The following is a 115,343-nucleotide window of genomic DNA, read 5'->3' on the forward strand; positions in this document are numbered from 1 at the left end:
GAAAGTTTTTGGGGATAGCTACAGGTATCGTCAGCAGTATAACGAGTACAAGAAAAAGAGGGCTGCAGAACAACGCGCCAAGGAGCGTGAAATGAAAAACGGAGAGCAAATGGAATTGGTTTAGTGCATATTCCATACAAATAACGAAAGAGAGGTAAAAAAATATGAAAATAACAGAGGTAAAAATACACCCGGTAAATACAGAAGGAAACCTTAAGGCATTTGTAAGCATAACATTGGACAAGCAGTTTGTTGTCGGTGGGTTAGCTGTGATGAATGGCACAAAAGGATTGTTTGTAAAGATGCCTAGCAGAAAAGTAGGGGATGAATATAAGGACACATGTTACCCGGTAACAAAGGAATTTAGACAGGAATTAGTTGATACTGTATTGGCAGAGTATAGGAGAGTGTCGGTTGATAGTTACCAGGATAATGTAGAAGTAGAGGAACCGTTACCGTTTTAAAGCGTAATAAATATAAAATGTGCAATGTAAAGGGTGGTGCAAATGAAAATATTAGTAGCTTGTGAGTATAGCGGAGTTGTAAGGGATGCGTTTAGAAAACTTGGGCATGACGCGTGGAGTTGCGATATTATCCCAACGGATGCAGACCCAACTTATCACATTCAGGGGGATGTAATTGAAATACTTGACCATGGCTGGGATATGATGATTGCTCATCCACCTTGTACATATTTAACACTCGCCGGCAATAAGTGGTATAAGCCTGAGTACAAAGACAGGTTTCCAGATAGGTTAAAGCAAATGAAAGATGCGGCAGATTTTTTTATAAAGCTGGCAAATGCACCAATTAAAAGAATCGCAATAGAAAACCCAATAGGAAGGATGTCAAGCATATTCAGAAAGCCAGACCAAATAATCCAACCATATCATTTTGGACACCCGGTAAGAAAATCAACGTGTTTATGGCTTGAAGGATTGCCAGCACTCAAATCCACAAACATAGTGCCATTTGAAATTGATATATTCCCTTCTGGAAACACTCAGTCAAAATGGCATACCGAAACCGGGCATATAAAGGACAGAGCAGAAAGAAGTAAAGCAAGGTCAAAAACATTTCAAGGCATAGCAGATGCAATGGCTCAACAATGGGGTGGATTAGTTGAAAAAGTAAATTCAATAAGTGCGTAATATTAAGACAAAGTGCAATACAAAATTAAAATAATGGGCTGTAGATAGATAAATAAAAAATAAATAGAAAGTGAGGTGACAATACTTCTTCGAATTGAAAGACAAATATATTATATCTTGTGCAACTACAGCCCAAAAGGAGGATATATGAGTGATATAAGTCAGATAATTGGGATTATTATTGCAGTAATGTGTCTATTATTTGGAATTGGATTTAGCTTATATTGGAACAAAATCGCAGTTAACATAATAGAATCCATTGCAGCAAAAATATGTTGTGTAGCAAGCACTTTAACAACAGCATTAATAATTGGATGGGCTATATGGTAAAGGAGGAATGTATATGAGTGAGTATAAGCCAATGTTCGGGAAAGGAGTGAAAAGGAAAAAGCGTAAGGCAAAAAATAATCCACGACCAACCGACCAAGATTGCTGTGCGATTACAGGTAAGCCTTACGCAGAACTACATGAAGTATTCTATGGGGTAAACAGACAAAAGTCAATACAGTATGGTATGCAGATAAGACTATCTCCGGAATATCATCGTATTGGAGCTAATGCAGTACATAACAATCCAGCATTTGACTTACAGCTTAAGCAGGAATTCCAGAAAAATTTTGAAGCGGAACATGGCCACGATAAGTTTATGGCTGTATTCCGCAAAAACTATATAGGAATAACAGTAGAAGAGTATAAAAGGCAGGGGGTAGCGTAAATGGCATGTAATAGTAAAAGGAAAGGTGTAGAAGGTGAAAGAGAGTGGGCTAAATTTTGTCGGGAGCAAGGGTATGATGTGCGAAGATCGCAACAATATGCTGGCGGCACTGAAGAAAGCGCAGACTGTATCGGGTTACCGTATATACATCAAGAAGTAAAAAGGGTACAAGCACTAAATATTGATGAAGCGTTAGAACAGGCACAAGCGGATATAAGTATGGCAATAGATAAAGCTGTATTTGAATTTAAAGATATGTTTGAGCTAATGGCAATTGTAGCACACAGGAAAAATGGTAAGCGCTGGAAAGTGACCATGTATGCTGAAGATTGGTTTAAGATTTACAAAGAATATGAATCCAGTAAAGCAATTTGGAATAGAAAATATCCAGGGAAGAAAGAAGGTGCCTAATGGATAGCGGACAAGACCTTTTACTAGCATTAAGACAACAAAGGACACTGTTGATTGACTGCGTAGATGCAATGAAAGTAGTCGGTAGAATGTTGGCACAGGCCACTAGAGATTATAAAGTTGCACTCAGGAAAGAGATCCTTAGATTACATGTAGAAGATAAAGTGGCATGGACTGCATGTTATGATCTGGCTTTAGGCGAAGAGAAGGTGGCTGAATTGCGGTTTAACCGGGATATTAAGCAGAGTGATTACGATGTATGTCAGGAAAAAATTGCACAAATTAAGCTAGAAATAAAGATACTAGAGGGCGAAATTAAAACAGACTTACAACACAATTATTGAAGTATTTCGAGTTTTATGGTATAATTATGCTAATGGTATATCATAAAAGGAGAATACATATGCAGAAAAATGATTTGACTGGTAAAAAATTTGGAAGATGGACAGCAATAAGTTTTGATGGAATAAAAAACAAACATACTTTTTGGGAATGCAAATGTGATTGCGGAAACACGAAAAGTGTGGATGCTTCAGTGCTGAGAAGGGGAGATAGCCTTAGTTGTGGGTGTTTGCGCTCAGAGATAATAAGCAACAGAACAAAAAAGTGGGTGGAGGGTAGATTAGAGCAAATTTACAGAAATATGAAAAATAGGTGCTACAACCATAACGTCAAAGCTTATAAAAATTATGGTGGCAGAGGGATAAAAGTTTGCGAGGATTGGTTGAAAGATGGAATGAATTTTCAGGAATGGGCTTTAGCTAACGGATATGCCGAAAATCTAACAATAGAGCGGAAAGACGTTAACAAAGATTATGAACCAAGTAATTGCGTTTGGGTAAGCATGAAGGAACAACAGAACAATCGTAGGGATAACAAAAAAGTAAAATACAAAGGCAAAATAGTTACCATATCGCAATTGTCTGAAATTACAGGGATATTAGACAAGACTCTTTATTACTGGAAAGAAAAAGGATGTTTAAAAGAAAAACTTTCAAACGGCAAGATTGAAGCGAAAAAATATTTATTTAATGGAGAACTTAAAACTTTAAGAGAATTGTCGGAACAACATGGGCTAGACGAAAAGCTTGTAAGAAATAGAATGCGAAGAGGTTGGAATTTAAAAGATTCTTTGCAACCTCCGAAAACTTCATGGAAGAGGAAATTAGGCTGCTAGAAAGCGAAATTAATAAAGAGTGGGGAAAGGTGGGGTAAATGATGTTATTAACAATACCTAAGACCAACACTAATAAAGGGGACATAATAGCTTTTACAATGGATAACAGGACTGTAGATTATGGGGAAGTAATAACGGTAACAGAGAATACTACATTGGTAAGTGTAGGGAAAGGAATGGAGAAAATTTTAAACAACCTTCAGGGAGAAGCAATACCGTACAGTATAGATATATAACCTGTTAAAGTGAGGTGACTAACTAACTTATGAGAAGTATAACAGATATGCTAATGGAATATGCCACTGTAAATAAAGAGATATGCAGACAAAATGAAGCGTTACAAGTGGCGGTAAAAGCGCAACTAAATGCGGACGGAGGTATAAAAGCTAGTATAATGACAGATATGCCACACGGGTCTGGCGTTGGTAATCCTACATACGAAAAAACTGCTAACCTGTTTGAGCATTTAGAAGAAATTTGCATAGAGCTTGCAGAATTAGCAGAGACAACAAAATATGAGATAAGGAGACTAGTTGATCTAAAGAAAGATATAGATTACGCATTTATGTATCTTACGTATGAGGAAAGAAACATAATAAAACTAAGGTACATTGATTATCCAGAGCCTAAATATACATGGGATAAAGTGGTGTCTGAATCTTATTATTGTAGGTCGCAATGCTTTGAAATCCACAGAAGAGCTATAGAGAAAATGGAAAAAGTTTTAAACATCGGACAAAATCGGACTGCATCAGGCTTATAATTATATTGTGGAGATTTGGAATTGTTCTCACTTTAACATACTTAGCCCCTATGTAATTGCCCTGGTAAACAGACCGGGGCTTTTGCATGTGCTGAAGTATTAACCGGAGGAATATATGAAAGACATAATAAAATGGGTAAAAACAAGCTGTATAGGATGTAAAAGAACAAAGGCTATGTTAAAGCGTAAGAGTTGTATAGGATGTAGGGAGATAAAGGTTGGGTGATATTATGGCAGATAAGTTGACAACTAAACAGAGATTATTTGTTAAAGAATACCTTGTCGACTTAAATGCTACTCAGGCAGCGATAAGGGCAGGATATTCAGAAAATACAGCAAGGTTTATAGCTGCTGAGAACTTAACAAAACCCAACATACAGGAAGCCATCCAGGAGGCAATTAAACAGCGCGAAGATAAAATAGACATAAATAGCCAATGGGTATTGAAAAGGCTTGTAGAACTCTCTGAGCGATGTATGCAAGGTACACCGGTATACGATAAAGAAGGAAATGAGACAGGAGAATGGAAGTTTGAAGCCAATGCAGCTAATAGGTCATTAGAGTTGATTGGCAAGCATCTAGGCATGTTCACTGATAAAGTAGAATCCAAAGTAACAGCCGAGAATACAAATGTTAACATAGACTACAGCAGTCTACCTGATGAAGCGTTGGCAGAAATAGAGCAGGCTAAGGGGCATGATGAGATAATGAAGATAGTAGCCAGGTATAAGAAGTAATACAAGTGTAATACAAGGTATTGCGTACGTAATACGACATATGGTATAATATAAGTACATGAAAGGAGTGTGCTTATATGAATTTAAAGTGCGACAAAGAAAAATGTATTTGGTATTCTAAGTATCATGCTGCTGGATGCATATTAAAAGGCGAAGTAAGTATGACTTGTAGAAATAATGAATATTGCGAATATCAAGAAAGGCGGTCAACGGAGGTCTCAAATGGTTAGACGTAAAAAAGACCAACCTCCTATGCCAACATGGTCATTCAGATGTACGAAGGAATTTAGGGAAGAAACAATTCGTTGTGCTGAGATAGCAGACGAAAGTGATAGTGAGTATATACGTAAGGCTGTAGAAATGAGAAATGCTCAGATGAAGAAAAGAGAATCGGACATACAATGGACTATTGACAAAGAAAAGGAGCTCGATGAAAAGTATGGTCCGGTTAAGCCGGAAATAAGTGAGGAAATCTGTAAAGACATTAAGAAAAATATAGATAAGGATATTAAGAAAGGTAAAGTTGAAGGGGTAAGGACTTACTTTAAGAAAAAGTAATGCTTAAATTACAGTATAGGTAAAGGAGAAGTAAGTATGTTTACAACTGAAAAGTTTGATATTGTTGAGAGTTATGAAAAGGATGGAAGATATTACATAAAAACAGACGGGTATGGAACTATTGATACTGGAGATAAAGAACAATGGGAAAAGGCTGTTAAAGATGGCTATGTTGAAATTGATATAGCGCAAACATACGGAATGTATGGAGTTTGAGCCAATACCCACAATAGAGTAGTACAATAAGGAGTGAGTAATGAATAGAATAAAAAAGGGATATTCTATCGAAGAATCCTTAACAATACCACTGCATAAGGGTAAGAAAAACATACTTTAAGAAGTAATTGTGTAAAGGAGAGTAGGGGATGATACCTAAAACAATAAGTTGCGAAAACTGTAAGTATTATATGAATGCGCCATATGGAGATCAAACGGTTTATTATTGTGATAAGCTATATACAAAATTTGATTGCGTGCTTTCGCAGCAAAAATGTGAACTTTTTGAGCCTGTAGAGGTAAAGGAGAAGTAAGTATGAGAGGAATTTATATAAATAAGCCTGAAAAAGAATATTACAACTGCGACATATGTGAATCGGGCAAGAATGTACTAGAGGTAACAGGGGAAGCAAACTGTCATGAATACGGAAGCTGTTCAAGTTCTGTATGGATATGCATTGAATGCTTAACCAAGGTTGCTGATGGCAAAATGGTGATAAAAGAAGGGCAGCCAATACCCACAATAGAGTAGTACATTTAAGGAGTGAGTAAGTAATGGATAATATTGTCGATAGATATAATTATCTGATTAATAAAGGTCTTACATCTGAAAAAGCGTTAAAAAGATTGTTTGCCGAATATAATTTGCATTTAGTAAATAAAGCTAGATGCATAGGTTATGATGATGTTATAGCGTTTTTATTGAGGCATGAGGAAAGAGAACTGCTTGAGCCTAAAGAGGAGTGAGTAAGGAATGAGTAAAGAGCAATTTATTGGGAGAGTTTTAGGGTTTATAACATTTTTAATTATTATTATACCAATAATTAGATGGCAAATGAGGAAAACCTTTAAGGAGTTTGAGCCTAAAGAGTAATACAGAGAGGTGAGAGGATGAGTAGTAGAGGGAAGAAAAAGAAGCTGTTGAAACAAACTAAAAAGCCTTTAACGCTTGAAGATGTTATTTTAAAAACAAGCCGGCGATTATATATATAGAGGTGATAATATGGAACAAACAGGAAAAATAATTATATTTGACAGTGAAGAAACTGCAAAAATATGGTTTAAAACAATAAATGAGGTAAAAAAAGCTTCTAAAGTTGAAGCATTATACATGGATTTTAATGAATGGGTTAATAAGCAAGGCGATAGTGCATGAATACAGCAATAAGTAAAGAATCAGCATTTGTTGCGATAAGTAGAGCTAAGGCTGCGGAGGAAATAGAGAGAAGGAAGAAGTATATTGAGCAGCTATATGAGCAGACTAATGATAAATTTATACCATTATACGATAATAAGTCCAGGTACTTAGTATTAGTCGGTGGTGGTGGTAGTGGTAAGTCAATATTTACAGGTAGAAAACTGTTACATAGAACGGTGTCCGAAAAAGGGCATCGTTTTTTAGTTGTTAGAAAAGTTGCAAGGACGTTAAGGGAATCATGTTTCCAGCAGTTAAGAGGGCAAATAAGCGAGCATTATAATTATAGCGACTTTGATATCAATAAAACAGACATGAAGATTGTACACCGGCCTACAGGAAATGAAATACTATTTGCTGGGTTGGATGATGTAGAAAAGCTTAAGTCGATATACAACATTACCGGGATATGGTGCGAAGAAGCTTCAGAGCTTGAAGAAGGTGATCTGAATCAGCTTGACATACGTTTAAGAGGTGAGACTAAATATTACAAACAAATAATACTAAGCTTTAACCCAATAGACATTAACCACTGGCTAAAGAAAAGGTTCTTTGATGCTGTACTGCCTGACACTACTACGGTCCACAGCACATACAAAGACAATAAATTTCTTGACAATGAAGCAAAAAAGGTCCTAGAGACGTTTAAAGAGACAGACCCATATTACTATTCGGTTTACTGTCTCGGTGAATGGGGCGTACTTGGCAAAACAATATTTGATAAGCAAAAGGTAAGCGAAAGATTAAGCCAAATAAGAGATAAAAAACCTCTTAAAACAGGATTTTTTGTTTGCGAAATGTTATACGATAAAATAGTTGATAAATCAATAAGGTGGGTTGATGATGAACAAGGCTATATCAAAATATATGAGGACGTCAAGACCAATTATCCATATGTAATAGGCGGAGATACTTCCGGGGAAGGTTCTGACTATTTTATTGGGCAAGTGATAGATAATACCAGCGGTAAACAGGTTGCGACATTAAGACATCAGTTTGACGAGGATTTATACGCTAAACAGATATATTGCCTTGGCAAGTATTACAATGAAGCGTTAATTGGTATTGAATCTAATTACAGCACATACCCGATTAGAGAGCTTGAACGGCTTGGATATAGCAAGCAGTATGTTAGAGAACAAGAGGATAGTTACACACATAAAATTCAATCGTCATTTGGATTTAAGACAACATCATTAACAAGACCAATTATACTAGCAAACTTAGTTGAGATGGTACGTGAACACACTGAATTAATAAATGACGCTGTTACTCTTGAAGAAATGTTAACCTTTGTTCGTAACGAAAAAGGCCGTCCAGAAGCTCAAGAAGGGGCGCATGATGATTGCATAATGGGGTTAGCAATAGCGCATTACATTAGACCACAACAAGGTCATAACATAATTAACGCGTTCAAGCCTAATCTACAAGGCATTAGTCCAGATGCATTACAAGACTACAACAGAGCAGATGATGCAGGCAAAAAACATTTGCTTGAACAATGGGGAAGGGCAGAACATCAGGTTATAGGTAAACAAAACGGATTGACTATAGTCAAGAAAAATGGGAAGAGGGTGTATGTATAATGCTTGAAAAATGTCCTATATGTGAAGCAACACTAATCAATGGTACAGATAGTAAGCTTAAAATAACATATCCTCCTGAAAAGCTTCAGGAGTTTGCAGCAGGATTGTTGTCTATAGAACAATTAAACGAGTTTGCTTTATTTCACTATGAAAGGCATAGATTATGTCCTAATCATGGTAATAGAGACACGATTATTGAGGATGGGGTAGAGAGGTTTATTGCTCCACCATGCCAGAATTATTACGGCATACGTGGCGGTACTATAGAGGTTCCTGACGTTGTAGTTGAAATAATAAAAATTGAAGATAATTGAGGTATTTTTATGAATGCCACAGAAGCGTTTAAAGTATTAGGGATAGAAAAGAAGTTTCCTATTTCTGAAGAAACTGTAAAGAAACATTACAGAGAAAAAGCAAAAGAAAACCATCCAGACATTACCGGAAACGATGAACAAATGAAAGTTATTAATGCGGCTTATGAATGGTTAAATTTAAACTTAGATAAAGTTAATAATGCAAACACTCAAAACAAAGAGAAACAAAAATTTAAGTCAACAGATGATATGGTAAAAACATTTGCAAGCCTATATTTGATAGAGCAAGACATTAATAAACGAAAAAGAATGATTGATGATCTATTGAAAATGCTTGAGAATTATAAACTTGAAGAAAAGCTATCAATGTTTAGAGACATACTTAATAAAAAGTAAGTTTCTTTTTTATTGCCTAAAACGGAGGTGAAACCGTGGGATTACTGGATAAACTTAAAAAAATAGGTGGTGATATGTTGGAAAAGGTAAAGGACAAAAAAGAAGAATATGAAAAGTCGGCCAAAGTTGCATCGATGCAAAATGAATTTATAGAAGCCAAGTCTAAGTATGATACTGAAATAATGGATGAGCGCGAGTGGCTTTACCTTGGTAATAAAGAAGTAGACAGGAATATAAACAGCTCCAACAAGCCTACTAAAAAAGCCAATAACGTTATTAATATTATATATGAATTTATAGAGTCTCAAGTTGATACAACGATACCGCTACCTTCAGTAAAAGCAAAAAGACAAGGGTTTAGTGAACAAGCACAAATTATAGAAGATTCTATAAAGTCAGATTTAATGGAATCAGACATATATCGTATAAATGACGAAAATGAGCGTATAACGCCAATACAAGGGATATCTGTTATAACAGTAGATTGGAATCCGGACTTTATACATCACCTTTATAGGGGCGAAATTGAGCTAAATAACAAACATCCTAAGTGTTTAATTCCGGAGCCTGGTGTTTATGCTTTACAGAAAATGAGTAAGTTTTGGATAATGTCCTCTGAGACTAAAGAGTTTGTAAAAAACCGTTATGGAGTAGACGTATCGGATGAAGATGAAGAATATCCGGAAATAAATTCTTTAAACACTGATGGAAACGTTTCAAAACAAAGCGCAATGTTAAACTCTGATACTGCAAGGCTAAAAGGGTCCGGGTCTCCAAATGACAAAGTAACTGTGATAACTAAATGGTATAAAGATAGCAAAGGTAAGATATGTAAATATACTTGGTGCGGCAATAAAGAATTAGAAGACATGCCAAACTTTTTTGCAAGGCGACTAAAACGGTGTGCTGAATGCAACTCTGTTGTTTACAGTGGGAAATGCGAGTGTGGCAGCAAAAAAATAAAAACATCTATTGAAGAATATGAGGAACTTAACCAAGATATTGCACTGTCAGACGGTACAGTTATACCGGCAATGTCACCTAAATATGATGAGTACGGGCAGCCAGAAATGGAAATGGTTACAGATGAAATGGGTATGCCTGTATTAGATATGATTGGACAACCTCAATTAAGACCTGTAATGGAGCCAACTAAAATAAAGTATTTTTGTCCAACTCGTTATCCTGTAGTTGTAAGAAAAAATGTTCCGGCTCAGTTTAGTTTTACCGGCCAGAGTGATGTTGATATTATACGCGATCAGCAGGACGCTATTAAAAAAGTTGTAACTAAAATAGAACGTAAAATAATAGACGGTGGGGCTTTGGTTAAACTTCCTGAAGATCCTAATATTAAAATTTCTGATGAAATATACAAAGTAGTTCGTGGAACTCCTGACAAATTAGGTCAAATTGGAGTAGAAAATATAGAAGCAAATATTGGTCAAGACATAACATTTATGCAACAACAGTATAAAGCGGCTCAATTTACATTAGGCATAACAGACAGCTACCAAGGTAAGCCTGACGCAACAGCTACAAGCGGGAAAGCTAAACAATTACAGATAGCGCAGGCAAGCGGCAGAATGCAATCTAAAGCTTTTAACAAGAGAGTAGCCTACAAGGAACTGTTTGAAATTATGTTTGAGTTCAAACTGGCATTTTACGATGAAATAAGGCCATTCTTAGCTAAAGATGAATACGGCAAGGACATATACAAGGAGTTCAACAAATATGATTTCCTAGAGCAAGATTCTTCAGGGGAATGGTTTTACAACACAGACTATATATTTGATGCTGATGTAAACGGTGCCATGATGAATGACAAGCTTTGGATTCGAGAGCAAGCTATGGAGCTATTTGCAAGTAAAGCAATAGATGATATGCAATTATTTACTATACTTGAATCAATTAATTTCCCTATGGCAAAGGAGATTAAACGCCAGAAGGAAGAACAACGCCAGCAAATGCAACAGCAGCAAGCATTAATGCAACAGCAAGCTACACAAATGATGGGGGTATTACCTGGGGGAGGTGGTAATATTGCCCCGACATAACGGAAATAAAGTAAAAAAGAAAGGAGGGAAAAGACCGTGTTAGTTGAAAGCGAATTAATTAAACAAAAATTTGCCTATCTGAATCCTTTGCCTAAAATTAATACTTGGGCTATAGAAGATGAAGACGGCACAGTTTGCAAAACTCACACTTTCATTAATGGAAGTGACGTACCAGAAAATTATTACGAAGCAGAATATCCCAAATTCAAAACAATTGAAGAAGCTGTTGAAGCAACTGATAATGCAATAAAAAATGTCATTACCAACTATAAGAAGGTTTGGTTAAGAATATTTCCAATGTTAAAACAGCTTGATGATGGAACTTATCTTATTAGGACTAGATTAGCTTACAAATGAATGGAGGTGAAAGACTATGGCAAAAGGTTTCCCCAAAAACCCTAACGCAAAATGTGTAGGTGACAAAGTATCAACCGACAACCCGCCTGTAAAAGTAAAAACAGGTAAGGACTTAAGATCAGGAAAATAACATAGAGCGAAGTTATCCACTGTATAGTGGTTTTTTTATGCTCAAAATTCGCTTAAGCAAGCGCAAAAAGCTTAATTTACGGAGGTTATTATGTTTAACATATTTAAGCAGCCCTACCTAGAAAACGATGATGGAGTAAACATGGGAGGGTCAGTAGGCGCGACAGATGCACAGGTCGCCGATGTGCAAAACAATGATTCTGGCGTTGAAGCACAGACGGACACAGGCGCAAGTGATACCAATATAGGTAGTGATAGAGTCGCTGACCATAAACCAGTACAAAGTGATGAAGATAACGCCAAGTATGCAGCAGCAAGACGAGAAGCAGAAACACAAGCAAGGCAACTAAAAGAACGTCAAGATAATTTTGCTAGGCAATACGGCTATGAATCTTTTGAGGAAATGGAATACGCTCAACAAATCAAGACGTACACCGACCAGGGTGTAGACCCTGTTGTTGCTGAAATGAAAATAGAACAAGATAGAATAAAAAATCAGTTAGCTATGCAAGGCCACCAAGCTAGAATAGTAAACGAAAAATCTATGTTGTCTAATCAAAAGTTTTTTAAAGATTTAGAGCCGTTAATTGATGCAACATTGACAGCAAATCCTACTTTGCCAGTAAAAGCAGTTTTTGACTTTATAAAAGGTCAAAAGATGGATGAATTACTAGCAAAGGAATCTAAAGCTGCGGCACAAAGACAGTTAAACAACATTAACAATAAATCACACATTCGGCCTGACGGTGGAGGTGTTGACATTGATAATGTAGTTGTTGATGAAAACGAGTTTAAACTAGCTAAAATTCTTAACAAAAACTTGACCCGTGATGAGTGGATTAAATTTAAAAAAACACAAAAATAAAAGGAGTGAATCATAATGGCATTTGAAGTTATAAAATGCGGTGGAAGGTCAATTCCAATCGTAACAGAGTATTTAATGGCAGATAATGAAGCTTGCACAAAGGGCGAAGGTCTTGCATTGACAAGCGGTAGATTAACAAAGGTTGCTGCAACTGCTGCGCCTGAGTTTATAGCACAGAAATCAGTAGCGGCTTCGGCTTCTCCTACTGTATTAGTACCGGTAATAAAAGTTGATGAAAATGTTCAGTTAGAAGTAATGTCAACAGGTCAGATAACTACTCCTGGTGCAAAATATACTATTCACACTGACGGATTACAGATCACTACTACAACTACAAGCGGTGTGTTTGAAGTTGTAAGAACTGACGGAGCAACAACATCTAAGGTAAGAGGATATTTTAATGTTTAATAGTTAAACAAGCGCTCAAATATGAGCGTTTTTTTATTTGAAGGTTTTGCGGCATAGCCAGCCGCCCCCTTCTTCCAAATACAAACAGGGAAGGAGGATTGATAACAAAATTTAAGGAGAGTGAATTATAATGGCAGTATTTTCAAAAGGCGCAGGATTAGCGGATTCTATATATGGTAAAGTCCAGGACCCTATCAAAAAATTTATTACGGATGCTGAAACGTTTGAAAAAAAGAACTCACAAATTGATAACATATTCAACGTTATTCCAATTGAAACTTATGGAGTAAGAATGGGAACAATGACCACATTTGGCGATTTTGAGCCTGTAGGAGAAGGTGGAGAATACCCCGAAACTTCAATGGTCGAAGGTAACTACAAATTTATTGAGCCTGACACTTGGAAGTCAATGAGAAAAGTTACTGAAGAAATGCTCATGGATTCTGACTCTATAGGAATGGTTAAAGTTAAGCAGCTATTTGCTGACTTTGTTCCTGCTTACTACAGAACAAGGGAAAAGTTTGGAGCTGGTATACTTAATGCCGGTAACGCAACATCAATGACATTCGGTGGAAAGACATACGACATAAAAGGTGCTGATAGCTTAGCGTTATTTTCTACTGCTCACACAAGGGCAAGCGGAGCAAGAGGAAGCGGAACACAGTCAAATTATTTTGATGCTCCATTTTCATATGACAACCTTTGCAAAGTTGAAGAACTCATGCAGAAATTTACAAATGATGATGGAGATTATGCAGGAATTCAGCCGGATACTATAATAATTCCAAACAATGCAAGGATAAAAAAGCTTGTAGCTGATGCTCTTTGGGCTAAAGAAGATGGCAAGGCTGATTCTGCTGACAACGGTTACAACTACCAGGCTGGAAGATGGCATGTAATTACATGGAATTATCTTAACAACTATTCAGGGATAACGTCTGGTACAGATTGTTGGTTTGTAATGGACAGCAAGAGAAACGCAATTGACGGATTGACTTGGGTAGACAGAATGCCTTTGACTATTAAGTCATTTATAGATGAGTATACAGACGTAAATATATGGGCTGGTCGTGGAAGATATGCAGCTGCTCCGGTTAACTGGTTGCCAATAGCTGCTTGCGCGCCTGGTCTTGGAAGTTCAATAGCTTAATAACTGAGGGGTGTTATGCCCCTCTACTCTTGAAAGGAGTTGTTAAACATGGGTTACACACATAATGATGGATATTCTGCAACCGGTACAGGATTTGCAGTGGGTAAAAAAGGTTCTGAAGTACAAGTAATTGACAGTACAGGTAATATCACTGTACCAGCAAGTAAAGAACTAAACTTGACAACAGGTCAGTTTGTGACAGGAGAAAAGTTCACTATAAACTATCCCAACTTTGCAGCAGCAGATACTGCAAAACCTTTTTTTATTGCTCCGGCAGCGTGCCAAATAGTTGACGCTGATTTATGGTATGCAACAGCAGCAGGACAAGCAGGGACATTAAATGTTGAAAAATTGACATCAGGCCAAGCTATTGGCTCGGGTGTTTCTGTCCTTGCATCAGGTTTTAATATGGCAGCCTCTGCAACAGTACCGCAATCAGGAAATATTACATCTACAGCGGCAGATGCTTTAATGGCAGCAGGAAACGTGCTTGCATTAAAGGTTACTTCTGGTGCGGCTACTTCGTTAGCAAATGCTTCTTTAACATTAACTGGACAGTGGACGTAAAATGGGGCTTAAATGCCCCTTTTATATTATGGAGGTAAACATGCTTCTTTATATGTTAGAAAAAAGATTAAATGAAGTTATACAAGCTTTGTGCGGGTTATATACTCAAAAAGAAACAATTGACAGAGCGATTATGGAGCATAAAGCTATAGTTGGAGAATTGCAATTACAAATAAAAGCTTACAATGAAAAATGCAAAGCTGTTTCTTTTGACAAAAATGAAGTATTTGATGCTGTTAAAAGCATTGATACTGATTTACCAGAGGTGAAAAAATGAAAAACATTATTCGTGATGAAGAAATAGATTTAATGAGATCTGACACAAAATTGTTGTATGACATAAGAGAATTATTAAAAGAACTTATTTTTTATGTAAAATCACAAGAAGAAAACAAAGATGTTCCGTCCGGTGTTCATTGTCAATACTGCAATGGAACACATGACAATAGATTTCAAGTAGCCGCTTGTGCAAAGAAAAAGAAAAAGGATGGTGTTAAAAATGAATGTAAATATTAAGGGTAATTCGATATCTTACATAATCCCTTACTTTCAATTAACAGATTGGGCTAGTTTTACTAACCAGCCATCAAATGACGGGGTAGAAATAGTTTCGTCAAGTGCAAATGATACTCAAAAAATAACTATATTTGGCACAACTAACGGGACAAGTAATGTTGTATATGAGACTGTAACACTTACGGGTACTACAGCAGTTGCAACAACAAAAACCGATTGGGGTAATATTTACGGTGCATTTCTTGGTGATATATACGGGTTGAATTCTACGCCAGCAGTAGGAACTATAACGATAAGAGAAGCAAGCGGAGATCAAGCCATTACTACTATTGCAGCTACAAAGAGAAGCAAGGGAATGGTTAATTTATATTTGCCTGGAAGGACAATAGATATACATAATGTATCAGGGAATACATGGTTGATTGATAATGTTGCAAACACAACAACAACAGTCGCTACAGCTACAAATGGATTTCAATATACTGCAGGAATGGCAGACGAGATCAAAATAAATAAATATTTATCCCTAATTGGAGATTCAACCGGTTCTACAGTACAGATAAAAGTATTGGAGGAATAAATATGGGTTTAAAAATTGGTAAAGTGACAGGTCAATACAATAGGTGGAGATATACAGAGGACTTGTCGTATGCCGGGTATTCTACTGTAAACCTTACTAAAACCCCAGCTAATACAGTAACTATATATGATGGTATTACTCCAATAACTTTAGGGCAAATATCTTCTACAAATTACTATGGCAGCGTAACAACAAATTTATCAGGTTTAGGATTACAGCCGTTTGTAATAGGCAAGAAATATTTTGTTTCCGGATATGTAAAAAATGACGCAGATGTTGAGCGTTGGTTTTGGCCTAGATATGTAGGAGCAGGAGCAAACGCACACGGGTCTTGTTATATGAGTATTACCCCTAGAAGATACTGGACTTTATTAACTGCAACAGCAACTAACTTACCGCAGCCGTACTGGTTTTTTAATGGAAACGGAGCAATAAATAACGCTACTGTAACGGCGTATATTGGAGGGTTCCAAATAGAGCTTGTTCCGGACGATACCAAAATAGGCGTAAGCGTTATGGGTGATAGTACAGTTGCAGGAAGTTCCGGGAAAAAGGATGCTGAAAATTCTGTAGAGTGGACAAGATGGGCTGAAGGATGGCTAAATGTGCCATTTTATAATCGTGGTGTTGGCGGTAATACAACTCAACAGATGATTGACAGATGGGCGGCAGATATGACACCACTTGCTGGTGATCCATACTATGTAAAGTACACAATTATCCAGGGTGGTATAAATGACTTGCCGACACAAACTGCCGAGCAGATAGTTACCAACCTTACTACAATGCGTGATCTAGCTATAGCAGACGGTACAATTCCTGTTATGTGTACTATTTCACCATGTAATAAAACCGGTGATGAAGAGACTGTGCGAAACCAAGCTAACGCATTAATAAGAAGCAATTTTAATCTTGTTATTGACTTAGATCTTATTTTAAAAGACCCAGCAAACCCAAACCAACTTCATCCTGATTGGGTAGGAGATGGAACACACTTTACAGCACTAGGCAAAAAAGCGATAGGACAATATATAGCAAACTCAGGTATAATGAGTTTCTTGCAACCTAGCCCATATCAAAAACTTGCTACATCACCATTTTCACAATATACAGATGTTAGCTACAAGTTAAGTTTATCAAATAGCATTACTTTATAACGCTTTAAAGGTGGTGAAAATATGCAACTTTCAGAGATTTTTGACATTGCATACCGCTATATTAATGAAAAATCGGTTAACGGTACTGACATTAGCGATACAAACGGGAATTACATAGATATAAAGAAACGAATGTATGGACCTGCTAACGCTTCACAAATGCGATTAGCGGGTTTTGTTAAAATACCGGATATTTATTCTATAAGCCAAAATCCTATAACAAACTTGCTTGGCATACAAGGTTTTAATGAAGTTCAACACTTTCCAGGAGACAATAAAACATATACTTCTACAGGCGCTAAATCATTTTCCATAGAAGTGGATAAACCATGTGTAATAAGTTTTGATGAATCCGTATCAGGAGTATGGACTCCATTAGAAGGTACTTATTATGACGGTGATTCTACTCAAGCGTTTAGCGGTTCTATAACGGTTACAGGAATAAGTAAGTATACAAATTACAGAGGGTTATTAACGATTGCAAGTGCTTCTAATCTCATAAGGATAACCGTAGTAGCTACCTACCCAATGAAATCAAGGTATAGGGCGTTATTTCAATATCCTTATGCAAGTGCTAATGATGTTCCTTGGTATAGGGCATATATTGAATATAGTTTGCCTGCGGATTATTGGCAGTTTAACAAAATGATGCGTACATATGACGAGCGCCAGTTTACAGAAAATAAAGACTACATTTTAACTTCTGACAACAAGATATATATTAATTGGCATCTTACCGGACAGTTTGATATTCATTATTGGAAGTACCCGACAGAAATAACACCTTCTACTTCAGATAATTACGAATTAGAAGTAAGTAAAGAATGTCAAGCTTTAATGCCTTGGTTTATTGGTGGACAAGCAATAATGCCTGATGATAGCTCTATAGGGATACAATTGCTTAATCAATATTACCAAATGGAATCTGAACTAAGCCAAGATATGCCTTATACTCAAGAAGAATCTGAAGATACTGACGGTTGGTAAGGAGGTATTAAAATGCCAGTTAGAAAACCAATACAATTAGAACAACCACCTCCGCCTGTTCCAGAGTATTTGCGCTTAGGCCAAAATGTTCCATTTTCCGGAATTAACCTTAAGAATGATGATTCGGCAATAAGTGACGGACAAACTCCTTATGGAGCCAAAAATTATAATTTGGATGATGGAGGGAAACCAGCAAAGCGAAAAGGTCTTACTTATGTATACACTTCTTCATTAGGTTCCGGACAAATAAACGGGTTATACAAAGACGAATACAATGGTAAAAAAGTATTTGCATGGAATACTAAACTTTATACTCAAATTGGGACTTCTGCGCCTGTGGAAATAATGAGCGGCCTTTCAAACACTAAAGGCTATTTTTATGTGTTTAATGACATATTGTATTACAAAAACGGAGTTGACTTTGTAAAGGTTACATCTTCACACGTTGCATCAAGCGCATTAACAGGTGCGTATATTCCTACATTAACAGTAAGCACACCGCCTACAGGTGGAGGTACAACTAACGAAAGCAGAAATCTAATACAGCCAGGATTCAAACAAAAGTATAACGGCGATGGCAGCTCAACAGCTTACACTATAATATACACTTTATTAGATGCTACAACAATAACAGCAACAGCAAACGGAGTAGCTAAAACTGAAGGAGTAGATTTTAGTGTAAACCGCACAACGGGAATTTTAACTTTTAATGTAGCTCCTGTAAGTGGGACAAACAATGTTGAAATTACAGCGTACAAGACGTTTAGCGGTGATGCAGATAAAATTATTAAAGCAACACGGGCTACATTATACGGCGGTGGAACTAATGACAGCCGTATTTTTATTTGTGGGAATTCTGAATACCCAAATGTGTATTGGTATACAGGGCTTACAGGCTCAACAAACTACGACGCTACATACTATCCTGAGTTTAACTTTAACAGAATAGGATCAGACAATAAAGCGATAAGTAATTGGAGTTACTTGTATTCTAGCCTTATAGCCTTAAAAGAAGATGGAGTTTACAAAATAACTTACTCAAGTTCAAGCGGTTCAGTAACTTTTCCGGTATCTATTCTTAATAGACAGGTTGGCTGTGATATGCCAGATAGTGTACAAATAATACAAGATAGCCCTGTGTTTGGTAATACGGTAAGCGGATTACATCGTATAGTGCCGACTTATATAGAGTCTGAAAAAAATGTAGCTTCAATTTCTTCTCTTATTAATGGAAGAGGTGTAACGGCTCCGGGATTGTTAGACCATGATATAAATGATCTGCAAAATTGTACAAGCGTTGACGATGGACAAAAGTATTACCTTATTGTTGGTGATGTTGCATATGTTTGGGATTATGAGTTAAGTCCATTTACAGGTAACCAAAATAACTTAATTTGGTATTACTACACCGGAATAAATGCTAATTGTTGGGCGTTTATACAGAGAGTATTATATTACGGCGATCGCACTAATGGATATTTAGTAAAATTCCAAGACAATAAAAATGATTTTGGAAATGCAATTAATGCAATATGGAGAAGCAAGTTATTTGATTTTAACGCACCTGAAAGGCTTAAAGACGTAACACAAATTTGGCTTACTACTAAAGCATTAGGCGGTACAGCATTGACAATAAATTATTTTGATGAAAATAACACGCTTGTTGAATCTGCTATAGTAACGGCTAGTGAAACCAATTCGTATAGCTGGTCTAAATTTAGTTGGTCAGCTTTTACATGGTATGTTACTAAATACGCGCCTGTAATAAGAAAAAGGCCAAAGTTAAAAAAGATTAAGTATTTTCAGATTGAAATACAGAATAACGAAGTTAACCAAGATTTATCAATTATTAAATTGGTGATTGAGTACTTATTGAAAGGCAAGGTGAAATAATATGTCAATAACACCTATGGCTTTTAGTCCGGCAAATGGACTAAGAGATTCAACAACATATCCAACTACACCAGCAAATGAAGCAGCAGCAAGAGAACAAATTCAAGGCAGACTTGACGAAATAAGAGATTATATTAACGATACTCTTAATGTAGAGGTTTTGCCTAAAGACGGAGGAGAAATAAAAAACTACTCTGAAACATTAACTACTATTGCATCCGCGACAGGAACGGTAGATTTAGATATATCAAACGGCAATGTATTTGATGTAGCACTGTCAGGTAATACAACTTTTACATTCAGTAATCCTGCTGCTTCAGGAAAAGTTTGTTCATTTACTGTTATACTTAATCAGGATGCTACTGGAAGGACAGTAACATGGCCTGCAAGTGTAAAGTGGAGTAATGATACATCCCCTGACATAGCTACTGCAAACAAAACGTCAATCCTTACCTTTGTTACAAAAAATAGTGGTACTCGGTGGTATGGCTTTCTTGGCGGTAATAACTTTACAACATAGGAGGTTTTATATGTTAGCAAATAGAATGTTGATGTCTCCTATAAGGTATAGTACAACAAAGCTACTTTTACACATGAATGGCTCGAATGGGTCTACTGTTTTTACAGACAGTTCAGTAATAACTAAATTAGTTACTGCAAATGGTAACTCTCAAATAAGTACGGCACAATATAAATTTGGTGGCGCAAGTGGATTTTTTGATGGTAGTGGGGATTATTTGTCTATTCCTACAAGCTCAGATTTTATTTTTAATATCCCTTGGTGCTTTGATTGTTGGTTTAGACCAGCACGACTTAGTAACGCAACATATTCACAATTTATATTTAGAAAAGGAGATAACACGCAAGGCATTTCGCTACATTTTGACGATCAATCAGGAACACGTTTGCGATTTAGCTATGGTAGTGGTAGCGAACTTACATTTGCATGTACGCTGGTTTTAAACACTTGGTATCATGTGGAGGTTAGTTATGACGGGTCAAAACTATACTGTTTTTTAGATGGTACATTACTAAATACAGGAGGAACAAGTTGGACACCTCCTTCTAATAATTCACTTGACTTTTTTATAGGGAAAGGTGTTGTATCGCAGCAAGATTATTCTGGATATATAGATGAATTAAGGTGGGTAAGCGGTGTTGCAGGACATACAAGTAATTTTACTCCTCCTACTTCAGAATATACCCCATAAATAAAAAGTATGATATAATTATATGTAAGAGGTGACAAATATATGAAAAAATATTTATCCGGATTACTTACAGGTATAATTATATCTTTATCTATTACCGGGTTTGCTGCTGTAAAATTAACTGCTCAATATAGTGAAGCAAGGGTAAAATTAGATGGCAACTATTTAGGTGGGAAAGTTGTAAGCGTAAATGATGGAAAGACCAGTAAAAACTATGTTAGTATAGATGCTATTGTAAAGGCTTTAAACGCTTCATATAAATGGAATGGAGCTACTAAGACAATAGAACTTACCAGGCCTAAACCATTGACAGTGGAACAGGTAGCAAAGGATAATTTAAACAATTGTGTGTTGATCACTTGCTATAAAAACGGCGAGCAAATAGGTACAGGCTCCGGTGTAATTATTGATGTAAAAGGAACAGCTTACATATTAACAAATAAACATGTGCTTGATATGGGTGTAGAATATGGCATATCTTATCAGTGGATAGCGGAGGATTTAGAGTATAAAACAAAGTCAGTAGTACAATTAGACACTGACCTAGATATTGGGCTTATACGCTCTCCTGTGACCCCTAAAAGCTATGCTAAGTTTGGGGATAGTGATAAGGTAGTTATAGGCAATAATATAGTATTGATTAGTAGCCCTGGTGGTATGCGTAATACTGTAACAAACGGTATTGTGTCAAGTATTAGGACAGATTACAATATGAACCACTTTCAAATTACAGCAAGAGCAACTCCCGGAAGTTCTGGCGGTGGATTGTTTAATATGAATGGTGAACTTATTGGACTAATGGAAAAAGGCCCAACTGAAGAAGAAAATTGCACAATCCAAATTAATGCAATAAAAAAAGTATTAGAAAAACTTCAATAATTTTACTAAAACATGCTTGTGGATTTTTTACAAGAACGCTTATGTGGATGAGCGTTTTTGTATGCTGTCATGTTGTATTTGTACCGATATAAATTATATAGTGAATAAAGTCACAAGTCTTGTTAATAATGCATATGTAATTGTAATAAAATAAGTATAGTAAGTATAATTCGGTTAAACGAAGTAAAAAACGGTAAATTATGGTTGCATTGTTGTACAAGGAGTGGTAATATTATGCTACATAACAAATTTAAAGTATATAAAGGGGGAGCTGATAAAATGGAAGCAATTATTAAAAATAATGCAATGTCCATTAGTTCAGCGAAGTCAATTAAAGAACCGAAGACAGATTTGGAATATCTTGTTGAATGGGGAAACGCTGCTGCAAAAGAAAAGGGTTTGACTGAAGAAAGATCGAAAATATTATTGAAAGCAGCTAGGGATTTAATACGTGAAAATAGTTATTGATACTAATGTTTTTGTTAAGGCAATATTTCACAATGATAAATGGTGCCAAAAAGTACTTGAAAACGTTCAAAACGGTTTAGTAACGTATTATTTAAATGATGCTATAGATACAGAAATTAATTTTATTTTTATGTTTCATGCAATTGAAATAGGCAAAACATTAAGGGAAATAATTGGGCCTCACAACAGGTTGCATAGATTGCTTTGGAAGGCAGAAAAAGTTTTTCATGTAACAAAGTCTTCATTATGTGTAGACGATGAAGACGATAACAAATTTATCGATTGTGCAGTTGACAGTAAAGCTAATTACATAATTACTCAGGATGGCAGCCATTTATTTGGACTGGAAGAAAGTATAAAAAAAGAATACGGAATTGCATTAAAGATATTAAGTCCTTATCAATTTATGATAGAGTTTAATGCAAATAAATACAATAAAAAAATTAGTATTAAAAAATAATTAAGCACTCAAAAGAGTGTTTTTAATTTTTTATAACCGTTGGTTAATTCCAGCGGTTTTTTATTGCAACCGTTTTATTCAAAGGTAATTTTAGGGACAAAGAAATAATCACCCTGCCAGCCCGCAGAGTGATTATATAGTTTAATCACGTATGTGGCAACCGCATCAGCGAATTCGATTACCTTTAAATATATTATAGCACATATGTAAAAAGTGTAAACAAAAACTTAATAATTATCAGCAAATAACCGTTCAGGGATGAGCGGTTTTTTTATGCTCAAAAAACAAGAAAGGAAGTGCAAATATGGCATACATATACCCAAAAGAAAAAGAGCCAAACCCAAATGACGTTTTAAAAAAAATGCGTAGAAGTCCGACATACGGATATGGCGACACATCTACAATGGGAGGGAAACCTACAAGTACAGTAAATGGTGAAATGACAGGTAGTGTATACACCCCTGGAAGTGCCACAAAAAAATTAGCCAATTCTCCACGAGGTGGATATTTTGGCGATGCTGATTTATTTGGAGTTCCGGTTACAGGTACAGTAAATGGTAAAAATGTAGGAGGTGGTAGTTGGGGATTACAGCCGACAACAAGGACAGATCCATACGGACAAGATAAAGGCAGCCTAACCTACAAAACACCAGAGCCAGAAAAAGATCCGTCACTTGATATTAACGCATATATGTCAATGATAGGTAATTGGCAAAATGCTCTAAGAGCTAATGAAATAGCTCAAATTGATGATGCTTATAACAAAGCAATGGGTATATACCAAAATGCTCCTGCTTCTATTAACCAAAACGCTAATAATGCATTAAGTCAAAATGACAATATGTATTATACTCAAGCTTTACCGGCAATACAAGCAGCAGCAGAACAAGCCGGAGTATATAGGGGTGGGGATGCATACCAGCAGAATACGCAGGCTATAGCTTCAAGGATGAATAATGCAAGCAGCATTGAGCGTGAAAGAGGGAACCAGTTAAACCAGGTTGCTAATGCATTAACTCAATTACAAGCACAACGACCAATTGACATAGCAAACGCTACTTCTAGTTTAGATGCAGCAGCTATTGCAAAACAAGTTGAAGCGTTACAAAATGTGTTTGGTAATAAGATGCAGTATGCTAATACCTTTGGTACTATGCCTGGAAGTAATCAACAGACATTAGCAGCGCAGAATCAAAATTTTAATAACGGTTTGGCATTAGCAGGAGTAACAGGGTACTATAACGGCGCTCCTACAATGGCAATGCAGCAGTTTAATGCAGATAACTCTTACAGGGATAAAACGTTTGATTACCAAGTAAAGCAGGATAATAGAAATTACAATTATCAGGTATCTAGGGATAAAGTTCTTGATGACCAGTGGTTGAAACAATTTAACTACCAGCAGCAGCAAGATATATTAAATAGAGCCTTGCAGAACAAACAAATAAGTATTGATGAATATCAGGCAAAGACTAGCAGGATAAATGCTAATACGAATGCAACACAAGCAGTTAATCAACAGAATAATTATTTGGCGCAGCAGGAACAGGATAAAGTTAATTTAGCAAATCAGACATTCAACAACTATGTTGCCCAAATAGATAATAGTATGTATGTAAGACGTGACCCAGACACAAACGAAATTGTTGTTGCAAATCCAACAGCTTTAAGAAGTTACATATTAAGCCTATATCCCAACACACCAGAATATGATTCAGCTACAGATAAACTACTTGCTAGATACGGATTGCTATAACAAGGAGATGATATCATGCCAAGCAAATATGCAAAAGAAAGAGAGGCACTAAGGCTATCTAGTGCCAATAATATTTCTAAGTATGATACAGAAAGAAATAAACTAAAAAATTCAGATGTAAGTAAATATGATGCAGAACGGAAACAAATTAAGCAACAGACTAAGCCGGAGCAATCCGGCTTTTCTCCTGTTGAAAAAAGTCTTAAAGTAGAAGAAGTAAAGTCAAAAACTAAAATAACGCCTAATATGATGGGTGATTACTTTGTAAATAATAAGACTACTGAGCAAGTATCCAAAGAAAAAAACACCACGCAAAACAAGGTAAAGTCATTGCTTACACCTGAAGAATACAATTCACTTCCTAAATACGGATATTTACCAGGGCAAACACCTGTTAAAACAAGGAATTTTTTAGGCATTGAAACAAAAGAAGGTAAGAAAGCAAGACAAGAATTAGACACTTGGTCAAAAAAATATCCTGAAGCATATTCAAAACTTAATAGCTATGATTTATCTAATAAAGATTATTCTAAATCAGATGCTGCAATACTTAGCTTTGGGGATGCTGCAACATTAGGAGCCGCAAGTACACTAGCAAATACTCTTTATAAAAATAATATGCCTGCCGGCACTGAAAATTTACAAATTGATCCTATGCAAAAAGCCAAAGAGCAACAGCCAGGTGCATATACAGCAGGCACATTATTAGGTTATGTTACACCAGGTTCTCTGGCTACAAAAGGCACAGGTATGGTAGCAAAACCTATTATTAAAAAAATATCTTCTAATATAGGCAAAAAAGCTGCTGAAGGTGCAATTGCAGGCGCAGGATTAGAAACTGTTGAAGGTGTAATTCGTGGTGAAAGTGCTGCAAATATAGGTAAACGTGTTGCTGCTGGTGCTGCTTTAGGTGCTGCAGGAGATGTGGCAGCGTATGGTATAGGTAAAGGAATAAAAATAATAGCAGATAAAATAAAAACTGGTAAATTACATACATCAGCAGAAAAAGAAACAGTAAAAAATACGCTGATAGATGATGCCATACCAGACACAAAAAAATATATAGCGACTAAAACTACTAAACCAAATACAAACATTAAGAATGTCTCACAAAAAGGCTATACATCATTAATTGATGATTTGTATCCTATTAGCAAAACAAATGATGAAGCCTACATAAAAGCTTTGAATTCTAGGCAAGCTGACATGATAGCTCATAGATCATTGACTACTGGATTAGTTAATAAAAACGGTGAAGTAGTTGGTAAAAGCTTGGCAGACATTACTAAAAGCATTCCAAAAGGCTTAGAAAATAATTTTGAGGATTATCTAATTAATAGGCGTGCTTCTTATTGGATGGAACAAGGCAAAAAAGTATTTCCAGACGAAGCAAAAATGACACCTGAAAAGTCCAGGGCTAAAGTTGCAGAATATGAGGCAATGCATCCGCAATTTAAACAGTTAGGTGATGAGTATATAAAATATAACCAAGACTTAACTAAGACATGGCTTGTAGACTCTGGAATAATATCTCCTGAAGCTTTTGATAACATGGTAAAACTTGACCCGGATTATGTCCCGTTTCAAAGACAATTTGAAGATATTGAAAAGGGAGCAGGCATTTTTGCTAAAAAAGGATTTGTAAACCAGAAGAATCCAATAAAAAAAGCTACAGGAAGTCAGAGAAAAATAATTCCTCCAATAGAGTCTACAATACAAAAAACAGGCCAGTATATAAAAGCTGCAAAGCGTAACGAGGTTGCACAATCAATTTTAAATGATGTTCGTATGAATCCGGAAGAATATAGTGGAATAATTGAAATAGTTCCACCAAAAACAGCAAGCTTATCTAATGACGCAATAACTGATATAAACAAAATACTTCAAGAAGAAGGTATTGACGGACTAGTTAATAAGTTTAATGAGCCTTGGGAACGTCAACAATTCTTTGCAAATAGAGGTGGAGCTATAGAAAGCGGCGCAAATATTGTTACTGTAATGGAGAATGGCGCACCAGTGCATATGAAAGTTAACGACCCTGATTTACTAAAGGCTTTGACAAATCTTAATCCGCAGCAAGCAACTGCAATTATTAGGGGTGTTGGTAAAATCACTGGTATGATGAAAACATTAACAACCGGTATTAACCCTGTGTTTGGATTAGCTCGCAACGTGTGGAGAGACTTGGCGACTGGTTATATAAACAGTAAGACAATTGGCATGAATCCATTAGGGTATGCACAATATTTATGGGACTTGACTAAGGCTATAGGGAATACAATAGCTGAGCCTTTAGGACGTTCAAAACTATTACCAGAAACATTTCAGGAACTTTTTGCCAAGGGTGGCGAACCTATGGCATACTTTAAAAATATAGGTGGAGGTGGGCATGTATCTTCTATATCAAGTGACAGAAACTTACTTGCAAAAGCTAAAGCAGACATATTGCCAAAATCAAATTTAAGAAAAGTGGCAAGTGTTCCAGGCAAAATCTACAGAGGAATAGAAAGTTTGAATAATACTCTTGAAGTTGCACCAAGGCTTGCCGAGTTTAAGCGTAATATTAAAAATGGAAACAGCATTGATAAGGCATTGTTTGAGTCGCAAGACCTGACTGTAAATTTTAGCAGAAAGGGAAACGTAGCAAAAGAAGCAGATGCGTTTATACCTTATTTAAACGCTGCATTACAGGGTTTTGATAAAGAAATTAGGGTATACAATCCAATGCGGGGGAATGGCAAAAATGCGCTAAATTCATTAGTAAAATCTGTATATGCTATTACTATTCCAACAATGATACTTTACGCTATGAACCATGATGACACTGACTATAAAATGTTAAGTGACTATCAAAAAGACAATTACTATAACATACCAAAAGGTGACGGAACTTTTTGGAAAATACCAAAGCCAAGAGAAGCAGGTGTAATTTTTGGGGCGCTTATAGAAAGACTATTGCGATCATTTAAAGACAATGACCCTCAAGCATTTAATAGGTTTGCAGATACTATAAAACAGAATTTTAAGCCACCAACAGAGCCAGTGTTTATGCCAGCATATGACATATGGTCAAGTCCTGAAGGTAAAGATTGGAGAGGAAATCCTATAGTTAATCAAAGTATGTTAAAGCTTTCACCAAGATATCAATATGACGAAAATACAAGCGAGCCTGGAAAGTTTATTGGAAACCTGTTTAATATATCTCCAAAGAAGATAGATGCAACCGCGAAATCGTACCTTGGTGGAGTAGCGCAGCTTGGTTTACCAGCTACAACAAAAGGTAAAAGTGTAATTGATACTTTAAAATCTCAGTTTACAGTGGACCCGGCTTACAATAATGACATTATGAATGATTTTTACAATAAGCTTAATTCGTTAGAGATTAAAGCTAATGATAAGGATTTTCTATCAGGTGTATCTGGTAAACTTGACACAAGACAAACAACGTCTGAAGAAAAAGAAGTCAGCATAATGAGAAAGTACAAAAAACAAATTGATGATATCAATAAAATAATTAAGGCAACTGATAACATTGAAGAAAAACGCAGATTAAGGTTACAAATGTTACAGATTGCTAAACAAGCATTAGAGGGCTAATAAAATAGTCCTCTTTTATTATAATTACCGCTATCAACGCAGCTACGATATTACACAAGCGGATGGAGGTAAAGGGATGCATGAATGTACACAACAAGAAGTTATAAGTGAAATAAGGGAATTAACTAGAGAGCTAAAAACGAGAAACGAGTATTCAGCTAAACATGAAGAAAAAATGGATAAAATGGTGGAGGAACTTGTTAGAGCGCGGGAAGATCACGACAAACGCATAACGGCTCTTGAAGTACTCCCGGGTAAAGTAAGTCAGTTAATTGATGATGAAACTATTAACATTAAGCGACTAGGCAAAGACAAAGTTCAAAAGCATATGTCAACTGGCCTGCTTATAGTAATCATATTATCATCTTTAACCCTAGTTTCTGGTGTAGTAGGTACTTTATATGTTTTCTTAAATAAGGTAATACAGATTATTCCAACAAAATAAGGAGGGTATTTATGGAACTATTTATCAACATCTTATCAACAATTGTCGAGACATTATTTTTCTTTTTATTTGTTACAGTTATATGCCGTAAGAGCATGGTGTATAACGAAGGAGAAAATTTGTTGCTAAAATTTATCTGCTCATTTTTATTGACAGTAGGGATGCTTATTCTGGTTTATATTTTTATGCCAGGGTACAGGGTATTTATTGCTATACCTATAATTGCATTAATACTATGTTTAAGCTATAGCCGTATAACATGGGCTAACTTAAGTAACTACGTATTGGCTACGGCTTTAACAGTGTTAGGGTCTGCGTTAATCGAAAGTTCATATGTATTTTTGTATATGATTCTTAAGAGTATAACAACTTTTTCAACTGCTGAAATGTTTATTTTAAGTATTCCCGAAAGGATAATCCAGTATACAGTGCTTGGTATAGTAGCGTATAAATGTTATCAAAAAGACTATCCAAAGCCAGTAATGAAAGCTATGAGCATTGGAATAACTGCATTATCTTCAAGGGTTGCTTTATGGCCTTCTATGCTTTGGCTATATCAACCTAAAGAGCCAAAATCTATAAGAAAGTTTAGTTGAGGTGTATTATGCGAAATAATCCAAAATCTATAATAATTCACCATAGCCTTACTAAGGATGGTAAGGTTGTAGACTGGACCGCTATAACCAAATATCATATTGAACATAATGGATGGAGCAACAACGGATATCACTGGGGTATAGAGCGTGTCGGTGATAAATGGGTAATACAGAAAGGCCGTGCAGAAAATGTACAAGGAGCCCACACCAAAGAACAAGGTATGAATGTAAAGTCTATCGGTATATGTGTAGTCGGGAACTACGACATTGACGATCTGCCTAAACAGGCGTTTGATTTACTTGTCAGCCTGATAAAGGATATAAACAAGCGGTACAAGAAGTCATTCCCTATAGAGTCACATAATAAATATGCTAAATATAAAACATGTCCCGGCAAAAAATTTCCTCTTAAAAAACTTATAAATGCTGTATATCAGAAAGGAGCTGCTTAACTATGGATATTATGCAGTACATAACTAAAGAAGCTTTAATACTTATCCCTGTATTGTGGGTAATAGGCTATATAATCAAGTCTATCCCTAATATAGCTAATTGGATTATTCCTATTGTTGTGATTGTCCTAGGGGCTATTTTGGGGCTTGTAGTAGTATCACAAGATGTTAATGGAGTAATACAAGGGATACTTGCTGGTGCTGCTTCAGTAGGGTTAAATCAGGTAAAAAGACAGGCCGAAAAACAGACATAAAAAATGGGTGGCTTAACTGTCACCCTTATTTCTTTTCAATATACCAATACCACGGCTCAGTTTTCATTATGTACTTTTCTATCTTCGCATCTCTTGTAAATATACTTACTCTTTGCCCGCTTTTGTCATTTTTTATAAAAGTTACTATAAATCCTGGGCTGCCATCCTCCATACCACCAGCACATAAAAATATATAGTTATTATCTTTAAACCACTGTAACGCAATTTTACATTGATTTAGGCTTGTTATTTCTTTCATGTATACTCCACTCTATCTATCTCCTTTCTTACTATAAAAAGCAAGCCCAGCTGCACTTGCTGCATGTCAGTAATGATTAGTCGGTATTATCCAATTCTCGGTAGATTCGATTGGAATCATACTGCTGGTCTACATTACTGGAATTTCTCCATATATACCCACACTATTAGATGTGGGAAGTGGTAAAACTACCATCCTGTAAACTCAGGTAATGCAATAAACTCTTTTTCAAGCATTTCATTGCATTTTATCTTAAATACTCCTAGTTGTATTTCTTTTCCTAGTTCCATGTTTCCTATTTGTTCAATAAATGGGTTTATATCTTCTTTGCTATATCCACATTCACTATTGCAATCTAATTCGTTTTCCAGTTCGTATTGAAATGATGTAGGTGTATTATCTGTCCAACCCATACCTTCGTCAGCGTGTTCTATGCTCCACACTTTTATTTTCTTTTCAACTCCCAGTAGTCTATAATCTTCGTCTGTTTCAGGTATAAACTTGCTCATGCATTTACCGCTAGGAGTAACATAGTAACCCCCACAATCACATTTCATTCCTTTTGCCATTACATCAAGTTCAGTTACATCATGTTCCTTATGGCAAGTAAAACAATAATTTATTACTTTCATTACTTTTCACCTCATAATAATTTTATCATAATTTATTAAAATTGTCAAACACAATCTTTACAGAAATAAAACATTATGATATAATTAGATTATCAAAAGGAGGATATAAGGCATGAAAAAGACCATAGACTTATCAAGAGAAGCACTTGCAATATACGACAAATGGGGATATAAGAAGTCTGAAAATGTCTCACAGGCTATTATAGAGTTTGAGCAAAAAGACACTGTAAGCCTTGAAAATAGGGTATCTGATTTAGAAAAACAAGTTAAGGAACTAAAGGATATTATAGAAAGGAAGTGATAGAATGAATATTCCGAAGTATAGCTATTATAAAAAGTATAACATAAGCAGATTATCTTATCTGAAATGGTTATACCGAATAAAAGTTTTGAAACAGAAAGTTTGTATCGGTATTGATTTACAATGCAATAACGGCATATGGACAAGAGGATATATAGACTATGACGGAGAATATAAAGTAACAGTTGTTAGGTAGTTAAGGAACTAAAGGATATTATAGGAGGTAAGTGAAGATGAAATGTTTCACATGTAAAACCGAAATGAATTGCTATGATGATGTAAATGAAATATCAAAACGCATAGACTTTGTGGAATGTCCAAAGTGTCATTCAAAGGCAGATATTATATACTGCAACCATGGAGAATACATTGAAAGTGTAAACTGGAAACGGTAGGAGGCAATTATGACTATTGAAGAAAAGAATGAACGAATTGAAGAAATATTAATAAAACTACAAGGACTATATTTTAGGGATTCAGATGTAGGGCTTTGTGGTTGTGAACGTTCTGAGGTATGGTATTTGGAAAAGGAATTAGAAGCTTTGCAATCTGAGGTTCAACCCAAATAAGGGGATATTATATGAGGTAAGGGAAGATGAGGAAAGATAGAAATATTGAGCCATTAATAAACAACTTACTAAAGTTTTGTGAAGAAAACAACATTGATTTAGATGATGTAGCGGAATTGATAAAGTTTTTGAAGTGGAAAAATGAACAAGAAAAAACTGTTGAGGTTCAACCCAAATAAGAAAGGGGAATAGGTGATATGAGTGAACATAGTCCGTTACCATGGAGAACGTATCCACATATAAACAGTAGACATTATATAATTGATAACTACACAACCGGACTTGTTGCTGCGGATTGTGGGGTAGAAACTAATAAATATTCTAAAGCAAATGCTGAGTACATAGTAGAAGCATGTAACAACTATCCAGCTTTAAAACAAGAGAATGATAAACTTAAAGAAGCATTTAAAGAATGTCTTGACGATATTCTAAGCGAAGGATACAAAGGATATGAAAAATATAGAGAGTTATTGAAAGGAGAGTAGTGTATATGGATAAAAAGTGTGTAGGTTGCCCGGACCGCTCTAAATCTATAAATGAGTTTGATTGGTGTTTTTGTTTAAATATAGAAGTAAACAGGAAGTGTGGCAACACAGGTAAAAACTATCCGTCATGTCTCAGGGCTCAATCATATTATTGTAATAAAGATTATAGAAATGCTGTAGGCTAAAACGTTTTCATTCTTATCTGCTCATATCCAGGTTTCAGATCACACATATCTATACGTTTATCTACTTTATCTAAACCATGATAATAATATAATGTTACTATACAATACCCGGTATATACATAGCGTATAATACCGGTATATTTTTTGTATATTATTGGGTCGCCTGGTTTTATAATATCACCTCAATATGCAAATTCTATGAAAAAAAGCGTCGGTTTATTTTGCCTAAGAAAATAATAAAACCGCCTGCGCCTACGCACAAGCGGTTATTATCTGGTGTACCCAAGAGGATTCGAACCTCCGGCCTGCGGTTTAGGAAACCGACGCTCTATCCTGCTGAGCTATGGGTACATATAGCCACTAAAAAGCGGCGACTATTAGTATACTAAAAAAAGCTATACTTTTCAAGAGGAATTTTTTTCAATTTATTATATGCCTAATTACCTATTTATTCATATACCTATTCTGCCGATATTCTATAATAAATAGAGCCCATATATTCACTATGCTTCCCGGGGGAATATTAATGATAAAGAGAATAAGTAATAATTTATTGATATACACGTTAATAATAGCTATGATGGCGGTTATTTTTCCTGTGGGGGGGATATCGGCGGCAGCGGCGCCTTCTGCTCTTACACTGACTATTGTAGACGGCAGACAGATCAAATTGACCTGGATCGATACTCTAAGTAATGAGACAGGCTATAGAATAGACAGGAAAGCCGATAACGGTACATTTACCGAGGTGGGTTCTACTTTTGCAAACAGCAGGGAGTGGAATGATTACAATGCATCTGCGGGAGTGACTTATACGTACAGGGTAAGGTCTATTGACTCCTCGGGCAATTCTACAATACATACAGATGAGGTATCTGTAACTACTTCTATTATCGACAGGCCCGCTACATTGACGGTTACAGCAGTATCTTCATCACAGATTGACTTGACCTGGACATATCCGGGATCCAGAAGTTTTGACACAGTTGTAGAAAGAAGTCTGACAGGAGGAACAAACGGCTCCTGGCATGCTATTGCCACATTGCCGGCAGGAACCAACAATTACAGTGATAAAGGGCTAGGGACAAACATACAGTATTGGTACAGGATAAAAGCTGTATATAATTCAAATATTTTTTCAGCCTATTGTCCCTATGAATCAGGAAGCTGGGTATTTACAAAGCTGAATGCACCTATTGATATTTACGGCTATGCCGCATCATCGACACAGATTTTTCTATCATGGAAAGATACTTCAGACAGAACACTTTATTTTGATATAGAAAGAAAGGATGGGGAAGACGGAGAATTCCGGGTTGTAGGCACTGCAAGACAGGGCGCTGTCTCATGGGTTGATTCGGGATTGACTACAAATAATACATATACATATAGAATCAGGGCTAAAAGTCCTGTTGCTATACCGGTTTTAAACTACTCCAATTATACAGAGGAAATCACAGTCAAATGTGTATACCTGATGGAACCGACCTACCTGACGGCAGTAGCTTCATCAAACTTTGAGGTGCAGCTTGAGTGGAAGGATAACTCAAACAACGAAACCGAATTTGAAATATGGAGGAAGGCAGGAACGGAGGCAAAGTGGGAAAAGTATGCTTCTGTTGACCGTAACGTAACAAGCTATACGGATAGCAACGTTTCTTCAGATTTGTCATATAGCTATAAAGTCAGGGGACACATGCTTTATAATGATGCTTACTCCGCTTTTACAAACGAGGCAGGTGTATGGACGGTACAGCTTAATCCGCCTACAGGCTTACAGGCTTTAGTTTCTACGGGCGGGGAGATAAAACTTATATGGGAGGATAACTCAAGAAATGAGACAGGTTTTGCTGTCGAAAGAAAAGCCGGTATAGACGGGAAATGGATAGAAATAGCTTTTCTTCCCTCGAACACCAGCAGTTATACCGATAAGAACCTGAGTAATACAGAACAATACTTTTATAGGGTGAAAGTATATGAAAGCACATATTACAAATCTTTCACCTATAGTGAAGAAATACAGGCTTCTGCAAAGCTGCCGGCTTCACCGTCGGATGTTTCGGCAAAAGCCATATCTTCCAGCAATATAAAGATAAGCTGGAAGGATAACTATAATGATGAACTGGGTTTCAGAATAGAAAGAAGGCCCGGAAACTCATGGACTTACGAGGAGGTCGGACAGGCGCTCCCAAATACCGCCTCCTACCTGGACAGTGGACTGGCACCTGGTACGGGGTATTATTACAGAGTTTGTATGTTTGATAATTCGGGGGACTCGGCTTATAGTAAGGAAGTGTATGTCAGCACTCTCAAAGGTGTTTCATTTAAGGATGTTCCGGCTGCATACTGGGCAAAGAGCGAAATAGAAAATCTTGCAAGCAGAGGAGTTTTCAAAGCTAAATCAGGAGGCTATTTTAAGCCGAATGAAAAGATAACAAGGGGAGAATTTGCATATATACTGGTAAAGGCCTTAAAACTGAATAAAACAGTAGCAGGCTCATTTGCCGATGTTACTTCAAAACATACATACTATAAAGAAATTATGATTGCAGATAAAATGGGTATTATCACAAAAAGTAAAAACAACTGTTTCTATCCTGAGAGAGCTGTAACAAGACAGGATATGGCAGTGTTTGTTTCAAGGGCACTAAAAGCAATCGATAAACCTTTACGTGAGTTTGATTTGTCAATACTTGATGGATTTACAGACAAAAAGTATGTATCCGCCGGTGTTATAAATAATATTGCCTCCATGTTTGGTGAAGGTGTAATGACGGGGAAAACAAAGAGCGGGAAAAAGGTGATTGCTCCCTGGGATACTGTAACCAGAGCGGATGCGGCGGTGGTCATATACAAGATCATAGACAGAGAATAAAATATGGAGTCAGATACAGAGAGTGTTTTTAGTCCGGCTCAATTGGGTATTACCCTTCTATTTCTAAGAGTACGGCTCTTACGGGGGAGCCATCAACACCTGTTATCTTTAAAGGGAGACAGGATAGGAAATATTCTCCCTCCGGCACATCTTTCAGGAGCAAGCTTTCCATGATACCTATATTATTTCCCAGAAGTATATGGTGTGCAGGATGATCAGACGAGTCAAACTTATCTATAGCAAGGTAGTCTATGCCTACAGATTTGACTTTTTTACTTACCAGATAGTTTGCTGCAGACTCATCCAGATATACAAAACCTCTGGCAAATTTGCAGTCTTCAGGTAAATTACTGTTGGCTGTCTTAAAAAGTATTATATCATTTTCATTAATTGCAAGATTCTCTAAATCTCCAGCAGTGACAGCCTTTCTCGACTTTACCTCAAATACCTTTGCGTTTCCTATATACTTTGAAATATCCAATGAAGCTATATCGCAGCCTTCATCTATGAAATGGAAGGGTGCATCTATATGTGTACCTGTATGAAGACCCATTTCTATAGATGAAAGATTGCAGACATTGCCGTTTTTTATAAGGGCTTCCCTTTTTATTGTAACACTCCTGTCACCCGGCCATATGACCATATCCGTGTGTATTCTTCTGGTAATATCTATAACCTTCTTAATTTTCATGGAAATCAGCCTTTCCAAGTGTTGTTTTCAAATATTTTATCACTTATTGTCAGTACATACTACCCTGGCATTGGAAATGTTACGTGCAATAGGTTATAATAGGGAAATAATATATTAGTTAGTTTAATATGCTTATAAATGAGGAAAATAAATGCTGAGCATATATCCGGTTGAAAAAAACAGGGAAAGGAATAATAAATACTATAACCTGTAGTTTGATAAGGAGAGGATTATGCATAATAAATATTTGGCAGCAGTGTTTTACATACTCATTGGTGTAGTAAGCTTATTTTTATCATTCTTTGTAGTGTTCAACTTTATGTTTTCCGACAGCGGAAGCACTGGTGAGAGGGTTGCTACATACATAATCGCAGCTGCGGCGTACGGTATCGTTGGTAGTGCGGGAGGTTTTATAAAGCCCGGGAGTTGGAAGACGGCAAGCATGTTGCTTATACTGCCTGTATTGGTAATCACATTTTTATATTCTGTTAGAGAGATTGAAAGCGTGGGGCTTAATATCGCGTATCTTATTACAGCTATTGTATTCGCATTTTCAGGAGCCTATATAGGGTCCTGGACAAAGCTTCGGAGAAAATAAATCTAAAATCAAATACATATAAGGAGGTACAGGAAATGACAGAAAGCAAAGTAAACAAGCTTCCAAAAAGAGAGGAAATTGACAATAGGTATAAATGGAAACTTGAGGATATCTATGAAAGTATTGAAAAGTGGGAGGAAGATTTCAAAACCGTAAAGCAGCTGTTGGGAAAAGTAGCTGCATTCAGAGGGCATTTGGGTGAAAGGACGGATAAACTGCTTAGCTGTCTGAGGCTTAGTGATGAGCTTACATCCCTCAGCGACAAGCTTTTTGTATACTCAAGGATGAAAAGAGATGAGAATAACACCGATCCGGCATACCAGGCTTTGACGGAGCGCATATCAGCTCTGGCAACAGAGGTTTATGCGGCTGTCTCTTTCATTGTTCCCGAAATAATATCCATACCTGAAAACTCCTTGAAGGAATTTATGGAAAGCAATAATGAACTCAGGATATATAGCCATTTCATAAACGAAGTATTAAGACAAAAGAAACACATCCTCTCCGAGCGGGAAGAAGAAATCCTGGCGTTATCTGCCGAGGTTGCACATGCTCCCCATGATATATTTACCATGTTTAATAATGCAGATATAAAATTCCCTTTCATAAAGGATGAAAACGGTGAAGAAGTAGAGGTGACTAAAGGAAGATACATAAAATTTCTTGAGAGTAAAGACAGAAGAGTGAGGGAGGATGCTTTTCACGCTATCTACAGTTCTTACAAGAAGAATAATAACACTCTTGCCGCCTCATTGACCAGCAATGTAAAGAAAAACAGATTCTATACCATAGTCAGGAAGTATAACTCATCCCTCGAGGCTTCCCTGGATTCAGACAATATCTCTGCAGAGGTATATGACAATCTGATTGAGACTGTCAACAAAAATCTGCATCTTTTACACAGGTATCTGAGACTGCGTAAGAAGGCTCTGAAATTAGACGAACTTCATATGTACGATCTTTATGTTCCTATAGTAGAAGAGCCAAAATCAAATATCCTGTATGAAGAGGCTCTTGAGATGGTGGAAAAAGGGCTTCACCCATTGGGGAGCGAGTACATAGGATATTTGAAAAAGGGTCTTACCGAGGGCTGGATAGATGTGTACGAAAATGAGGGTAAGACCAGCGGCGCATACTCGTGGGGAGCATATAAAACGCACCCGTATGTACTGCTGAATTATCAGGGTACGATAAACGATGTGTTTACTCTTGCCCATGAAATGGGGCATGCTCTCCATTCCTTCTATACTAATAAAACACAGCCTTATATATATTCGGAATATAAGATATTTGTTGCTGAGGTAGCGTCTACTGTCAATGAATCACTGCTTATGAAGCACCTGCTTGCAAATACTCAGGATAGAAAAGAGAAAGCTTATCTGTTGAATCACTACCTGGAGGAATTCAGGGGAACAGTATTCAGACAGGTGATGTTTGCTGAGTATGAAAAGATTATCCATGCAAAAGTCGAACAGGGAGAGGCGCTCACTGCCCAGGCTCTGTCTGCAATTTACAGGGAGCTGAATCTTAAATACTTTGGTAGTGAAGTGACGGTTGATGAGGATATTGATATGGAATGGGCGAGAATACCTCATTTCTATACGAGCTTCTATGTTTACAAATATGCTACAGGGTTCTCTGCTGCTGCTTCTCTGTCACAGCAGATACTAAATGAAGGGCAGCCCGCTGTAGACAGATATATAAAATTCCTCAGCAGCGGCGGTTCCGACTATCCTATCGAACTGCTGAAAAAAGCTGGTGTTGACCTTTCCACACCAAAGCCTGTACAGGACGCTTTAAATGTATTCGAAGGCTTGCTTGCAGAGTTGGAACAGCTGCTATAAAACCGTGATAAAATCATACTGGGACTATAAATACTTAAAGGAGATACAGGACCATGAAGGACCCGCGAATAGAAAAGCTTGCAGAAAACCTAATAAACTACTCCGTAGAACTGAAGCCCGGGGAGAAGATACTTATTGAGACTATAGGTTTTGAAATACCGCTTGCAAAAGAACTGATCAGGCAGGCATACAAGGCAGGGGGCGTACCATACCTTACCATAAAGAATCAGGAACTGCTCCGTACGGTCCTGAGTGAAAGTACAGAGGAGCAAATCAAGCAGATGGCTGAGTTTGAAATAATCCGGATGAAGGAAATGAAGGCCTATATCGGATTGAGATCCGGTGAAAATGTAAGCGAAATGGGGGCGGTGCCTTCTGAAAAAATGAAGCTATATACCCGGCATTATCTGCACCCCCTGCACTCAGAGCAGAGGGTTAAGCACACAAAGTGGTGTATACTGAGGTATCCGAACCATTCTATGGCTCAGCTTGCAAGCATGGCTACAGATAATTTTGAAGATTTTTATTTTAAAGTGTGCAACCTCGATTACTCAAAAATGTCAAAAGCTATGGATAACCTTGTATCATTTATGGAAAGAACGGACCGGGTCAAAATCACTGGTAAGGATACGGATCTCTCCTTCTCCATAAAAGGACTTCCTGCCATTAAATGTGACGGAAAGCTTAATATACCCGATGGGGAGGTATTTACCGCACCTTTGAAAGATTCTGTCAATGGAGTGATATCCTATAATTCGCCGGCGGTATATCAGGGAGTGACATTTGAAAATATCCGTCTGGAATTCAAAGACGGGAAAATAGTCAAGGCCACAGCTAACGACACTGAAAGGATCAACAAGATTTTTGATACCGATGAAGGCGCAAGATATGTGGGAGAGTTTGCAATAGGTGTTAATCCATATATTGAAAGGCCGATGAAGGATACTTTGTTTGATGAAAAGATCAAGGGAAGCATTCATTTCACTCCCGGGAGCTGTTATGATGAATGTGACAATGGTAACCAATCAGCCATACATTGGGATCTCGTGTTTATACAAAGGCCAGAGTATGGTGGCGGGGAAATATGGTTTGATGATACATTGATCCGTAAAGACGGGCTATTTGTGCCGGAAGAGTTGAAATGCCTGAATCCGGAAAACTTAGTTTAAACAGATGATATTTTCTTAATAAATCATATAGGAAAATCCGCCTGTCGCGGACATAAAAGGTGAGGGTTGCAAACTATCCGGCAACCCTCATTTTTGCATCTCAATACAAATATAGTAAAAAAATAGTGGATAAATTGTTGATTATTGCCGATATAATTTACATATTATGTGGATTATTCGGGGGTCTTTATTATGCCAAAAAAACTCAGAAAAGTAATGGCAGCATGTATAGCATTGATATACGCAGTCTCAATTATTACAAGTACTGTATATGCCGCACCTTCAGATATTTCAGGGCATCCTGCTGCAAGCACTATAAACAGGTGGATAGCAAAAGGGCTTGCAAAAACTCAGTCTGATGGTAAATTCAAACCTAACGAGATCATCAAGCGAATTGAATTCATTACTTTTATTAACAAAGTTTTTAATTTTACTGAAAAAGCAAAGATTAATGTTGTTGACGTTATATCCGGCTCGGATGATGGCAATGAAGTTGCAAAAGCCGTAGCAGCCGGTTATTTGCAGGCAGACGGCAAGAAAAAGGTATATCCCTACCAGCCTGTTGCAAAAGCTGATGCTGCCGTAATGCTGGCAAAGGTATTTGACTTGAAATCCTCAAATACCAGCAACCTGAATAAATACTCCGATTCCGATAAAATTCCCTATTCAAGCAAAGAAGCTATAAGTGCCTTAGACGAGAAGGGCTATATTTCCGGAAGCTCTGACGGCAAGTTTTCACCATGGAGCAACTTAACCAGAGCGGATGCGATAGTTATTATCGATAAAATTATCGGTGACCTCTTTAACGCAAAGGGTACATATAAGGGAAGCTATAAAGGCAATGTAGTCGTAAGTGCAGAAAGTGTTAACCTGAAAGATACGGTGATAGAAGGTGACCTGTATCTTACAGAAGGAATAGGTGACGGTGATGTTACCCTCGACAAAGTAACGGTAAAAGGAAGAACCATAGTCCGTGGAGGAGGTAAGCACAGCATAATCATCAGGAATTCCTCTCTATGGGGACCTGTTTCCGTTGCAAAAAGGGATGGTCTTATAAGGCTTGTAGCGGAAGGTACTACAAATATATATAATGTCCAGCTTAATTCCGGTGCTATACTTGAGGAAAATGGAGTAAAGACTGCGACAGGATATAAAGGCTTTGAAGAAATACAGATAAACAGGGGAATTGCTGCAAACCAGGAAATGAAATTTGAAGGTGACTTCAGCAATATAAATATTGAAGCAGCTTCCGTAAATATACAGGTTGATGGCACTGTAGGGAAATTACAGCTGAGGGAATCCGGAGAAAATACGATCATAAAAGTAAGAAGCGGAACTGTAAGCGAACTCCTTACACAAGCTGATAAGACTGTAATAGAAGCTACAGGAGGTACCATAACATCTCTGAAGGTAAGCAATACTGCGGCAGCCTCTACAGTTACAGTTGATGGGGCAAGTGTAGGAACTCTTGATGTTCAGGCAAGTTCAAATATAAATATTAGCAATGGTACTATAGGTACTTTTAATATGCACAGCGGAGCATCAGGTTCTACAGTATCTATAGGAAAGGATGCCCGTGTTCCGTCTTTCAGTACTTCGGGAGTGGCAGTCAGGGACAACAGGACGATTACAACCGGCAATTCTACACAATATATATCCATAAGTGCACAGAATCTGACGGTTACAAAAGACAATGTAGCAGCTGCAGTGGTAAATGTAACGCCCGTTGATGCCGTATTGAACTATAACTCTCTCAACCCGGCTATTGCCACTGTTAATCCGAATAATGGGGTAGTAAAGGGTGAAAGCCTTGGAACTGCCACAATTATCGTTACAGCTACAAAAACAGGATATACTACCGTAAGCACCACATTTACCGTAACAGTCAACGCTGTGAATAATAATCCTACAGCAGCCGGTACCTTGCTGGTTTCACCTGCGAATGCCAACAGAAGTGCAGTACAGAGTGTTACTTTATCATATACTCCCGGAGAGGCCTTGAGTAATGGTACGGTTGTGTTTACGCTGCCCACAGGCTTTACAGCATCGACAAGCGATACTGTCAGTATAGCAGGGGGGACAGCTGCAAGCCTTAATGCGTCACAGATATCAAACAGCGGTTCCACAATTACTATCACGGGACTCAACCTCACAACAAGTCAGACTGTGGTGGTTACTCTGGTAAATAAAACGATTCCGGCAGCAAATAACTACACCTTCAGTGCTGCAGCTGATGCTGACGGTACTGGTACAAGAGGACCCTCATCAGGCTCTGGAAATGAAACAAAGATATTCACATCAAATAGTGTGACACTGACACTGCCGGGCTCACTTGTTATTTCGCCTGCAAGCGGGGCAGCAGGTTCGACACAGGATGTTACACTCACATACACGCTTGCTGAAAGCATGAACAGCGGTTCGGTAGTATTCACACTGCCTTCAGGTTTTACGCCGAATGCAGGCGACATTGTCTATGTAAATGGAGTGACTACAAGTGCAATAACCATAGTAGGTCAAACTGTAACAGTAACAGGTGTAACAGCGGCATCGGGGCAGAATATAGTACTCATACTGGATGGCAGGACCGTACCTGCTGCAGGGAATTATGATTTCAGAGCAGTAGCTGATGCCGATGGTGTTGGCGGGACAAAAAACCCGAGTACAGGAACAGGCAGTGAAGCTAAAATATTTACATCCAATACATCGGTTGCTCCCTCTGTAATAACTGCGGTAAATGCCACGGTTGACAGTGACTTTAATCTGACGTTTACGGATAATCCTGCATGGAGAAACGGCATTACGGTAATTACGGTCGGAGGAACTGCACTTCCATCATCTGCCTACAGTATAACAAGTGCGGGAAGTATCACGCTAAAACCGTCACAGAGCCTATTATTGCAGACACCAGGAACAAAGACGATTTCTATTTCATCTACTAACTTTGCCTCTGTAACCGTGAGTCAGGTGATTGCTCATGGAGCTGCAAAGAACATCGTTATAACAACTCAACCCACAGCACCTGCTTCAAATGGCGGGGTTCTGGCAGCACAGCCTGTACTGAGGCTCAAAGACCAGTATAACAATGACTGCAGCACTGATAATACGACACAAGTAAATATATCCAGAGGAGATGCAGGCAATTGGAGTATAGGTGGAATTACAACCGTTTCAGCAGTGAATGGAACTGTAACCTTCTCTGATCTGACTGCTTCAAGTTCGATCCAGGTATCCGGTGCCAGACTCAGATTCAGCAGTACCGGGCTGGCAGATATGTTTTCAAATACATTTACCGTTCCAGCACCTTCTATAGTTGTGACGCCAGCTGCAAACGCTACAGTAGACGGAAATTTTGATATTACATTTGCGGAAAATGCAACATGGAGAGCTGCAATTACTGCTGTTAGTGTCGGGGGTACGGTACTGCCTGCGGGTGCATACGACATTTCCAGTGCAGGGAGGATAACACTGCGACCTTCACAAAGTACACTTTTACAGTCTTCGGGAACTAAAACGATTACTATTACAGCTGCAGGCTTTGCAGTGGTCAGCATAGATCAACCGATAAAGCACGGGGCTGCAACCAGGCTTGATATTCAAGTGCAGCCACAGCCTCCAACCGCCAGTGGCACGCAGCTTTCCGTTCAACCTGTCATTAGAGTGCTCGACCAGTACAATAATATTTGTTCCACAGACAACACCACACAGGTAGTTGCAGCAAAAGGTGACGGCGGCACATGGACATTAGGCGGGACACTAACTGCAACAGCAGTAAATGGAACAATTTCCTACACAAACCTTACTGCTGCCAGAAATGCGCAGACCGATAATGCATATATAAGGTTCACAAGCGGATCATTAACGGCTGCTAATTCCAATACCTTTACAATACTTGCCAACACGGGGAACGAGACTGCAGCTGTAACAAGCCCTGCAAATAACTCATATTCCAATGCTGACCTGACGACAATCACTGGTACTGCCACCAATACAAACTCTGATTTGGTAAAGGTAGTCGTTCGCATAAAGGACAATGCAACCCAGAAATACCTTAGTGCCAACAACGGTGGATTGTTTAGCAGCAATACACCAGTTGACCTTACGGTTTCCGGTACTACAAGCTGGACTGTAACACTGAGCAGTATAAGTTTTTCAAATGGGAACTATACAATAGAAGCAATAGCCAATGACGGAGCAAATGGATTGACAGCTTTTTCGGTATTTACAATAGATAAAGCTGCTCCTTACAGAATTAATGCAGTTGCTTCCCAGCAAAACACAATTACAGGGAATAATGGATACATTACATTAACTACGGTTAATGACCCGTTGTCGAATGCAACATGGATTAATATATTAAACGAAATAAAAGCTCATACAGCAGTAACTTCCGGCAGTTGGATCAGTGGTATAGATCCAAGCTATCTTGATATAGATCCCTCGGCTGATGGCGTGACTGCCAAGCTTATAAACAAAGACAGTGGCAATGCGGCTATTGTTGCGGACTTTGTGATACCTGCAGCCAGAGTAGCAGATAGAGCCGGGAATGTAGCTTCAGGAAATATTACCATTGATGCCTATATCGGCGCTCCTGAGGTGGCAAGCATCACTGCTGCCGAAGGAGGGGCTGCTGAGCATGGCATAGGGCCCGGGGATACGCTGACAATAGTATTCAATGTAGCAACAAACAAGGCCGCAGCTACAGTGTATGCAGATAAAAATGCAGTTGATGCGGTAATCAATTGGGGAAGCAAATCCTTCGGTTCGGCATATACAGGTAACTGGACAGATAACAGGACATTGGTCATAACGTGCTCTAACGGGTCTGGGGCAACATTTATGGTAGGAGATACAATAGTAATAAAATCAGGTGCAGGAATAAAAACGCAGGACGGGTTGTCTGCTGCAAGCAGCGATACCAGTGAAGCAAGTACAGGAACCTTCAATCCTGCCCCAGCAATAGTAAGTATTTCAGCAGCAGAGGGAGGCCCGGCTTTGGATGGATTGGATGCCGGTGATACCATTACGATAAAGTTTGATGTAGCAACAAACAAGGCCGCAGCTACAGTGTATGCAGATAAAAATGCAGTTGATGCGGTAATCAATTGGGGAAGCAAATCCTTCGGGACTTCTTACTCGGGACAATGGACAGATAATAAGACACTTGTAATAACGTGTATAAACGGCTCGGGAGCTACCTTTGCAGTAGGAGACACAATCACAGTTAAAGTGGGGGCGGATATCAGAACTCTCGATGGAACTTCTCCGGCAAGTACTGATACAAGTGATCCAAGTGAGGGAACTTTTGATCTCATACCGCCTGCTCCTGTTGTATTGAGTATTACGGCAGCCGAAGGAGGGGCATCAGAGCATGGTATAGGGCCTGGGGATACGCTGACAATAATATTTGATACAGCAACAAACAAAACTGCAAGTACTTCCTACGCAGATAAGGCGGCAGTAGATACTGTTATTAACTGGGGAAGCAAATCTTTCGGGACATCATATACAGGGGTATGGACAAATAATACAACACTTGTAATAACATGTACCAACGGGGCGGGTGCTACTTTCACGATAGGCGATACAATTACAATCAGGTCTGGTGCTGGGATAAAAACGCCGGACAACCTATCCCCTGCGAGTAATGATATCAGTGATGCGTGTACGGGAGCATTCAGCCCGGCGCCCGTAATCGTGAGCGTGACAGCAGCAGAAGGCAATCCGGGCTCAAATGGATTGGATGCCGGTGATACCATTACAATAGTGTTTAATACAGCAACCAATAAAACTGCAGCAGTAACTTATGCGGATAAAGCTGCTGTAGATGCAGTAATAAACTGGGGAAGCAAATCCTTTGGCTTGTCTTATACGGGAGCGTGGACAGACAACAAGACTCTGGTAATTACTTGTACGGATGGCTCTACAGCAGATTTTGCAGTAGGAAATACCATAACAATAAAAGCCGGAGCAGAAATAAAGACTTTGGATGAATCCTCGCCCGCATCTACGGACACAAGTGATGCTGCAGAGGGGACTTTTGATCTTATACCTGCTGCTCCGCTGATTACGAGTGTAACAGCAGCAGAGGGAGGAACGGCTGAACATGGAATTGGTTCCGGCGATACGCTGACTATTGTGTTTAATGCAGCGACAAATAAGACCGGTGGTACATCATATGCAAACAAAACGGCAGTAGACGCAATAATCAACTGGGGCAGCAAGTCATTTGGCAGCGGATACACAGGGGCATGGACCGATAACAGAACTCTGGTAATAACCTGTACAAATGGATCAGGGGCTACATTTACCGTTGGAGATACCATTGCAGTAAATTCAGGAGCTGATATTAAGACTCAGAATGGTCTGTCATCAGCAAGTACCGATACTAGTGATGCAAGCACAGGTACCTTTAATCCTGCTCCACTTATAGTAAGCGTTACGGCAACAGAAGCCGGGGCGGAGGAGAACGGCATCGGACCTGGAGATATACTGACTGTGGTATTTGACGTAGCTACTAACAAGGAAGGTGCAACTTATGCCAACAAGACTGCTGTAGATGCAGTGATCAACTGGGGGGGGAAATCTTTCGGTTCATCTTATACAGGGGCATGGACAGACAACAAAACTTTGGTAATAACGTGTGTAGATGGTTCTACAGGGGATTTTGCCGTAGGAAATACCATTACAGTAAAAACAGGAGGGGATATAAGAACTCTTGACGGAACCTCCCAGGCTTGTACAGATGTGAGTGATGCAAGCACGGGAACTTTCAGCCCTGTTCCTCTGGCACCTACTGTTGTAAGTATAGCAACAAACGAAGCAGGAAGTGTTATCACAATAGAATTTAATAAAACCATGGCAAACCCGTCCGGGAAACATGCTCAGTTTGGCGTGCTGGTAGATGGGACGGCGAGAACTGTTTCAGCTGCAGCACTGAATACAGACAATAAGAAGATAGATCTAACACTATCAACACCTGTAGCAGTTGGTAATACAATAACACTTTCATATACTCCGGGGACTGTTGCGGCGGCTGACGGAGGTGCCCTTGCGTTGTTTACGGGAAGCTCTGTAACCAACAGTGTAGTGGGGCCTGCTAAAATTGCCAGTGTAAGCTCATCTGTCACCAACAATACATATGGTGCAGGTCAGGTAATTACTATAACTGTAACTTTTGATACTGCGGTTGATATTAGTACGGTCGGGGGTATTCCGACCTTGCGAGTGGAGACAGGTACAGTTGACGAAGAAGCCAGATATATAGACGGTAATAGGACAAATGTAACTACACTTACATTTGAATATACAGTCAAACAGGGAAATAACACTGCCGATCTTGAGTATGTCAGTACAGCATCCCTTGCACTGAACGGGGCAACCGTAAAAAACACCGGAAAGGATGTAGCGGCAATTCTCAGCCTTCCTGCATTGGGATCCATATATTCTCTAGGTGGACAGAAAAATATAGCCATCGATACAACAGCCCCTGTTAATGCCACAGGATTTCCGAAAGCAGGTACCAAGACGGAAAATACTGCGAATGTACTGGTTCAAGTAAATGAAAGCGGAAAAGCTTATTATGTAGTGCTGGATGGGGGAGCATCGGCACCGACAGCTTCTCAGATCAAAGCTGGAAGAGACGCTTCAAATGTCAATGTGGCTAAAAAAGGAGAAATCAACCTGACAGCCGGTATGCAGGGGACAATATCCATAACCGGACTGGATATGCTGACTTCATATGATATATATGTAGTTAGCGACGACTGGGTAGGAAACCTGCAGTCAATCCCCGGAAAGGTATCAGTAATAACTACCAATGATATAACGCCTCCGGTTATTACTGGGTCTACGGCAACACCAGGGGGTATTACTGCTGATATAGAAATCATAACTGATGAAGAAAGCAGGGTATACTATATTGTTATGGCGGGAGGATCACCAGCTCCAACGGCAGCCAATGTAAAAGCCGGAGCAGGTGCTCTGTCAGCGAGCTTAAAGGGATATGCGGATACAGCAGGAAATAGGGCGACTATTAATTTAAACGGACTGAACGGATTAACAACCTACGATCTCTATGTAGTATGTCAGGATAATAATAACAATTTGCAGACCACTGCAACCAGGATACAAGTTACAACAGACCTTACAGGGGTGACGGCAGATGTAGCTGCAGGAAAGCTAAGCAATACTTCAAGGAATATGGAATACAGTCTTGATTCTACAAACGGCACAAACGGCACATGGACAGGGTGTACTGACGGTACCACTACAGTTCAGTTTACTGTAGGAGATGTTTATATAAGAGATAAGAGCAACACTGCAACCGCACGCAGAGTAGCCACCGTTACACAGCAGCCAATGCCTACCACTGCTCAGATAAACGGCATAGGCTATAACATAGCACAGGGGACACTTACCGGAACTTTAAGTTCAATGCAGTACAGAATAAATGGTGGAGCATGGATTGACATAACCACTGGAGGAGCTATTTCCGGAATAGCATTTGCAGCAGGGGATCTGGAATTCCGCATAAAAGCTACTGCTACTACACTGGCATCACTTCCGGTAACAAAGGTGACCATTTCAGCACCTGCATCTGCGCCGTTATTAATGTATGATGATGTCGTAAATACTATTTTAGATCTGAATAGCGTTAATGAGTTGGGAGAATTTATTTACGAATACAGGATAGACACAGGGGGATGGACATCAGGAGGAGTTACGCCTGACCTGAGCGGAACAAAGACAGTTTATGTAAGAAAGAAGGCTACAGCGACAGAACTGGCAAGTCAGGTTCAAGTTATTAACTTTACAGTAAATGTAAACCTCAATACTGTAGGCATAAACATAGCAGTCGGTCAGATATACGGTACTACTACAGCTATGGAATACAGCCTTAATTCAACTGACGGATATAACGGAACATGGAAGCCGTGTTCAAATACCAATACAAATGTAACTTTCGTAGAGGGAAATGTATACATAAGAGCAAGTGCTCAGCGTGATAATGTAAGGCTTATCGACACCCTTACAGCACCGGCTGCACCTGCTACCGTTAGTGCAAATGAGACAGGAGGACAAAATGCGGTAAAACTTGTCGGAGCTACTACATCGATGGAATACAGCAGAGATGGCGGGATAACATGGTACGCTGTTTCTACAAGTATTGCAGCAGGTACACAGTCGATAGATGTTTCAACCGCACCAAATAATGACCTGAGGGTCAGGTTAAAGGCTACCACCACAAAGCTTGCTTCAAGATCTACCGGGAAGCTCAACAACACCGGAACGATAGCGGTATCTCAGCAGGCAGCTCTTACAATGACCGTTGTCGGAGCGAACCAGACTATACAGTTGAGTGATATGTGGAAGATAACTGCAGCAAAGGAGAGTGTGGTTTTAGACAGTATAAAAGTGGATATATCGGGTACTATGGATACCGTAAATGTTGATAATTTAGTACTTATGTATAGTACAAACGTTGCAATCGGCGATGCAGACGATGTTCAGATAGGAACGAGCCTTAACCCCGGAACAGGGGCCTCCGAGCTGGAGTTTACAGCTTTATCAAAAACTGTTGCAGTAGGCAGCGGCTATATATATATACTCGGACAGATATCAAGTTCAGCATCGACAGGACAGAATATAGCTTTGGGAATCCCGGCAGAGGGAATTACCGCAACAGGAGTTGTTTCATCGAGAGCCATCAAGTCCACCGGGATAGATGCAGGTACGGTAGTAACCCTTGATAATACACCCCCAACGGCTGCAATAACCTATAACCTGAACCGTGCCGTCAAGTCAGGAGATACGCTGGTCATAACGGCAACCTTCAACAAAGCTATGGCAAATGCACCTGTTGTACAGATAAGCATATCGGGGGCAAATACGCTGGCGTTGACCAATATGACAAAGGTGGATGCGACACACTATACTTGCACATATACAGTTGGCGCAGGTGACGGTGCTGCAACAGTGGCTTTGGCTACAGGCACTGACTTGTCAGGTAATGTTATTACAGCTGCACCTGTAAGCGGAGCAACTTTTACAGTTGATAATACTGTTCCCGGAACTCCTGTTATTACTCTCGCAGAAGCTAAAGGAAATTCTGAAATACCGGGTTATATGAACAGTTCTAATCTTAACCTGCAGATTGATGCAAATATAAACGGCAGCAGTGCAGCAGGAGGAAGTGCGGAATTGTTGATAGACGGTGTTCCCTTCAGCACACCGGTAATTGACAGTACAATAGGTCCGATGGATACTTCCGTAAGCTTCCTGGTTGCTCCAGGTGTTATTGGACAGGGTACGCATACATTCTCAATCAGGCTGAAGGATGAAGCAGGAAACAGCGCAACCAGTATGGCTTCATCACCTGTCATAGTTGATTATTCTTTACCGTCAAAGCCTTCAGTCTCTTATACTGTTGTTGGAGGAAGTGTAGTTGCCGGATATATAAACGATACCAATACTGGAGTTAATTTTTCGGCTGATATAGTTGCTGGCGAAGCGACTGGAGGAACAGCAGAATTACTGCTTGGTACGACAGTAGTCGGTACACAGCCGATATCAGCAAATGATACGACTATTTTATTAACTGTTTCAAAAGCGGTAATAGGTACTGAAGGAAGTAAAAGCTTTACGGTGAGGGTAACCGATGTGGCAGGAAACACAGTAACAAGCAATGCTATAAGCTTAGTTGCAGACTTTACTTCGCCCGGGGCCCCAACAGCTCCTTCGATAGCGGGAAACGATAATATTAAGGTTTCAGGGTATGTAAACGGAACAAACAGCCAGATTTCTGCATCATCCACCATAATTAAAGGTGATGCTGTAGGGGGACGGGCAGAATTGCTGATCGACGGTGTTTCATTCAGTGTGAAAGTACAGGATTTGTCGATAGGCTCAAATGATATTGCAGTTTCATTGCTTTCTGCCTTTGCAAGTGTAAATGAGCTCAGGAATACAATAGATGCAGGAACTCATAAAGTTAAAGTAAGGCTGTTCGATGCAGCAGGAAATTATACGGATAGTTCCGAAACATCATTTACAGCAGACTATACTTCACCCTCAGTACCGGCTAATGTTGCAATCAGTGCACAGGGGAACAGTGTAGTTGCCGGATACTTCAACATTTCAAATAACGGTATTGTTGCGGCTGTTGATGTTATAGCTGGTCAGGCAGAAGGCGGATATGCGGAGCTTATAATTGACGGGCGTTCCTTCGGCACACCGATAAAAAGCAGCCTGATAGGGGCAGTTACCACTCATGTAGCCATAACATACAATTTTGCCGATCTAAATGAACTGAAAGCTTTGATACCGGCTGGTACCCATACCTTTGCAGTGAGAGTGTATACCTTAGCAGGCAACTTTGAGACAAGTTCAACTGTCAGTCTGATTGCGGACTATACAGCACCCGGCGCACCGTCATCCGTTACAATTTCCGGTACGGGAGGAAAATCAGTAACAGGATATCTGAACGGAACCAACAATCAGATTTCCGCAAATGTAAGGATCACAGCAGGGCAAGCTACAGGAGGAAGGGCAGAATTGGTTATAGGAAGTACTGTAGTTGCAACATATAATATAAATTCAGGGGACAGTAATATAGCCATAGTATCAAATTATCTAAACAGTACACTGCTTCAGGCAGCAATACCGGATTCCGGCGCCGGCAGCGGAGAGAGAAGCTATACAGCAACTGTGAGGATAGTTGATGCAGCTGGTAACAGTGTGAATAGTACGCCTGTTTCATTTAAAGCTGATTACATAGTGCCCGATGAACCTGCAGGAGGATTTACAATTACGGCCAGCGGAGGAACTGTTGTTTCAGGACGGATAAATGAAACAAATATGTATATCAAGGTCAATAGCATAAGTATTACTTCAAATCAGGCAATCGGCGGAAAAGCTGAGTTGGTTATGGATAAGGGTACACCAGGTCAGAGGATTATTGCGGTAGATAATATTATTAATACTTCAGACACCACCCTTACGCTAAGCTCAAACTTTTCCAATCCTGCAGCACTACAGGCGGCAATACCGGAAGGAAGCCACGAGTTTGTAATAGTACTGTATGATGCGGCAGGTAACAGTGTAGAGACGGCAGCAACAGTACTGATTGCCGATTACCCATAAGAAAAGATAAAAAACTGGCTTATGACAAATAGGCCAGTTTTTTTATTTCATGGGAAAGTAAGTTTATTAATGTATGTTATGAGCCATAAATACCTCCCCATATTTCCAGTACTTAATTTGCTCATTATGTGATATACTGGGTTTATACATTAAAGTCATATTGGTTCTAACAATCCAATTGTAGATATATACTTAAGGAGTATATACACTGAAAATTCCTGATTTTACTACTACTATCGTTATTCTACCAAAATTCTTACAAGATGTATCCTAAAAAGATAATATATAAATTATCAGTGCGGCGATGCACAATAACTTCAAAATAATGTTATTAGATTAATTAATCAGTGCAACAGATTAATTTACTGAATATTGGGAATATATCAGTACGTGCATGAAAATATGCCTATAAAAAAGTGAGGTTTTATTATGCTGTTTTCAAAAAAAGGCTTCAAAGGCGGCGTAGCTGTACCCCACAAGAAGAATACCACAAGCTGTGAGACTGTTAAAATGAGCTTGCCGGAAAAAGTAGCCATTCCCATGGTGCAGCATATAGGAGCACCATGTGAGCCTATTGTAAAAAAGGGTGATTATGTAAAGGTTGGGCAGATTATCGGCAGTTCTGATGCATTCGTTTCATCCCCTGTGCATTCCAGCGTTTCCGGGACTGTAACCGATATAGCTTCCAGACTTGGTGCAGGAGGGGCCCGGGTAACTACAATAGAGATCAAAACAGATGGGGAGCAGGTAATTCATGAGGATATAAAGCCACCACACTACTCAGACTATAAAGAATTTTTAGGAATTATCCGGAAATCAGGATTAGTTGGCCTTGGAGGAGCAGGCTTTCCTGCCCATGTCAAGCTTTCACCTCCGCCTGATAAGGTAATTGACACGCTTATAATAAACGGTGCTGAGTGTGAGCCTTTTATAACTGCCGATTACAGGGAGATTGTAGAGAATTCCTGGAATATAATGTGTGGAATAGAAATTTTGCTGGGTCTTATGAGCTTCAAAAATGTATATATCGGTATCGAAGATAATAAGCCGGATGCAATTAAGATAATGAATGATATGGCAGATAACCATAAGAATATAAATGTAGTTAAGTTGATGTCACGTTTTCCACAGGGCGCTGAAAAAATGCTCATTTATACGGTTACCGGCAGAAAAGTGCCTTCAGGGAAGCTTCCGGCAGATGTAGGCGTAATTGTTATGAATGTAAACAGTGTATCTTTTATAGCTGAACATATAAAAACAGGTATGCCCCTGATTAAGAAAAAAGTTACTGTAGACGGCTCAGCAGTGAAAAAGCCTGCAAATTTGGAAATACTAATTGGAACACCTTTGGAAGATGTATTCAACTTTTGCGGAGGCTTCAAATCAGAACCGAAAAAGATTTTAATGGGTGGGCCTATGATGGGAATAGCACAGTATTCTTTACAAACTCCGGTACTAAAGCATACAAATGCATTACTGGCGTTTGACGGAAAGGATGCTGCCCAACCTGCTGAAACAGCTTGTATACGGTGTGGAAAGTGTGTGGAAGCGTGTCCCATGAATCTTATACCGCTTAGTTTGAACCAGAATTCTATAATCCGTAATATAGACGCTCTTAATAAGTATCATGTGGCTGATTGTGTTGAATGTGGGAGCTGCTCTTATGTATGCCCCGCAAAGAGACATCTGGTACAGTCCATAAGACTGGGTAAGGCCTTATTAAGGCAGACAGGGACGAAATAGTACTTATGCAGCAGTTGTTGCCAATCAATTTAAAGGAGGTAAATAGTTTGGAAAACCTTTTGTTAGTTTCTTCTTCTCCTCACATAAGAGGTTCAAACAATACAAGAAAAATAATGCTGGATGTAATTATCGCCCTTTCACCGGCTATACTGGCTAGCGTATATTTCTTCGGTATAAGGGCACTTGTGGTTATCCTGATTACAGTTGCTGCCTGTATTACTGCTGAGTATGCTGCCCGTAAAGCTATGGGGAGGGAAAATACAATATCCGACTTAAGTGCAGTTGTCACAGGTATTCTGCTTGCTCTTAATTTTCCGGTAACACTGCCGTTATGGATAGCAGTTGCCGGAGGAGCAATAGCAGTTATTATTGTAAAACAGTTATTCGGGGGATTAGGGCAAAATTTTATGAATCCTGCTGCAACAGCAAGGGTTATACTGCTGGTGTCATGGCCTGCACATATGACAAAATGGGTTGCACCTGGGCCTGATGCTGTATCTTCAGCTACACCTCTGGAACTGGTTAAGAAAGGAAAAGAAGCTATAGAGGGGAGTATGCCGGGTTATTTTGATCTCTTCATTGGCAATACTGGCGGATCCTTGGGTGAAACTGCGGATATTGCATTGCTTTTGGGCGCAGCATATCTTTTGTACAGGAAGGTTATTTCTCCTGTTATTCCTGTCACTATTCTTGGCACAGTAGCATTACTGACGTGGATATTCGGAGGAGACTCTCTTTTTACCGGCGACTTCATTTATCATGTTTTTTCGGGTGGTCTTATGCTTGCGGCATTTTTTATGGCTACTGACTATACGACCTCACCCGTAACACTTAGAGGTAAGCTAATAATGGGTGTAGGCTGCGGGGTACTGACAGCCGTTATCCGCTTATATACCAATTACCCTGAAGGGGTATCATTTGCCATACTTCTTATGAATATTGCCACGCCGTTAATTGACAGATACACAATTCCAAAAAGCTTCGGAGGTGAGAAAGCAAGTGCGTGATATAGTTAAGCAGGCAGTTGCGTTGTTCATTATTTGTATTGTTGTGTCGGCTACCCTTGCTTTTACATACTCGGTGACAAGGGAAAAGATCGAAGACCGTGCACGCATGGATGCAGAAGCGGCAAGAAAAGAAGTTCTGGCTAGCGCTGAAACCTTTGAGAAACTTGAGGCGCCTACACAGCATAACTCCGCTTTGTCCCAGGTCAAGGAAGCCTATAAAGGTATGAAGGCAAATGAAACTAAGGGATATGTATTCCTGGTAGAGACAAAAGGCTATGGTGGAATAATGAAAATTACTGTTGGGGTTGGCACTAAAGGTGAAATAACCGGGATGAAGATAGGGCAGAACAATGAAACACCTGGTTTGGGAACAAAAGCAGCAGAAGCCCCATTTAGGACTCAGTTGATTGGGATTAGGCCCTCTGTGCCGTTAAAGGTAATTAAGGTCGGAAAGACGAAACCTGAAGAAGTAGAAGCAATCAGCGGGGCTACAATAACCTCCAGAGCTGTTGTTGAGGCTGTTCAGGCAGCCATAGATATGTCAGTGAGACTTGCACGGGGGGAGGGAACGGCAAAATGAGCGGTAAGAACAACAGAAACACAAATGCAATGAAGACGCTGAGCAATGGTATTGTTAAGGAAAACCCGATATTCAGGCTTGTTCTGGGTACATGTCCCACACTGGCAGTAACTACTTCTGCAATTAATGGAATAGGTATGGGGTTAGCAACGACTATAGTACTGATAGGTTCGAATGCAGTTATTTCGCTAACCCGCAAGCTGATACCAGATAAAGTGAGAATCCCTGCTTATATTACTATTATAGCAGGGTTCGTAACAATAGTTCAGCTGTTGTTAAAGGCATATCTGCCATCTCTTGATAAGGCGCTTGGAATATATATTCCTTTAATCGTAGTTAATTGTATTATCCTAGCAAGAGCAGAGATGTTTGCAAGCAAAAACAGTGTTTTCATGTCTGTCATGGACGCGGTTGGCATGGGCGCCGGGTTTACACTGGCTCTTATGGCAATAGGTTCTATGAGAGAGCTTTTTGGCAATGGGACTCTATTTGGGTTGACTGTAACCGCAAATCTATTTGATCCTGCAATAATCATTATTTTGCCTCCAGGAGGTTTTTTGGTTTTTGGGATAATTATCGGGATTCTGAACAAGTTTTCATCTATTAAAGTGAAAAAAACGGGATGCCACTCCTGTGATGTCCCGTGCAGCTCTTGTCAGGGACATAAGGAGGTGGGTGCATAGTGAAAGAATTAATTATAATAATTATGGGAGCCATATTGGTTGATAACTTTGTTGTATCGAAGTTTTTAGGCATCTGTCCATTCCTTGGGGTGTCGAAAAAATTGGATACTGCCGTTGGAATGAGTGGTGCAGTTATTTTTGTTATGACTATAGCATCAACGGTGACATGGATAATAAACAGGTATCTGCTTGTACAATTCGGACTGGAATATCTGCAAACTATAGCGTTTATACTGGTTATTGCTGCGCTTGTCCAGTTTGTAGAGATAGTGCTGAAAAAGTTCTCACCCTCCCTTTACAAGGCACTTGGGATATTTCTTCCCTTAATTACAACAAACTGTGCGGTTCTTGGTGTAGCGCTGATTAACATACAAAAAGGGTATGATCTGTTAAAGTCTGTACTATACAGCATTGGTGCAGGAGCGGGATTTATGCTGGCACTGGTGTTGTTTGCAGGGGTAAGGGAGAGGCTGGAATACAGCAGCATCCCTGAGTCTCTTAGAGGGCTTCCTATAACATTGATTGCTGCAGCATTGGTTTCTGTTGCGTTTTTTGGATTTCAGGGGCTGTTTGCGAATTGATAAAGTAGCTGCCTGAAGGAGCACTGCTTGCAAGTTTGTATTTTACATTGCAGCTGTATGGAGGTAAATTATGATGGATTTGCTGGTGCCCGCTTCGGTTATTGGCGGGCTGGGTATAATTTTTGGATTGGGGCTTGCGTTTGCCTCGAAAAAGTTTGAAGTTAGGGTTGACGAGAGGACAGCACGCATAAGAGAGGTTTTGCCGGGGGCTAACTGCGGAGGCTGCGGGCAAACAGGCTGTGATGCTTTTGCTGAAGGAGTGGCTGCAGGAAAATGTACTGTAAACGGATGTCCGGTGGGCGGTGCTGATGTTGCAGAAAAGGTAGCTGCGATAATGGGTATGGCTGTAGGCAACATAAGCAAATCAGTCGCCAGAGTTTCGTGTAACGGCTCCATCAATAACTGTAAAAGCAAGTTTAATTACTCGGGTATTGAAGATTGTACTGCCGCAGCAAGTCTTTACGGGGGAGCACCAGGTTGCTCCTATGGCTGTATAGGCTTAGGCAGCTGTGCAAGAATCTGTGATTACGGGGCTATTGTAGTGGAGGAAGGGGTTGCAAGGGTTATACAATCCAAATGCACCTCCTGCGGGAAGTGCGTAAAGGCTTGTCCCAAGAAACTCATTTCATTAATATCTGCAGAGAGTGAATATACGGTGAGATGCAGGAGCTTTGACAAGGGTAATGAAGTTAGAAAAAGCTGTAGCGTAGGCTGCATAGGCTGTGGAAAATGCAGCAAGGTATGCGCGCAGGGCGCCATCAAGCTGGAAGGGAACCTTGCCGAAATCATGTATGACCGGTGTAAAAATTGCGGCGAGTGTATAAAGGTCTGCCCGACCGGATCAATAAACAGGTATTTTACTTGAGAACTGTCCCAGGATTATCAATTAATAAGGGTGGACTTGCGTCCACCCTTAAAATATTTATTTCGCAACTATATTTACCAGTCTGCCCTTTACAACGATAACCTTCTTTATTTCCTTACCGTCTGTATATGTCTTTACCATACTGTCTGCAAAGGCAATAGCCTTTATCTCTTCATCATCGGCAGCGGAAGGCACTTCAATCCTGCTTCTTACAACACCGTTTATCTGCACTGCAATTTCTATAGTGTCCTTAACTAAAGCGCTCTTATCCCAGGCAGGCCATTTTTCATTGAATACAGAGTATTCATACCCCATCTGTTCCCACATCTCCTCTGCAAAGTGTGGAGCAAAAGGGGCTATAAGCCTTATAAGGTCAGCCAGTGTCCCTTCAAGCGTGTTCAGATTCATAGGATCAACATCGGCATTATACTTGTATAGTGCATTTACAAGCTCCATTAATCTTGAGATGGAAGTATTGAACTGGAATTTCTCTGCATCCTCAGATACTCCTTTTATTGCAAAGTGTTTTGCATAGTTCAGCTCCTTTTCATCCTTACCGGCCTCAGTTTTTCCATTATTACTATGCCTGATAACACTAAAATCTTCTACAAGCCTTTCAATTCTACCTATGAATCTGGAAATAGCCTTTATTCCATCATCGTTCCATGGGCCTCCTTCAGTATAGGAAAAGCCGAACATCAGGTAGAGTCTGAATACGTCGGAACCGTATTTTCTTACATACTCATCGGGAGAAATAATATTTCCCTTTGATTTACTCATCCTGTTACCATCCGGTCCCAGTATGATACCTTGGTGGACAAGAGAAGTAAACGGCTCGTCAAACTTCAGGTAACCCAAATCTCTCAAGGCTTTTGTAATGAACCTTGCGTATAGAAGGTGCATTGCTGCATGCTCAGGGCCGCCTATATACTTGTCTACGGGAAGCATTTTATTTATCCATTCAGTATCAAATGCCTTATCATCATTTTTATTGTCCGGATACCTGAGATAGTACCAGGAAGAACATACAAAAGTATCCAGGGTATCAGGGTCCCTCTGTGCAGGTTTACCGCATGCCGGACAACTGACATCCATAAATTCCCTGCTCTTTTTTAGTGGGGACTCTCCGTCGGGAGTGAACTCCACATTGTATGGAAGTGTCACCGGCAAATCCTTTTCAGGTACAGGTACAGCTCCACAGTCCTCACAGTGTATTACTGGGATAGGCGCACCCCAGTATCTCTGCCTTGAAACAAGCCAGTCCCTTAACCTGTAGTTGATTCTCAATGAACCGCTGCCGGACTTTTCAAGCTTTTCAACTATTTTGGTTCTTGCTTCGGAAGAAGCTACTCCATCAAACTCTTCACTATTTACCAAAACTCCGTATTCCACAAAAGGAAGTGCATCATCTTTACCTTCACTTCCCTTTATTACACGCTTTATGGGAAGTTCATATTTCTGGGCAAACTCGTAGTCCCTTTCATCATGTGCAGGAACTGCCATTACGCATCCGGTACCGTAGCCTGCAAGAACATAATCAGCTACCCAGACAGGAACCTTTTCTCCTGTAATGGGGTGTATTGCATAGGAACCCGTAAATACGCCGGTCTTTTCCCTTACCGTGGACATTCTTTCTATTTCTGTTGCTTTTTTTGAGCTTTCCTTGTATTCTTCTACCTTGTCCTTGAAATCAGGTGTAGTAATCATATCTACTATAGGATTTTCAGGAGCGAGTACGACATAGGTCACCCCATAGAGGGTATCAGCCCTTGTAGTAAAGACTTTAAATGAAATATCCCTGTCGGCTACCTTGAACTCAATTTCTGCACCTTCTGATTTGCCGATCCAGTTTATCTGGATCTTTTTAGTCTTTTCAGGCCAATCAAGACCTTCCAGCTTTTCTATAAGCTCTTCTGCATATTCTGTAATCTTGAAGAACCACTGGGTCAAATCTCTCTTTGTTACTTCTGTGCTGCATCTTTCACAGCTCCCGTCTATAACTTGTTCATTTGCAAGGACAGTCTGGCATTTCGGGCACCAGTTTACAGGTGCATTTTTTCTGTATGCAAGCCCTTTTTCATATAGCTTGAGAAACAACCATTGTGTCCACTTGTAGTAATCAGGCATACAGGTTTTGATTTCATAGTCCCAATCGAAGGTAGCACCCATTTCCTGAAGCTGGCCTTCCATAGTTTTTATATTTTTAAGCGTTGAGTCCTGTGGGTGTATCCCTGTTTTAATCGCATAGTTTTCAGCAGGCAGACCAAATGCATCAAAACCCATTGGCTGAAATACCTCATAACCCTGCATTCTTTTCATGCGAGCCCAGGAGTCGCTCGGACCATAGTTGTACCAGTGCCCTACATGCAGATTGGCTCCTGAAGGATATGAGAACATTTCCAGGCAGTAAAGCTTTTTGTCTGCATTTTCCGGCTTAAATTTGTATATTCCTGTATCTGTCCATTTCTTTTGCCACTTCTTATCAATATCTGTTGAGTATGGCATCTTATATATCCACTCCTTAATCTATTTATTACACTAAAAAACCCGTCTCTGCAAGAGACGGGAACTATTCCGCGGTACCACTCTAATTGATTTCCGAAAAGAAATCCTCTTTAAAAAGCAGTTGTTTTTATGATTTGGCTGCTCTATGTTCCTTTAACGGGGAAGTCCGGCATACCTTAATATTATTCGGGCAGCAGTTCCCGGGTGAGTTCAAAGCCTAGGAAATACCGGTTTTCACCTGCTCCGGCTCTCTATAAGTTCCTCGCATCTTTTACTACTCCCATTCATTACTTTTAGCTATTAAAGTGACTCGTTTCCTGTGATTTTACCACAAGACAGGGCAGTTTTCAACTATAGTTTTTTAAATGAATATGGAATTTAGTGGAGCAGTAGTTTTGGCGCTTATGTTTATACTGTTCATTTTTTACTTGATATTATATACTGGAAACAACAGAGTTTATACTGATAAAAAGCTTTTTGAAAATAAGTGGGGGTGAAGGGGCTTATAGCCCTGATAGTATATGAAAGTCAATAAGATTATTTTTCTTATGTCAGCCATAGCGGTGTCCGTTGCAATTATTACACTAAGCGCATTTTCCTATATTAATAACACAAAGGCTGTTTCACTCCAGACAGATGTCTACAGTCTTAATGACCTTAACAGGAGCCTTAGTAAAAAGCTGCTTTCACTCGAAAAGGAGAGGGAAGACCTGCTGGTAAAGATAGAATCGGGGAATAAGGAGAAAGGTGAACTGAGCATAAAAATCCGTAGCCTGGAAGAAAAGCTTATGGCACTTGAGGAGCAGAAGAAAATTGAAGAATCAAGCAGCTTTGCTTCTGTAAAACCAAGAAAGAAGGTAGCATACCTTACTTTTGACGATGGGCCTTCAGTACATACTGAGAAAATTCTTGAGATATTGAAAAAGTATGGGATAAAAGCAACTTTCTTTGTTAACGGAAGAGACACCATGGGAGATATATATAAGAAAATCCTTGACGAAGGGCATGTTATAGGCAACCATACTTATTCACATGATTATGAAGTTTCATATTCATCTTTGGAAAGCTTTTTTGCAGACTTTGACAGGCTGAAAACCCTGCTCAAAGACGTTGCTGGTTATGAAACAGACATTTTCAGATTTCCGGGAGGGTCAAAGAATGCTTCGGGTAAAAAGTATGGAAACCCCGATATTATGAAGCAGATAATAGCGGTGCTTGAGGAAAGAGGGATCAAATACTTTGATTGGAACGTAACCTCGGCAGATGCGGACATTTCCGGTAAAACTGTCGATAAGGACCTTATAGTAAAAAATATTCTTTCGGGTGCACAGTACAAGAGGAATGCAATAATTCTCATGCATGACAGTAAGGGGAAGGAAACAACAGTAGAAGCTCTTCCCGAGATAATTGAAGGACTAACGGAACAGGGCTTCAAGTTCAGTGTTCTGACAAAAAACACATCCTACTAAGGCTGCCGGTTTCGGGCAAAAAAAGGGTTAGTCTTTCGACTAACCATGTAAAGGGGGTCAAAATGTATTTTGTGAGGTCATTTATATTATTGACCCTCTATACAGTTTTTATTCAACAGAATAAAAAAATTATTTATAAATATTATTTAGTTGGTTTGCCCGGCTGGTTGATTTTATTGAAGATCGGTTCTTTTTGCAGTATCCTGCTTATATCTGCAACAATTTCCTCCATATGCTTACCGGAGCAGTTTATAGTAATATCTGCATGTTCCTCATACAAAGGCGTTCTTTCGATATATATATCCTGTAGGCTCTGATCTTTTTGCATTGCAATTCCCCTGCTGGTAATATTCGTTATTCTTTTTTGTATTTCATCATAATCCAATTTGAGGTAAACAAGGACACCATCCTCCTTCAGGTGCCGTATGGCAATACTGCTGTAAATAACACTTCCTCCTGTAGCAATTACATGATTTTGAAGCTTTGTATCCAGTACTACATTTTCCTCCAGCTTAAGGAATTCTTTTATACCATTTGTGTCAATGATATCCTGTAGAAACCTGTCTTCCTTTTGTTGAATTAACAGATCAGTATCAATGAAAGTCATTTTGAGGGTTTTTGCAAGGAGAACTCCTATAGTGCTTTTGCCAGCACCGGGCATGCCTACTAATACTACGTTTGATTTATTCATTATTCACTCCGCTTATTACTATTCTACCTATTTTACTATTCCACCCGTTTTCATGCACACGAAAGTGTACTTTACATGTATTATATGAAATTTTTTTGAGAAAATAAAGGAGGAGTAAGTTTGTTTATGGAGGTAACGGTAGTGGATAATCATGGAAAGATCATAAATGCAGAAAGTGTTACAAATGTAGAAACAACCCTTGAGGATATATCCAAGGAGCTCAGGCCGGGCGAGACACTTGTACTTGATATAGGGAACAACTACTTTCATCAGACTGATAATATATATGATACATTGGTTATGCGTGGATTTGACGTTAAGAAGAGCTTTAAAAACGGAAGAAATCAGATACTTGTCCATAAAAAGCCATAATATAAAATACAAGTGTTCCACACGCGACAGCATAACTGAAGCGGAACAATGAGCCGTCACTTTTGTTGCCGAATTCATTATATGGAAGAAGTGAAAAAGTCAGGATACTTACCTTTATGTATTTTAAAAGATGAATTAGTCGCTGTATTCCGTTTTTCCTTATGAGGATCAGTATTAAAGCTATTATGCCCCCGCATAGAAAAGAATAAACCATTATATACAGGACAGGCTTTAGCCCCAGTATGGCTCCAAGGGCAGAAAAAAGCTTTATATCTCCTGCTCCCAGCATTCTTAGCAAAAAAAATACTATTAACAAAGTTATGGGGAGCATAATTCCGGCAAAAGCGCGCAACGCGCCGGAAAATCCACCGGTCATGGAATTAACCGCAACACCCAGCAGGATAAAGGGAAACACAATCCCATTTTTAATTTTGCAGGTCTTAATATCACATACCAGTGATAGAATAACAAGTAATACAACCGCAATATGATTTATAAATATAATATTCACTCCTACTTAAGCAGAGTTGTCTATATCCATACCGTAAGTTTATAAGTTTTATCAAACACAATATAAAAAATTACAACCTATTAAGGATTAATCCTTTTATTACTGATAATATCTCTCTTGCCTGATAATACAGTTTTAAATACCATACTGTCTGTGCAGGAGCGCCTGAGGCGTGTATACCAAACTTCTTTGCAATCCTTAAGGACCTGAATATATGAAAATCATTTGAAACAATAATTGCTGATTTAAAACTGCTTTTGTCCATATATTCCTTTGAAAACCTTATATTTTCATATGTACTTGAGGATTTATTCTCTTCTATTATTGCATTACTGCTTACTCCGTTGTTTACAAGCCAGCTTTTCATCACACTTGCCTCACTGACTATTTCGTTGTCTCCCTGTCCGCCGCTGACTATTATACTGGATGCATACCCTGATTTATATAGATCCAGAGCCTTTTTGAGCCGGTATTCAAGTGAAAGGCTGGGAGATTTTTTGTATATATGGCAGCCCAAAACAATAATTACGTCAGATTTCTCAGGTGTAGAGAAATGACTGTAATACAAAATGTTAGCATATATTGTCAGGAAAAAAGCTGCAATAATAGTGATTACCAGCAAGATAAGCTTCTTTATGATCTTTTTATTCCCTGTTTTCAACATATTAACAACTCCACTCAAAGTTTATTGTTTTCCCAATATTGCAGCTGTCTCTTCTCTTAGTATTTTTATCAATTCTTTTTCCAGGAGTACTCTTTCCGGCCCTTGTCCTGCTGTCTTCGGTATGTTTTCCGGATCGTCAATATTAAGTGTTACTGTATATACTGTTGAGTCCGAAACACTCTGATTCTCGGATTTTGCGTAAGCATCTGAAGTAAAAGCCAAAAGCTTGCCAGAGGATGACCAATCAAGCTTGCCTGTGGAGAACATACTCTGGGTCAGCTGTTCATTTAAAACACCGTCTCTTTTTACGATCCAGACATCAGACTCTTGACCTTTCCCACCGGAGTATGCTATCCAGTTGCCATTTGGCGACCATTCCATACCTGATATTTTTCCCTGGGTGGCAATTTTCCTTTTTTTATTGTCGTCTAAGCCGGTAATATGAAGCTCGTGGCCTGATTCCTCATCTGAGTTTTTTCTTATATAGGCTATGGAATCTTCTGTCGGAGAGATGGAAAAATCCAGTATATTATCGTCAACTAGAAGGAACTCTTTGGAATACAGATCAAATGTATAAAGGGACATACCGGATGAAGCACTGCTTTTGCCTGTGAATACACACTTTAGCTGCCGGGGGAGAACTTTTAAGCTGCCTATAGCTGTGAGATCCGGCAATTCAATATCCTTGGAGATGCTTGTAATCATTTTTTTATATTTCTTAATATATATCATGGGATTGATCATAAGCAGCTCGCTGTCCTTAGTGAACATATAAGAAGGTAATGGCTGCGGGTCTGTGTTACCAGGAACTTTATCCATTCCATCGGGAAGATGGGTTTGTTCCCTCCTTATTCTGTCAAATAGAAGATCGTTTATAATTACCTTATTTCCGTCAGGAGAAATCTCCGTATATTCTTTATAGGCACTGTCTGATGTAAACATCAAAGTATCGGTTCCGGATTTTGTATCTATTATGTGGTAGCTATAAGTACTTCCGCTTTTCCTGTATATCAGCAGATTTTCATCTTTCCCCAGAAACCCTTCAACACTTCCCTTGCACAATTCGTTGAAACTGACCATAAGGCTGCTGTTAGCCATACCTGCCCCTTTTATTACGTTTACCTTTTCTTCCGATTTGCATCCGGTAAACAGCGATATCAGACATAATACTAAAAAAACTTTTTTCATACTGGTTCTCCATTTTTAGTTTCCTTGCTTTCTGTTAATATTGTAATAATAAATCAAGGCTATAAACAAGTTATAAAGCAGATGTAACAAAATTGTAAATTAGCTCATTGTGCTAGTTGGCCGTTATTTCGGCAGTAAGATTAATACCTCAGTGCCTTTTCCCTCAACGCTGTTGATTTCTATCGCTCCTCCATGCTTTTCTATAATTTCCTTTGTAATGGAAAGGCCGAGGCCGTTTCCACCCATATTTCTTGAGCGTGCCTTATCTACACGGTAGAATGGTTGAAATACATTTTCCAGCATGTCAGGGGGTATACCGCAGCCGCTATCCTTGATAGCTATTACTACACCCTTGGCATTAGAGGTGAGAGTGACGTTTATTATACTCTGAGGAGAATATTTGATAGCATTGTCAAGAACATTGACCAGTGCCTGCTTTACTCTGAAGTGGTCGGCAAGAATTCTGATGTTTTGCGGGATATCAACCTCCAGAGTTATATTGAATTTTTGTGCTTTAAGAGACATCTGACCCGTTATATCTCTGATTAGGGCAGATATATCAGTGCTTTTCAACTCAATTTCAAACTCGGACTTATTTAAGGAGGATAGATCGATGAGATCACTTATCAGTCTTAAAAGCCTGTCACTTGCCCCTTCAAGATACTGTATGGATGTATCGAATACGGTTTTATCATTCCCCTCGGACTTCAGCAGGTCAATATAGCCCAAAATCGTAGTAAGGGGAGTTTTCAGCTCATGTGATACATTTGTGATAAATTGCCTTTGCTTTTCCTGCAGTAAACGAAGCTCAGTTATGTCATTCAGCACCATTACGGCACCATCTGCTTTTTCAGAGGTTTTCAGAGGAGTGGCACAAACCAGGAGGTTTCTGTTGTCCGAATCTATTTCTGTAATAGTGCGTGAATTTGTGCGGAGGGTATTCTGGCATATGGCATGAATTCCTTGGGTTATTGTGGAATCCATCATGGATTTTGCCTTACTGTTTATTAAGATTATGTTTTCCCGGCTGTCAAAAGCCAGTACGCCTTCACCCATACTATCAAGTATGGAGTTAAGCTTGACTCTCTCAAAATCAATTATTTCGATTCTTTTTTCTACTTCCGATGCCATGGTATTAAAAGCATTACCCAGCTCACCTATCTCATCGGAGGATTTCACATTTATTTTTCCTTTAAAATCTCCATTGGATATATCTACTGCGGACTTTTTCAGTTGAAGTATCGGAGTGGTTATTTTTAAAGAAAATATGATACTGGCTGATACTACAATAATAATACCTGCTGCAAAGGCAAGTACAAGAAGGAGTTGTATATTGCCTGCCAGCCTGTTTGCTTCATCCATAGGGTGTATGAACATTATTTCTCCTATGATTTTGTTTCCCGACAATATTACAGGAAAAGAAAAATGCATGTTCTGCACACCCGCATACTTTCTTGTCACCCAAGTCCTGTTTCCTTTTAAAACTTCGTCAAGCTCGGTGTATACCGTGTTTTCAGGCCATGTGTTTCCGGAGTCGGCAATCATGGCTTTTGTTGTGGAAAAGATCAGAACCCTTAATCCTGACTCTGCCGATAACTTATGAGCAAAATCCCTGCTTCTTGCATTGAACTCGCTTCCGGTAAGCGAAGAAGTCTTAGCTGATAGAAGGGTTTGTTTTATGGATATAACGGAAAGATCAGCCTGGTGCATCAGGTTTTTGAGTATCATATTCCTGTTTATCCTGCTTGAGCCTTCTACAACTGCTATCGATATAACAAGAAATGTGGACACCAGGATAACCAGATTAGTTATTATTATTTTGTTCCTCAGACTGAATTTTACCAGAGCGGGTTTTGCTGATGGATTTCTGACAATATTATTATTCATAGCCGTTTCCTTACCATTCGGTATCCTACACCGAATACGGTCTGTATATACTCGTCCCTGTCCTGCAGGTCCTTCAACTTTTTTCTTAATCTCTGTACATGCACATCCACGGTTCTCGTATCACCGGCAAAGTCATATCCCCACACCCTGTCAAGCAGCGCTTCACGGGAAAATACCTGCTCGACATTGCTTAAAAGAAAGACTAAAAGGTCAAATTCTTTAGCGGACAGTTCAATTTCCTTGTCGCAAATAGTAGCTTTCCTGTTTTTCTGGTGCACTTCAAGGCTGCCATTGCGGAGAACACCTGCAGTATTCTCACGTGTTCCCGCACCTGTCCTTCTCAGGAGGGCCTTTACCCTCGCTGCCAGTTCCCGTGCGTGGAACGGCTTTGTTATGTAGTCGTCGGCACCCAGTTCCAGGCCCAGTATTTTATCGACAATATCTGTTTTTGCTGTCAGCATGATTATGGGTATGGGTTCTTCCAGAGTTACTTTTTTACATATGTCAAAACCATTCATTCCTGGGAGCATCAGGTCAAGAATCATCAGGTCGGGCTTGAATGCTTGTATCCTTTTCAGGGCATCCAGCCCGTCATGTGAAGTCTCTACCTCATATCCTTCCGATTTCAGTGTTATTTTCAGCAAGTCGCATATTGATATCTCATCATCTACTATCAGAATCTTTTGTGCCATGAAAACCTCCGCATAGATAAACCGGCCAGGCAAATCCCGGTAGGAATTAGTCCGTGCCGCAGAGCTGCTTGGTTATAAGTTACAATATGATTACATTATAGCATATATCTAAATTTTCCAGGGGATTCTGTCGATATTTATTGATAAGAGTATTTATAACCAAGAACGGTAGAGTTTTCAAGCAGCGGGTTACTGGAACAAATTACATGGGAAAATAATCGCCGGGACCTACGTACAAAAAAAGGAATTCATGCTAAAATTATTATATAGGTTACATAATGTGGAGGTATTGTAATGAGGAGTTTTAAAAGAGCTCTTGCTTTAATTCTTATAGCAGGCATACTCACCGGGATGTTCCCGGGATTTTTACAGGTTGTCCATGCAGACTCGACACCTTTGAATGTTGAGAGCTACAGTAATGGAAAACTTACACTGAACTGGTCGCTTGGCGGTGTTAATTCAGTTCTGATTACATACCATTCACCTGATGCTCCCGGCAATCTTGAGAGTAAAACGGTAAATGCTGTAGGAGCTGATTTTTTGAATTCTGCTTCTGTAGAAAACTTGAGAAGTGACTATATATATGATATAAACATAAAAATGTTTGATGCAGAGGCGAAGGAAATAGGAAGCGGAACTATTTTTTTCCTGCCTCAGATTTCATTCTATGGTGAAATAGTGAAACAGCAGTCAGTTACAGGTACAAGTGGCGGGACTGAGAGCGGCGTAATGCCTGCGTTGAAGCTAAGCTGGAAGGTGCCCAAAATATACAGCGGTACCGGTTTTGTTACACTTAACAGCACAAGTGCCTATAACAGGCTGGACTCGAGGCTGGCCAGATTCAACTATAAAATAAACATTTCAGACAGCATTAACCGTACTGACATAGATATAATTAATGATATCGGGGATCCACAGGTATACCGGGCCAATGTTTCAGGTGACAATACAAGAGTATCAAATGTCAAGTATGACGGTACAGCTGAAAAATATTACTTTTACCTTTTGGGAGTTAAAGAGGATACTGCCCATTTACCGACTATAACAGAAGTAATAAACAACAGCTATGACGGTAAAGCTGTCCTTCCGGTAGAGATTTCAAGCAAGGGGGAGAACGCCTTTGTATTGCCTGACAGGGAAATACTCCCGGGCACGGTATACTACATGAAAATAAACCCGTACCCCACAGATAATACATTTGATCCTGCAAATCATGTCACAGGCTATATAGACAGTTTATCGACAGGACCGTCAGGAAGCCCCATGCTCGGAACTTTATCATATATACATACTCCCATACGCTTTGAGCTGACAAAAGACTCAATGGATAACATCAATGTCAAAATATACAGGATAAACAAGGGTAATCAAAGCATCCCACAGCTTTATTACGAAGTGCAGCTGAACAGTGTGCCTTCAGATCAGGACAACACCTGGAACCAGGGGTCTTTCAAGGATAAAGGTAAAAAGCTGGATGGTACATATTTTACAGGTGCTTATGCCTATACAGTTATTACAGGCATAAGTCCAAATAATACCGTATACTATAGGGTTGTAGTCAAATCCAACAGCTCCAGTGACAGGCTGGAGTCCATGAAGATGGAATATACTCTTAAAGATGATATTTCGAAGCCGCCTGTACCGAAAAATGTAGCTATAGCTAGCAGGCAGCTGGTTACGCAGGGCAATACGAAATCTACAAATGTTACCATCACATGGGACAAGCCGTCGAACTGGGACAGTATCATCAGCAATACAGACAGGAACCAGGATATAGTATTCCACTTCATGTTGAATACAAATCAGTCCGATCTGGCGACAAACACGCTTTACCCACTTGAATCGGGGGGACAGAATTATGGCAGGTTTGAAGTCAAATACAGGTTGGTTAATTACGTAAGTGCCCGTTCATCTCAAATAATTGACAGGGGAAACCGCCTTGAGTATACCATGCAGGGTTTTAATCTGTTTGAGGGGCAATACTGGTCGGGTACCAGTGGTTCTGCACTGCAGTTTACCGCCGAGGAGCTGGCGCGGGACAGGGACCCAGATAACAGGGAATATCCCGATTTCCTGCTGCCTAACAAAACATACTACTTGCAGGTGTATACAACAAAAGCAGCAGATAAAAAGACTACCAATGACGATACAAAAATGTCATATAAGTCCCTCACCGTGAGTTTCACTACCCTCACTGGCACTGAGAAGGACGTACCGTTGCCGTCAAACTTCAAAATATCAAGTGCGCCGACAAAGGATACTGCCGTACTGCAGTTTGACAAGGTGAAGATTGACTGGAGCAACTATACTGCAAATCATACTGCGAATGACAAGATATACTATGACCTTTATATGAGCACAAGGACAGATACAAGCTCGTTTATCAGGATAGGTACTACCGAGCTGATGAATACAGAACTTGATAATAATAAGTCCGATATAGCTTTTGACAGAGTGGACGATATTCAAAGCAATTTTATTAAGGCAACAATAAATAAATTCAGACCAGGGGTGGGCGCATATGACCATGACAACAATGCAGCAACCCAGGATGTCACTCCGAATGAAATATTTGGAGATAGTCTCATGCCGAATACTACTTATTATTTTATAGTAAAGACAAGGCTTGTTGTTCAGCACCCGTTATACCCTATAAACCCGTCGGTTTCCACAGTTATACTTCCGGTAACTACCGACAGGGGTGATGTTGGGGATCCTGACACCTCAGCCAAAAGGCCTCTGGCGCCGACTGATTTTGTAATAGCCAAGGATTCAAACGGCAATCTTATACTTGGCGGGCAGAATGTAACATTTAACTGGTCCAGGAAGGAAACAGGAGTCAGGTATTCATTGATATGTACCTCGGAAAAGGTAGCAGCGGACGCTGACCCTGCTTCATATACCAACGACCCTATATATAAGAGCTTTATAGCCGCTTTTGGTGCAGCGGATAACAATACTGACAATGATAACAGCAACTTTACCCTGGACCCCGCTGCAAATCCGCCTGCCAACAATTTTGAGTATAGCAGCAGTACACAAACCTTTAAACTCAATATTGACACATGGCTATTCCCTAATAAGCTGTACTATTTCAGTCTGAGGGCCGAGACCGGGAGCGGTGCCGGTAAGAAGGAAAGTGTATGGGTATCCATACCTGTTACTACCTCATTGATTGAGACTCCTACAATGCTGGCACCGGTAAATGACGCGGAGCTTGGCTTCTACTGGAACGGCAGTGCTGCTGCAAAGGCAGAGGACTATAAGATATATTTAAAAGGTCCTAAGGATAATGATTATAAGCTGCTGACAAGAAACCAGTTTACAGTAACAAAGGATGGAACTACATGCTATGGAAGGCTTTTCAATCTGACAGCCAACACTTCATATAGCATTAAGGTGTATGAAGGCAACAGTAATATACCTGTATTTAATAAGACCGGATTAAGTACAAGGGATGGTTATCACCAGATAGAGCTAAAATGGAAGGGGCTTCCTGTAGATCCATACACAAAATACGAAGTAGCGATTAAAACGGCTGATGCTGCAGAGTATACAGTTTTAGCAGACTCTGATCTTGAGCAGTACTTAAATATTAACGGGAGTATTCTTCCTTATAGCTTTGAGAAGAATGCGCAAACCCTTGGGACGAATTACAATAACTTTTATGCTAGGATAAAAACCGCTGCCGTTACTTTGGCAGACGGAACAGTGATCCGCCAGCCGCTGAAATCCAATATGAAATATTATATTAAAGTAAGGGCTGTAAAATATGACCCGGCTAACACTGCTCTTATCTCCTATTCTAAGTATATAGGTCCTGTAGATACAAGGACTGAATTCAACCAGAAGGATTATGACGATATAGATGAAGATAATGTGAAAAAGGCTACATTCCTGGACAAGATAGCCAAACTGGAGGAGAAGCTGTTTTGGAGGGTGGGTATGAGCAATACTGCCGCCAATAAGATTCTTCTAAAAGGGGATAGAATGGTCAATGCCATGCAAAACAATTCGGGGCGTCCATATATGCTGGATATCTCAAATCTAGGCCCAAATATAAATATGGATGTAATATACATGCCTGTGAATGTGGCTAAAACTTTGAACATAGAAAACAAAAGTCTTGTAATAAAAACTTTCGGTGCAGAATATACACTCAGACCAAGAACACTGGATATGGATAATACAGTTGAAATACCTGAAATGAAGAAAAAACAGGGTGTTAATGACTTGTTTCTGAAGGTAACGGTAAGCCGCAGCGAATATCCGGACTCTGCTATTCCCAAAGATTCAAAGCGTGTATCCAAGGTCCAGGATTTTGAGGTCCAGGTTTTAGGAAGCTCGAAGACAGATGTTAAGTTGAAAGAGGAATTCAAGGACAAGGTTTATAATGATAAAACCGGATTGGTTAAGCAAAAAACCGATTTAATGTCAAACCCTTATAATAACAATACAGGTACACCTGAGAAGCTAAACCGCTATATTGAACAGCTTGTCAGGGAAACGGAAAGCGAGTTGTCGGATTTTATCAACAGTACAATAGAAGGTGTCAACGGATCTGGAGGGATGGTGGTTGCCAAGGAGGATATAAAGAATTTTAATACTCCCATGCTGGCAAAGCTCGCCTATACCGATCAAAAGGGGTTGAAGCTGCCATATGTGCTATATGATGGTTCAAGCAGCTGGCAGAAGGTTACAAAGGATTTGGTATATGCGACGCCAAACTCAATAACGTTTAGTACTGTAAAAACCGGGAAGTATGCCATATTTGCCTTGTCTACATCGGTAGACGGTATAGCAGACGGCCATTGGGCCAAAGGCAGCATAAATAAATTTGTATCAAAGTTTGATTTAAGTGATGTTTTTGCCGGAATAAAAGACTCCTTTAACCCTGAAACCAGCGTTTCTTCAAAGGAAATGATCTTGTTATATGAAAAGGTGATGAATAAGGCAGAAAGCAACACGGGTATGGATCCAAAACAAAAAGCAAGAGAAATGGATCTTGATGAAATTTTAAACCTCAACAGCCTTAATAAGGATATTTCCAGACAGGAGGCTTGTGCAATACTTATGAAGGCATACTGTGCCAAGATAGGAGTAGGTTATGACAGCTTAAAGCCTGCCAGAAATATTGGCATTGAAGATGAATGGGATATCAATACAAAGTATTACGGACATGCAGTTACAGCAGTTGATCTGGATATAATGAAGCTTGATGATAATGGGAATTTCAGACCTGAAGAATCAATGACAAGAGCCGAAGTAATAACAGCTTTTGTAAAAGTTCTGGAGTTGGCCGGAGAGATTTAGCAAGTTTGCAGTTAATAATAAATAATTGTCTGGTGGGATTGTATTATGAAGGTGTTTAGAAGAATAGCTTCCATATTTTTGATATTGATGATGCTGCTGCAGGTGAACGCACCTGTGTCTGTATTTGCTGCAGTAAATGAGCCGCAGCCTCCGGTTAACAACCTGACCGTTGTTTCTACCGGTACAGACAAAGCCGATGCGACAGCAGCAAGAAGCTTTATTAATCTGAAGTGGGATCCTCTAGCATCTCCGCCCGGCTTGCCCGGTGTTTCCAAGTATATAAACTTCTACCTTACTGAAGTCACAAAACCATACAGACCGCCAAAAGGTACAATCACAAAAGAAAGAGATGTATCCGGAAATACAACCGAGCTTAAAATGAAGGGGTTGTCCTCGGGTACGTTCTATTATGTCAATACCAGAGCCTATTATACGTATTCGGACGGGAATACATCCTTTACAAGCGGTGAATCCGCGCCTTCAAATACTGTAAAGGTCCTCACAGATATAGATATGAGTGTGGCTTCATACGGAACAAATCAGATAAAAATCGAATGGGATGATGTATGGAACTCGGGAAGGCGTATAGACTATAAACTATATGTTTCCGATAACAGCAGCTTTGCAAATACGATGCCGATATATATTGGCCAATCTCAGATCGGTTCAAGCGGGCCGGTAACTGTCAACCAGGCAACGGGCAAGCTTGAGTATATCCATAGAGTAAGTGATCCTGCCAGGGTGTACTATGTAAAAATTGTCCCGGACATAACCGAAGAAGGGCTTGTTATGAATCCTTCGACTGAAACACTACCTGTGTGTAGTTATATACTTGTTAAAACGACAAAGATGTCTGAGACCGATGGCGGGACAATATGGAGATTGGACTGGAGTCCCGTAGTAACAGGCCTGAACAATAATGGAGTAGATATTACCTATCAAATAGATAAATATGTTAATGATGTCCCTATACCAATGCTGATAGAAAGCGGAACAAGCACTTTCATCACTATACCTAAGGGTGGAGAAAGCAATTATTATATTATAAGGGCTAATGTGACGAAAAATGGCCTGCCACTTTATCCGAGCAATATAAAGATCGTATCGGATAAGATTACTGTAAAGGACCAGGAGGTACCTTCACAACCGCCTATGCCGGAGCTGGTAAATGATTTTAAAGGGTCTGACGGCAAGCTGATTATTTCATATGACACGCAGGTTCAGGACGGGGTACAATTTCTTGGCGAGCTGCAGCCCAATAGTGCTACCATACTTTGGAGGGTTCCCAAAAAAGCGGATGGGAATGTGGATTTTGATGTGGCTTATGATCTATGGCTTCTAAACGATCCTAACCTCATTGATGCTCCACCTCAGGATTCAAAAATTACTTTAAGTCTGGGCAGCCAGAATTATGTCATGGATGGACCAAACCATATAGGGTACAAGTACAGGATACCAAATCTTACGCCGAACTCCACTTACTATGTTAAGATTGTTGCAAGGAAAACCTTTATAGTATATGAAGATGGGCAGCTAAAGACAGAAGACCGGATATCAATGCCTTCTTTAAAGGTTATTGTAACACCTGCTGAAGGAAGGATAGACCAGCCGCTGGTTCCTGGGAGGCCTCCACTGAAGGTGGTTGAAGGTTCGATTAAAAAGGATAGGGCTACTATCCAGCTGAAAAACGAATGGTATGAGCGTTTTATGAATGGCAAATGGGTAGCAATCGACCCCAACAGCCCTCCGACAGACAATAGTTTTACGGCAGTACAGATTAAAGATAATCTGAAACTCCTTGATGAAGGTAAGAGTGTACCTGATATGTTCAGGAAAAATTACAGGGTTGTAAAGTATGATTCCGGAGATAGAGGAGTAACTATAGACGTAGGCTGTGTAAGGTATGAAGACGGCATGTCAATGAGTGAGCTTGCCCAGATTCCGACAAACAAGGTTATAGGTTTTCCCGTTACTGCCAATGACAGCACAGAGGATAGGACACAAAACCTGGATAACCAGAAGCACAACGTCAATATACCGGTGGCAGGACTTGATCCAAATACCACATACATTATATGGGTTAGGGCTTCCAGGCAAAGTGCCGATCTTACATCAGGACCCTCAGATCCTATTATTATCACAACTGTTCCGGACGACAGCAATCAGGTCGAAAAGCCTGTGGTTCCGACATTCAACTACTATCAGGTAAGCGATATCTATATTGACTTAGGGTGGGATTTTAAGACAAACTATAAATACTATATAAAATACGGTACTGTGGACAACATTAATTCTGCAAGCAATACAATAACGACCTCAACCAGGGAAATAATGAATTCGGGCTTAAGTTTCCTGCGGATTGAAGACCTGACGCAGGATACCCTGTACTATTTCTGGATTCAGGCCGAAGCAACCAACGGCAGTTTATCAAGTAAATCAGAGTGGAGTGATTCACTGCCGCTAAAAACACTTCCGGATATACCTCCAAGTACGCCTAACGGGTTTGGGGTAAAAAATGAAAAGGGTGCAGTTACAAAAGACAGTATTACTTTTGAATGGCTCAAACAGGAAGGCAATCTCGAATACATTCTTGAAATTGCAGGTGGTGCAGACTATAAGGATGTAAAGGAGTATAATGTAGGAAATGTGTCTGAGTATAAAGTAAGCGGATTGAGGTCAAACTTCAGGTATTTTGCCAGGCTCTATGCATATAATCCGTCAAACAACCTGAAATCGATACCTACACACAGTGTTACCGTGAGGACGGAGAGAAGTAATGATGACTATGATTCCGACCAGAATGTGGAGGATATCGCTTCAGGTGATTATATTGTAAAAGATGCTGCTGTCATAAGAGGTACCTGGACTATAAGAATAACAGGAATAAATGCAGACCGCTTCATAGAGCATGTAAAAAATGATAAAGTGCTGGATTATAGGATAGATGCAGGGACAGCACCTGCGAAAGCCGCCAGAGTTAACTTCCTTATATCAAACAAGGTGTTTAATGCATTGAGTATACTGAAGGAAAATCTGATAATCAGGACATCGGGAAGCTATCTGGTAATAAGGCCTGAAATGCTTATAAATAGAATTGCAAAAGTGTCTTCGGAGGATTTCAACTATGAAATCTCCGTAACTACACCTGATACCGGCGTAAGTACTGAAGCTCAGAATCTGACCTTTAAGACAGATACGGTCAGAATAGATGTTATAGCATACGATGGAAGCAATTTTACACCGGTAAATGTATTTAACAAGCCTTTAAAGGTCATATTCCCATACAGCGGGAGAGACTGGTATAAGGAAGGAATTACTTCTGCATACATGTACGATGATACTGCTTCATCTTGGAAGAAGATAGACACCGTCAAAACCTTTGATACAGATAATGATGCAGGACGCGTGAGCTTTGACACGCTTAAAGCCGGAAGTGTAGTCATAGCAGATATAGGTAAGGACTTTTATAGTGATATAAGGGGAAGCAGATATGAAGACGCCATAGCAAATGTTGCTTCTGTGCATGAATTGAAAAGCATATCCGGGGACAGTTTTGAACCGGATAAAAATGCAACTCTTGCAGATATAGTCAAGCTGGCGCTGGATGTCATGGATTATGATTATGGCAGTGATTATATGTCGATTGGTGTTAAGGCCGGTCTGATAGCTGCTTCAGATATAAACGACGGATCAGGAAGCTGCACAAGAGAGAAGGCTGTCTTGATAGCAGTAAGGTTGTATGAGTTGAAAACCGGAGAAATAGCCGGGACAGGGGGTAGCAGCCAAAATACAAACACAGGTTTTAGGGATGTGAGCTCTGCTGCATTACCAAAAGTCAGGTTTGCCGTTGAAAACGGAATAGCAGAAAGCAGGGGTTCAAATAATTTTGGTTCCGGTTATACAGTGACAAAGGGTGAATTCATGGGTATGTTGGAAAAGGTACTGGTACTGGCAGGAGAGATAGACTGAACCTGCAGGGATAATTCATTTGGTACATTTGGGACAGGAGGGTATAATGAAGAAGATAGCAGTGTATATATTGATAATAGCAGTAGCTTGTATGTCTTTTGTCCTACCCATACAGGCCCATGGTCTTATTTACGAAACAAAACAATTGGATGATAATAAAATCAGAATAACTCTGAAATGGAGTAATTCTAAAGAGGCAAAGGGCATAGTCATTTCTTATTTCTATATCAAGAACGGAAAGACCCTTAATATAGGCTATGAATTGGATGAAAAGGCTTCAACTACAGCCTATATAGATTTTGATCTATCCGGGGCAATTACACCTATAAGAGTAGTTTTACATAAGGTAGGAGATCTTAAGTGGGCACCTTTTAAAGATATTAAGGGGGTAGAAGCCGAGGAATATATCCGGCATTTGCATGATGCAGGAAAAATTGATGCGGGAAAAGATCAAAAGTTCAGGCCTAAAGACAATATTACCAGGGGAGAGTTTGCTGCAATAATAGTTAAGGCTTTAAATCTAGGGGGAACTGCCTCAAATACTAAAGGATTAAAGGATATAGAGAAAAGCGCCGATAAGAAATATATACTTCTTGCTGTAAAGCATGGAATTATGTCGGGGGATAAGGATAAGAAATTCAAACCTGACAATCCAATGAGCCTGGCTGATGTATCAACAATAGTCGCAAAATATTTTAAGTTTAAGACAAACAGAAACGGAGTATATAAAAAGCTCAAACAGGGTAAAAGCTATTCAGGCTCAGTAAAAAAAATGTTTGATACAGGTATATTGAGTGTAAACGACAGTATTTATAAAACTTTTAATGAAGAGGGCAAAATAAACAGAGCAAATTGTGCAATGATGATAAGCAGGGCACTTTCTACCTACTAGCAGAAATCGCTTGCCCGTAGGTTCGATACAGATATAAATCAGGGGGTGATAATTAATAAAATTACATAAACCAATAAATTGCAACTATAAACCGGCTTGAAAAATATGAACAATTTTCCTGATATATAAAAACTATACTTTCCATATGATTTTTGTTTAAGCAAAGATTAGGCCGATAGCCAGTTGCAGTGTTGTAATTAAAATATTGTATGTATATCCCAGTAGTAAAGGGGCAATAATTTTATTGTAATTCAGTTGAGCATTTCTGCACAACCGGCAATAAAGGGGGATATACATGAAAAAGACATTTTTGATTTTTGTTTTTATAGTTTTATCCATTTTAGCCTCATCTATGTATTACATAAAATCCCACTCAGATACTGACTCTTCAGAAGCAACTTTATTAAGATCTTTCAAGAATTCAGGTGCAAAAGCCGTTACCAGTGAAATATATTTTTGGGCAAGGATTAGCAATAATCATAAAAACATTAGTGATTTGAAAATTTTGCTGGAAAATATTGCGTATGATATCGGCGTAGTGAGAAATGATGGTTATAAAACAGATATCTTAAAGAATGACATGCTTGAGAAGCTTGAGATAAAAGGGGTTTTGGGCAACAGCGAGGCTGTCAGCATAAACTTAAGGATTGATAAAAAAGAAGGGAAATCTGTTGAGAAAACTGTCTCGGGAACTATAACACAGGATATTTCAATTGACGGTTTAGAAGAGACATGCAGGAAAATCCGTAAAGCTTTTGAAAATAACGGGATTTCAATAAGAGTTAATACATGTATAATAGGAAACTATCAGGGGAAATTGGATGATGAAAAACTTAATAATATTGCAATCAATATTTTAAAGGAGGCGGAAGCGAGTAAAATCGAGGGTATCAGGGACGATCGTCTGATCAGTGTATCGGCCTATTCTCCCAGTATAGCCGATTCTATTAAAGTGAATGGCAAAAAAGTGAATCTGAGCTTAGCAATAAGGTATAACTCTTTTGAGGACAAAACGTACATATGGCTCGCAACTCCGGTGATTACAAAGGAATATTGACCTGCAGCAGGTAAAGGGATACTGGCAATAAGCAGTTATATCCATAGCTTATTTAGTTAGAACCAAGTTTGATTACGAAGGATAAATATAGAAAATATACTGAAAGGAAGAAGCCACGTGTCTAAATATATTATTTCACAGGGTATGCCGTTAAAAGGTAAAGTAAGAGTAAGTGGTGCGAAAAACTCAGTATTACCGATAATTGCAGCTTCACTGCTGACAGATGGGCAAAGTGTGATTGAGGAAATTCCGTATTTGAATGATGTGAAGGTAATGTGTGAGCTTCTGAGGTCTCTGGGGGCAAAGGTTGATTTTTCTGAGAACAGGGAAAAAATAAATGTTAATCCGGAAAATATATGCAGTACTACGGCTCCATACGAGCTTGTAAACAAATTAAGGGCATCTTTCCTTGTTATGGGCCCCCTGCTTGCGAAAAGGGGAGTTGCACGGGTATCTTTGCCTGGTGGCTGTGCTATAGGGACAAGGCCTGTTGACTTACATCTGAAAGGGTTTGCAGCTATGGGGGCAGAAATAACTCAGGGGCACGGCTATATTGAAGCAAAGATTCAAGGAAGGCTGTGCGGCAGTAAGATTTACCTTGACTTTCCAAGCGTGGGTGCTACCGAGAATATATTAATGGCAGCTGCACTTGCTGACGGACAGACAATAATCGAAAATGCGGCTATCGAACCTGAAATTGTTGATTTGGCTACCTATCTTACAGCTATGGGAGCAGATATAAAGGGTGCCGGAACGGACACCATAAAGATAAATGGTGTAAAAAATCTTACCGGAGCCAATCACGCGATTATTCCTGACAGGATTGAAGCAGGCACATTTATGGTGGCTTCCGCTATTACCGGTGGGGATGTTATTATCGAAAATGTAGTTCCCGACCACCTGAAGCCTGTAAGTGCAAAGTTAAGAGAAGCAGGTGTTGAAGTTTCCGAAGAGCTTACCAGTATAAGGGTTAGCGGGGGAGGGAACTTAAAAGCGGTTGATATAAAGACGCATCCTTATCCGGGATTTCCGACAGATATGCAGGCACAAATGACTTCACTGGTAAGCAAGGCAGAAGGCACAAGCATAGTGATTGAAACTATTTTTGAAAACCGTTTTATGCACCTTAGTGAATTGAAAAGAATGGGTGCAAATATTAAAATTGAGGGTAGAAGTGCTGTTATAGAAGGGACGCCTAATCTAATGGGTGCTCAGGTAAAGGCAACTGATTTAAGAGCAGGTGCTGCACTGATACTTGCAGGACTTACGGCGGAAGGAGTTACGGAAATAACGGATATAGAGCATGTGGAACGGGGATATGTAGGGATTGATAAAAAATTGAAGGCTCTAGGAGCTGATATTAAGCGAGTAGACGAATAAAAGGATGTACGAATTTTGGCGCGTCTTCATAGGGTTACAACCTGAACCGTGGGTTTTAGGGAAGGCAGACAGCGGACTTTGCTGTCTGCCTTTGTCTTTAGAATGAAGCTATAGCTATGTTATTAAGGGAATTTCTTTTCTCAATAAATACAAAGTGCCTTTTTCTATTCAGACTGTTCTTACGGAAATTAACAAGGATTATCTCAGAGAATAGGGTGCTCTTGTATTGGATTTAGACGCTAATTCCTGGAGCCTTAAGCGTTTACTTAGCTTTGGAAGAGCTAAAAATTATTCTATCTCAGGATATAGGATAAGAAGTTTTTCATTCGCAAGTTCCATTTGCTTATAATAATCTGCATATGAAACACTTAATTTCTTCATTGCTGGTATGAATTTATCGTAGTAACCACTAGTCTTGTTAAACTCTTTCAGCAAAGCTTGTATTTTATATATTGGGGAATTCTTGTATTCATCTGATTGTCTAAATGCTATGTAATGCTCTAAAATCTCCTTGTTTTCCGATAAAAATTTATCCGGCTTTTCAATAGATTGCTTTACGCTTTCTATCATCTCGTTAATATCCTTTACACCAATGTGTTTTGTACCTTCAATCAAAAAAGCCTGCAAATCTTCAGGAAAACTAAGTGTACGTACATTATCTAAAAACTCTATGATTTCCCTATATGCTGATTGCTGCTCAACCGTTATCATCGGTTCATTTAAAAAACGAGCAAAATGAAGGCATATGAATCTGCCATAATACCCTGGAAAAGCATCTAAGAGCTTTTCGGTAACTGTCGCACTTTGCTCTATTGCTTTCAAATCCATACTTATTTCAGCATAGTTTTTACTGCGACTAAGCTTATCTAAAACAACTTTCTTTGCCTGTTCTTTTTGGACTCTCAAATCTTTTTGAACTGATAATTTTTGAAGCGTACCACCAGTTTCATCGGCTAACACTGCTTTAACTTCTTCTGTGCTAAGTCCAAGTCTCCGAAAAACGGAAATCTTTTTTAATCGGTCAATATCGTCTGCACTAAAATCCCGGTACCCATTTTCTAAAACAGTAGGGAAAACTAATTTTTGTTCTGTATAATACTCAATTGCTTTTTTTGTTAAATTTGTTACTTTGCAGGTTTCATTAATTAACATTTCTATCACCTCAAAATAATCATAAACTAACACCCAGAGTGATAGTCAATTGTTTTTATGAAAAAAGTTAACAATCCTCTTGACCTGACCCCATTTTGTATACCAGTTTGAATGTTAGCCCGGCAGATACCCTGCCTTAGATTTCAACCTTTTAGACGATAGATTTCTTGTGTGATTTTTATTTTGCAAATTCAAAGGTGCATTGATTTTATTATATCAATTTATTGTACTCTCCTTCACAAGCGCAGAGACCGCCAGCAAGGTAATTTTCGGCAGCTGGCGGCCACCTATTTCTGTTCCCTATATCGCAGTTTCCAACGCGACACCGGATTTGAACTGTACCGTGAGACGGTCGATGAGACCTATTCCTTTACCTGTTCCTTTTCGCCGCTTTCAATATTCTTTGATGGAGATGAGGCATCAATGCCTTCAGTACCGATAAGGATCATACCGACGATTACAAGAAAACCACCCAACCAGTGCTGGTAACCGGCGCTTTCGCCCAATACTACAGTCGATAGTAGCATGGAAGTAAACGGCATCATGCCCGAAAAAGCCGCAGCTGTGAACGCGCCGCATCGCTTTATTCCAGAGTACCAACAGATAAATGCCAGAGCTGTTACAAATACACCGTACCAAAGAAGAGCCGTCCATTCCATAAGGCCGATTCCTGAAAGTTCCTTCAAAGGATGCTCAAACGGTGCAGGGATAAGGCATAGAATCAGAGCAATTGCCGATACAATTGCGGTTTGAGCAATAGGACTTGAAGGTTCTTTCAAGTCCGCCGCAGCCTTGATGGCAGAAATGCGTGACAGTGTGTTGAAGGCGGACTCACAAGCCGCTGCACAAAGTACGAGCATATTCCCGCCGATGTGTTTCAAGGATAAACCGTTTCCCGGCGTTAATACGCCTTGAATGATCAAGATGCCTCCTACAGTACAGAGTATTCCGGTTAGTTTTCTGCTGTTGACCGGCTCCCTTAATACAATCATAGCAAGAAGTGCTGTTATGGCAGGCGTTGCGCCTGTGAGTATGCCCGCTTCTCCAGCACTGGTATAATAAAGGCCGCTTAGTAAAAACATACGGAACAGAAAAATACCGCATAAGGCCTGAAGTAACAAAAAAAGAAAATTGCGAAATGACATTAACCGAATATAGCGGGCAAGTTGTTTACCGCATAATGGGACCAAAAACACGAGCGCGAAAAACAGGCTTACTGCCGTAACTGTAAACGTTCCGAGCTTTTCCGTAACGAATCTGGCCGATATGACGCTGGTTCCTGCCAGCGAAAAAGCGCAAATCAAATATAAGTTCCCATTCAAACGATCCATTCTAATATCTCTCCGAAAATGCATTGCATTCTTTTAACATGATGGTATAATTTTACCCATACAACTGGTGCTATTGAAGAGCCAGTATAGAATAGATTTTAAAGAGCCAGTTGGAGGCATTATGTTAGGAATTGAATTGAACCGGAAAAGTGAATTGCAGTTATGGCGCCAAATTTATCAGTATTTAAAGGAACTGATGATATCCGGACAGCTGAAAGCGGGAGAAGTTCTGCCGTCCACAAGGGAATTAGCAAAGGAACTGAATGTTTCCCGCAATACAGTTTGCGAGGCTTATGACTTGCTGATTGCAGAGGGCTTCCTTATAAGCCGTCAGGGAGCCTACACACGGGTCTCGGATGGTTTATGCATTGAACCTGTTGAACCGGCATTATCTCCTAAAATAAAAAGCGAGGCAGTTCGGTCAATTTCAGTAAGCTTTCGGACGGGCAGGCCCGACTTAAGGCAATTTCCTAGATTCCTTTGGCAGAAACTGCTGCATAAGGCTTCCGAGGAACTGACTCTTGAGGCTTTTGGTTATACCGGACCACAGGGATTGCCTGACCTTCGAGAGGAAATTGCGACTTGGTTGTTCAGAAGTCGGGGTCTTAAGGTTGCATCAGACGATATCTTTATTACTGCTGGCGCAACGCACGGGCTTCATCTTGTTGCAGATCTTCTGTGCGGGGACGGCCAAAAAATATTGATGGAGGATCCCTGTCATATCGGAATGCTTGGCACGTTTATAAATAAAGGCTGCTCCATTGTTCCTATACCGGTCGATGCCGAAGGGATGCAAACCGATTACCTGTCAAAGTGCGGAAGTACAGGCCCAATATATGTTACGCCTTCTCATCAGTTTCCCTTGGGAGGAATTCTTCCTGCATCACGCCGTGCTGTGCTGATCCGCTTTGCCAGAGAAAACGATCTTTATATTATCGAAGACGATTATGACAGCGAATTCCGATATATCGGCGAGCCCATTGCTCCGCTTTACACTTTGGATCCGCAACGTGTGATCTATGTTGGCACTTTCAGTAAAGCAGTTTTTCCAGCGCTGAGGATAGGCTATGTAATTTTGCCCTATCAGCTTCAAGCACGCTGGTGTGATCTGCGTACTCATACGGATGTACAAAATTCACCCTTTGAACAGGCTGCTTTGGCAGATTTCTTAAAGACACGTAAGTTTGACCGGCATGTCCAAAAGATGCGTAAAACTTATGGCTTGCGCCGACAGGTGTTGTTGGAGTCGCTGGAAGAAGCCTTTGGCAACGAGTGGATTGCTTATGGAGATTCCGCCGGGTTGCATGTCGCTATAGATTTTCCTAAAATGATATTTGACGAGGCGTTTATAAGTAATTGTCTGAAAAACGGAATATATATTACTCCTGTAGAAAGCCACTGCATAGAGAAAGGCAGGCATCAAAGCAAGCTGCTTATAGGGTATGGACATTTAGAACCTGATGTAATCAAAAAAGGTGTTTTACTATTATCTGATTTATTAAAAACTAAATATCTGAGTTGATATCGCGCTTGTATCTTATCATAGAAAGGAAAATTTTGCTGATCTCATGCCCTCACTGTGGTCATACACTTGAACTCAAAAAGAACCGTAAACATTTTAATGTCCACAAATGCGGATAAGCTGTCTTCAATGAACTTCAGGGACTTCTCACCTCAGGCTAATATCCGGAATAAATAATATCTACTGCATCATACTGCTTACGTAATTTTTATGTAATCATAAAGTGCTTATCCATGAATATATATTATATATGCACAGCTTAGCTGTACTTCAACAGATTATGAGCATAGGCGCACATACTGATGTGCACTCACAGGGATAAGTGATGAAGAAACTTTTATATTATTCTTTTTTAATGACAATAGTAGTTGTTATTTTACCCTTCTTGATAGTAAGAGGATGCAGTATAGAAAACAAGGAAACAGAAGAAAAAAATTTTCCTGAAATACAGCAGACAGGTCTTAAGATAAAAGTATACAACTCTGCGGATGATAAAGTATCTGAAATGCCGCTGGAGCAATATGTTAAGGGTGTAGTTGCTGCAGAAATGCCGGCGGAGTTTGGGATAGAAGCGCTAAAAGCACAGGCTGTGGCAGCCAGAACTTATGCTGTGGGAAGGGCGAAAGGTTTATACAAAACAGAGGATAAAGCACATGAGAATGCCGATATATGTACCAATTCCGCCCATTGTCAGGCATGGACTGATAAAAAAACGGCTGCAAAGAAATGGGGCATTCTTAACACTTACAGATACTGGTCGAAGATAGAGAGAGCAGTAAATGAAACTAACGGCTTGATTTTAGTTTATGAGGACAGGATCATAAATCCGGTGTTCCATGCCAATAGCGGGGGTAAAACCGAGAATTCAGAGGATGTGTGGGAGGGTAAGAAAGAACCTTATCTTCGCAGTGTAACAAGCAGTGGGGAGGTAGGGGCCAAGGACTATAGAAGTGAGCTGATTATAACTGTAGATGATTTCTATGATACGTTAAAGAAGCAGTATCCTGAATTAAAAGTAAGTAAAAAAAATCTGCCAGTCAATATAAAGATACTGGGACACACAGAAGGAGGCCGTGTCAGAAACCTGCAAATAGGAAACATAACTGTCAAAGGTACCAGTTTCAGGTCACTGTATGGTCTTAAATCAGCAAACTTTGAAATAGAAGAGAAAGGAAAAGATACTCTTAAAATTACAGTAACAGGGCATGGGCATGGAGTAGGCATGAGTCAATGGGGAGCCGATTATCTGGCAAAGTCCGGTGGAAATTTTGAAGAGATATTAAAATACTATTATACCGGAGTGGAATTGCAGAAGATCGGCAAATAAGCAAAAAAGTAGAAATAAGCGCTGTAAACCGTTCGTAAGGTTGATTTCCGGCATAGTATCCGGCTAATAATTTTTTGTTTCTGTATGTATATTGTTGCCAAGTGCGGAAACAATATTATATGGAGGTGGAAATTGTGAACGAAAGAAAATTATTTCCAGAGAAAAAAACATCTAAGAAAGGAATTTTAGAATTCCTGGATAAAAAAGGATTCTATATTGTTTTGATTTTATGCATTGCAATTGTTGGAGTAGCAGCAGTACTTCTGTCAACAAATACTATAACCTCGCAAGGTACGGATTCAGATACCCAGATTATCCCACATGCATACGATAGCGGCGAAAAAGCTGTTGAAGGGGATAAGACAACCTCTCCAAAAGTTGATCAATCTGCAATAACCAGCCCTGCTGCATCATCAGAGCCAAAGGCTGTCACAGGTGCGGATAATAAAAGCACAACTGCTGTTGCCGGCAGTACGATTGCACTAAATGAAAGTAAAAAGGAAGGAAAGCCGCAGCAGAATAAAGCTGCTCAGACGGGGAAAAAACTGGTCTCCGCTAAAAAAGACAGTTCATCTGAAAAATTTATAATGCCTGTATTTGGGGATGTTACATTTGAGTATGCTCAGGATAAGCTGGTATATTCAAAAACCTTGGAAGATTGGCGTACTCATGACGGTGTTGACCTGGCTGCTGATAGGGGCGCTCCTGTAAAAGCAGTTGCAGATGGTGTTATTAGTGAAATAAAAGGTGATCCGCGGTACGGTATAATGGTATATATAGATCATGGGAATGGAACAAAGACAGTGTATGCAAACCTTGCAAGTGATGAGATGGTAACGCCAAATCAAAAAGTAAAGCAGGGAGATGTGATAGGAGCAGTCGGAAGTACAGCCGCCTTTGAATCCTCAGAGCGCTCGCATTTGCACTTTGAAGTATGGAAGAATAATAAGCTGGTTGACCCGAAAACATATTTGCCTGAAAAATAGCGATATCTAAGGGACTTGGCATTTAGTAAATGCTAAGTCCCTTTTTATCATAACGAAACCCTCTAGGGCATATATATTAAATAGGTTATAGGCAATGAACTGATAAATTGACAGTTGGCAATATGCACAATTGGAAGTCAATAGTTTATATAGCATGGGATAAAGATTGATTGTCAGTTGTCAATTGCACATAGAGGGGGGCATATAGTTGAAGGGGTATATAGAAGAAAGAGTGTTAGAACTTGCTAACTATATTATTGAGAAGAAAACAACTGTAAGGGCAGCCGCAAAAAAGTATGGTATCAGCAAAAGCACAGTACACAAGGATGTAACTGAAAGATTACTCCAGATCCAGCCTGCATTAGCTGAAAATGTAAAAATGGTCCTTGAAGAAAACAAGGCAGAAAGGCATATAAGGGGAGGGCAAGCAACCAAAGCTAAATATCAGGGTGGAATCTGATTTTAAATATAAGGTCACCTGAAGCTGGAAGACAGGGTATGCAGCATTACTTTGTCTTCCTTATTTACATTATGGGGGCCTAAAATACCATATGAATCCGGCGTGCAAAATTTGTATATGGGTCTTTAGGCTTATATATAATCATAATAAGGCTAAAAAATATTGCATTATTGAAATAATATGATAATATTAATTATGATATACATAAATCGGTCAAAAGGGAGATGTATTCTGTTGGGCTTCGGACAAGATATCGGTATAGACCTTGGAACTGCCACAGTTCTTGTTTATATAAAGGGGAAGGGTATAGTATTAAGAGAACCTTCCGTTGTGGCTATTGATAAGAATACAAACAAGCTCCTTGCAGTAGGCGAGGAAGCCAGGAGAATGCTCGGTAGGACACCGGGTAACATTGTTGCTATCAGGCCTTTGAGAGAAGGCGTTATTTCTGATTATGATATAACTGAGAGAATGTTAAAATATTTTATTAATAAGGTTTGCGGAAACAGGGTATTCAAACTTTTTAAACCCAGAATCATGGTTTGCGTTCCCAGTGGTGTAACTGAAGTGGAAAAGAGGGCCGTAATTGATGCAGCCATGCAGGCAGGGGCAAGAAAAACCTACCTCATTGAAGAACCGATATCAGCTGCAATAGGTGCAGGAATAGATATCTCCAAAGCATGTGGTAGTATGGTTGTAGATATAGGCGGCGGTACGACGGATATAGCTGTTATCTCACTTGGAGGCACTGTTGTCAGCTCTTCGATAAAAGTTGCAGGGGATAAGTTTGATGAAGCTATAGTAAGATATATGCGTAAAAAGCATAATATTATGATCGGAGAACGTACGGCTGAAGAGCTGAAAATCAATATTGGTACAGTTTATCCGAGAGTTCAGGAAGTTTCTATGGACATAAGGGGAAGAAATCTTATATCGGGATTACCAAAGACTATTACAATAACATCAACTGAAATAATGGAAGCGCTTGAAGAACCTATCTCTAGTGTTGTAGAGGCAGTACATTCGGTATTGGAGAGGACTCCTCCCGAGCTCGCTGCCGATATAAGCGATAGGGGAATAGTGATGACGGGCGGCGGTAGTCTTATATATGGGCTGGACAAGCTCCTGCAGGAGAAAACAGGGATTAATGTTATCATTGCCGATGATGCAATATCATGCGTGGCTTTAGGTACAGGTAAGGCGCTTGACAATATTGAAGTTATCGAGCAAAATGCAACAATTGAAAACAGAAGCAATAAAAGATAAATATAGTCTATAATAAGTCAGTATATGGTTAGCCATATACTGATTTTTTTTATTAAGCCGGGAAGTATAATTTCCGATATATTTATTGCCATAAACTTTTAGGGAGTAAAAATTATGATAAGAGGCTTATACACTTCAGGATGGAGCATGCTTGCAAACAGTAAAAAGATGGATGTCATATCCAATAATCTTGCCAATGTCAGTACAAATGGCTACAAGCGTGATCTTGTAGTATTTGAAAGCTTTCCTGATGTACTTGCAAGAAGGTTGAATGATACAAGAAGTCCCCTGAATCCCTCCGGGAAAGTGGGAAGCATGGAACTTGGAAGTGATATAGGTGAGATATTCACTAACTATAAACAAGGGCAGCTCACAAAAAGCGGCAGTAATCTTGATATTGCTTTTCATGGAACCGATACGGCGTTTTTTTCAATAGGTATTCCTGGTGAAAATGGTGGAATGAAGGAATATTATACAAGGGACGGGGCATTTGTCTTAAATGCTGACAGACAACTTGTAACAAAAGACGGGTATCCGGTTTTAGGACAGAATGGCATTATCACCCTGGACAGTGAAAATTTTTCTGTAAGTTCCGACGGCTCCATTTTCCAGAATGGGGAGTTGGTCGACAAGCTAAAAATAAAAGATTTTAAAGATACGACAGCACTAAGGAAATACGGTTCAAACCTCCTGTCAGCAGAAGGCGACGTACAAGAACAGCCTTTTTCCGGAGTCGTGGCTCAGGGATTCATTGAACAGTCAAATGTAAACATCATAAGAGAGATGGTAGACATGATAGCTGTTACAAGATCTTATGAATCCAGCCAGAAATTGCTTCAGGCACAGGATAGCACACTGGAGAAGGCGGTAAATGAAGTAGGAGCAGTAAGATAACAAGAGGGGGAAGAAGATTATGATGAGAGCATTATATACTGCGGGATCAGGAATGATAGCACAACAGTTCAATGTTGATGTAATATCAAACAACCTCGCTAATGTTAATACTACAGGTTACAAAAAGGAGAGAGCTGAATTCAAGGATATGCTTTATGAGACAATAGACAGGGCGCATATGCTTGATGGGAAGGGTAAGCCTGTTAACCTTCAGGTTGGACACGGTACGACAGTAGTAGCTACAGTCAAAAATTATGGGACAGGAAATTTTGAAAAGACAGAAAACCCTTTGGATTTTGCAATTGATGGAGAAGGTTTCTTTACTGTGGCAGGACCTAAGGGTGATGTAGTATATACAAGGGATGGAAGCTTTAAAATCAGTGTGTCGGAAGAAGGAAAAAAGCTGACTACAGCGGACGGGTATCCGGTTCTTGATGATGCAGGCGGAGAGATAATCCTCACTGTAGCGGATATATCCAGACTGTCTGTAAACTCAGACGGACAGCTCTTCTATGTAGACAATACAGGTACTACTATAGATTTGGGACAAAAGCTCGGTGTAGTAAAATTCCCAAACAGATACGGACTTGAAAGTATGGGCAGCAACTTCTATAATAGAACTGATGCTTCCGGTAATCCCATTGCCGATGCAGAAGAGGGAGTCAAGAGCACTATATCTCAGGGTTTCCTTGAAGCGTCAAATGTACAGGTGGTTGAGGAAATGGTCAAGCTGATCGTTGCGCAGAGAGCGTATGAAGTTAACTCAAAGGCTATTCAATCAGCAGATGAAATGCTTGGACAGGCAAATAACCTGAAGAGATAAAGCTTAAATTGATTTAGAACCGGATTAAGATAAAATCTAAGGGATAAACAGGAATTTCGTCTTATAGCACTGGAGGGGCATTGTGGAAATTGGTGGTATTAATAATAAATATGTAGATAATTCTATCGAATCAGCAAAGAATAAAGTATCTGATGATGAGTTTGAAAAGAAACTCAAAAGTGCCATGGATAAAAGTGATGAAAAAGAACTAAGGAAGGTCTGCCAGGACTTTGAGGGTCTTATGATTAATATGATGTACAAGCAAATGAAAGCTACTGTCCCAAAAACAGACCTCTTACCCTCAGATACGGGAAAGGAAATATTTGAAGGGATGCTGGATGACAAGCTTGTGGAAGAATCAACAAAAAGCCGCAATGTCGGGCTTGCAGATATACTTTACAAACAGCTCTCCAGACAGATGAAATCAACATACAAGTCTGTACAGGAGGGAGACAAGAATTCTGTTGAAGAAAAATAAGTTGAGGATATTTACAGCATTAATACTAATAATTTTTGTGTCCTTCATAGCCTTTTATGCAGGACATTTTTTATTTGAAGAAAAAGAAGCCGGTAAACCTTTTGTATTGCAGAACAGCAAGAAGAGCCAATCGCCTGTGCTTCACAAGCATATTTCCACCACTATCAGGGGATTAAAGCAGGATATAAACATCCTGGAGGTGGATTTAAGTGATGACAGAGTTTCGATTTCGCCAGTACTTTCTTTTGACAGTATATTCGGGTATGAAAAGCTCAGTTCTATGGCTTCACGCAAAGGTGCATACGCTGCTGTTAACGCGGGATTCTTCTATGAATACGGCAGACCGGGAGGGTTGGTATGTATTGGTGGCCGGCTGCTCTCAGGCTCTACAGGTATATTCCCGGTACTTATGGTCAAGCAGGGGAGGGCTCATCTCAGTCAGGTAAAGACAGAACTATGGGTTACCTCTGGGAAAAAAAAGATGATGCTGCACAGTATAAATATGCCGGGAAATGCTGGAGATTCTGTACTTTATACACCTGAGTACGGAAAAGAAAACAGAGTGGAAGGAAAAAATATTTCTGTTACCATTAAAGACAATATTATAAGAGATATTTCGCTCTTCATGGGAAGTACGGATATACCAAAAGATGGAATGCTGATTACCCTGTTTGGGTATACTACGAAAGATTTCGAAAGTTTTCCTTTTGCTGAAGGTGACAGGGTGGAGTTCAGCTATAAACCGGATGTTGGCAGTGAGGCTTATGAATGTGGCAGCTGGGTAGTCAGAGACGGCAAAACCGTTATTGCAGATCGGGATCCATGGGTAGGTACGCTGACAAACCGCGAGCCTCGCACGGCAGTAGGGATAAAAGGCGATGGGAAAGTTGTACTTGTGACAGTTGATGGAAGACAACCGGGTCACAGCGCCGGAATGACAGGCAGGGAGCTTGGGGAATTTCTGGTAGGCTATGGTGTCAGGAGCGCTGCTATGTTGGATGGAGGTGCATCAACTGAAATGATAGTAGAAAACAAGCTGTTGAACAGACCTTCGGACAGAGGTGAGGAAAGGCTCTTGGGCGGCGGAATCATAATTAAGCTGATAAAATAATTATTATCAGGTTATATTACTTATTCATAAGTTTATAGTGGACAATTATTGGGAAAATGGTTAAAATATATTATAAAGTTATTCTTGAATATAAAGACGTAGTTCCTATCAATAGGAGGTTTTACGTCAGGCAGGAAAAAGGAGAGTACAAGTATGTTGGATAATATGGAAATAAGGAAACTAATACCTCACAGATACCCTTTTTTACTGGTAGATAAAGTATTGGAACTGGAACCAGGTCAGAAAATAGTAGCAATAAAAAATGTAACAGCAAATGAACCTTTCTTTCAAGGACACTTCCCTGAGTTTGCTGTAATGCCTGGGGTTCTTATAGTTGAAGCTTTGGCACAGACTGCAGGCATATGTACGGCAAGTGCGGAACAGGATAAGGACAATAAAAAGCTGGGGTTGTTTGCCAGCATTGAGGGGATAAAGTTTAAAAAGCCTGTACTTCCGGGGGATACCTTAAAGCTGGAAGCGGAAATCCTGATGAACAAGCTTGGTGTGGTAAAAGCCAAGGTGCGTGCAACTGTTGATGACAAGGTAGCAGCAGAAGGTGAGATAAAGTTTGCAATGGCAAATGTTAAAAAATAAGAATAACCCCGGAAGGGGCTATTCTTATTTTTTAATCCTCAAGGCCTTAATTAATCATTTCCCGTACTAAGGCTTTTGTAATCTGAAGATCTATCAAATTTTCCATCCATAACCATTGCCCTGCCGGATTGACTTCTAAAAAAAACAGATTATTATCTTGGGATACGATAAAGTCATAAGCCCCATAAATTAAGCCAAAAGATTTATGCAGCTTTAATAATCGATTTCTAAACGATTCCGGTATATCCGTTATAGAGTATTTTACATTATAAATATCATTTCTCCAATCTGTTTCAGCTTCAGGAATGCCTGCAGTATCAATTCTTACAGGAAATATCTCTTCTCCGACAACTGTAATTCTTAATTCATACTTTTTAGTTATTTTTTTCTGGAATATCCCGGGAGTAACCTTTACAGACATATTTATCCTATCAACTAAAGCTGATGATACTGTCGTTGTCATAGTTACCTTATCGGGTAACTCGTAATAATATGTCAGCGGCTTATATATGACCTCAGAGTGTGGTTTATGAGCTTCTATAAACCCTTTTATTTTATCTGTATCATTAGATACTATGGTATTTGGGATTGAGAAACCCATTTTCACAGCCTTATCCAGCTGATGGATTTTATAAGAAGCTTTATAGTGTGAATCCAGGTTATTTATCCATTTTGCCGGAATGTTTTCGTAGAGAGGTCTAAGAGAATGAATCCATTCGCGGTTCTTCAAGGCTTGATAATTTAGGTGTTCAACAGTTTCTTTTGGCTGGATAATCGGAGGTTTTAGTCTCCACCAGACTGAACGGATGTTATTGTAATCAATGATCTTTTCGCCAATACAAAAGCTGAAATCAAACTTATTAGAATTTATATGATATGATAAAGAATGATTTTCATAGCAATTCTGGTGGTCAAATACATAGTATTCAGAACCTGACTTATCCAATAAATCCTTTGTCTTTTGAATGTGAGGGTCAATATTCTGTCCCATGATTAAAATCATTTTGTTCGCCCTCCTGTGTTTTTAGAATAGTCCCAAGGCTGGTTTTATACATAGACTAAAAAGGAATATCTACATCTGCATCAATATGACCTGGGCCACCTGTGGCTGTAGCTGTTGCATCAAGTTGGATTGAAGCTCCATTCTCAATGTTACTCTTAACTCTCAGACTCGACAACTCTGCTGCTATAGGTTTGATTACTACCTCTGTGTTAGGATCGACTTCCAAAAATACTTTGATTTTTTCGCTCATAATTACAACCTCCAAAAATATTTATTAGTGCTAAACCAACCTTGGGCAAAGTAAACAGATACTTAACATTACTATGGTTAATTTATTATGGTACATAACTGCAAAATAAATTTATTAATATAGTATTAGTAACAGGGAACTTAATATTCGGTTAACTGGTATATTTAGTAAAATTTTCTCTCGCGTATTTCCAGTCGCTTTCCAGGACGGAAATGATGCCGATGTTATGTCTAGAGCCATCTGACTGATATATTAATATTTACCAGAATGGATACTGCTCTGCACTACGATTCTCTCATAGACCATGTAATTGAATACTTCCTTTTTTCTGGAGATTATGTAAAGATGCAAAAACTATTAATAATGGCATATATTTATTCGAAACAATTACCTGTATTATTAAACATATTAACTGTAAGATGCCATAGATTCAAATTATTTACATTATAAATAATGATATAAAAGTTGTCAATGCCGGACAAAATGCTTCAAACTTTTTATTTGATACTGTAATGAGTCTTGGATTGGTAAAAAAGCAAGATAACTATATTTCTGCGAAAGATTGAAATAAAAAAGCCGCTTATAAAAGCGGCTGTTAATTTTTATGGAATTTGATTCCTTTTACGTAAAAACAATTCTCCAACCTTGTATATATCACCTGCACCCATAGTGATTACCAAATCACCCGGTGAAACATTTTTATCAAGATAATCGGCTATAGCATCAAACCCACTGATATAGACTGCATTTTGTCCTGCGGATGCAATTTTATCTGCCACCATGCTTGAATGTATTTCTCCTGTATCTATCTCCCGCGCGGCATATATATCGGATACTATAACCCTGTCTGCATTGGAAAAGGCCTTAGAAAAGTCACCCAAGAGTGATTTTGTCCTGGTATAGGTATGAGGTTGGAATACACACCAAACCTTATCGTAATTTCCGTTCTTCGCAGCTTTAAGCGTCGCTACGACTTCTGAAGGATGGTGGGCATAATCATCTACCACCCTGATGTTATCCGCAATCCCCTTAAGTTCAAAACGCCTGAGGGTACCTGTAAATTTTAGCAACCCTTCCTTTATTGATTTCAGATCACATCCCAGGGCATAACACGAGGCTATGGCAGCAAGTGAATTACTTACATTATGTATTCCCGGAACACTAAGCCTTATTATGTCCAATTCACTTCCATCCTTTACAAGTTTAAAGGATGCACAGCCTTTTTCATCATATTCAATTCCGGTTGCCGTCCATTCTGCATCCGGGGATTTTACACCATAGGTTATTTTTTTACAGGAGAGCCTGTTAATGAGTTCCGAAGTATTGGCGTCGTCAATGCAGGCCACTACATAGCCATTATCCGGGACAAGTTTTGCAAACATATAAAAAGTATCCTTGATGTGATCTATATCTTTGAAGTAATCTACGTGATCCAGCTCAATATTGAGAATAACTGCAAGGTAGGGATTAAACTTAAGGAAGCTTCCGTAGTATTCACATGCTTCAGTTATAAAATATTGATTGCCCCCTATCTTGGTGTTCCCTCCTATAGTCGGAAGCTCTCCTCCGATATGGATAGTAGGGTCGAGGCCGGACTCAAGCATTATCATTGTAACCATTGATGTAGTTGTAGTTTTTCCATGGGTACCTGATATAGCTATGCTGAAAGGGTACTTTTTCATAAGCTGTCCTAAAAGAGCTGCTCTGTCGATTACAGGTATACCCATTTCTCTTGCTTTTATCAGCTCCGGATTGTTGTCTTTTACAGCTACCGTATAAACAACAAGGTCAGGATTCTCTATGCTTTCCGCACTATGGTACGGACGTATTTGTGCACCCATTTTCCCTAGTTTTTGGGTAGAAGCCGATTCCTTCATATCTGAGCCTGATATCTTGTAACCCAGGCTTATTAATATTTCAGCAAGCCCACTCATGCTGCTTCCACCTATACCTACAAAATGAATATGCTTTACTTGTGGCGACTCAAACAGGTTAATATTCTCCAAAAAATAACACTCCTTAAATATGCACAGTTTTGTTGTGCGGCGATAATAACGGGTGACAGATAATGTGATAAGGCACATTTGGTCTGCAACCCGTAACTGTGCGACTTAGTAGCACCATATATATACTACACTATTTTTATGCAAAGTAAAAGTTTAAAAAATCTAAAATTATTATATGAGAATTCATATCCAAATATTATAGACAATAAACTCTGAAGTTATATAAATTTTCGCAAAGAGTTTGAAGTATATTAGCAGATAATGAATTTCCAGGGGTAATTTTGATTAGTGAATATGACTTTATAACTGTGTTCATCATAATTAATATAATTTGATAATAAATCCGAATAATTATTTAAAAACATATTAAATCATTCGATATATATAGTATAATATACTTGTTTAGTTATCTAATAATTTATTTGGATTGAGGGATTAAAATGGACAAACTCCAAAGGAATGAGCGTATTGCTGCATTGGTTAAAATACTTACCGATTCACCGGGTAAAATTTTTACTTTAGGGCACTTTACTGAAATGTTCGGGTCAGCAAAGTCGACCATAAGCGAAGATATAGATATTGTCAGTAATATACTTGCAAGGTTAGATCTTGGAACGATAGAAACAATACCAGGTGCATCCGGAGGGGTTAGGCTTGTTCCCTCACTTAACAGATCAAAAATCCAAGGTATATTGAAAAACCTGTGCGAAGAGCTTGCAAAGAAAGAGCGGATACTTCCTGGAGGATATATCTACATGCTGGATGTAATATATAATCCGGAAACCATAAGTGAGATAGGCGCAATATTTGCAGGACAGTTCTTCTCTAAAGGAATTGATTATGTTGTAACTGTAGAAACGAAGGGTATACCGCTTGCGTTTATTACGGCAAAATACCTTAACGTACCCCTTGTCATTGTGAGGCATTATAATGAAGCTACTGACGGAGCATCCGTAAACATAAACTATGTATCCGGCTCATCAAAAAAAATCCAGACTATGGTTTTGTCATTGAAGGCGATAAAGAAAAATTCAAAGCTCCTTTTCATAGATGATTTCATGAAGGGCGGAGGAACGGCAAAAGGGATAGTTGAACTTGCTAAGGAGTTTGAATGCGAAGTTGCAGGTATAGGGGTATTGATAGAAACTGCGGAACCTCAGAAAAAACTCGTTGAAAACTATTTTTCGCTTCTGACACTAAATGAAGTCAATGAGGAAAATAGCATAATTGATATTTCGCCTAATAATACAATATGTTGATAGTGAGTATAAAAAAATTGAAAAGAGAATATCCTATAGACAAGATACTTAAATTTATCTGACTTATTTTAAATACGAATTACGGTGTGTTTAGCATATTGGGTATTGTTTCTATTACACACTACTCGACTAAATTACATAAGAAATTATTGTAATTTAAGAAGGAAAAAATGAATTTTTATCGAATAGTATATTATACACAATTATAACGGAAGGTGGTAACATCTATGGAGATTACTGACGTTCGTATCAGAAAGATTGATGTTGAGGGAAAAATGAAAGCGGTTGTTTCTGTAACATTTGATAATGAATTTGTAATTCATGATATAAAAGTTATAGAAAGCCAGAACGGTCTATTTATCGCAATGCCAAGCAGAAAAACTCCAGACGGTGAATTCAAAGACATAGCACATCCGATAAATGCTGCTGCTAGAGAAAAAATTCAAAAGGCAATTTTGGAAAAATATGAGTCTACTACAGCTGAATAATAGAGGTAAAAGACGCTTAAAAAATAAGCGTCTTTTTTCTTTTATAGAGTTAATTGTGTATCATGTATACAAAAAACATTATTAATTTAATTTAAACATTGAAAATTTTGATAAAAAGTGAGAAAATAGTACAGGAAAAACAATTAGGAGGAATATATAATGGAACACCTTTTGGCGGTAATTCTTGCTGCAGGTGAAGGCAAAAGGATGAAGTCCAAAAATTCAAAAGTTATGCATAAGATAGCTGGGAAGGCGCTCGTTGAATGGGTTGCTGAAGCAGCGGGTGATGCAGGAGTTAATCAATGTGTTCTTGTGGTAGGACATAGAGCAGACCAGGTGAAAGAATACATGGGAAATAAATATGAGTATGCCTTGCAGGAAAAACAGCTGGGAACCGGTCATGCAGTAATGCAGGCAGAGAAATACCTGGAAGGTAAGGATGGGCATGTTATCATACTTTACGGGGATACTCCTTTAGTGACGGCAGAGACTATTTCGAATGCTCTGAAAGTCCACAAAACAAATAATAATTCTGCTACTGTTATTACCGTAGACCTAGATAATCCTACAGGTTACGGAAGGATCGTAAGGGACAAAAGCGGGAATGTAATAAAAATAGTTGAACATAAAGATACTACAAATGAGGAAAAACTAATCACTGAAATCAATTCAGGTATGTATTGCTTTACAATAAAAGATCTCATGGCAGCTTTAAAGGAACTAAATAATAATAACAGTCAAGGAGAATACTACCTGACAGATACACTGGAGATTCTGGTAGGAAAAGGTTTGAAAGTCGGTACCGTAAAAGCGGAAAATCAAGATGAAATACTGGGGATAAACGACAGAATTCAACTTGCTGAAGCTGACAAAATAATAAGAAAAAGGATTATTACAAAGCATATGAAAGCCGGTGTTACATTTATAGATCCCGAATCAACCTATATTGACGATAAGGTTAAGATAGGCATGGATACTATAGTATATCCGGGTGCAATGCTTGAGGGTTTGACTGTCATTGGTGAAGACTGTATTATTGGTCCAAACAGCAGAGTAATTTCATCAAATATTTCTGATGGAGTGGAAATCAATAATTCTGTCGTAATGGAAAGTACAGTTGATAATAATACTCATATAGGACCCTTTGCATACCTGAGGCCTGGGAATGTTATCGGGAAACATGTAAAAATCGGTGATTTTGTTGAGGTTAAGAAATCAAAAATCGGAGACAAAACAAAAGTATCACATCTTACCTATATAGGCGATGCTGAAATAGGAAAAAATGTAAACTTAGGCTGTGGTGTAGTAGTAGTAAATTACGACGGAAAGAAGAAACATAAGACTGTAGTTGGAGATAATAGTTTTGTAGGTTGTAATGTCAACCTGGTATCTCCCGTAGTTGTAAAGGATAATGCATATATAGCAGCCGGTTCTACCATAACGGAAGAAGTTCCGGAGAACTCTCTCGCTATTGCCAGAAGCCGTCAGGTTAACAAGGAAGATTGGGTAAATAAAAAAGGAATGTACAGAGGGGATAAAAAATAAGCGGTTTTCTAAGTACTTAATAAGTTTATGGTTTAACGTTTAAAGTTTAGAGCCGTGCAGAAGAACGCTATGAACATAAATGATTCAGCGAACTATAAACCCTAAACTATAGAATATAAATAAATACTATTAGAGAAGGGGAAAGGCAATGAATTTACACGGAAAGGATATTAAGATTTTTGCAGGAAATTCCAACAGGGTGCTTGCTGAAGAGATTGCAGAAAAAATAGGGCTGCCTGTAGGCGTAGCGACAGTTGGAAAGTTTAGTGACGGTGAAGTACAGGTTAATATCGGCGAAGTGGTTAGAGGATCGGATGTATTCATAATTCAGTCAACTTGCTGCCCGGTTAACGATAATCTTGTTGAACTGCTTGTAATGATTGATGCGCTTAAGAGAGCGTCAGCCGGAAGGATTACGGCAGTTATGCCCTACTTCGGTTATGCAAGGCAGGACAGAAAAGCAAAAGCGAGAGATCCGATATCAGCAAAGCTGGTAGCCAATCTCATTACAGTTGCAGGTGCAGACAGGGTATTGACCATGGATTTACACGCATCGCAGCTTCAAGGGTTTTTTGATATACCTGTTGACCATTTACTGGGAGTGCCTATTCTTGGTGAATACTTTAAAAACAAATTCGAGACAATGGATGACGTTGTTGTGGTATCACCTGATGTAGGTAGCGTTACCAGATCAAGAAAAGTAGCTGAGAAACTCGATACGCCACTGGCTATAATAGACAAGAGAAGACCTAAAGCTAATGTATGCGAAATAATGAATGTCATAGGTGATGTTAAGGGCAAGAGAGTTATTCTGGTAGATGACTTGATTGACACAGGGGGCACTATTGTAAACGCTGCAAATGCCCTTGTAGATATGGGTGCAAAGGAAGTATATGCCTGCTGTACGCATGGCGTTCTTTCAGGGCCTGCTATCGAAAGGATAGAAAAATCTGCGATAAAGGAACTGGTAACGCTGAATACCATTCCGCTGACTGACGAGAGGAAGATAAGTAAGATTAAATCTCTTTCGGTAGCGAGTGTATTTGCTGAAGCAATAGAGAGAATTTATGGTGATATATCCATAAGTACGTTATTTACACAGCAGTAAATAAGAGTAATAGTAAGTATTGTATTGTAGCTAAAAAGGCCTTTTTATAAGGGTGCATATTAGAAAAAATGCGTCCCTTTAATAAAAGAGGCCTTAATTTTTTTCTGAGGTTTTGATATAATAGCTGTTGATGAATCTGAGTCAGCATTACAAAATGGCAAAGCATCGGATAGACATAAATTAATCAGAACAGCAAATCATATTATGTTAATTTTCTTCTGCCGTTTGTTAATAATATATTGGGGTGGTTTTTTGGAAAATATATTCATAGTAGTAGGGCTTGGGAACCCTGGGAATAAATATGATAATACAAGGCATAATGTAGGCTTTGATACTATAGATTATCTTTCTGCAAAGCATGGTATCAGGATAACCAAACTCAAACACAAGGCACTTAGCGGAGATGGGACCATAAGCGGGCAGAGGGTGATTCTCGTAAAACCGCAGACTTATATGAATCTCAGTGGAGAAAGTGTGCGGGAAATAATTGAATGGTATAAGATACCCTTAAGTAATATTATATTAATATATGACGATATTGATCTGGCAGTAGGTAAAATCAGAGTAAGACCAAAAGGTAGTTCGGGGACTCACAATGGAATGAGATCTATACTATATCATGTACAGTCAGAGGAGTTTCCCCGCATAAGGATAGGCATAGGCAGGCCACCGGAAGGATGGGCTCTGGCAGATTTTGTGCTGTCAAAATTTAATGAGCAGGACAGAAAGTTGATAAATGCAAGTATAACAAATGCTGCCGATGCTGTTGAAGCTATAATTAAATCAGGAGTAGAAGCAGCTATGAATAAGTTTAATAAATAGGCGGTATTATGAACTATATGATCAATCCACTCCTGGAAATCGAGGAGTACAAGGAAGTACTAGATTCCATAAAAAAATATACAAGGCCTTTGAATATAAACGGACCTTCTGATTCTCAGAAAATACATCTTGCATACTCCATATGCAGACACTCAGGATGTAAAGGCGTTTATATAGCTTTTAACGAAATGCAGGCAAGGAAAATGTATGAGGACCTGATGTTTTTCCTTGGTGATGAAGTAGTGTTTTTTCCGGCTAAGGAAATCATGCTCCATGATATCGAGGCCAAGAGCTATGATTCGGTTTTTCAGAGAATTAAGGCTCTTGAAAGGATAGCAGAAGGAAGGTATGAGTTTATTGTTACTTCTGCGGAAGCGATAGCGCAGAAACTAACCCCTAAGAGAATATTCTTAGAGGGAATAATTAGTTTTAAGCTCGGAGGAAAAGTATACCTGGAGGAATTAACTAAAAAGCTTATAGCTATCGGTTATGAGAGAGTAGCAACGGTAGAGGGCAAGGGTCAGTTTTCTATCCGGGGCGGAATTATCGATATCTTTTCTGTAAATAATGAGCATGCTGTACGTATAGAGTTATTCGATGATGAGATAGACTCTATAAGGAGGTTCGATGTAGCAACACAGCGGTCTATAGACAAGCTGGATACAGTGAAGGTTGTCCCTGCAAGAGAGGTCATATATTACGAAGAAGACAGGGACTTTATAATAGAGAATATAGAGAGGGACCTGGCAGCACATATAAGGAAAATCAGAAATAAGGATAATAATGAATATATAAAACAGCTCGGACAAAAAATATCCGGGGATATGGATACTTTCAGAAGTGATTATTATTTCCCGGGATTGGACAGATATATACCCTATATAATCAATAACCCCTCAAGTGTAATTGATTATGCTACAGATACTGATGTAAATGTTATTGCTTTTGTAGATGAGCCGGTTAGATTTGAACAAAGGGTGGAGAATGTACTTTTGGAACATTATGAGGCATGTAAGAGCCTCATGGAGAAAGGACAGATTCTGCCAAACAGTTATGAGATTTATTTCAATAAGGATGAGTTGATAAGCAATCTGGAAAAAGGCAGGTGTGTATCACTAAATACAATTCCTGTGGAAAACAGTAAGCTCAGAAATAGTAAAAGCTTCAGCATAGTATCGAAATCTATAGGTTCATACCAGGGTCACTTTGACCTGCTGATTGATGATGTAAAGGCATGGAAAAGGAGAAACAACAGGATAGTAGTATTATCAGGACCCAGGGGAAGAGGAGAAAGACTGGTCGAAACCCTGAGAACAAAAGATATAGAAGCTGTGTATATAGATAACTTTGACGGTGAGATTCAGAATGGTCAGATTCTCGTTACCCATGGCAGCCTTAACCGGGGATTTGAATATCCTTCGATAGGGCTATTAATAGTAAGTGATAAGGAAGTTTTCGGACAGGATAGAAGGATAAAAAGGCCTGGCAGTAAAAAGCAGGGTGACAAAATAAAGGCTTTTACAGACCTAAATGTAGGGGACTATGTGGTTCATCAGGCACATGGTATAGGACAGTATGTAGGTATAGAAAAGCTTGTAGTTGATAATATTAAGAGGGACTACCTTAAGATACGCTATCAGGAGGGCGGCTTCCTCTATATTCCCACTAATCAGCTTGAACTTATACAGAAATATATAGGTTCAGAGGGCAAATCTCCTAAGCTCAGTAAGCTTGGAGGGACAGAATGGGCTAAGGCCAAGAGCCGGGTAAAGGAATCTTTAAGGGAGCTGGCAGAAGAGCTGGTAAAGCTATATGCACAGAGGCAGGCTCTTAAGGGTTTTGCTTTTTCGGGTGATACTGTGTGGCAAAATCAGATGGAAGAACTCTTTCCTTATGAGGAAACTGAGGATCAGTTGAAATGTATAGAAGAGATAAAGAAGGATATGCAATCAGAAAGGCCTATGGACCGCCTTTTGTGCGGTGATGTGGGCTATGGCAAAACGGAAGTTGCTATTAGGGCTGTGTTTAAAGCAGTTATGGATGGCAAGCAGGTAGCGTATCTTGTTCCTACTACAGTTTTGGCGCAGCAGCAGTTTAACAGTTTCAAGGAGAGGATGAAGGATTTTCCTGTAACTATTGAGGTGATGAGCCGTTTTCGTACAGCTGCTGAACAGAAAAGTATATTAAAGGATGTAAAGAATGGGAATATTGATATATTGATCGGAACACACAGGCTGCTGCAAAAGGATGTGCAGTTTAGAGACCTTGGACTTCTGGTAGTGGATGAAGAACAGCGCTTCGGTGTTACTCACAAGGAGAAGCTGAAGAATATAAAGCCCAATGTGGATGTTCTTACTCTCACAGCAACGCCTATTCCAAGGACACTACATATGTCTTTGGTAGGAATCAGGGATATCAGTGTTATTGAGGACCCTCCCGAGGAGCGTTACCCTGTACAGACTTATGTAATGGAACATAATCCGGAAGTGATAAGAGATTCTATAATACGTGAAATGAGCAGGAATGGCCAGGTTTTCTACCTCTATAACCGTGTCAGGACAATAGAGCTTAAGGCACTTGAACTGCAAAATCTTGTCCCGGATGCAAGGATTGCTGTTGCCCATGGTCAGATGGCTGAGGGGCAGCTGGAAGATATAATGTTTAAGTTTATCAGCGGAGAATATGATATCCTTGTATGTACTACAATAATTGAATCCGGACTTGATATGCCAAATGTAAACACAATTATAGTAGAAGATGCAGATAAAATGGGATTGTCACAGCTTTACCAGATAAGAGGAAGGGTGGGGCGGTCAAACAGGCTTGCATATGCTTATATCACCTATAAGAAAGATAAGATTCTGGCTGAAATAGCAGAGAAAAGGCTTCAGGCAATAAAGGAATTCACGGAGTTTGGATCAGGCTTTAAGATAGCCATGAGGGATCTTGAGATAAGGGGTGCAGGAAATCTGCTGGGCCCAGAGCAGCATGGGCATATGGAGTCTGTAGGGTATGATATGTACTGTAAGCTCCTTGATGAATCTGTACGGGAATTAAAAGGTGAATCCCTTACCCAGGATGATGGTGAAATCTCCATAGATGTAAATATCAGCGCTTATATAGATGATGAGTATATTGGAACAGAGACTCAGAAGATAGAAATGTATAAGAGGATTGCAGCGATCCAGGATGAACAGGATGTAATAGATGTGGAAGACGAACTTACAGACAGGTATGGAGATCTGCCCGGGCCTGTCAGGAATCTGCTCCAGGTCGCGTATTTGAAGACTCTGGCAAAGGAGTGCGGGTTTACTTCTGTGCAGGAGAAAAACGACTCGATTATATTCCAGTACAAAAGCAGTAATAATGTTAATCTGGATGTTCTGGGAAAGCTTATGGACAAGTATAAGAGAAAGCTTATGTTTACAGCAAGCAATACTCCTTATATTGCATACAAAATTACCGGGATCGGTAGAGAAAATTTGATAGAAAATATTAAGATTTTGTTACAAGACATTATTAAATTGAAGTATGTAAAATAATCAATTATAATATAGGTAGTTATGACCACATAATCTGTAAGTCAGGTGTTGGTACAAAAGAAAAATGCTTACAGATAGAAATAGATACAAAATAATTGGTGAGGAGAGATATCATTGGGCAGAAAATGGGTATACATTGTTATTGCTGCAGTATTGGTTGTAATCCTTGCAGTGGGCGGTATTGTATTCTATACATCCACTAACAACTATGCAGCTAAAGTAAATGGGCAGAAAATTACTAAAGCGGAGTATCAGTTTTTTGTAAATCTGGCAAAGGCCCAGTTTACAAAGATGGGTTATTCCGATATGAATCAGAAGGCTCAGAATAAAACTGTAGGAGAGCTTGTAAAAGAGGGTGCTCTTGATAGTGCAGTAGAGTACAAAATTCAGTTGATCAAGGCAAAAGAGAGCAATATTCAGCTTACAAAAGAAGAAGAAAAGTCGTTTAGTGACTATTTTGATAATACAGTAGTAAAGCAGTATGGTGCAACCAAGCTTGATGCCGATAAGAATATTAAGGCAGAGACAGGTGTTACACTTGAACAGTTTAAAGATATATACAGAAATTATCAGCTGACGGAGAAATTCAGATATACAGAAGCTGGAAAAATAAAGGTTTCTGATGAAGATATAAAAAAATATTTTGCTGATAATATGAGAAATGCGGAAAAGGAAACTGTATGGCATATTCTTATAAAGACAGTAGATGACGCACAGAAGGAATTGCCGGAAGATAAGGTAAAGGAAGCTGAAAAGAAAGCAAATGAAGTTCTTGATAAGGTTAAAGCAGGGGGGAACTTTGCAGAGCTTGCACAGCAGTATTCAGAGGATGGCGGCTCAAAATATGAAGGTGGAGCGTATATTGGATTCCCTAAGGGACAAATGGTTCCAGAGTTTGAGAAATGGGCATTTGAGTCTAAAGAAGGTATGGCAGGTATAGTAAAAACCACTTACGGTTTTCACGTTATGAAAAAGCCAACGTTTGATGAGGTAAAGGATAAAGCTAAAAACGGCCTCTTAAACAAAAAGTATGCCGATCTGCTTGAAAAATGGAAAAAGGATAATATCTTCAAACCTGAAAAAAATGAAAGTGTTATAAAATCCATAAAGATTTAACATAATAAAAAAAGGTCTGCACAAGTGCAGGCCTTTTTTGTTTTTTGCTGGATGTTTATATTTATGAATACGCTGCCTGCTTATCTAAAACGTTGACTATAATTGACCTGTTATGTATAAAAATCCAATAATGAATCAATACTAAATGTAAAGAACTTTAACTAATTTATAAAGATTCAGGAAGCTTATGAAACATTAAGTAGTATATAGATAAATTGTTTTTCTGAATCGGCCTAAAGTTCGGATAATACCAAATAATTATCTATTTAAGGAGGTAGTAGAAATTGAAGGCGACCGGAATAGTTAGGAGAATAGACGATTTAGGAAGAGTTGTTATTCCAAAGGAAATAAGAAGAACTCTGAGGATTAGAGAAGGAGATCCACTGGAGATTTTTACAGATAAAGAGGGTGAAGTAATATTAAAGAAGTATTCGCCTATTGGTGAATTAAGCGATTTTGCGACACAATATGCCGATTCACTCCATAAGACAAGCGGACATATTACATGTATTACAGATAGAGATACAATCATAGCAGTATCAGGGGCATCAAAGAAAGAGTTTCTTGAAAAGCCGCTGAGCCAGGACTTGGAGAGAGTGATTGAGGAGAAAACAACACTTGTTGTGAAATCACCAGATGAAAAAACTATTTCCATAATTGCAGATGAAGCAGCAGACAGAAAATATACCTCACAAGTGGTTTCTCCCATTATTTCCGAAGGTGATCCCATAGGTGCCGTTTTATTCTTATCTACAGATCCCAATGCACGTATGGGAGAGGTAGAAGCCAAGCTTGCACAATCAGCGGCAGGGTTCCTGGGAAAACAGATGGAACAATAAGCCAGACAATGGGAGAAATGAGAGGATGATTCTACTGTTTTGTTTGAAACGGCAGAACCATCCTCTCATTTCTTTATTACACAAAGGTTTTATAATTGGCATTCCTGCTATATCTGTAGACTGCTATGAGGAAGAAGGCCAGTGAAAAGGCAAGCAGTATGGAGAGATTGATAAGGACACTGTAGAAACTGCTTCCGGCTTGGAGCTTTGATATTGCATCAAGAGCCCACTTCTGAGGTATGAAATTGGCCAACTTTTGCATGAAATCCGGCATTACGTCTATCGGCCACATACAGCCGCCCAGAAGGCATGATGGGAGTACAACCAGGTTCTGTATTATATTTGTCTGTGTTGTGCTTTCTGCAAACGAGGTAATCATCATGGATATTGCCACTGCTGTAATCCCAAAGACTCCCATTATAAGGAGAAGCTGCCCGAGGGGTATGTACGGTTTCATTCTCAGAACCCCTATTGCTATAATAAGTACCATTGATATTTGAGTGAAGACAATTGCAAAATTTGATATTGCATTTCCAAATATATAGTTTTTGGCTTTTACAGGGGCAGAACATATTCTGTAATATGTCCTTGTTCTCTTTTCCATAAGGATGCAATCAGAAACAACTCCTGTACCTATCATCATAAACATGATAAGAAATCCCAGACTTTGTGAAGTTGTTCTCTTGCTTTTGTATTGGTCTTCAAGTTGTGTTACCTTCAGTATAAAACTATCTTCCTTAAGCGCCTTATACATTTTGTCAAAGCTGTCCCTATCACCTTTTGCTGCTGAAGCTATATCTTTAATATTACGGACGAATATTTCAACATAATTTTCAACCCAGCTTGTGGCTTCCTCACCTTTTATGGAAACCAGCTGCACTTTGTTCAACGTATTATTATGTATGTTTTGTGTAAAATTCGCGGGAATTCTCAGCACACAATCCACTTTCCCTTTCAGGATATTCTCGTTTACCTGATGGTCTTTAAGTGAGATTACTTCAAACTTTTCCTCGGAGGATATTGATTTGACTAAATCGGTGGCTATGGTGCCTGTATCCTTGTTGACTATACCTATATTTATTGGCTTACTTCCTGTACTGCTGTATATGGAAAGAGATATCAGGGTTGTGACTATGGGCAAAACCAGGCAGAAGGCGATGACAATTTTATGTCTAAATAGTATTTTAAGAGTATTTCCCGCCAGGATTAATGTATTTCTCATTATTTCACTGCCTCCTTTCTAAGAGCAAAGGATGTAATTATGATAAATGCGCCGGCCAGAGAAAGATTAATAAGTATTGCAGATTGCATATAGCTGAAGCTGCCGGTATATATTACCTGGAAAATGGCCTGATTGATCCATTTCAACGGCGAAAGATTCGATAAAGCAGACATTATACTTCCAAAGTTGTCGGTTGGAACAAAACCACCACCAAGCAGAACCATAAAAGGAATTATCAGATTCAATAAATTTACCAAGAATCCTTCGTCCTTTGTTCCATAGGCAAATACTACTCCAAAACTGATGGCAAAGATCGTTTCGACGGCCATTAGGACCAGAACTGCCCATATATGAGAGCCCCAGTAAGTTTTAAGCACATATTTGCTGAACAGTACAACTACGATAAATTGAAAGAAGGTGACAGAGAATAACCCAATGATTTTTCCGATCAGTATTTCGTAGCCTTTCACAGGGGTGCATGCAATTCTGTCTGCGGTTTTCCTGGTTCTCTCACTCTTTATTGACCACAGGGAGGAAACTGAAGTATACATTATTATCATGGTCAGCATGGTAACTGCATAAAAATCCAGGGCACGGCGCTTCTTTTTGTCCCCAAGGGAAACAACCTCTACCGGACTGCTCCCGGTATCTGACTTTTCCAGTATTTGCGGATTAACTTTTGCAATCTGATATGCGGCATTGTACCTTTGTATAAAGCTTCCTGCTATTGCCTCAACAAGATTTGCCTGATCTGCATATCTTTCGTTTTTGTATATTTCTATAGTACCGCTGTCTTTTTCAAACTTTATATAGGAGGAATACTTTGTATCCTTTACCCCATCTATTCCTTCCTGTTCTTTTGATGTCCGGACAAAAGAAATATCCAGTTTGCCGGAGGCTTTTACAAACTTTATTAACTCAGCCGACAGTTGACTGTTTTCTTCATCTGAATAAATAACCTTGATATCCTTAAAAACTTTTGAAGTATCAAAGCTTCCGGAAAGGCCATATCCGAGAATAAGCATCATTACTATAGGGAGAAGCAGCATAAGTACCATTGTTTTAGGATATTTGACCGTATGTAGGATTTCTTTTTTTAGTATATTGAAAATATTCATGTCAACCTTCCTCCTAGTCTCTTAACTTTCTTCCGGTTAGATTCAGGAAGACTGTTTCGAGGTTTGGCACCTTGCTTTCTATATTCCTGATAGGAATCCCTGCGTCTGTAAAGTATTGAATAATTTTATCCAGGTTGATGACTTCCTTCATGCTATTGACTTTAATAGTGTTTTCGTCAACCTCAATACTCTTGACTCCTTTAATTTTTTTCAATTCGTTTTCATCAATGTTGTTTATAGAGTCTATAGTTACCCAGACACTGCTTGTGTCGGTAATGATTGATTCCAGTTCTTCCTTGGTTCCTTCGGCAATAATCTTTCCGTGATCCAATATAGCTATTCTGGAGCATATTTCTTCAACCTCTTCCATGTAGTGGCTGGTGTATATTATGGTACAGCCCATTTTATTAAGCGTTTTAACTGACTTAAGTATATGGTTTCTTGACTGAGGGTCTATACCTACAGTAGGCTCATCCATAATAATCAATTTAGGTCTGTGGGCCAAAGCACATGCTATATTCAGCCTTCTTTTCATACCGCCGGAAAACTTGCTTGGCAAATCCCTGGCTTTATCTCCAAGACCTACAAAATCCAGTGCCTCCAATACTCTCTGTTTTAGTAAAGAGCCTTTCAGTCCGTAAAGGCTTGCAAAAAACTTAACATTTTCAAAAGCGCTAAGATCTTCATATATGGCTAAGTCCTGAGGTACAATGCCTACATTTTTTTTAGTCTGTATAGGGCTCTTTACTATATCCTGGTCTAAGATAAATATGCTGCCTTTATCTATGGACAGGAGCCCGCACATCATGTTAATTGTGGTGCTTTTGCCTGCGCCGTTCGGGCCTAACAGACCATATATTTCACCTTCATCGATTTCCAGGGTTATGTTGTCTACTGCTGTTACATCATCAAACTTTTTTGTGAGGTTTTCAATTTTAACTACCTTCATAAGTTGTTATTCCTTTCTGCATCGTAAAGTTTTCTGCCTATATTTATATGATAAAGAAAAGAAATCTCCGTTTTTAGTCCATAAGGTCATAAAAACGATATGACTAAAGTCATATCGTTTTTAAACCTGCATTCTGACTATAACCTGCCGCCGTTAAGATAGTAGATAGCTATCTGGGTTCTGTGCTCAAGGCCGGTCTTATTAAGCACAGATGTGATATAGTTCTTGACTGTACCCTCTGATATGTATAATTTTCCTGAAATTTCCCGGTTTGAGAGGCCTTTGGAAATAAGCTCCATAATCTCCAGTTCCCGATCTGAAAACATTGACTTATCCAGCTTGCTGCTGCTAACGGTATTTAACCCTTCCTTTATCTTATCCATTACGATATCCTGCATTACCGTATTTCCGCCATATACCATCTTTATTGCATCTTTGATTTTATCAGGAGGGTTATTCTTCAGAAGATAACCTCTTACTCCATTTCTTACTGCAGTGGTGATAAATTCATCATCATCAAAAGTAGTAAGAATCAGGGGTTTTACGGAAGTCTTTTCGCATATCTCCCGGGCTGCCTGAACTCCATTCATTACCGGCATCCGGACGTCTAGCAGAGCAACATCTATTTTTTCTCTCAGGCATAGCTCTAAAGCTTTAAGCCCGTTGTCAACACAATCTACAATTTCAAAGTCCCCGTCCATTCCCAGTATTATTTTCAGGCCATCTCTGATTAATGCATCATCATCCGCGATTAACAATCTGATCGGCATGTTTTCCTCCTTCTATAGGCAGCAGGGTTATTATGGAGAAACCTTTAGAACCGTCTGTGATAATTTTTCCTCCTATACCCTCACTTCGCTCTTCCATACCCGCTATGCCAAGCCCCTTTTTTATTTTTGCAGCTCCTACGCCATTGTCCCGTATTTCTGCCTTAATAAATTTATTTAGTACTTCAATATGTACTGTTACCGTACTTGCGTTAGAATATTTGATTGTGTTTGTAAGAGCTTCCTTTATATTTTCGTAAATTATTTTCCACTGAACATAAGAAATTTGTTCCAGGTTTCCCTTGTGAAGAAGATTGGACTTTATTTTGCTGTTGACCGTAAATTCCTCCAGGAGCAGTTTCAGCCTGTTGACTCCCAGCTGCTCTGAAACTGGTTTTATATTTCTAAGTGTAGCTCTTATACTTTCCATACCATCGCGCAAAGTATTTATTACACTCTGTAATATTTCCCGGACTTTATTGTTATTTTCCTGGATATGACTGTACTCAACCAATAATTTAGCAGCCTCAAGCTGCATAAGGCTTCCTGAAAGTGAATGTCCGATTTTATCGTGTATTTCCTGCGCTATCTTGTTTCGTTCTTCAAGCTGCGAAGAATACTTTAGCTGTTTTTCATATTCCGCTTCCTTGTTAAGCTTGTCATGCAGAGAATGGTTTTTTTCCTTCAGGGAATCTGTTTCTGCGGTAAGATAGGTTATTTTTTTATGTGAATTATAGGACAAAACATATATAAGAAAGCCGAAAACAGATATCAATACATACTCCGCCACCAGTCCTCTTCCCGCAGTGAAAGCGCCTGCGACCAGTACGGTTACAGTTAACCACATATTTTCTCTGTGCTTATATATAAGTTCTATAATATTTATAGGTAATAGAAGAATAAACAATGGATTGACGTAAAAAAAGCATCCCATAACAGATATTATGGAAAAAATCAGAAGGCTGGTTTTTAAGTTGCTGGATTTAAATACATGGTAAGCCATATTAATAATTACAAATATCAGAATACACAAAATAACTGGAGTTATATTGCTGGTATGGCTGCTAAATTTGATTGCACAATATATTATAAGAGTAAGTTTGCTTAAAACGATCCAGTTTTCCATCCAAGTGCCCCGTTTGTTTTCATGTTTTTAAGTTTTATATCTCATAACATCATATTAACAAAACTTACTAGGGTGGGCAATAACTTTCACTTACAATATTCTTTCTGCTTATCAGCCTAAAGCAACATCCAGTACCATCATAAGCGCGAATCCCAGCATTGCGCCTACAGTTGCAATATCAGTATTCCCGGATAATTGGGACTCAGGGATTAACTCTTCGATTACCACATATATCATTGCACCTGCTGCAAAAGAGAGTGCAAAGGGTAATATAGGCTGTATAAAAAAGACAGCAGCTGCTCCTACCACCCCTGCAACCGGTTCAACAAGGCCTGACATTTGTCCGTACCAGAAGCTTCTTAGCCTTGAAAAGCCTTCACGCCGAAGAGGCACTGATACAGCAGCTCCCTCAGGAAAATTTTGGATACCAATACCAATTGCTAATATGACCGCCCCCGCAAGAGAGGCTGAGGGCATGCCTGAAGCAGCGGCACCAAAGGCAACACCTACAGCAAGACCTTCAGGGATATTATGCATTGTAATAGCGAGTACCAGCAAAATACTCCTATGCCAGCCGGTTTTTATTCCCTCCGCTTTGTCAGTCGGATATTCCAAATGAAGATGAGGAAGGAGCTTATCAACAAGTTTGAGAAAGAAGCCGCCCATAAGAAACCCTGTCAAGGCAGGCAACCATGAAGGCAAATCTGATTTTTCCGCAAGTTCAATAGAGGGGGAAAGCAGCGACCAAAAGCTTGCTGCTATCATAACGCCTGCAGCAAAGCCCAACATGCAGTCAAGAACTTTCCTGTTAATGCTCTTAAATGCAAATACCAGCGAAGCACCCAGAGCGGTAAGAAACCAGGTGAAGCATGTAGCTATAAGAGCATTTACTATGGGGGAGGAATTCCTTAAAAATTCTAAAGACATATATTCTCCTTTCCGGTTCTGATTATACAATTATGTTTTTACAACCAATAAATTATTTTATATACAATATACCACCTAAATTTCATCTTTAATCCATATTTTAGTTTAGACGAGTCCGCAGTAACGGATTATCGTTTCCCTTTTTATTTATGCTGCATATAATGCAATAGAGCCAACTGCGAAAAATACTTAAGCTGGAGGCCTAGCTGATGCGTTGTGCCGGATAAGTCTTATTAATGGGGCTAAACGGTAGGAGAATATGTTCAGCTTATTGGATTTTTCAGGTTAGCAAAACAGGTTGATTTATAAACACGAAGGATCGGGTTTATTTTGTATTTTTATCAAAAACATGATTGTATAATTTATGGGGGGGTATTTTATGTTGAGTCCAGTTGAGGAATTGAGGTTTTGGACTGCAATAATGAGAGATCATGGTGAATTCATGCTGATTTCACTATCGTCGAGAGAACAGGACGCCATCAGGACTGCATACTACTATAGAAACTCATTTGCTGTATTGCATGAAGAAATAAAAAAATACTTGGATAAGCCGGATGCGCCTGAGATTTCAACATTGGCAAACAACAGTATTCCGCTCCTGACGGGCTTTATTAACTTCAAGCAGATTTTATTAAGGCGGCTGCTGGAATGCAATATGGAAATTAGCCTTCCACCTACATTTTTAAACCATATGATAAATGAAGCAATGGAGTTTTTTAAAGTATTAAGCATGCTTATGTCACCAATACCGGTAAGCGATGTGATGGAAAACATATATCTTCATAAAGTATGGCTGCCGGATGCTGCAGGACATGCGGCTTCTATTGCTGCAGAACTCGACCCTGTAGAAAAAATGCTGATTAAAGAAGCAGAAGAGTTTGAAAAATGCTTCAACTGCCTTTTTATTAAGGCTGATGAACTGGGGAAAATGCTTGAACGCACAGGACTTGACGATGGTACTTTGAAGCATTTGAATGAGGAAGTAAGAATTAAGATAGAGGAATTTATAAACTTCCTGGAGAGGATATATAAACTCAGAGAGCAGTGTAAAGTACTGGGTACACTGAAACCGCTTATACCCTTCCATATGATGAGAGAAGAAAATTATTATCTTGCCCGGGTAAAGAATGTTCAGAGCAAATAACTTGGAGTCCGGGAACGATTTTGAGAGTATGGCTGATAAATGCGCTAAAAACATGTTTGATAAATTGTCATACAGCCTGGCTGTTTTACCAGGGCTTTTACACAAGTATTGTATTGGCCTTTTATTTTTAGTTTTCCAACAATATATTGATAAAAATTTGTGAAGATATGAATGCATTTTGCAAAGTATGTAAATCATACTGAGTAAATGTACTGATATTTGTTTTTTTGAAAAAATGTGTGGCAAATGTATTAACTAAAATGAATACTTATTGAGAAAATGAAGTAAGAAGTTGGTGATTTGTATGAATATTATTGATTTGGCTTTGCAGTTTAATGATTTGGAATGGGCGAAGAAATTGACTGAGCAGGAAAGGCATCAGGAAGAACCGGTTAATGAAGAAAACATAGTGACTATTTTTGATAGGAATTCCATTGCGCTAGAGAACATTGTTACACAATACGCAGTTAAAGAAAAAGATGGTATCAGAGCTTTTAATATAAATTCTATGTATGATAGAAATGAAGCAGATTTGATTCTTACGGAAACTCCCCCATATAACCTTGGAGATGTCGTCAAATACTATATACCTACAAAGGAAGAGCTAACCTATATGAGGGGAATGGTCAACGGATATCATATGGGTTACCGTGATGCATACAGTAAGGTAAACAGAGAGTATGCACTATTGTATACTGTAGGCAAAAAGCCGGAGAATAAAAAAGTTAAAAATACGGTCAAGGAAAAAAAGAACAAAAAAAATCAATTGTAAAAAGCGAAGAGGAATTGAAAGAAATATTTCATTATAAGATACTGCAGGGGGCAAATTTGATGTAATCCCTCCAGCAGTATCTTATTTGTCTTTCTTCGTAGTGACGCTTTCCTTTATAGATATGAGAATATAACTATGGTACTCTTTCTACTTTTTGGATACAATAGTAATGTTTATCCGTATCAAAAACCAATAATATGTAAATGGGAGATGGTGCTATGTTAAAGGACAAATATTCTTTTTCGGATTTGATTGATATTATGGCATTATTAAGAAGCGGGTCAGGGTGTCCCTGGGATAGGGAGCAGACCCATGACAGCCTGAAAAAGTATTTTATAGAGGAAACTTATGAGGTTTTGGAGGCAATTGACTTGAGAGACAGGGACAAGCTTTGTGAGGAGCTTGGCGATGCGCTCCTGCAGGTAGTATTTCATGCACAGATTGCCACAGAGCAGGGGAACTTCGACATAAATGATGTAATCACAGGTATTTGCCGTAAACTTATTTCCCGGCATACACATGTTTTCGGAGAAGATAAAGCAGATACCCCGGATGAGGTTATAGGCAACTGGGAGGCTAATAAAAAGAAGGAGAAGGGAATTAATAGCCAGACAGGAGTATTGAAGGATGTACCCAGTAATCTGCCTGCCCTGATGAGGAGCTATAAAGTACAACAAAAAGCGGCACAGGTAGGCTTTGACTGGGATAATATAAAAGATGTGTTTAATAAGGTAAATGAGGAAATAAATGAGCTAAAAGATGTATACGAAAGTGAAAATATGGAAAGAATAACTGATGAGATAGGAGATGTATTCTTTTCTCTTGTTAATCTATCAAGATTCCTTAAAATTCAGCCTGAATTGGCTTTAACAGGGACAATAAACAAGTTTATCAGGAGATTTGAATATGTCGAGCAAGAAAGCATCAAAGCGTGTAAAAAACTTGAAGAAATGAGTCTTGCTGAAATGGATGTATTATGGGAAAAAGCAAAACTCCATTTTTCAGAAAGTAATAAAAAAAGCGAACAATTATAATTAAATTGCAAATTGTCAGTAAATTATTGTCAATTGCTTTAACAAAGGGAGGAAAAACAATGAATAAAGCAGATTTAGTTGCAAGTATGGCCGAGAAGAGTGATTTGTCAAAGAAGGATGCGGAAAAAGCACTTAATGCATTTATGGAAAGTGTAGAAAGTGCATTGACACAAGGTGATAAAGTTCAGCTCGTCGGTTTTGGTTCATTTGAAGTGAGAGAAAGAGCTGCGAGAAAGGGGAGAAATCCTCAGACTAAGGAAGAGATCGATATACCTGCTTCAAAAGTTCCTATTTTTAAGGTAGGTAAGGCACTAAAAGATAATATCAATACGTAACAAAGTAAATGCGCAGAATAACTGCGCATTTGTTGTTTTGCCGTTTAATTATGATCAAATATAGTTTATACTAGTAGATGATAACTAATGCATAAGAAATTTCCGGGGGTGTTTTAAGTGAGAATAGATAAATATCTGAAGGTTTCAAGGCTTATTAAAAGGCGTACTTTGGCATGTGAAGCATGTGAACAGGAACGTGTAAAAATAAACAGCAAGGTGGCAAAACCCA

Annotated in this window: 111 protein-coding genes, 1 tRNA gene and 1 other annotated feature (1 of these 113 running past the window's edge); of the genes, 90 read left to right on the top strand and 22 right to left on the bottom strand. The window is 39.1% G+C overall.

Annotated elements, in window-relative coordinates; all coding sequences use genetic code 11:
- Window positions 1–164: 164 nt before the first annotated feature.
- From N3I35_06590 to N3I35_06795, 42 genes are all read left to right on the top strand, one after another.
- The gene (locus N3I35_06590) at window positions 165–464 is read left to right on the top strand and encodes a SpoVG family protein (protein MCX8129750.1); all 300 of its coding nucleotides are present in this window, start codon (window positions 165–167) and stop codon (window positions 462–464) included.
- A gap of 42 nt (window positions 465–506) precedes the next feature.
- Window positions 507–1,151, top strand: coding sequence for a hypothetical protein (locus tag N3I35_06595; GenBank protein ID MCX8129751.1), 645 nt, complete (start codon window positions 507–509; stop codon window positions 1,149–1,151).
- A gap of 147 nt (window positions 1,152–1,298) precedes the next feature.
- Window positions 1,299–1,481 (top strand): hypothetical protein, encoded by a 183-nt coding sequence (locus N3I35_06600; protein ID MCX8129752.1) that lies wholly within the window; start codon window positions 1,299–1,301, stop codon window positions 1,479–1,481.
- 13 nt (window positions 1,482–1,494) lie between these two features.
- Window positions 1,495–1,866 (top strand): hypothetical protein, encoded by a 372-nt coding sequence (locus tag N3I35_06605; protein MCX8129753.1) that lies wholly within the window; start codon window positions 1,495–1,497, stop codon window positions 1,864–1,866.
- Entirely contained in the window at window positions 1,867–2,277 is a 411-nt protein-coding gene (locus N3I35_06610; GenBank protein ID MCX8129754.1) for a hypothetical protein, read from the top strand.
- Window positions 2,277–2,621 carry a hypothetical protein gene (locus N3I35_06615; protein MCX8129755.1) on the top strand — a complete coding sequence of 115 codons (345 nt, stop codon included), beginning with the start codon at window positions 2,277–2,279 and terminating at the stop codon, window positions 2,619–2,621. The genes N3I35_06610 and N3I35_06615 overlap by 1 nt, the downstream gene beginning before the upstream one ends.
- Before the next feature lie 59 nt (window positions 2,622–2,680).
- The gene (locus tag N3I35_06620; GenBank protein ID MCX8129756.1) at window positions 2,681–3,454 is read left to right on the top strand and encodes a hypothetical protein; all 774 of its coding nucleotides are present in this window, start codon (window positions 2,681–2,683) and stop codon (window positions 3,452–3,454) included.
- Window positions 3,455–3,492: 38 nt separating this feature from the next.
- A complete protein-coding gene (locus N3I35_06625; GenBank protein ID MCX8129757.1) occupies window positions 3,493–3,690 on the top strand; it encodes a hypothetical protein in 198 nt (65 codons plus the stop codon).
- Window positions 3,691–3,719: 29 nt separating this feature from the next.
- A complete protein-coding gene (locus N3I35_06630) occupies window positions 3,720–4,217 on the top strand; it encodes a RinA family protein (protein ID MCX8129758.1) in 498 nt (165 codons plus the stop codon).
- 230 nt (window positions 4,218–4,447) lie between these two features.
- Window positions 4,448–4,954, top strand: a complete 507-nt coding sequence (locus N3I35_06635) for a terminase small subunit (GenBank protein MCX8129759.1) — start codon at window positions 4,448–4,450, stop codon at window positions 4,952–4,954.
- Window positions 4,955–5,176: 222 nt separating this feature from the next.
- Window positions 5,177–5,512 carry a hypothetical protein gene (locus N3I35_06640; GenBank protein MCX8129760.1) on the top strand — a complete coding sequence of 112 codons (336 nt, stop codon included), beginning with the start codon at window positions 5,177–5,179 and terminating at the stop codon, window positions 5,510–5,512.
- A 36-nt stretch (window positions 5,513–5,548) separates the two neighbouring features.
- On the top strand, window positions 5,549–5,728 hold the full coding sequence (locus N3I35_06645) for a hypothetical protein (GenBank protein MCX8129761.1): 180 nt from the start codon (window positions 5,549–5,551) through the stop codon (window positions 5,726–5,728).
- A gap of 149 nt (window positions 5,729–5,877) precedes the next feature.
- Window positions 5,878–6,042: a hypothetical protein gene (locus N3I35_06650; protein MCX8129762.1), complete on the top strand. Its 165-nt coding sequence runs from the start codon at window positions 5,878–5,880 to the stop codon at window positions 6,040–6,042.
- A 2-nt stretch (window positions 6,043–6,044) separates the two neighbouring features.
- Window positions 6,045–6,260 carry a hypothetical protein gene (locus N3I35_06655; GenBank protein MCX8129763.1) on the top strand — a complete coding sequence of 72 codons (216 nt, stop codon included), beginning with the start codon at window positions 6,045–6,047 and terminating at the stop codon, window positions 6,258–6,260.
- A gap of 23 nt (window positions 6,261–6,283) precedes the next feature.
- Window positions 6,284–6,475 (top strand): hypothetical protein, encoded by a 192-nt coding sequence (locus N3I35_06660; protein MCX8129764.1) that lies wholly within the window; start codon window positions 6,284–6,286, stop codon window positions 6,473–6,475.
- 256 nt (window positions 6,476–6,731) lie between these two features.
- Window positions 6,732–6,884, top strand: a complete 153-nt coding sequence (locus N3I35_06665) for a hypothetical protein (GenBank protein MCX8129765.1) — start codon at window positions 6,732–6,734, stop codon at window positions 6,882–6,884.
- Window positions 6,881–8,509: a PBSX family phage terminase large subunit gene (locus N3I35_06670; GenBank protein ID MCX8129766.1), complete on the top strand. Its 1,629-nt coding sequence runs from the start codon at window positions 6,881–6,883 to the stop codon at window positions 8,507–8,509. Before N3I35_06665 ends, N3I35_06670 begins: the two co-directional genes overlap by 4 nt.
- On the top strand, window positions 8,509–8,823 hold the full coding sequence (locus tag N3I35_06675; protein MCX8129767.1) for a hypothetical protein: 315 nt from the start codon (window positions 8,509–8,511) through the stop codon (window positions 8,821–8,823). The genes N3I35_06670 and N3I35_06675 overlap by 1 nt, the downstream gene beginning before the upstream one ends.
- Before the next feature lie 9 nt (window positions 8,824–8,832).
- The gene (locus tag N3I35_06680; GenBank protein MCX8129768.1) at window positions 8,833–9,219 is read left to right on the top strand and encodes a DnaJ domain-containing protein; all 387 of its coding nucleotides are present in this window, start codon (window positions 8,833–8,835) and stop codon (window positions 9,217–9,219) included.
- A gap of 35 nt (window positions 9,220–9,254) precedes the next feature.
- Window positions 9,255–11,273: a hypothetical protein gene (locus tag N3I35_06685; protein MCX8129769.1), complete on the top strand. Its 2,019-nt coding sequence runs from the start codon at window positions 9,255–9,257 to the stop codon at window positions 11,271–11,273.
- A 36-nt stretch (window positions 11,274–11,309) separates the two neighbouring features.
- Window positions 11,310–11,630: a hypothetical protein gene (locus N3I35_06690; protein MCX8129770.1), complete on the top strand. Its 321-nt coding sequence runs from the start codon at window positions 11,310–11,312 to the stop codon at window positions 11,628–11,630.
- A 220-nt stretch (window positions 11,631–11,850) separates the two neighbouring features.
- Window positions 11,851–12,624 carry a hypothetical protein gene (locus N3I35_06695; protein MCX8129771.1) on the top strand — a complete coding sequence of 258 codons (774 nt, stop codon included), beginning with the start codon at window positions 11,851–11,853 and terminating at the stop codon, window positions 12,622–12,624.
- Between the two features lie 15 nt (window positions 12,625–12,639).
- Window positions 12,640–13,032: a hypothetical protein gene (locus N3I35_06700; protein MCX8129772.1), complete on the top strand. Its 393-nt coding sequence runs from the start codon at window positions 12,640–12,642 to the stop codon at window positions 13,030–13,032.
- 130 nt (window positions 13,033–13,162) lie between these two features.
- The gene (locus N3I35_06705; GenBank protein MCX8129773.1) at window positions 13,163–14,182 is read left to right on the top strand and encodes a hypothetical protein; all 1,020 of its coding nucleotides are present in this window, start codon (window positions 13,163–13,165) and stop codon (window positions 14,180–14,182) included.
- Between the two features lie 48 nt (window positions 14,183–14,230).
- On the top strand, window positions 14,231–14,749 hold the full coding sequence (locus N3I35_06710) for a hypothetical protein (protein ID MCX8129774.1): 519 nt from the start codon (window positions 14,231–14,233) through the stop codon (window positions 14,747–14,749).
- Window positions 14,750–14,789: 40 nt separating this feature from the next.
- Window positions 14,790–15,026 (top strand): hypothetical protein, encoded by a 237-nt coding sequence (locus N3I35_06715; protein ID MCX8129775.1) that lies wholly within the window; start codon window positions 14,790–14,792, stop codon window positions 15,024–15,026.
- Entirely contained in the window at window positions 15,023–15,265 is a 243-nt protein-coding gene (locus N3I35_06720; GenBank protein ID MCX8129776.1) for a hypothetical protein, read from the top strand. Before N3I35_06715 ends, N3I35_06720 begins: the two co-directional genes overlap by 4 nt.
- Window positions 15,249–15,845, top strand: coding sequence for a hypothetical protein (locus tag N3I35_06725; GenBank protein ID MCX8129777.1), 597 nt, complete (start codon window positions 15,249–15,251; stop codon window positions 15,843–15,845). Before N3I35_06720 ends, N3I35_06725 begins: the two co-directional genes overlap by 17 nt.
- A gap of 2 nt (window positions 15,846–15,847) precedes the next feature.
- Entirely contained in the window at window positions 15,848–17,002 is a 1,155-nt protein-coding gene (locus N3I35_06730) for a GDSL-type esterase/lipase family protein (protein ID MCX8129778.1), read from the top strand.
- A gap of 21 nt (window positions 17,003–17,023) precedes the next feature.
- Window positions 17,024–17,989, top strand: coding sequence for a hypothetical protein (locus N3I35_06735; GenBank protein MCX8129779.1), 966 nt, complete (start codon window positions 17,024–17,026; stop codon window positions 17,987–17,989).
- 12 nt (window positions 17,990–18,001) lie between these two features.
- Window positions 18,002–19,882, top strand: coding sequence for a hypothetical protein (locus N3I35_06740; protein ID MCX8129780.1), 1,881 nt, complete (start codon window positions 18,002–18,004; stop codon window positions 19,880–19,882).
- A 1-nt stretch (window position 19,883) separates the two neighbouring features.
- Window positions 19,884–20,402 (top strand): hypothetical protein, encoded by a 519-nt coding sequence (locus tag N3I35_06745; protein ID MCX8129781.1) that lies wholly within the window; start codon window positions 19,884–19,886, stop codon window positions 20,400–20,402.
- A gap of 10 nt (window positions 20,403–20,412) precedes the next feature.
- On the top strand, window positions 20,413–21,093 hold the full coding sequence (locus N3I35_06750) for a LamG domain-containing protein (protein ID MCX8129782.1): 681 nt from the start codon (window positions 20,413–20,415) through the stop codon (window positions 21,091–21,093).
- 42 nt (window positions 21,094–21,135) lie between these two features.
- The gene (locus N3I35_06755) at window positions 21,136–21,972 is read left to right on the top strand and encodes a serine protease (protein ID MCX8129783.1); all 837 of its coding nucleotides are present in this window, start codon (window positions 21,136–21,138) and stop codon (window positions 21,970–21,972) included.
- 234 nt (window positions 21,973–22,206) lie between these two features.
- Window positions 22,207–22,440: a hypothetical protein gene (locus tag N3I35_06760; GenBank protein MCX8129784.1), complete on the top strand. Its 234-nt coding sequence runs from the start codon at window positions 22,207–22,209 to the stop codon at window positions 22,438–22,440.
- A complete protein-coding gene (locus tag N3I35_06765) occupies window positions 22,424–22,900 on the top strand; it encodes a putative toxin-antitoxin system toxin component, PIN family (GenBank protein MCX8129785.1) in 477 nt (158 codons plus the stop codon). Before N3I35_06760 ends, N3I35_06765 begins: the two co-directional genes overlap by 17 nt.
- Window positions 22,901–23,204: 304 nt before the next feature.
- Complete coding sequence (locus N3I35_06770) at window positions 23,205–24,656, top strand: hypothetical protein (protein ID MCX8129786.1); 1,452 nt, start codon at window positions 23,205–23,207, stop codon at window positions 24,654–24,656.
- Between the two features lie 15 nt (window positions 24,657–24,671).
- Complete coding sequence (locus tag N3I35_06775) at window positions 24,672–28,253, top strand: hypothetical protein (GenBank protein MCX8129787.1); 3,582 nt, start codon at window positions 24,672–24,674, stop codon at window positions 28,251–28,253.
- A gap of 76 nt (window positions 28,254–28,329) precedes the next feature.
- Window positions 28,330–28,698, top strand: coding sequence for a hypothetical protein (locus N3I35_06780; GenBank protein MCX8129788.1), 369 nt, complete (start codon window positions 28,330–28,332; stop codon window positions 28,696–28,698).
- Between the two features lie 11 nt (window positions 28,699–28,709).
- Window positions 28,710–29,294, top strand: coding sequence for a cyclic lactone autoinducer peptide (locus tag N3I35_06785; GenBank protein ID MCX8129789.1), 585 nt, complete (start codon window positions 28,710–28,712; stop codon window positions 29,292–29,294).
- Window positions 29,295–29,302: 8 nt separating this feature from the next.
- The gene (locus N3I35_06790; protein ID MCX8129790.1) at window positions 29,303–29,746 is read left to right on the top strand and encodes a peptidoglycan recognition protein family protein; all 444 of its coding nucleotides are present in this window, start codon (window positions 29,303–29,305) and stop codon (window positions 29,744–29,746) included.
- A gap of 2 nt (window positions 29,747–29,748) precedes the next feature.
- The gene (locus N3I35_06795; protein MCX8129791.1) at window positions 29,749–30,000 is read left to right on the top strand and encodes a phage holin family protein; all 252 of its coding nucleotides are present in this window, start codon (window positions 29,749–29,751) and stop codon (window positions 29,998–30,000) included.
- 25 nt (window positions 30,001–30,025) lie between these two features.
- Here the strand turns inward: N3I35_06795 and N3I35_06800 are convergent, their stop codons facing one another.
- Together N3I35_06800 and N3I35_06805 are read right to left on the bottom strand one after the other, a co-directional pair.
- A complete protein-coding gene (locus N3I35_06800) occupies window positions 30,026–30,259 on the bottom strand; it encodes a hypothetical protein (GenBank protein ID MCX8129792.1) in 234 nt (77 codons plus the stop codon).
- Between the two features lie 188 nt (window positions 30,260–30,447).
- Window positions 30,448–30,891 carry a hypothetical protein gene (locus N3I35_06805; protein ID MCX8129793.1) on the bottom strand — a complete coding sequence of 148 codons (444 nt, stop codon included), beginning with the start codon at window positions 30,889–30,891 and terminating at the stop codon, window positions 30,448–30,450.
- A gap of 112 nt (window positions 30,892–31,003) precedes the next feature.
- Here N3I35_06805 and N3I35_06810 point away from each other — a divergent pair, with 112 nt between their 5' ends.
- Genes N3I35_06810 through N3I35_06840 form a run of 7 tightly spaced genes read left to right on the top strand, consistent with a single transcriptional unit; the run spans window position 31,004 to window position 32,431 of the window.
- Window positions 31,004–31,192 (top strand): hypothetical protein, encoded by a 189-nt coding sequence (locus N3I35_06810; GenBank protein ID MCX8129794.1) that lies wholly within the window; start codon window positions 31,004–31,006, stop codon window positions 31,190–31,192.
- Window positions 31,193–31,196: 4 nt separating this feature from the next.
- On the top strand, window positions 31,197–31,388 hold the full coding sequence (locus tag N3I35_06815; GenBank protein MCX8129795.1) for a hypothetical protein: 192 nt from the start codon (window positions 31,197–31,199) through the stop codon (window positions 31,386–31,388).
- 37 nt (window positions 31,389–31,425) lie between these two features.
- On the top strand, window positions 31,426–31,587 hold the full coding sequence (locus tag N3I35_06820) for a hypothetical protein (GenBank protein MCX8129796.1): 162 nt from the start codon (window positions 31,426–31,428) through the stop codon (window positions 31,585–31,587).
- Window positions 31,588–31,596: 9 nt separating this feature from the next.
- Complete coding sequence (locus tag N3I35_06825) at window positions 31,597–31,761, top strand: hypothetical protein (protein MCX8129797.1); 165 nt, start codon at window positions 31,597–31,599, stop codon at window positions 31,759–31,761.
- Window positions 31,762–31,787: 26 nt separating this feature from the next.
- The gene (locus N3I35_06830; protein ID MCX8129798.1) at window positions 31,788–31,940 is read left to right on the top strand and encodes a hypothetical protein; all 153 of its coding nucleotides are present in this window, start codon (window positions 31,788–31,790) and stop codon (window positions 31,938–31,940) included.
- 18 nt (window positions 31,941–31,958) lie between these two features.
- Complete coding sequence (locus N3I35_06835) at window positions 31,959–32,246, top strand: hypothetical protein (protein MCX8129799.1); 288 nt, start codon at window positions 31,959–31,961, stop codon at window positions 32,244–32,246.
- Window positions 32,247–32,251: 5 nt separating this feature from the next.
- A complete protein-coding gene (locus N3I35_06840; protein MCX8129800.1) occupies window positions 32,252–32,431 on the top strand; it encodes a hypothetical protein in 180 nt (59 codons plus the stop codon).
- A gap of 274 nt (window positions 32,432–32,705) precedes the next feature.
- Here the strand turns inward: N3I35_06840 and N3I35_06845 are convergent.
- Window positions 32,706–32,782: transfer RNA gene (locus N3I35_06845), tRNA-Arg, on the bottom strand.
- Between the two features lie 175 nt (window positions 32,783–32,957).
- Between N3I35_06845 and N3I35_06850 the strand changes: the two genes are divergently transcribed.
- Window positions 32,958–35,306, top strand: coding sequence for an S-layer homology domain-containing protein (locus N3I35_06850; GenBank protein ID MCX8129801.1), 2,349 nt, complete (start codon window positions 32,958–32,960; stop codon window positions 35,304–35,306).
- Window positions 35,307–35,355: 49 nt separating this feature from the next.
- Here N3I35_06850 and N3I35_06855 read toward each other — a convergent pair whose 3' ends face one another.
- Entirely contained in the window at window positions 35,356–35,997 is a 642-nt protein-coding gene (locus N3I35_06855) for a cyclase family protein (protein ID MCX8129802.1), read from the bottom strand.
- Window positions 35,998–36,229: 232 nt separating this feature from the next.
- On the opposite strand from N3I35_06855, the gene N3I35_06860 reads away from it, so the two are divergent.
- The 10 genes from N3I35_06860 to N3I35_06905 all read left to right on the top strand — a co-directional run bounded on the left by N3I35_06860 (window position 36,230) and on the right by N3I35_06905 (window position 57,208).
- Window positions 36,230–36,595, top strand: coding sequence for a hypothetical protein (locus tag N3I35_06860; protein MCX8129803.1), 366 nt, complete (start codon window positions 36,230–36,232; stop codon window positions 36,593–36,595).
- A gap of 35 nt (window positions 36,596–36,630) precedes the next feature.
- A complete protein-coding gene (pepF, locus tag N3I35_06865; GenBank protein MCX8129804.1) occupies window positions 36,631–38,439 on the top strand; it encodes an oligoendopeptidase F in 1,809 nt (602 codons plus the stop codon).
- Between the two features lie 53 nt (window positions 38,440–38,492).
- Complete coding sequence (locus N3I35_06870) at window positions 38,493–39,608, top strand: aminopeptidase (GenBank protein MCX8129805.1); 1,116 nt, start codon at window positions 38,493–38,495, stop codon at window positions 39,606–39,608.
- A gap of 192 nt (window positions 39,609–39,800) precedes the next feature.
- Complete coding sequence (locus N3I35_06875) at window positions 39,801–51,749, top strand: DUF1533 domain-containing protein (GenBank protein ID MCX8129806.1); 11,949 nt, start codon at window positions 39,801–39,803, stop codon at window positions 51,747–51,749.
- 432 nt (window positions 51,750–52,181) lie between these two features.
- Window positions 52,182–53,492: an electron transport complex subunit RsxC gene (rsxC, locus tag N3I35_06880; protein ID MCX8129807.1), complete on the top strand. Its 1,311-nt coding sequence runs from the start codon at window positions 52,182–52,184 to the stop codon at window positions 53,490–53,492.
- Between the two features lie 47 nt (window positions 53,493–53,539).
- The gene (locus N3I35_06885) at window positions 53,540–54,499 is read left to right on the top strand and encodes an RnfABCDGE type electron transport complex subunit D (GenBank protein MCX8129808.1); all 960 of its coding nucleotides are present in this window, start codon (window positions 53,540–53,542) and stop codon (window positions 54,497–54,499) included.
- Window positions 54,492–55,079, top strand: a complete 588-nt coding sequence (locus N3I35_06890) for an RnfABCDGE type electron transport complex subunit G (protein MCX8129809.1) — start codon at window positions 54,492–54,494, stop codon at window positions 55,077–55,079. Before N3I35_06885 ends, N3I35_06890 begins: the two co-directional genes overlap by 8 nt.
- Entirely contained in the window at window positions 55,076–55,762 is a 687-nt protein-coding gene (locus tag N3I35_06895; protein ID MCX8129810.1) for an electron transport complex subunit E, read from the top strand. The genes N3I35_06890 and N3I35_06895 overlap by 4 nt, the downstream gene beginning before the upstream one ends.
- Window positions 55,762–56,343, top strand: a complete 582-nt coding sequence (gene rsxA, locus N3I35_06900; GenBank protein MCX8129811.1) for an electron transport complex subunit RsxA — start codon at window positions 55,762–55,764, stop codon at window positions 56,341–56,343. The genes N3I35_06895 and rsxA overlap by 1 nt, the downstream gene beginning before the upstream one ends.
- 70 nt (window positions 56,344–56,413) lie before the next feature.
- Window positions 56,414–57,208 (top strand): RnfABCDGE type electron transport complex subunit B, encoded by a 795-nt coding sequence (locus tag N3I35_06905; GenBank protein MCX8129812.1) that lies wholly within the window; start codon window positions 56,414–56,416, stop codon window positions 57,206–57,208.
- 57 nt (window positions 57,209–57,265) lie between these two features.
- On the opposite strand, the gene leuS is transcribed toward N3I35_06905, so the two are convergent.
- Complete coding sequence (gene leuS / locus N3I35_06910; protein MCX8129813.1) at window positions 57,266–59,713, bottom strand: leucine--tRNA ligase; 2,448 nt, start codon at window positions 59,711–59,713, stop codon at window positions 57,266–57,268.
- A gap of 50 nt (window positions 59,714–59,763) precedes the next feature.
- Window positions 59,764–60,010 (bottom strand) — a binding site (T-box leader).
- A 224-nt stretch (window positions 60,011–60,234) separates the two neighbouring features.
- On the opposite strand from leuS, the gene N3I35_06915 reads away from it, so the two are divergent.
- Entirely contained in the window at window positions 60,235–61,182 is a 948-nt protein-coding gene (locus N3I35_06915; GenBank protein ID MCX8129814.1) for a polysaccharide deacetylase, read from the top strand.
- 142 nt (window positions 61,183–61,324) lie between these two features.
- Here the strand turns inward: N3I35_06915 and N3I35_06920 are convergent, their stop codons facing one another.
- On the bottom strand, window positions 61,325–61,873 hold the full coding sequence (locus N3I35_06920; GenBank protein ID MCX8129815.1) for a shikimate kinase: 549 nt from the start codon (window positions 61,871–61,873) through the stop codon (window positions 61,325–61,327).
- Between the two features lie 126 nt (window positions 61,874–61,999).
- Here N3I35_06920 and N3I35_06925 point away from each other — a divergent pair, with 126 nt between their 5' ends.
- Window positions 62,000–62,245: a hypothetical protein gene (locus N3I35_06925; protein ID MCX8129816.1), complete on the top strand. Its 246-nt coding sequence runs from the start codon at window positions 62,000–62,002 to the stop codon at window positions 62,243–62,245.
- On the opposite strand, the gene N3I35_06930 is transcribed toward N3I35_06925, so the two are convergent.
- The 5 genes from N3I35_06930 to N3I35_06950 form a co-directional block, all read right to left on the bottom strand.
- Entirely contained in the window at window positions 62,202–62,756 is a 555-nt protein-coding gene (locus N3I35_06930) for a prepilin peptidase (protein MCX8129817.1), read from the bottom strand. The genes N3I35_06925 and N3I35_06930 overlap by 44 nt on opposite strands.
- A 70-nt stretch (window positions 62,757–62,826) precedes the next feature.
- A complete protein-coding gene (locus N3I35_06935; protein ID MCX8129818.1) occupies window positions 62,827–63,420 on the bottom strand; it encodes a YdcF family protein in 594 nt (197 codons plus the stop codon).
- A gap of 21 nt (window positions 63,421–63,441) precedes the next feature.
- Window positions 63,442–64,608: a hypothetical protein gene (locus N3I35_06940; GenBank protein MCX8129819.1), complete on the bottom strand. Its 1,167-nt coding sequence runs from the start codon at window positions 64,606–64,608 to the stop codon at window positions 63,442–63,444.
- Window positions 64,609–64,731: 123 nt separating this feature from the next.
- Entirely contained in the window at window positions 64,732–66,495 is a 1,764-nt protein-coding gene (locus N3I35_06945; GenBank protein MCX8129820.1) for a cell wall metabolism sensor histidine kinase WalK, read from the bottom strand.
- Complete coding sequence (locus tag N3I35_06950; GenBank protein ID MCX8129821.1) at window positions 66,492–67,187, bottom strand: response regulator transcription factor; 696 nt, start codon at window positions 67,185–67,187, stop codon at window positions 66,492–66,494. Before N3I35_06950 ends, N3I35_06945 begins: the two co-directional genes overlap by 4 nt.
- Before the next feature lie 294 nt (window positions 67,188–67,481).
- Here N3I35_06950 and N3I35_06955 point away from each other — a divergent pair, with 294 nt between their 5' ends.
- The 5 genes from N3I35_06955 to murA all read left to right on the top strand — a co-directional run bounded on the left by N3I35_06955 (window position 67,482) and on the right by murA (window position 79,798).
- Window positions 67,482–72,500 (top strand): S-layer homology domain-containing protein, encoded by a 5,019-nt coding sequence (locus tag N3I35_06955; GenBank protein ID MCX8129822.1) that lies wholly within the window; start codon window positions 67,482–67,484, stop codon window positions 72,498–72,500.
- A 45-nt stretch (window positions 72,501–72,545) separates the two neighbouring features.
- Window positions 72,546–76,469: a fibronectin type III domain-containing protein gene (locus tag N3I35_06960; GenBank protein ID MCX8129823.1), complete on the top strand. Its 3,924-nt coding sequence runs from the start codon at window positions 72,546–72,548 to the stop codon at window positions 76,467–76,469.
- 46 nt (window positions 76,470–76,515) lie between these two features.
- Window positions 76,516–77,361 carry an S-layer homology domain-containing protein gene (locus N3I35_06965; GenBank protein ID MCX8129824.1) on the top strand — a complete coding sequence of 282 codons (846 nt, stop codon included), beginning with the start codon at window positions 76,516–76,518 and terminating at the stop codon, window positions 77,359–77,361.
- A 295-nt stretch (window positions 77,362–77,656) separates the two neighbouring features.
- On the top strand, window positions 77,657–78,418 hold the full coding sequence (locus N3I35_06970) for a YwmB family TATA-box binding protein (protein ID MCX8129825.1): 762 nt from the start codon (window positions 77,657–77,659) through the stop codon (window positions 78,416–78,418).
- Between the two features lie 117 nt (window positions 78,419–78,535).
- Window positions 78,536–79,798: a UDP-N-acetylglucosamine 1-carboxyvinyltransferase gene (gene murA / locus N3I35_06975; GenBank protein ID MCX8129826.1), complete on the top strand. Its 1,263-nt coding sequence runs from the start codon at window positions 78,536–78,538 to the stop codon at window positions 79,796–79,798.
- A gap of 288 nt (window positions 79,799–80,086) precedes the next feature.
- Here the strand turns inward: murA and N3I35_06980 are convergent, their stop codons facing one another.
- On the bottom strand, window positions 80,087–80,950 hold the full coding sequence (locus N3I35_06980; protein ID MCX8129827.1) for a MerR family transcriptional regulator: 864 nt from the start codon (window positions 80,948–80,950) through the stop codon (window positions 80,087–80,089).
- A gap of 362 nt (window positions 80,951–81,312) precedes the next feature.
- Window positions 81,313–82,281: a DMT family transporter gene (locus N3I35_06985; GenBank protein ID MCX8129828.1), complete on the bottom strand. Its 969-nt coding sequence runs from the start codon at window positions 82,279–82,281 to the stop codon at window positions 81,313–81,315.
- Window positions 82,282–82,402: 121 nt separating this feature from the next.
- On the opposite strand from N3I35_06985, the gene N3I35_06990 reads away from it, so the two are divergent.
- From N3I35_06990 to fabZ, 10 genes are all read left to right on the top strand, one after another.
- Window positions 82,403–83,803, top strand: a complete 1,401-nt coding sequence (locus tag N3I35_06990) for a PLP-dependent aminotransferase family protein (protein MCX8129829.1) — start codon at window positions 82,403–82,405, stop codon at window positions 83,801–83,803.
- A 325-nt stretch (window positions 83,804–84,128) separates the two neighbouring features.
- A complete protein-coding gene (gene spoIID, locus N3I35_06995; GenBank protein MCX8129830.1) occupies window positions 84,129–85,130 on the top strand; it encodes a stage II sporulation protein D in 1,002 nt (333 codons plus the stop codon).
- 134 nt (window positions 85,131–85,264) lie between these two features.
- Window positions 85,265–86,116 (top strand): M23 family metallopeptidase, encoded by an 852-nt coding sequence (locus tag N3I35_07000; protein ID MCX8129831.1) that lies wholly within the window; start codon window positions 85,265–85,267, stop codon window positions 86,114–86,116.
- Window positions 86,117–86,324: 208 nt separating this feature from the next.
- Window positions 86,325–86,576, top strand: coding sequence for a sporulation transcriptional regulator SpoIIID (spoIIID, locus tag N3I35_07005; protein MCX8129832.1), 252 nt, complete (start codon window positions 86,325–86,327; stop codon window positions 86,574–86,576).
- Window positions 86,577–86,771: 195 nt separating this feature from the next.
- On the top strand, window positions 86,772–87,842 hold the full coding sequence (locus tag N3I35_07010; GenBank protein ID MCX8129833.1) for a rod shape-determining protein: 1,071 nt from the start codon (window positions 86,772–86,774) through the stop codon (window positions 87,840–87,842).
- A gap of 114 nt (window positions 87,843–87,956) precedes the next feature.
- Entirely contained in the window at window positions 87,957–88,736 is a 780-nt protein-coding gene (locus tag N3I35_07015; GenBank protein MCX8129834.1) for a flagellar hook-basal body protein, read from the top strand.
- A 19-nt stretch (window positions 88,737–88,755) separates the two neighbouring features.
- Window positions 88,756–89,559, top strand: a complete 804-nt coding sequence (gene flgG / locus N3I35_07020) for a flagellar basal-body rod protein FlgG (GenBank protein ID MCX8129835.1) — start codon at window positions 88,756–88,758, stop codon at window positions 89,557–89,559.
- An 82-nt stretch (window positions 89,560–89,641) separates the two neighbouring features.
- On the top strand, window positions 89,642–90,037 hold the full coding sequence (locus N3I35_07025; protein MCX8129836.1) for a rod-binding protein: 396 nt from the start codon (window positions 89,642–89,644) through the stop codon (window positions 90,035–90,037).
- On the top strand, window positions 90,024–91,148 hold the full coding sequence (locus tag N3I35_07030) for a phosphodiester glycosidase family protein (protein MCX8129837.1): 1,125 nt from the start codon (window positions 90,024–90,026) through the stop codon (window positions 91,146–91,148). The genes N3I35_07025 and N3I35_07030 overlap by 14 nt, the downstream gene beginning before the upstream one ends.
- A gap of 153 nt (window positions 91,149–91,301) precedes the next feature.
- Window positions 91,302–91,742 carry a 3-hydroxyacyl-ACP dehydratase FabZ gene (gene fabZ / locus N3I35_07035; protein MCX8129838.1) on the top strand — a complete coding sequence of 147 codons (441 nt, stop codon included), beginning with the start codon at window positions 91,302–91,304 and terminating at the stop codon, window positions 91,740–91,742.
- A 46-nt stretch (window positions 91,743–91,788) separates the two neighbouring features.
- On the opposite strand, the gene N3I35_07040 is transcribed toward fabZ, so the two are convergent.
- The 3 genes from N3I35_07040 to murC form a co-directional block, all read right to left on the bottom strand.
- On the bottom strand, window positions 91,789–92,745 hold the full coding sequence (locus tag N3I35_07040) for a hypothetical protein (GenBank protein ID MCX8129839.1): 957 nt from the start codon (window positions 92,743–92,745) through the stop codon (window positions 91,789–91,791).
- A 55-nt stretch (window positions 92,746–92,800) separates the two neighbouring features.
- Window positions 92,801–92,995: a hypothetical protein gene (locus N3I35_07045; protein ID MCX8129840.1), complete on the bottom strand. Its 195-nt coding sequence runs from the start codon at window positions 92,993–92,995 to the stop codon at window positions 92,801–92,803.
- Window positions 92,996–93,597: 602 nt separating this feature from the next.
- Window positions 93,598–95,001: a UDP-N-acetylmuramate--L-alanine ligase gene (murC, locus tag N3I35_07050; GenBank protein ID MCX8129841.1), complete on the bottom strand. Its 1,404-nt coding sequence runs from the start codon at window positions 94,999–95,001 to the stop codon at window positions 93,598–93,600.
- Window positions 95,002–95,441: 440 nt separating this feature from the next.
- On the opposite strand from murC, the gene purR reads away from it, so the two are divergent.
- The 8 genes from purR to spoVT all read left to right on the top strand — a co-directional run bounded on the left by purR (window position 95,442) and on the right by spoVT (window position 105,720).
- Window positions 95,442–96,260 (top strand): pur operon repressor, encoded by an 819-nt coding sequence (gene purR / locus N3I35_07055; GenBank protein ID MCX8129842.1) that lies wholly within the window; start codon window positions 95,442–95,444, stop codon window positions 96,258–96,260.
- Window positions 96,261–96,487: 227 nt separating this feature from the next.
- A complete protein-coding gene (spoVG, locus tag N3I35_07060) occupies window positions 96,488–96,748 on the top strand; it encodes a septation regulator SpoVG (protein MCX8129843.1) in 261 nt (86 codons plus the stop codon).
- Window positions 96,749–96,907: 159 nt separating this feature from the next.
- Window positions 96,908–98,293: a bifunctional UDP-N-acetylglucosamine diphosphorylase/glucosamine-1-phosphate N-acetyltransferase GlmU gene (glmU, locus tag N3I35_07065; GenBank protein ID MCX8129844.1), complete on the top strand. Its 1,386-nt coding sequence runs from the start codon at window positions 96,908–96,910 to the stop codon at window positions 98,291–98,293.
- Between the two features lie 148 nt (window positions 98,294–98,441).
- Window positions 98,442–99,401 (top strand): ribose-phosphate diphosphokinase, encoded by a 960-nt coding sequence (locus N3I35_07070; protein MCX8129845.1) that lies wholly within the window; start codon window positions 98,442–98,444, stop codon window positions 99,399–99,401.
- 252 nt (window positions 99,402–99,653) lie between these two features.
- A complete protein-coding gene (gene pth, locus N3I35_07075) occupies window positions 99,654–100,223 on the top strand; it encodes an aminoacyl-tRNA hydrolase (protein MCX8129846.1) in 570 nt (189 codons plus the stop codon).
- A gap of 8 nt (window positions 100,224–100,231) precedes the next feature.
- Entirely contained in the window at window positions 100,232–103,765 is a 3,534-nt protein-coding gene (gene mfd, locus N3I35_07080; protein MCX8129847.1) for a transcription-repair coupling factor, read from the top strand.
- A gap of 114 nt (window positions 103,766–103,879) precedes the next feature.
- Window positions 103,880–104,881 (top strand): peptidylprolyl isomerase, encoded by a 1,002-nt coding sequence (locus tag N3I35_07085; GenBank protein MCX8129848.1) that lies wholly within the window; start codon window positions 103,880–103,882, stop codon window positions 104,879–104,881.
- Window positions 104,882–105,165: 284 nt separating this feature from the next.
- Window positions 105,166–105,720, top strand: a complete 555-nt coding sequence (spoVT, locus tag N3I35_07090; GenBank protein ID MCX8129849.1) for a stage V sporulation protein T — start codon at window positions 105,166–105,168, stop codon at window positions 105,718–105,720.
- 76 nt (window positions 105,721–105,796) lie between these two features.
- On the opposite strand, the gene N3I35_07095 is transcribed toward spoVT, so the two are convergent.
- From N3I35_07095 to N3I35_07120, 6 genes are all read right to left on the bottom strand, one after another.
- Window positions 105,797–106,942 (bottom strand): ABC transporter permease, encoded by a 1,146-nt coding sequence (locus N3I35_07095; protein ID MCX8129850.1) that lies wholly within the window; start codon window positions 106,940–106,942, stop codon window positions 105,797–105,799.
- Entirely contained in the window at window positions 106,942–108,060 is a 1,119-nt protein-coding gene (locus N3I35_07100) for an ABC transporter permease (protein MCX8129851.1), read from the bottom strand. Before N3I35_07100 ends, N3I35_07095 begins: the two co-directional genes overlap by 1 nt.
- A gap of 13 nt (window positions 108,061–108,073) precedes the next feature.
- Window positions 108,074–109,009 carry an ABC transporter ATP-binding protein gene (locus N3I35_07105; protein MCX8129852.1) on the bottom strand — a complete coding sequence of 312 codons (936 nt, stop codon included), beginning with the start codon at window positions 109,007–109,009 and terminating at the stop codon, window positions 108,074–108,076.
- A gap of 137 nt (window positions 109,010–109,146) precedes the next feature.
- A complete protein-coding gene (locus N3I35_07110; protein ID MCX8129853.1) occupies window positions 109,147–109,779 on the bottom strand; it encodes a response regulator transcription factor in 633 nt (210 codons plus the stop codon).
- Complete coding sequence (locus N3I35_07115) at window positions 109,751–110,902, bottom strand: sensor histidine kinase (GenBank protein ID MCX8129854.1); 1,152 nt, start codon at window positions 110,900–110,902, stop codon at window positions 109,751–109,753. Before N3I35_07115 ends, N3I35_07110 begins: the two co-directional genes overlap by 29 nt.
- Before the next feature lie 111 nt (window positions 110,903–111,013).
- Entirely contained in the window at window positions 111,014–111,829 is an 816-nt protein-coding gene (locus tag N3I35_07120) for a ZIP family metal transporter (GenBank protein ID MCX8129855.1), read from the bottom strand.
- A gap of 379 nt (window positions 111,830–112,208) precedes the next feature.
- On the opposite strand from N3I35_07120, the gene N3I35_07125 reads away from it, so the two are divergent.
- The 5 genes from N3I35_07125 to N3I35_07145 form a co-directional block, all read left to right on the top strand.
- A complete protein-coding gene (locus N3I35_07125) occupies window positions 112,209–112,973 on the top strand; it encodes a DUF2935 domain-containing protein (protein MCX8129856.1) in 765 nt (254 codons plus the stop codon).
- A gap of 304 nt (window positions 112,974–113,277) precedes the next feature.
- Window positions 113,278–113,745, top strand: a complete 468-nt coding sequence (locus tag N3I35_07130; GenBank protein ID MCX8129857.1) for a hypothetical protein — start codon at window positions 113,278–113,280, stop codon at window positions 113,743–113,745.
- A 218-nt stretch (window positions 113,746–113,963) separates the two neighbouring features.
- Window positions 113,964–114,779, top strand: a complete 816-nt coding sequence (gene mazG, locus N3I35_07135; protein MCX8129858.1) for a nucleoside triphosphate pyrophosphohydrolase — start codon at window positions 113,964–113,966, stop codon at window positions 114,777–114,779.
- A gap of 59 nt (window positions 114,780–114,838) precedes the next feature.
- Window positions 114,839–115,114: an HU family DNA-binding protein gene (locus N3I35_07140; GenBank protein ID MCX8129859.1), complete on the top strand. Its 276-nt coding sequence runs from the start codon at window positions 114,839–114,841 to the stop codon at window positions 115,112–115,114.
- A 117-nt stretch (window positions 115,115–115,231) separates the two neighbouring features.
- Window positions 115,232–115,343, top strand: the 5' end (the start) of a protein-coding gene (locus N3I35_07145; GenBank protein ID MCX8129860.1) for an RNA-binding S4 domain-containing protein. It continues 128 nt past the right edge of the window; 112 of the gene's 240 nt are visible here — the first part of the coding sequence; it begins with the start codon at window positions 115,232–115,234; the stop codon falls past the right edge of the window.

This window comes from Clostridia bacterium, assembly GCA_026414765.1.
In the GTDB taxonomy this organism is placed as follows: domain Bacteria; phylum Bacillota; class Clostridia; order Acetivibrionales; family DSM-27016; genus SKW86.

Bases quoted from the DNA above. Each gene is read 5' to 3' on its own strand.
- N3I35_06590 (MCX8129750.1), top strand. From the start codon at position 165: ATGAAAATAACAGAGGTAAAAATACACCCGGTAAATACAGAAGGAAAC.
- N3I35_06595 (MCX8129751.1), top strand. From the start codon at position 507: ATGAAAATATTAGTAGCTTGTGAGTATAGCGGAGTTGTAAGGGATGCG.
- N3I35_06600 (MCX8129752.1), top strand. From the start codon at position 1,299: ATGAGTGATATAAGTCAGATAATTGGGATTATTATTGCAGTAATGTGT.
- N3I35_06605 (MCX8129753.1), top strand. From the start codon at position 1,495: ATGAGTGAGTATAAGCCAATGTTCGGGAAAGGAGTGAAAAGGAAAAAG.
- N3I35_06610 (MCX8129754.1), top strand. From the start codon at position 1,867: ATGGCATGTAATAGTAAAAGGAAAGGTGTAGAAGGTGAAAGAGAGTGG.
- N3I35_06615 (MCX8129755.1), top strand. From the start codon at position 2,277: ATGGATAGCGGACAAGACCTTTTACTAGCATTAAGACAACAAAGGACA.
- N3I35_06620 (MCX8129756.1), top strand. From the start codon at position 2,681: ATGCAGAAAAATGATTTGACTGGTAAAAAATTTGGAAGATGGACAGCA.
- N3I35_06625 (MCX8129757.1), top strand. From the start codon at position 3,493: ATGATGTTATTAACAATACCTAAGACCAACACTAATAAAGGGGACATA.
- N3I35_06630 (MCX8129758.1), top strand. From the start codon at position 3,720: ATGAGAAGTATAACAGATATGCTAATGGAATATGCCACTGTAAATAAA.
- N3I35_06635 (MCX8129759.1), top strand. From the start codon at position 4,448: ATGGCAGATAAGTTGACAACTAAACAGAGATTATTTGTTAAAGAATAC.
- N3I35_06640 (MCX8129760.1), top strand. From the start codon at position 5,177: ATGGTTAGACGTAAAAAAGACCAACCTCCTATGCCAACATGGTCATTC.
- N3I35_06645 (MCX8129761.1), top strand. From the start codon at position 5,549: ATGTTTACAACTGAAAAGTTTGATATTGTTGAGAGTTATGAAAAGGAT.
- N3I35_06650 (MCX8129762.1), top strand. From the start codon at position 5,878: ATGATACCTAAAACAATAAGTTGCGAAAACTGTAAGTATTATATGAAT.
- N3I35_06655 (MCX8129763.1), top strand. From the start codon at position 6,045: ATGAGAGGAATTTATATAAATAAGCCTGAAAAAGAATATTACAACTGC.
- N3I35_06660 (MCX8129764.1), top strand. From the start codon at position 6,284: ATGGATAATATTGTCGATAGATATAATTATCTGATTAATAAAGGTCTT.
- N3I35_06665 (MCX8129765.1), top strand. From the start codon at position 6,732: ATGGAACAAACAGGAAAAATAATTATATTTGACAGTGAAGAAACTGCA.
- N3I35_06670 (MCX8129766.1), top strand. From the start codon at position 6,881: ATGAATACAGCAATAAGTAAAGAATCAGCATTTGTTGCGATAAGTAGA.
- N3I35_06675 (MCX8129767.1), top strand. From the start codon at position 8,509: ATGCTTGAAAAATGTCCTATATGTGAAGCAACACTAATCAATGGTACA.
- N3I35_06680 (MCX8129768.1), top strand. From the start codon at position 8,833: ATGAATGCCACAGAAGCGTTTAAAGTATTAGGGATAGAAAAGAAGTTT.
- N3I35_06695 (MCX8129771.1), top strand. From the start codon at position 11,851: ATGTTTAACATATTTAAGCAGCCCTACCTAGAAAACGATGATGGAGTA.
- N3I35_06700 (MCX8129772.1), top strand. From the start codon at position 12,640: ATGGCATTTGAAGTTATAAAATGCGGTGGAAGGTCAATTCCAATCGTA.
- N3I35_06705 (MCX8129773.1), top strand. From the start codon at position 13,163: ATGGCAGTATTTTCAAAAGGCGCAGGATTAGCGGATTCTATATATGGT.
- N3I35_06710 (MCX8129774.1), top strand. From the start codon at position 14,231: ATGGGTTACACACATAATGATGGATATTCTGCAACCGGTACAGGATTT.
- N3I35_06715 (MCX8129775.1), top strand. From the start codon at position 14,790: ATGCTTCTTTATATGTTAGAAAAAAGATTAAATGAAGTTATACAAGCT.
- N3I35_06720 (MCX8129776.1), top strand. From the start codon at position 15,023: ATGAAAAACATTATTCGTGATGAAGAAATAGATTTAATGAGATCTGAC.
- N3I35_06725 (MCX8129777.1), top strand. From the start codon at position 15,249: ATGAATGTAAATATTAAGGGTAATTCGATATCTTACATAATCCCTTAC.
- N3I35_06730 (MCX8129778.1), top strand. From the start codon at position 15,848: ATGGGTTTAAAAATTGGTAAAGTGACAGGTCAATACAATAGGTGGAGA.
- N3I35_06735 (MCX8129779.1), top strand. From the start codon at position 17,024: ATGCAACTTTCAGAGATTTTTGACATTGCATACCGCTATATTAATGAA.
- N3I35_06740 (MCX8129780.1), top strand. From the start codon at position 18,002: ATGCCAGTTAGAAAACCAATACAATTAGAACAACCACCTCCGCCTGTT.
- N3I35_06745 (MCX8129781.1), top strand. From the start codon at position 19,884: ATGTCAATAACACCTATGGCTTTTAGTCCGGCAAATGGACTAAGAGAT.
- N3I35_06750 (MCX8129782.1), top strand. From the start codon at position 20,413: ATGTTAGCAAATAGAATGTTGATGTCTCCTATAAGGTATAGTACAACA.
- N3I35_06755 (MCX8129783.1), top strand. From the start codon at position 21,136: ATGAAAAAATATTTATCCGGATTACTTACAGGTATAATTATATCTTTA.
- N3I35_06760 (MCX8129784.1), top strand. From the start codon at position 22,207: ATGCTACATAACAAATTTAAAGTATATAAAGGGGGAGCTGATAAAATG.
- N3I35_06770 (MCX8129786.1), top strand. From the start codon at position 23,205: ATGGCATACATATACCCAAAAGAAAAAGAGCCAAACCCAAATGACGTT.
- N3I35_06775 (MCX8129787.1), top strand. From the start codon at position 24,672: ATGCCAAGCAAATATGCAAAAGAAAGAGAGGCACTAAGGCTATCTAGT.
- N3I35_06780 (MCX8129788.1), top strand. From the start codon at position 28,330: ATGCATGAATGTACACAACAAGAAGTTATAAGTGAAATAAGGGAATTA.
- N3I35_06785 (MCX8129789.1), top strand. From the start codon at position 28,710: ATGGAACTATTTATCAACATCTTATCAACAATTGTCGAGACATTATTT.
- N3I35_06790 (MCX8129790.1), top strand. From the start codon at position 29,303: ATGCGAAATAATCCAAAATCTATAATAATTCACCATAGCCTTACTAAG.
- N3I35_06795 (MCX8129791.1), top strand. From the start codon at position 29,749: ATGGATATTATGCAGTACATAACTAAAGAAGCTTTAATACTTATCCCT.
- N3I35_06800 (MCX8129792.1), bottom strand. From the start codon at position 30,259: ATGAAAGAAATAACAAGCCTAAATCAATGTAAAATTGCGTTACAGTGG.
- N3I35_06805 (MCX8129793.1), bottom strand. From the start codon at position 30,891: ATGAAAGTAATAAATTATTGTTTTACTTGCCATAAGGAACATGATGTA.
- N3I35_06810 (MCX8129794.1), top strand. From the start codon at position 31,004: ATGAAAAAGACCATAGACTTATCAAGAGAAGCACTTGCAATATACGAC.
- N3I35_06815 (MCX8129795.1), top strand. From the start codon at position 31,197: ATGAATATTCCGAAGTATAGCTATTATAAAAAGTATAACATAAGCAGA.
- N3I35_06820 (MCX8129796.1), top strand. From the start codon at position 31,426: ATGAAATGTTTCACATGTAAAACCGAAATGAATTGCTATGATGATGTA.
- N3I35_06825 (MCX8129797.1), top strand. From the start codon at position 31,597: ATGACTATTGAAGAAAAGAATGAACGAATTGAAGAAATATTAATAAAA.
- N3I35_06830 (MCX8129798.1), top strand. From the start codon at position 31,788: ATGAGGAAAGATAGAAATATTGAGCCATTAATAAACAACTTACTAAAG.
- N3I35_06835 (MCX8129799.1), top strand. From the start codon at position 31,959: ATGAGTGAACATAGTCCGTTACCATGGAGAACGTATCCACATATAAAC.
- N3I35_06840 (MCX8129800.1), top strand. From the start codon at position 32,252: ATGGATAAAAAGTGTGTAGGTTGCCCGGACCGCTCTAAATCTATAAAT.
- N3I35_06850 (MCX8129801.1), top strand. From the start codon at position 32,958: ATGATAAAGAGAATAAGTAATAATTTATTGATATACACGTTAATAATA.
- N3I35_06855 (MCX8129802.1), bottom strand. From the start codon at position 35,997: ATGAAAATTAAGAAGGTTATAGATATTACCAGAAGAATACACACGGAT.
- N3I35_06860 (MCX8129803.1), top strand. From the start codon at position 36,230: ATGCATAATAAATATTTGGCAGCAGTGTTTTACATACTCATTGGTGTA.
- pepF (MCX8129804.1), top strand. From the start codon at position 36,631: ATGACAGAAAGCAAAGTAAACAAGCTTCCAAAAAGAGAGGAAATTGAC.
- N3I35_06870 (MCX8129805.1), top strand. From the start codon at position 38,493: ATGAAGGACCCGCGAATAGAAAAGCTTGCAGAAAACCTAATAAACTAC.
- N3I35_06875 (MCX8129806.1), top strand. From the start codon at position 39,801: ATGCCAAAAAAACTCAGAAAAGTAATGGCAGCATGTATAGCATTGATA.
- N3I35_06895 (MCX8129810.1), top strand. From the start codon at position 55,076: ATGAGCGGTAAGAACAACAGAAACACAAATGCAATGAAGACGCTGAGC.
- N3I35_06905 (MCX8129812.1), top strand. From the start codon at position 56,414: ATGATGGATTTGCTGGTGCCCGCTTCGGTTATTGGCGGGCTGGGTATA.
- leuS (MCX8129813.1), bottom strand. From the start codon at position 59,713: ATGCCATACTCAACAGATATTGATAAGAAGTGGCAAAAGAAATGGACA.
- N3I35_06915 (MCX8129814.1), top strand. From the start codon at position 60,235: ATGAAAGTCAATAAGATTATTTTTCTTATGTCAGCCATAGCGGTGTCC.
- N3I35_06920 (MCX8129815.1), bottom strand. From the start codon at position 61,873: ATGAATAAATCAAACGTAGTATTAGTAGGCATGCCCGGTGCTGGCAAA.
- N3I35_06925 (MCX8129816.1), top strand. From the start codon at position 62,000: ATGGAGGTAACGGTAGTGGATAATCATGGAAAGATCATAAATGCAGAA.
- N3I35_06935 (MCX8129818.1), bottom strand. From the start codon at position 63,420: ATGTTGAAAACAGGGAATAAAAAGATCATAAAGAAGCTTATCTTGCTG.
- N3I35_06940 (MCX8129819.1), bottom strand. From the start codon at position 64,608: ATGAAAAAAGTTTTTTTAGTATTATGTCTGATATCGCTGTTTACCGGA.
- N3I35_06945 (MCX8129820.1), bottom strand. From the start codon at position 66,495: ATGAATAATAATATTGTCAGAAATCCATCAGCAAAACCCGCTCTGGTA.
- N3I35_06950 (MCX8129821.1), bottom strand. From the start codon at position 67,187: ATGGCACAAAAGATTCTGATAGTAGATGATGAGATATCAATATGCGAC.
- N3I35_06955 (MCX8129822.1), top strand. From the start codon at position 67,482: ATGAGGAGTTTTAAAAGAGCTCTTGCTTTAATTCTTATAGCAGGCATA.
- N3I35_06960 (MCX8129823.1), top strand. From the start codon at position 72,546: ATGAAGGTGTTTAGAAGAATAGCTTCCATATTTTTGATATTGATGATG.
- N3I35_06965 (MCX8129824.1), top strand. From the start codon at position 76,516: ATGAAGAAGATAGCAGTGTATATATTGATAATAGCAGTAGCTTGTATG.
- N3I35_06970 (MCX8129825.1), top strand. From the start codon at position 77,657: ATGAAAAAGACATTTTTGATTTTTGTTTTTATAGTTTTATCCATTTTA.
- N3I35_06980 (MCX8129827.1), bottom strand. From the start codon at position 80,950: ATGTTAATTAATGAAACCTGCAAAGTAACAAATTTAACAAAAAAAGCA.
- N3I35_06985 (MCX8129828.1), bottom strand. From the start codon at position 82,281: ATGGATCGTTTGAATGGGAACTTATATTTGATTTGCGCTTTTTCGCTG.
- N3I35_06990 (MCX8129829.1), top strand. From the start codon at position 82,403: ATGTTAGGAATTGAATTGAACCGGAAAAGTGAATTGCAGTTATGGCGC.
- spoIID (MCX8129830.1), top strand. From the start codon at position 84,129: ATGAAGAAACTTTTATATTATTCTTTTTTAATGACAATAGTAGTTGTT.
- N3I35_07010 (MCX8129833.1), top strand. From the start codon at position 86,772: ATGATATACATAAATCGGTCAAAAGGGAGATGTATTCTGTTGGGCTTC.
- N3I35_07015 (MCX8129834.1), top strand. From the start codon at position 87,957: ATGATAAGAGGCTTATACACTTCAGGATGGAGCATGCTTGCAAACAGT.
- flgG (MCX8129835.1), top strand. From the start codon at position 88,756: ATGATGAGAGCATTATATACTGCGGGATCAGGAATGATAGCACAACAG.
- fabZ (MCX8129838.1), top strand. From the start codon at position 91,302: ATGTTGGATAATATGGAAATAAGGAAACTAATACCTCACAGATACCCT.
- N3I35_07040 (MCX8129839.1), bottom strand. From the start codon at position 92,745: ATGATTTTAATCATGGGACAGAATATTGACCCTCACATTCAAAAGACA.
- N3I35_07045 (MCX8129840.1), bottom strand. From the start codon at position 92,995: ATGAGCGAAAAAATCAAAGTATTTTTGGAAGTCGATCCTAACACAGAG.
- purR (MCX8129842.1), top strand. From the start codon at position 95,442: ATGGACAAACTCCAAAGGAATGAGCGTATTGCTGCATTGGTTAAAATA.
- spoVG (MCX8129843.1), top strand. From the start codon at position 96,488: ATGGAGATTACTGACGTTCGTATCAGAAAGATTGATGTTGAGGGAAAA.
- glmU (MCX8129844.1), top strand. From the start codon at position 96,908: ATGGAACACCTTTTGGCGGTAATTCTTGCTGCAGGTGAAGGCAAAAGG.
- N3I35_07070 (MCX8129845.1), top strand. From the start codon at position 98,442: ATGAATTTACACGGAAAGGATATTAAGATTTTTGCAGGAAATTCCAAC.
- mfd (MCX8129847.1), top strand. From the start codon at position 100,232: ATGAACTATATGATCAATCCACTCCTGGAAATCGAGGAGTACAAGGAA.
- N3I35_07095 (MCX8129850.1), bottom strand. From the start codon at position 106,942: ATGAGAAATACATTAATCCTGGCGGGAAATACTCTTAAAATACTATTT.
- N3I35_07100 (MCX8129851.1), bottom strand. From the start codon at position 108,060: ATGAATATTTTCAATATACTAAAAAAAGAAATCCTACATACGGTCAAA.
- N3I35_07105 (MCX8129852.1), bottom strand. From the start codon at position 109,009: ATGAAGGTAGTTAAAATTGAAAACCTCACAAAAAAGTTTGATGATGTA.
- N3I35_07110 (MCX8129853.1), bottom strand. From the start codon at position 109,779: ATGCCGATCAGATTGTTAATCGCGGATGATGATGCATTAATCAGAGAT.
- N3I35_07115 (MCX8129854.1), bottom strand. From the start codon at position 110,902: ATGGAAAACTGGATCGTTTTAAGCAAACTTACTCTTATAATATATTGT.
- N3I35_07120 (MCX8129855.1), bottom strand. From the start codon at position 111,829: ATGTCTTTAGAATTTTTAAGGAATTCCTCCCCCATAGTAAATGCTCTT.
- N3I35_07125 (MCX8129856.1), top strand. From the start codon at position 112,209: ATGTTGAGTCCAGTTGAGGAATTGAGGTTTTGGACTGCAATAATGAGA.
- N3I35_07130 (MCX8129857.1), top strand. From the start codon at position 113,278: ATGAATATTATTGATTTGGCTTTGCAGTTTAATGATTTGGAATGGGCG.
- mazG (MCX8129858.1), top strand. From the start codon at position 113,964: ATGTTAAAGGACAAATATTCTTTTTCGGATTTGATTGATATTATGGCA.
- N3I35_07140 (MCX8129859.1), top strand. From the start codon at position 114,839: ATGAATAAAGCAGATTTAGTTGCAAGTATGGCCGAGAAGAGTGATTTG.